Raw genomic sequence first — 112,162 nt, 5'->3', positions numbered from 1 at the left:
GGAGGTCGTCGCGCTCGTCGGGGGTGAGCGGGTCCAGGGTGCTGACGGCGCGGCCGGGGTCGGCCGCGGCCAGGGTGAGGACGCGCGCGAAGCGTGCGCACAGGGCGCGGGCGGTCTCGGCGTCGAAGAGGTCGGTGGCGTACTCCAGGTAGCCGCCGATGCCCCGGGCTTCGAGGCTCGCGGTCCTCTCGTCGCCCCCGGCGGTTTCTGCGGATTCGGAGGTTCCGGTGGGCTCCGTGGTTCCAGTGGGCTCGGTGGTTCGGGTGGTTCCGGTGGTTTCGGTCAGTGAGAAGGTCAGGTCGAACTTGCTGCCTCCGCGGTGCCGGGACCGGTCGTGGACGGTGACGCCGGGCAGGTCCGGCTCGGCCCGCTCCTGGTTCTGGAGGACCAGCATCGTCTGGAAGAGGGGGTGGTGGTCGCCGGACCGCTCCGGGTTGACGGCCTCCACGATCCGCTCGAAGGGCAGGTCGCTGTGGCCGAGGGCTGCGATGTCGAACTGCTTGACGCGGTCGAGCAGTTCGCGGAACGTCGGATCGCCGGAGAGGTCCGTGCGCAGGACGACGGTGTTGACGAAGAAGCCGACCAGGTCGTCCAGGGCCTCGTCGGTGCGCCCGGCCACCGCCGTGCCGAGCGGGATGTCGGTGCCCGCGCCATGGGCGCTGAGCGTCACGGCGAGGGCTGCCTGAAGCACCATGAACGGGGTGCAGCCTGCGTCGCGCGCGAGCCGGACGAGCGCGGCGTGCGCGGGGGCGGGCAGCTCGAAGGGGACGGAGGCGCCCCGGTGGCTGGGCACGGCCGGGCGGGGCCGGTCCAGCGGCAGGCCGAGCAGGTCGGGGATGGAGCGCAACGCCTCCTGCCAGAAGGCGAGTTGGCTGGCCGCCAGGCTGTCCGCCGCCCCTTCGTCGCCGAGCAGCCGGCGCTGCCAGAGGGTGTAGTCGGCGTACTGCACGCGCAGCGGCGCCCAGTCGGGCGTGCCCGTGCCCTCGCTCCTGGCCCGGTAGGCGGCCGAGAGGTCACGGCTGAGCGGGGCGAGGGACCAGCCGTCGGCGACGATGTGGTGCAGGACGAGGACCAGGATGTGCCGGGCCGGTCCCAGGCGGAGCAGGTGGGCGCGGACGGCGGCGTCCTCGGTGAGGTCGAAGGGGGCGGTGCTCAGGCGGCGTACCTCTTCCCGCGCCCAGGCGTCGGCCGTCTCCTCGGCCGGAGGGTGTTCGACGGGGAGGGGAACGAGCGAGGCGGCAAAGTCCGCGTCGATGATGTGCTGGTGGGCGACGCCGTCGTGTTCGGCGAAGACGGTGCGCAGACTCTCGTGCCGGGCGACCACGTCGGCCAGGGCGCCGCGCAACGCGTCGGCGTCCACGGGGCCTTCGAGTTCGAGGACGAGCGGCACGTTGTACGTGTCGCCGGGGCCCTCGGCCCGGTTGAGGAACCAGAGGCGCTGTTGCGCGAAGGACAGCGGGAGTACGTCGGGTCTCGGCTGCGGTGCGAGGGCGGGCCGGGCCGCGCCGGTGGTGTCCAGGACTGCGGCGAGGGAGGCGACCGTGGGGTGGTCGAAGATCGTGCCGAGGGCGAGTTCGGCGCCCAGGGCCGCCCGCACCCGGCCGGTGAGGCGGGCGGCGAGCAGCGAGTGGCCGCCCAGGGCGAAGAAGCTGTCGTCGACGCCCACCGCGTGCACGCCGAGGACATCGGCGAACAGCCCGGCGAGGACCTCCTCGTACGCGGTGCGCGGGGCCCGGCCCGCGCCGGTGGCGGTACGGGGCGCGGGCAGGGCGCGGCGGTCGACCTTCCCGTTGGGGTTCAGGGGCAGGGCGTCGAGTGCCACGAACGCGGAGGGCACCATGTACGCCGGCAGCGCGCGGCCGACCCGGCGGGCCAGGGCGGCGGCATCCGGGCGGGCGCCGGGGGCGGGCACCACGTAGGCGACGAGCCGGCGGTCACCGGGTGTGTCCTCGCGGACGACGACGCAGGCACCGTGCACGTCGGGGTCGGTGAGCAGGACGTGCTCGGTCTCCGCGGGTTCGATGCGGAAGCCGCGGAGCTTGATCTGGCCGTCCGCCCGCCCCACGTACTCGATGTCGCCCCCGGCGGTCCAACGCACCAGGTCGCCGGTGCGGTACATCCGTCCGCCGGGCACGCCGTACGGGTCGGCGACGAAGCGGGCCGCGGTCAGCGCAGCCCGGCCCTGGTAGCCGCGGGCGACACCGTGGCCGCTCACGTACAGCTCCCCCACGACACCGGGCGGCACCATGGCGAGGGCGTCGTCCAGGACGTAGAGGCCCATGCCGTCCAGCGCGCGGCCGATGGGCGGCACACCGGTGCTGTCGGCGGTGACGGGGTGGCGGGCGGCGAAGGTGGTGGTTTCGGTGGGGCCGTACACATGCAGGACGACGGTGCGGGGCGAGGCGGCGGCGGCCCGCTGCATCAGGTCGGGGGTCGCGGCCTCCCCGCCGGCGGCGACCAGGCGCAGCCCGGAGAAGACCGCCGGGTCCGCCTCGGCCATCACGTTGAACAGGGCCGTCGTCAGGAACAGCGCGGTGACACCGTACGTGTCCACCATGTCGTGGAGGACCCGCGCCTCCAGGACTCCGGCGGGTGCGACGACCACGCGGCCGCCGTTGAGGAGCGGTACCCACATCTCGAAGGTGGACGCGTCGAAGACGTACGCGGAGTGCAGCAGCACCGCGTCGGACACGCCGTCGGTCCAGGTGCGGTCGGCGGCCAGCGCGAGGATGTCGGCGTGGGTGACGCCGACTCCCTTGGGCAGGCCGGTGGAGCCGGAGGTGAACATGACGTACGCGAGCCGGTCGGGTCTGCCGACCCGGGGCAGCGGTCCCGGCCGGGGCGGGGCTCCGTGCAGCACACGGCCGCGCGCGTCCACGACGAGGAGCGGCAGGCCGGCGGCGGCCGCCTCCCGCGCCCAGGGCGAGCGGGCGGTCGTCTCGTCGGCGATCAGGGCGCGGACGCGGGCCGCCTCCGCGACGCGGTCGAGCCGTTCGGCGGGCCAGGCGGCGTCCATCGGCACGTAGGCCGCGCCGGCGGCGACCGCGCCGAGGGTGGCGGTCAGCACGGCGGCCGAACGCCCCAGTAGGACGCCGACTCCGCCCTCGGCCCCGAGGCCCCAGCCGGTCAGGGCGCTCGCGAGGTCGTCGGCGGCGCGGTCCAGCTGCCGGTAAGAGAGGGTGAGGGTGCCGTCCACCACGGCCGGGGCGTCCGGTGTCCGGCGCGCCTGCGCGCGGAACGCCTGCGGCAGGGCCGTGTCGACGGTCTGTGCGGGCAGGGCGGCGCCTTGTCCCCGCGCGTGCAGCGCCCGGGCGGCGGTCTCGTCCAGGAGCGGCAGGTCACGCAGGGGAAGGCCGGGGTCGGCATCGGCCAGGGCCGACACGAAGGAGACCACGGCCCGCTCGTGCAGCTGTACGTCCTCGGGGCGGTAGAGCCCGGGATTGGCGTCGAACCCGATCAGCGGGCCCTTCCCCTCGGCCCGTTCGGAGACGAAGAGGGACACGTCGTCCACCGGGCCGATGGACAGGACCCGGGAGGGGCCCGGGACACCGGCGAAGTCGAGGTCGTAGTCGTAGCCCATGATGTTGACGACGACGCCGGTGAGGCGGCTCGCGTCGTCGTTCATGCTGAGTTCCCGGGCGAGTTGTTCGCGTGAGAAGCGGCGGTGGCGCAGGGCGCCGCGCATCTCGTCGGCGACCTCGCGGACGAGTGCGCCGACGGTCATGTCGGTGGTGAGGGTCAGGCGCAGCGGCAGGATGTTGGAGGTCATGCCGACGATGTGCCGCAGTCCGCCGTGCCGGCCGTTGGAGGCCAGGCCCACGGTGACGTCGCGGGTTCCGGTGACCCTGGCGGTGTAGGCGGCGACCGCGCTCACCATGACCGCGCTCCAGGTGGTGCGGTGGGCGGAGGCGAGCCGGCGCAGGCCGTCGAGGACGCCGACGGGCAGTGTCTCGCCGGTGTGCAGCCGTACGTCCGCTCCTTCGGGGCCGTCCGTCGCGGGGGCGTCGGTGCGCCGGCGGATGAGCGTTCTGCCGCTGTGCGCCTCGTCGCCGGTCCCGGCGGTGTTCGCGGCGCTGCCGGGTGCCAGGTCGGCGAACTTGCCGGTCCAGTAGGCGCGGTCGGCCTCGTAGCGCTCGGAGTCGCGGTAGGCCGCCTCGTCGGCGACGAGCTCGCGCAGGGGTGCGGCGGGCAGGGTGACCTCGGCGACGTCTTCGCCCCGGACCGCGCGCCCGTAGAGGTCGGCGACGGTGCGGGTGAAGACGGCTCCGCCGAGACCGTCGACGGCTATGTGGTGGAAGCGCACGTACCAGTAGTGCAGCCGGCTGCCGGCGCGCAGCAGCGCGAAGTGGTGCTGCGGGCGGTGGAGTGTGTCGGCGGATGCCATGTCCTCGGCCAGATAGCGTTCGACCTCGGCGGCGGGGTCGGCGGCGCGGGACAGGTCTACGGTACGGAGCCGGCCGGCGCCGGCCTGGGGGCGGTGGACAACGCGCTGGCGGACGGTGTCGCCCTCCGTGACGAACTCCAGGTTCAGGCTGTCGCACAGGTCGGCCGCCCGGTCGACCGCTGCGGCGAATACCGTCTCGTCGAGGTCGCCCCGGATCTCGAAGCATTCACCGATGTTGTATTTCGGGCTGTCGGGGTCGACCAGTTGCCCGTACCAGACGCCTCGTTGGGCGATGGTCGTCCCGAAGAACTCTTCGGTAACCGATTCCGAGGAGGCAGAGCCGTTTTCGCGCATGCCGGGACACACCTTTGGGGAGAGTTTTCGGGGGGGAAGAGGGCAGGACGAAGCCGACCATGCCGGTGTGGCGTCCTTCGCCGACAACGGGCGGGTGAAAGCGAAGAGAGACATCGCCGCCCATGGCATCGGGCGCCGACGGAGCACCTACCGGTTCCGGTGTTCGGAAGGGAACTCCACTGTCTTCGCGCATTGCGGACATGCCCTTGGGCAGTCCATCAATGATTCGATAAAGCCGCATGAAGGCGGCGTGAACATTTTCGGTCGAGGTGCGACCGATCACTACTCCCGCCTGATCGATTCTGCTCGGATGAGAGCACTATCGATCGGATCAGGCGAGAGTAGCGAGACCGACCCGGGCCGGGTGGTCTGCGGACCCTCGACAGCCCCTGAGCCCGCCCTACCCGGCGTCGACCTCCATGGCCCGCACCAGGCCGGCGGGCCGCATGTCGGTCCACGCGGCCTCGATCGCGTCGAGACACTCCTGCCGCGATCCTTCCGGGCCGCCGACGCTCCAGCCGCCCGGGATCTCGATGTGCGCGGGCCACAGCGAGTACTGACCCTCGCCATTCACCAGCGTCACGAACCGCCCCGACTCGTCATCGAAAGGATTGGCCACGACCGTCCCCCACTTGTTTCACACATGCCACGACATGTTCTTCAGACAGATACGGGCCCGCCGCACGGATTTACCGCAGTCCACCGCCGAGCCGCCCACCCCTTCCGCCACGACCTCGGCCACGTGGGCGGAGATACGTTACGTCTCGGGATACCGGCGTCACGCCGATGGTCGAACCGGGCTTCCCGGCTTCGCCCGTTCACGCCAATCACCATAGAGGACCCTCGACGGCCAAAGAGACAAATTCAGCCCATTACTTACGGGCCCGCACGGCTGCGACATGCACGAAGGCCGGCCCGGGACATATGCCAGGTCCGCTTCTGCGGAAATATCCAGCCACGCCGTGTCCCGATTGTTCACGTTTCGCTGAATACGACCCGCGTAAATCCGGATAACCGCCGGCGTACGCCCCCACGCCCTTGGGCGCGCGCCGATCGCATCGCGCTCCCGTGCGCCGGGTGCGCGCCCCGCCTCGAATCCATGGCCATCTTCATCACCGTGCGTAACATCGCCTTGGTTGTTGCCGTCTGGCCGGCGGAGGCGGCCCGGCGCGCGTGCGATACGAATGCCGTGTGAACGAACAGAACCCGCCCGCGACCGTTCGCGTGTTCATCGCCCTCGCCCCGCCCGACACGGCGAAGGAAGAGCTCACCCAGGAATTGCGCCCCGCGTACGACACGCACCCCCACGTGCGGTGGAACCGCGTCGAGGACTGGCACATCACCCTGGCGTTCCTGGGCGAACTTGCGACGGGGACCGTTCCCTTGCTCCGCCCGCCGCTCGCGGACCTCGCGGCGTCCCACCGCCCTCCCCGCCTGTCGCTGCACGGCGGCGGGACGTTCGACGAGCGGGTGGCGTGGAGCGGGATCGCCGGAGACCTCGACGCGTTGCATCTGCTCGCCGCCGACGTCAGAACCGTGGTCAAGGACTGCGGCGTCCCCCTGGAGGACCGGCCGCTGCGCCCCCACCTGACCCTGGCCCGGGTCCGCCGGGGCGACCACACATCGGCCGCGGAGATCGCCGCGCGGCTCGACGGGTTCCGCGGCCACGCCTGGCCCGCCGAGCGACTGCACCTGGTCGGCAGCAACGCGGGGCGCGGCCAGGGGCAGATCCGTTACCGCGATATCGAGGCGTGGCCGCTCGGCGGCCTGCAAGGCGTTGAGGGCTGAGACAAGAGAACAAGGGGCCGGGCACGCAGCCCGGCCCACGGCGCCGGCCGGACGGCCGGACGCCCGCGAGGGACCTCCCCCTCTACCTCAGCCTCACCCTTGGCTGGAGCTTCAGTCGAGGATGAAGTCGCCGCCGGCCGCGGTGGCGAGGTCCGGGCCGAACGCGGCGGCCGGCGTGTAGGCACCGGGCCGGCCCTCACCCCGTGCCAGCCGCACGGCGATCTCGACGGCGACATCGGCCGTGTAGTCCATGCCGTCACCGGCGCGCAGCCAGCCTTCACGGCTGGTGCCGTCGGGCCAGGTGACGACGGCGTGTCCCCAGGAGTGCCGCCGGGGCATCGGGGCGGCCTTCATCCGCATCCCGGCCATCCGGGCGACGGCGAGACGCCGCAGGGCGGGGATGGACAGGAGGGCCCCGAGCACGGGAAGCGCGCCCCGCACGGCGGGAGAGGTGGGGGCGAGGGCGGAGGTCACGGTGACCGAAGGCGCCCCGCTGGCCCGCTGGGCGGCCAGCAGCTCGCCCGAGGGAACGCCGGCGGACTTCACCGTCTGTCCGTCCGGAAGGGTGAGCGTGACCGGGCCGGCGCCGAGCCGGGTCCTGACCAGCCGGCCCTCACGGTAGCGGCGCCCGCCGGTGGTCAGCACATCGACGGAGGTGGTCGCGAAGGCGGCACCGACGACCCCGGCTTCCATGGCCACCGAAGCGAGCGCGTCGACGCGCACCTCGCGCGGGGCGGGCCGGTCCTCGCACAGTTTCACCACCACGGCCTCGGTCGCCAGGACGCCGAAGCCCGCGCCGGTCACCAGCGTGCTGCCCGCGACCGTCGCGTCCTGGTGCAGGCCGAGCAGCCGGGGGACGGCGGCCAGGTCGGCGGCGAGGTCCAGGTAGTGGCCTCCCGGCATGCAGGCGCGGGCGATCGAGGCGGCCGTCGCGGCGTAGTCGCCGATCGTGTTGACGACCACCCCGGGCCGCTCCTCGCCGATCCGGTCGCCGATGCGCTCCGCCGTATCGGCCTGGACGATCCTCGGTCCGCCGTCCCGGCCGAGGGCCGCCGCGGCTTCGCGCAGGCGCTCACGGTCCCGCCCGACCAGGACCGGATCGACTCCCGCGGCCACCAGGCGGGCGGCGACCGCGCGGCCGATCCGGCCCGTGGCTCCCAGAATCCACACCTCGTCGCTCCGAGTGTCCGGCTTCATGGGGACTCCTTCCTTCGGTCCGGGCGGCATGCGTCCCGAGCCGACCATGATGTCTCACTGTGTCATCACTCAGGCTAGCACCGATGACACGGTGAGACATCGCTTGCTAAGGTCGAGCCATGGCGAGATGGGACCCGGGTACGCAGGAGCGCCTCACGAAGGCCGCGCTGGAGCTCTTCCAGGAGCACGGTTACGACGGCGTGACGGTGACCCAGATCGCCGAGCGCGCCGGGATCACCCGGCGGTCGTACTTCCGCTACTTCCCCGACAAGCGTGAGGTCCTGTTCGCAGGCTCCGAACGGCTGCCCGTCGCGGTATCGGATGCGCTGCTCGACGCCGACGAGGCGGCCCCCCCGCTGTCCGCGGCCCTCGACGCCCTTTCCCGGGTCGGCTCCCAGCTCACCGCCCACGTCGATCACTCGGCGGAACGCCGCGCCCTGATCGACAGCAGCACGGAGCTCCAGGAACGCGAGCGCACCAAGATCGCCTCCGTCACCACGGCCATCCGCGACGCGTTGGTCCGGCGCGGCGTACAAGCCGACAGGGCCGAGCTGGTGGCCCGGATCGCCACGGTCGCCTTCCAGGGCGCGTTCGGCCGGTGGATCGACGCCCGGGGACAGAGCGATTTCCCGTCCTGTCTCCGGACCGTCACCACGGAACTGAGGCAAGCCGTGGCCGCGGACGCCGAAGCCCGGCACTGATCCACCGCACAGGCGCCGCCCCGCGTCCCTAAGGGCTGTCCTCGCCGGAGCCCGGTTCCGCCATCTTGCGGTGGGCCTCGGACTTGGCGGTGTCCGGGAGGACCTTGTTGGCCAGCTCCTGGAGCTTCGTCTTGACCGATCCGGCGACGACCTTGTCCCGGCCCGCGAAGAGCGCGTCCAGGCCCTGCCTGGCCACATCCTCCGGATCGTCCTTGGGCTGCCGGCCGATCTTCGTGTCGTCCATGTCCGCACGGTGGAAGAAGTCCGTCTCCGTGGGGCCCGGCATCAGGGCGGTGACCGAGATCCCGGTGTCCTTGAGCTCGTTGTGCAGGGCCTGCGCGAAGGACTGCAGGAAGGACTTGGACGCGTTGTACACCGCCTGGAAGGAACCGGGCATGGTCGAGGCGATGGAGGAGGTGAGGAGCAGGTAGCCCGCGTCGAGCGAGGCCATGTCGCGCAGCACCCGTTTGGCCAGGTGCACGGTGGCCCGCACGTTGAGGTCGACGATCTCCAGTTCGTCGGCCAGATCGGTGTCGAGGAACGCCCCGCCCCGGCCGACGCCCGCGTTCAGCGCCGCCACGGCGACCGGCCGCCGGGTCGCCGCGACCGCCGCGTAGAACCGTTCGGCTTCCTCGTAGCCGCGCAGGTCCGCCTGGACGGCCTCGACCTGGGCGCCCGCCTCGCGCAGCCGCTGGGCCGCGTCGCGCAGACGGTCGTGGTCCTCGGCGTTGACGACGAGGTCGAAGCCGCGCTCGGCCAGCTGGCGTGCCAGTTCGAAGCCGATCCCGCTCGAAGCGCCGGTGACGACTGCCAGGGGTTTGATGTGAGCCATGGGGTGCTGTGTACCCGTTGCGTCGGTTTTCTCACGTACGCGGGGAGATGTGACCTGGGCGGGTGCGGTTACGCCAGGCTGCCCAGCGTGAGGCGTGGCTCCGTGTTTTGGAGGGGTTCGGGGGTACCCCTGTGGAACGGTGGGCTGACTTCGGCTCGCACCACACAACGGACACCACACAGGCGGAGAGGGTTTTCTCTGATGGGACACGGCGGAAACGTGATCGCGGAACTCACCACCGACCACCGCGAGGTCGACGAACTGTTCGCGAAGATCGAGGCCCAGCCGGTCGGTGACGAGCGGCGCAGGAAGCTGGCCGACGAGCTGACCATCGAGCTGGTCCGCCACTCCGTGGCGGAGGAGATGCACCTCTACCCGGCCGTGCGCAGGTTCGTGGACGACGGGGACGACATGGCGGACAAGGAACTGTCCGACCACGCGGAGGTGGAGCAGCACCTCAAGGAGCTGGAGGGTCTGCCGGCGGACGACCCGCAGTTCGACCACCTGGTGGCGAAGCTGAAGCTCGAGGTCAGCGAGCACGTGCGCGACGAGGAGGGCCGGCTGTTCCCGTTGCTCGCGGCAGCCTGCTCCCCCGAGACCCTGGACGAGCTGGGGGAAAAGGTCCGTGCGGCGAAGAAGACCGCCCCGACCCGTCCGCACCCCTCCACCCCCGACACCCCGCCCGGCAACAAGATCCTCGGCCCCGGTGCCGGACTGGTCGACCGGGCCCGCGACCTTCTGAGCGGCCGCGGCAAGAGCTGACCTCCCGCTCACCGCTCCCGGCGGTCAGCGGGCGCGGGCCGGGCCGAGGCGCAGGCGATCGAGCAGTCCGGCGTGGTGGAGGCGGGCTATCGGCTCCAGCAGATCGGGGTGGCGCAGCAGTGCCGTGGCCGCCAGGTCGTGGGCGCTCGGCTCGGTCAGACGGCGGAACTCCGCGGGGCCGGGGCAGGTGTGCTCGCCCGTTTCGAGGGCCTTCACCGCTTCCCTGGCCGCGTCGGGCGCGGTGAGCAGGTGGGCGGCCCAGCTGGCGACGACCTCGTCCACCCAGCTCCGCCAGGCCAGGTCCTGCGGTTCGGTCGCCTCGTGGCCGTGGGCCCCGGTGACCGCGTCGAGGCGTGCCGAGCCGCCGGGGCCGACCAGCGCCACCAGGGCGGCGTCCAGGTCCGTGGGGTAGCGCAGCCACGCGGCGACGGTGACGGCCTGGCGGGCCTGCGCCTCGGCCAGGGCGGCGGTGAGCGCGCCGCCGCCTGCGGGGAACGCGCGGGTCAGCCACTGGGTGGTGGCGGAGATGAGCGGGGCAAGGTCTGCGGGCATCGGGGCGTCCCCTCGGGGTGCTGGATCGCCGTGCAGACTACTGCGCAGCCACGCGGGGCCCGTATGACGCAGGGCACGTTCGGCCCGTGGTGTGCGTCATGGGCCGCCACCGATGAGGTACGCCTCGTTGACCGGGACGTCGCCGTGCCGGAGGCCCGGCCGCGTCGCCTCCGGGGTCACCGGCTGCGCCACGGCCCGGGGCTCAACGCCGTGCCATGTAGAGGTTGAACGCCTTGTGCAGGACCTTGTTGAGCGGGCGGTCCCACTCGCCCACGTACTCGGCCGCCTCCCCGCCGGTGCCGACCTTGAAGCGGAGCAGACCGAGCAGGTGGTTGCTCTCGTCCAGCGTGTCGGTCGTGCCGCGGAAGTCGTAGACGCGCGCGCCCATGGCGTGGGCGTCGCGGATCATCTGCCACTGGATGGCGTTGTTGGGCTGGACCTCGCGCTTGCGGCTGGTGGAGGCACCGTAGGAGTACCAGACGTGCTGCCCCACGGTGAGCATGGTGGCGGCGGCCAGCACCTCCCCGTCGTGCTCGGCGAGGTAGAGCCGCATGCGGTCGGGGTTCTCGGCGGTCAGGGCCTTCCACATGCGCTGGAAGTACGCCAGGGGGCGCGGGATGAACCGGTCCCGGGCGGCGGTCTCGGTGTAGAGCGCGTAGAAGGTGTCCAGGTCGGCGTAGTCGCCCTGGACGACCTTGACCCCGGCCTTCTCGGCCTTCCTGACGTTGCGGCGCCACAGCTGGTTGAAGCCGCGCTGGATGTCATCCAGGGAGCGGTCGGCGAGGGAGAGCTGGAAGACGTAGCGCGGCTGACCGGCGGCGAAGCCCTCCTCGCTGTGGCCGCCGGACTGCTGCCAGCCCAGGGAGCGCAGGCGGTCCATGAGCGCGAAGGCACGGGGGTCCTGCGTCGTGGGTTCGACCTCGCCCAGCCGGCGGGCCCGGGGGTCGGCGATCGCGTCCTTCACCGTGGCCGCGTCCCAGCGCCGGGCGACGACGGGCGGCCCCATCTTCACGGTGAACGCGCCCTGCTCCTTGAGGTGGCCCAGCAGCGGTTTCAGCCACCGGTCGAGGTCGTCGTCGTACCAGTCGATGACCGGGCCCTCGGGCAGATAGGCGAGGTAGCGCTTGAGCTTCGGCAGCGGCCGGTAGAGCACGTGGGCCACGCCGGTGATCCGGTCCTCGCCGTCGACCCAGCCGAGGCTCTCCGCCCGCCAGTCGGGTTTTACTCCGCCCCAGGACGGCACCTGCATATGGCTCGCCGACGGCAGGCCGTCGATGTACGCCATGTGCTCGTCCCGGCTGATCGTCCTCAAGCGGAGGTCCATCGGTCTGCTCCTCGTCCACGGGCCGCGATCTTCTCGCAGCGTACTGGCGCACGTCACCGGCGACGACGCGAGCGGCTTCGCCGCGTGGGGCGGGCGCCGCCGCGCGGTACCCGCCCCACGCATGCGCCGGCCGGGCGGGGTACGGGCCGGGCCCGGCAGGTCCGCCGCCCTGCCCGGACACCGCGCGTTCGGGCGACGTCACCGGCGGGGCAGCACCCACGCCGGGACCAGGCCGAGCGCTGCGAGGGCCGCCACCGCCGGCAGGGCCTGGTCCATGGCGGGGCCCGACACGGCCGGGGCCGACCCCGCCGAGGCGGTAACGGCGGGCGAGGTGAGGGGCATCAGACCGGCGGCGACGGCGATCCCGAGGGTCGGGCCCACGTTCATGGCCGTCTGTTTGAGTCCACCCACGACTCCGGCGTGACCGGGTGGCGCGTCACCGACGACGGTGCCGGTGGCGGTGACCATCACGGTGGCGAATCCGGCGCCCAGCACCGCGAAGAGGACGCCGGTCTCCTGCCAGGAACCGGCCGGGGACAGCCGCGAGAGGCCGGCTATGGCGAGGACGACGCCCACCTGGCCCACGACGGCGGTGCGGCGCGGCCCGAATCTGCGGACCCCGGCCGCGGCGGCCGGCGCTCCGATGATCATGAGCACGGTCAGCGGGAGGACGCGCAGACCGGTGGTGAGCGGACCGAGACCCAGGCCCTCCTGCAGGAAGAACGTGGCGACGAACAGCGCGCCGAACATTGCGCCCGAGGTGACGAGCAGGAGCGCCATCGACGCCATCACGGGCACCGAGCGCGTCACCACCGCTGGCACGACCGGCTGCGCGCTGCGGCGTTCGTGCGCGACGAGCCCCGCCGCGAACACCACGCTCAGCACCAGCCCGAGCCGCGTCCGGGCGCCCGTCCACCCGTGGTCCGGGATGCCGGCCAGGGTGTGGACCAGGACGGCGAGCAGGGCGCCGGCGACCAGGTCGTACCGCCGGAACGGGGTGCGCGGGGACGCCGGTGTCCGTACGGCGAGGGTGAGCGCGGCGATGGCGACGGCGGCCGGGATGTTGATCAGGAACACGGCGCGCCAGCCCCAGTGCGCGACGAGCGCTCCCCCGAGCACCGGGCCCGCCCCCGCGGCCGCCCCGATCGCGCTGGTGCGGACGGCGACCGCCGCGCCGAGCCGGTCGGCCGGGTACACCAGTCTCAGCAGGGCGAGCGTCGCCGGTTGCAGGAGTGCCCCGAACACGCCCTGTGCGGTGCGCAGGCCGATCACCCAGCCGACGCCCGGTGCGAGGGCGATGCCCGCCGAGGCCGCGCCGAAGCCGAGCACGCCGATGCACAGCAGCCGCTTGTGCCCGTACCGGTCGCCCAGCCGCCCGGCGATGACGAGGAAGGCGGCGACCGCGAGCAGGTAGCCGGTGCTGGTCCACTGGACGTGGGTCACGTCCGCCCCGAGGTCGCGTTGCAGATCCGGTTGCGCGACGAGCAGCACCGTGCCGTCCAGCGCCACGATCATGGCGCCCGCCACCGAGGCCACGAGCGCGACCCGTGGCCGAAGAGAAGGGGACGCAGGGGCTGTGGCCGTCATGGGTTCGCCCGGCCGAGGTGGGCGTCGAGCACCGCGGCGACGAGTGGTTCCAGCCGGTCGCCGCCGTCTGGGGACGCGGCGTCCAGGGCGAGTTGGAGGCTGCGTCGGGCCCGGAGTTCGGCGATGCCGTACAGGTTGGTCCACAGGGCGGCGGCGGTCACGGCCGGTGGCGCGACGGCCTCGTCGGAGGTGCCGGTCCCCCGTTCCGCGTTCTCCTCCCGGTCCTGGGCGATGAGTCCGACCAGGTGCGCGAACAGCGGGAGGGTCGACTCGCGCAGGCGGGGCTGTTCCGGTGCCTCGGTCTCACCGGCGGGCTCGTGGGTCTTGCTGTCGAGCAGGTCGTGACGGAACATCAGCTCGAACATGCCGTGGTGCTCCCACGCGTAGCCGAGGTAGGCATCGGCGAGGGCCCGCAGCCGGGCGCGCGGGGAGTCCACCGCGTCCACCGCCGCCGCGACGCGGTGGGCGAGGTCGGTGAAACCGCGGCGGGCGATGGCGGAGAGCAAGGAGTGGTGCGTGGGGAAATAGCGACGCGGGGCGCCGTGGGACACGCCCGCTCGCCGCGCGATCTCGCGCAGCCCGAGCGATGCGGAGCCGTCGGTCATGACGAGCTCGACGCCGGCGTCGATCAGTCGTTCCCGCAGGGGGTTTCCATGTTCCATAGACAGTGTCTACCAGGGGTAGCGTAGACACTGTCTATGGAACGGACGTGGCGGCCACTCGCAGGTGACGGCCACCCGAATGGCGGGTCTGCGGGAGCCGGAGGACAGTGGGGAAGAGGGCGGATCGTGGCGGAAGTCTTCCGCCCGGGAAGGCCCCTTCTCCCCCGACAAGTTTCCGTGTGAGGAATTCATGGCGACCAACGAAAGCGGCAGCGGCACCCGGCTGGAAAGCAGCACTCCGGGCGGTGCTCGAGGGACGACCACCATCGCGGACAACGTGGTCTCGACGATCGCCGGCATCGCGGTGAGGGAGGCGGACGGTGTCCATTCCGTCGGCAGGGGCCCTTCGCGGGCACTCGGTGCCGTCAAGGACAAGGTCTCCGGCTCCAGCGACCCCGGGCGGGGCGTCAAGGTGGAGGTCGGCGAGAAGCAGACCGCCATCGATGTCGACATCGTCGTCGACTACGGCTTCCCCATCCTGGAGGCCGCGCGCAACATCCGTACGCATGTCACGGACGCGGTCGAGACGATGACCGGTCTCGACGTCGTCGAGATCAACATCAACGTCACGGACGTCCACCTGCCGGGGTCGGACGACGACGAGGACGACGACGAGGACGAGTCGTCCGGAGGCTCCTCGCGCGTCCAGTGAGGCCCATGAGGCCCATCCGATGAGGCCGACGAGGCCGCAGGGCGGGTGCTAGTCCTCTGTGAGGATGCCTGCGCGGAGCCTCCCGAGTATGCGGGCGATGAGTCGTGAGACGTGCATCTGGGACAGCCCCAGGCGTTCGCCTATCTGGGACTGCGTCATCTCCTGCCCGAAGCGCATCTCGACGATGGCGCGCTCCCTGTCGTCCAGGGTCTCCAGGAGGGGTGCCAGGGCGTGCAGGTTCTCGACCAGTTCGATGCCCGGGTCGCACTCGCCGGTGACGTCCGCGTGGGTGCGGCTCACCCCGCTGGGGCTGTCGGTCTCCGCTCCGTCGAGGGGTACGTCCAGCGAGTGCGCGGTGTAGCCGTTGGAGGCGACGAGGCCCTCGATGACCTCCTCCTCGCTGATCCCGAGGCGTGCGGCGAGTTCGGCGACCGTGGCCTCCCGGCCCTGCGCGGTGGCCAGCTCCTCCTTGGCCTTGGCGAGTGTGACCCGCAACTCCTGGAGCCGCCTCGGCACATGGACGGACCATGTGGTGTCCCGGAAGAACCGCTTGATCTCACCGACGATGTAGGGGATCGCGAACGAGGTGAACTCGACCTCCCGGGAGAGTTCGAAGCGGTCGATGGCCTTGATCAGCCCGATGGTCCCCACCTGGATGATGTCTTCCATCTGACCGTTGCCGCGGTTGCGGTACCGGGCGGCCGCGAAATGAACCAGGGTGAGGTTCATCTCGATCAGCGTGTTGCGGGCGTACTGGTACTCCGCCGTACCTTCTTCGAGCGTCTGAAGCCGGTCGAAGAACAGTTTGCTGAGCGCGCGGGCGTCCTTCGGCGCGACCTTCAGCGGATCGGCGATCTCCGGGAGTTCCGCCGGCGCACCTGTAGTGGTCCCCGGTACCTGCACAGATACGGATATCGTCATCGCGATCATTCCCCTTCCGTCGGACGGCACGTGCTTGCATGCGCGAAGCTGCGACTACCCGGAGCCATGCGTTCCACACACGCCGCGGACAAATGCCGTGCCGCCGCCGTTCTCTGAAACGGCAGCGGCAACGACGGGGAAGGGCGGGAGGGGCAGACTGTCAGCGCGGCGGGTAGGGCGCGTCGGCGAGGACGCGCGCGAGGTGGGCGGCGTTGACGGCCATCGAGTGGGTGGTGGACCTGACGGCCTCCGGGGTCTCCTCCAGGTCCTGGTAGTCGGTCCCGTGCTGGGCCTCTCCGACCCAGTAACTCACCGCCCCGGGGGCCAGGGTGAAGCCCAGGTCGTTGAGCCCCTGGAAGACATCGGCGCTCACCTTGTGGGCCCCGTCCTCGTTGCCGACGACGGCGACCATGCCCACCTTGCCGTAGGGCAACTGCCGTCCTTCGTCATCGGTTTCGGAGATGTCGGCGTTCAGCCGCTCCAGTACGCGCTGGCACAGGCTCGACGGATGCCCGAGCCAGATCGGGGTGGCGACCAGCAGGATGTCCGCCGCCAGCACCTTCTCGCGCAGCTGGGGCCACTCGTCCCCGTCCCCCATGTCAGGGGCGACGCCCGGCCGGACATCGTGGTCGACGATCCGCACGGTCTCCCCCCGCACGCCCAGATCGGTGAGTTCGGCCATGATCTGGTCGGCCAGGAGCTGGCTGCTCGACGGCTTCGGGGACGGCGAGAGGGTGCAGACGAGCGCGAGTGCTCGGGTCATGATGGGTCTCCTTCGGCGTGGGGTCCTTTTCCACTATGGGTGTTCAGCGCGTTGTCCGCCCGTCACAACAGGGCGGTGACATCGCCTTCCCACACTTCCGCAGGAAAGTCATGAACTTTTCGGGAATACAGACCGGGGGCCGGGGCATATGAAGCTTCGGAGGTTGATACCCATGGTTCCTGTCATTCTGGTTCTTCTGCTCGCACTCATTCTCTTCGGCGCGGGTTTCGCCCTGAAGGCCCTGTGGTGGATTGCCATCGCCGTGCTTGTGGTGTGGCTGCTCGGCTTCGTCGTACGCCCGGCGGGTGGTGGCGGGAAGCGCGGTCGCTGGTACCGCTGGTAAATAAGCCAGTCCCACAGTTCACAGAAATGGGCTGGGCCACGACTTCCGGGTCGTGGCCCAGCCCATTTTTATTCTCGCCCTCGCAGGTGTGTAGCGCCCGGGATGTCGGGCACGCGGAGTTCCGAGAAACACGAAGTCTCGACGAAGGAGCCGTTTTATGAGTGACAACATCTGGGGCTACCAGCCGACCGCGGGCCACAGCGCGGGCACCGACCTGATCGGATTCAAGGTCGAGGCCGCCGACGGAAGCATCGGCAAGGTCGACAAGCACTCGGACGAAGTCGACTCCTCGTACCTGGTGGTGGACACCGGTGTCTGGATCTTCGGAAAGCACGTTCTGCTGCCGGCCGGAACCGTGCGCAGCGTCGACCCGGACGAGCGCAAGATCTTCGTCGACCTCACCAAGGACCAGATCAAGAATTCGCCCGAGTTCGACAAGGACGAGCACACCGACGACCCGGGCTATCACGAGCAGATCGGTGGTTACTACCACGGCCACCGCCGCATCTGATCATTCCGTACGCGAGAGCCTGTACATAAGAGGCCGTACATAAGAGGAGGGGCCGGCCGGGAATTTCCCGGCCGACCCCTCCTCTCGCGTACCGCGCGCTCACTCGGCCAGAACCGAGTCGTCCTCGATGCGTGCTCCCGGCAGCTGAAAACGGGCCGCTATGAGCGCGGCGTCGACATCCTGTGTCCCCGTCGAGAGACACAGCGAGTACGCCACGTCGTCCATCCGCTGGCGGGCCACCGCACCGCCGTCCTCACCGTGCAGCACTTTCAGCGCCTCGTATTCCCTGACCAGCCCCCACAGCACCACGGGATGAGCCAACAGCACGACGGTTCTCCTCACGTCACGGAACACTTTTCACGCCCCGCCTGCCCGGCAATCGCACCGGCATGCACGGGCTTTTCACGTGCTCCGCGACCATGTGGAGCACGATCAGCCGAATGGCGTCCTGAACTGGCACCCACAGGTCCCTGGACGGTTGGCTTGTTCCCGTGCGCACACATCTGCCGGACGGGTGATACCCATGACACGCTCCCCCACCAGTGACGGCGAGCGGCTGCTGCACGGGTTCCTGGCGCAGGTGCACGCCACCGCGCCGACCAACCTGCCCGGGCTGGTCAACCGGTACGCCGGACTGCTGGGGCTGGGCCGGGTCGAGATCTACCTCGTCGACCTTCAGCAGCAGCGTCTGACACCGCTCTCGGGCGAAGCACAGCTGCGTGTGGACGCGTCACTGGCCGGTGCGGCCTTCCGCTCCCTGGCGTTGCGCATCGAGACCACCGACACCGACACGCTGATCGCGTGGCTCCCGCTCGTGGACGGGGTGGAGCGGCTGGGCGTCATCGGTGTCCAGGTGGACGCGCTGGACAGGACGCGGCTGGAGCGGTGCAACAGTCTCGCGTCCATCCTCGCGATGGCCATCACGTCGAAACGCGCGTTCAGTGACCGCTTCGTGCAGCGGGCCCGCACCGAGACCATGACGCTGCCCGCGGAAATGGTGCGGGCCCTGCTGCCGCCGCGCGCGGTGGGCGAGGACCGCGCGCTGTCCACGGCGGTTCTCGAACCTGCCTACGAGCTCGGCGGGGACGCCTTCGACCACTCGCTGACGGAGTCCACGCTGCACGCCGTGATCCTCGACGCGATGGGCCACAATCTCGCGTCGGGGATGACCAGCGCCATCGCCATGGCCGGCTGCCGAAGTGCCCGCCGCAAGGGGTCGGGGCTGCGGGAACTCGTCAAGACCGTCGACGACGTCCTGGCCGAGTGGCTGCCCGACCAGTTCTGCACCGGCATCGCGCTGCAACTGGACATGTCCAGCGGGGTCCTGAGCTGGATCAACTGCGGCCACCCGCCTCCCCTGCTGATCCGGGACCAGCGCGTACTGGACAACGCTCTGGACCGCCCCAGCGAACCCCCCATGGGCACGCCCGGAACGATCTCCGGGACGGAGCGCATGGTGCACGAGGTGCCTTTGCGGCCGGGCGACCGCATCCTGCTCTACACGGACGGGGTGACCGAGGCCCGCATGGCGGACGGCACCCAGTTCGGGCTGAACCGCTTCACGGCCTCCGTCATCCGGGCCACCGCTGTCGGCGAGCCCGCGTCGGAAGCCCTCCGGCAGCTCATCCACTCCATCCGGGAGTCCCAGCACGACAGGCTGAGCGACGACGCCACCATCCTGATGCTGGAGTGGCGTCAGACCCCTCCCGCTGGCTAGGGATGTCTCGCCGATCACGGCCGGATAGGCCGCGACGCCCAACACTCACGCCCCCGCGCGCGGCACGCTCTCGTTCCAGGTGCGGGAGAAGACCCTGCGGCCGTCCTCGTAACCGTCCAGGGTGGCGTCCACGTGGAACGCGGTGTCGTCCGAGGTCAGAATGGTGCGGGTCTCCACGCGCACGTCCCAGCCGGGGCGCCGGAACCGCATGGTCCAGGCGGACTCGCCGCTCACCGACCCGAAGTCGTCCGCGGCGGACGTGTACTTCTCGCAGGCGCGCAGCCCCACCTCGATGCCGTTCTCCTCGAACCGCTGGAGCCCCCGGTCCTTCACGATGTCGAGCGCGGAGTGGTAGTCGACCAGGTTCCTCGTCACCGTCCACGCCTGTTCGGGCTCGGTCAGCTGAGTGACCTCGGGGGGCGCGCAGCCCTCGGGCTCGCCGAAGGGCATTTGCGGCATCTCGTCGGGGGCGTCGGCCGGGCGGATCGGCAGGGTGAGGCCGCTGCCGCTCTCGTGGACGCTCAGGCAGGCCGGTGCGGCGGCCGGCCAGACCAGTGGCCAGTACGAGGTGGAGAGGGAGAGGCGGATGCGGTGGCCGGCCGGGAATACCTGGGCGACCCCGTTGAGAGGGACTCGGACGCGGTACTTCTCGCCGGGCTCAAGCGGCTCGGGCCGGCCGTCGCCGGAGCGGTGGGCGAGGTTGAGCACCCCGTAGGTGACCCGGGTGGCGCGGCCGTCGGGTGCCACGTCGGACAGCCGCACGGCGATCTGGGCGGTCTCCCTGGACGAGGACACCAGCAGGTCCACCGAGGGCGCGCCGAGGATCTCCACGCGTTCCGCGAGCGGCTCGGTCTCGAAGACGAGTGAGCCGCCGTCCTCCTCCCGCTGGTCGTAGGGCAGGTCCGGCGGGGCGTTGTACGACGCCCACTTCCCGGCGAACTGCCCGACGGACAGGGGTGACTGGACGGTGTGAACGCGTTCCACCGCCTCCCCTCCCCCGGCCTCCGGTCGCTCGCCCGCACCGCTCACGATGGTGTGGTCCCGCAGGGGGTGGGCCACCTCCTCGATGTGCGGGGACGGCCAGCTCGGCTCCCCCACCCAGCGGCCGGGCCGCTCCTGGTACGACGTGGAGGGCGGCACGCTCTCCTGCATCCAGGCCCGGATCATGGGCCCTTCCATGACGCCGTTCTCGATGCCCTTGAGCCAGTGGTCCCACCACCGGACGACCTCCTGGAGGTATCCGATGGCCGGTCCCGGTTCGCCGAGGTGGGGCAGCTTGTGCGACCAGGGCCCGATCAGGCCCTTGCGCGGCACGTCGACGCGGCTCAGGAGCCGTGTGACGGCGTTGGAGTACCCGTCGGCCCAGCCGCTGGAGGCGAGTACGGGGCAGCGCAGCGCCCCGTAGTCCTCACTGAGCGAGGCGTGGCGCCAGTAGTCGTCGCGTTCCTGGTGGCGCAGCCATTCGAGGACCCAGGGGCGCGCGGAGTCCAGCCGTTCGTGCCACATGTCGCGCCAGTTCTCGCCGACGGCGGCCGGGTCGGGCGGACAGGTGGAGTAGGCGAACATGGTGCCCGCCTCGGCCAGGTTGTCGGACAGCATGGCGCCGCCGACGTAGTGCATGTCGTCCGCGTACCGGTCGTCCGTGAAGGACGCGACGACGATGGCGCCCAGGCTCGGGGGCCGGCGGGCCGCGACCTGGAGGGCGGCGAAGCCTCCCCAGGAGATGCCCATCATGCCGGTGGTGCCGTCGCACCAGGGCTGCCCGGCGAGCCAGGCGAGCACCTTCTCGGCGTCGCACTGTTCCCGTTCCAGGTACTCGTCCAGCAGGACGCCCTCGGATTCGCCGGTCCCCCGAAGGTCGACGCGCACGCAGGCGTAGCCGTGGCCTGCGATGTAGGGGTGGTGGATGGCGTCGCGGGTGGAGGTCAGGTCGTTCTTCCGGTAGGGAACGGCCTCCAGGATCGCCGGGACCGGTTGCCGGTCGGAGGTGGTGGGCCGCCAGATCCTCGCCGACAGCCGGACCCCGTCCGACATGGTGATGGTGACGTGGTCCTCTTGCTGCACCGCGTACGGCAGCCGGTCGACGTGTCGCATACCTGTGCTCTGCTCCTTCCTGCTTGCGGCCTGTTCACGACGCCTTGACGTCGCGGCCGCCCGGTGCGGTCTCGTCGAACGTGAGGCCCAGGGCGGCGACGCACTGGTCGAACTTGCGCCGCAGCCCCTCCTCGTCGTCCGCTCCGGTGAAGATGTGGGCGATCTCGTAGCTGTAGCTGTCCTGCCCGGGGACGGAGGAGAGCTTCTGCCCCTCGGACGGCACGACGTCGATGCGTACGCCGGGTATGTCCCGTTCGATGGCCGCGATCCTCTCAGGGGTGGGCACCTCGTGCACGGTTCCCTCGCCGAACCAGCGGTAGTACCACTTGGCGGCCAGGCGGTAGGGGCCCTGTCCGCCGGGTGTCACGGGGTCCTCGCCGAGGGCGAGGCGGATCATCCGGTGGTGGTTTGGGGCGCCGTCCACGTAGTCGAACAGCTCCGCGTGGGACTGGGAGTGCCGGGGGTTGATCTCCAGCAGGCTGATCTCCTCGGTCTGCGGGTCGTAGAAGTACTCGATGCTGAACGTCGCCGCGTCCATGCCGATCTGCCGGATGGTCCGCTTGCTCACCTCGTGCAGTTGCTGGATCACCGAGGGCGGCAGGGTGCTCGGGTACTGGTGCCGCAGGAAGCAGGGCGAGTCGGGGTAGTTGATGGAGTCGAGCACCCCGTAGACCGTGACGTCGCCGTTGTGCGCGTAGCCCTCGACGGCGACCTGGATGCCGGTCATGGCTTCCTCGGCGAGACAGACCTGTCCACCGACGCCCTCCATCTCCGGGGGGAGGTCGAGGAGGTCGAGTACCGCGTCGAAGGGCTTCCCGACCCGGCCGATGCCCTGGCGTATCGTCTCGACGGCGGTACGGAACTCCGCCATGTCCTTGACGCCGTAGGCGAGTTCGGAGGAGTAGGCGAGGGCCGGCTTGAGCCACATGGGGAAGCTCACGCCCTCGGGCGGCTGCGGGTCGGCGCTGTCGAGGTCCACCCGGCCGAAGTTGGGATAGGCGTCGATGACCTTCTGCTGCTCCAGCCGGCTCCAGTACTTGTGCTCACACTTGACGACGGATTCCAGGCTGGTGGTGCGGGTGCCGTACTCGCTGCCGAGCATCGGCACGAGCGTGCTGACGGGGAAGTCCCAGTAGCCGACGATCGCGTCGATGCTGCCCTCGTGCGCGTCGAGGATCGCCCGGGCCCGGCTCAGCAGATCGGAGACCGACACCTCGCCGCCCTGCAGCTCCTCGATGCTGAGCAGGGGGTGGAAGCGGTAGGTGTCGGCGTACGGTACGGCGTTCAGGGTCGGCAGGTTCGCTTCGTCGAGGCCGAGTACGAAGATGTTCTTGCGCTGTGGGGACACGCGTCGTCCTTTCGTGGGGGTCCACCGCGCGTACCCGCCATCGGCCGGATCAATGGCGGCCCCGGTCCGACGACGTAGATCCCCAGGATGCGGGGTGGACATCCGCCTCACATTCCGGTGCGCTGTTCCGTCGGACCACCGGGAGTGGAAACGCACGAGAAGAACCAGGGACGGTCACGATCATGAGCACACCATCCGAGCCGGGCGACGAGCGGTCCGGGGCACAGTCGGACCCGGGCCTGAGCGCGGTCATCGGCGAGCGCCGCCAGCTGATCAACCTCGCCTACCGGATGCTCGGTTCGCTCGCCGAGGCGGAGGACGCCGTGCAGGAGACGTACGCCCGCTGGTACGCGATGTCCCGGAGCCGGCAGGAGGCCATCGAGTCCCCCGGCGCGTGGCTGACGACGGTGGCCAGCCGGGTCTGCCTGGACGTGCTCGGCTCGGCGCGGGTCAGGCGTGAGCGCTACGTCGGCGAGTGGATACCCGAGCCGCTGCCCGACCGTGCGGAGTGGATAGGCGGCCACGCCGCGGGTGGCCGGGAGGAACCCGCGGACCCCGCGGACCGGGTCACCCTGGACGAGTCGGTGAACATGGCGTTCCTCGTCGTGCTGGAGTCGATGACACCGGCCGAGCGGGTGGCGTTCATCCTGCACGACGTCTTCCGCTACCCCTTCGCCGAGGTCTCGGACATCGTCGGCCGGAGCACGCCGGCCTGCCGGCAGCTCGCCGCTTCGGCCCGCCGTCGCCTTCGTGAGGCGCGGGCGGAGACGGGTCCTTCGGCTGAGCAGGCGGGTCTGGTGCGGGGCTTCAAGGAGGCGTGGGAGGCCAAGGACATCGAGGCCCTGGTCGGGCTGCTCGATCCCGAGGCCGCGATGATCACCGACGGCGGCGGCCTGGCCGGGGCGGCCCTGCGTCCGGTGGAGGGCGCCGAGCGCGTCGCCCAGTACCTGGTCCACTTCGCGGACAAGGTCCCCGGGCTCGTGCTCCTGGAGCGGACGGTCAACGGCCGGCCCGGTCTGGTCGCCCAGCACGCGGGCGCCACCGTCACCGTGGCCGCGTTCGGCCTCACCGGGGACCGCGTCCACCGCATCTGGGCGATCCGCAACCCGGAGAAGCTCCGCCCCTGGCCCGGGGCCGGGCCCGGCGCAGCCAGCGCCGGCGGGTCTCCTCAGTCGTGGGGCGGGTAGGCCAAACGGCCGTCGCGGACCCGCGCGTCCTTGTTCAGGACCGCGGGCCGCGTCGACGTGGGCGACAGGATGTCGACGACCTCCGCACCCGCGACGATCAGTGCGTCGGTGATCAGTCTGCGGTGGCAGCGCCACGGCACCGCCTCGCTGCACATGATCGCCGGCCGTTCGTGCTCGGCGAGTTCGAGCAATGCGTCGAAGCCTTCCCGGAATTCGTCGGTCGCCATGTAGTCGGCGTAATCGCGGAAGGCTTTGACCCGCCAGGCGCCATTCACGCTCGGCACCCCCTTCGGGGTGTGGCGACGGCCTCCGAGCTTCGGCATCCACCGGTATCCGATGTCGGGCGGCAGTGTATCGATGATTTCCTGCCGGTTCCATTGCGGGAGCCTTCTCGATGACGGGAAGGAACGCACGTCGGCCAGGCAGGTGACGTCGTTCCTGCGCAGCAGCTCCAGCAGCTCGTCGAACTCGCGGGTCGAATGCCCGACCGTGCAGATCCGGTTCACCACGCCACCTCGCCCAGGTCACCCGGCCGCCCGATCAGGTCTTCGTCAGCGCGCTGCCCTTGTGCATGGCGATGTGATCGGTCTTGTCGCTCTTGATCTCGTACTGCGGTTCGTCCGGGCCGGCGCGCCGGGTGCGCCCCTTGAATTCGACGTCATGTGTGTGCTTCTTGGTGATGACGCCTTCGACGTGACCGGCTTCGGAGTTCCATCGCACATGGTCCCCGACGGCGAAATCCTTCATGGTCCGGCTTCCTTTCTTTTCTCGTGGAGTGCGGGACCGGTCCACGGTCATGGTCCCCTCCGCCCTGGGTACGCTCATTTCGAAGGGCCCGCCACCGGGGCGAGCCCCGAAGAACGTCGGCAGGGACGTGGAAGCGGGTCGAACATGTGCACCGCCGAGGATTACCCCGTACGGGCCGCGGCCCGCTCCCGTACGCTGGCCGGCCTCGACGGGGAGCTGATCCGGTGCCGCGCCTGCCCCCGCCTCGTGGAGTGGCGGGAGGAGACCGCCCTCGCCAAGCGTCCCGCGTACCGCGACTGGGAGTACTGGGGACGCCCCGTACCCGGTTTCGGGCCCCCCGATGCCTCCCTGGCGATCACGGGCCTCGCGCCCGCCGCGCACGGTGGGAACCGGACGGGCCGGATGTTCACCGGCGACCGGGCCGGCGACCTCCTGTACGCCACGCTGTACGAGCTGGGCCTCGCTTCCCGGCCCACGGTGACGCATCTGGGCGACGGCCTCGAACTGTACGGGGTCCGGGTCACGTCGCCCGTACACTGCGCGCCGCCCGCCAACCGCCCGACGCCCGGCGAGCGGGACACCTGCCGGCCCTGGCTGGCCCGGGAGTTGCAGTTGCTGCGGCCGACGGTACGTTCCGTCGTCGTGCTGGGCGGCTTCGGCTGGCAGGCGGCCCTCGCCGCCCTGAGCCTGGCCGGCCGGCAGGTGCCCCGGCCGCGGCCCGTGTTCGGGCACGGTGTCCGTACGACGCTGGCACCGGCCGACGGGGCGGGCGACGCGCTGACGGTGTTCGGCTGCTACCACGTGAGCCAGCGCAACGTCTTCACCGGCCGGCTCACCCCGGCGATGCTCCGCGAGGTGCTTGCCGAGGCGGCGGAGACGGCCGGGCTGCCCGTGGTACGGCCGGCCCCGGAGTGAACTGCAGCCGCCACGGGTCCGACCGGCCCGGCCGGGACGATTCCGCGAGACAACAGGTTCGGACCGCCGGAAATCGAGCAGCTGTCCGTTATGGGCTCACTTCCACGCACCCCCGCCACCCCCTCACCGTTCGCGCGCACGCCCCACCGACGGGGCAGCGTGACCGCCGGGAGAGCGCGCACGCTCCGCCGACGCCTCCTCGCACCCGTCGCGATGATGTCGTTCGCGCTCGTCGCGGCGGGCTGCGGCGGCACCTCGTCCTCCGACGACCCGACCGGGGCGGCGACCCGCACCGTAAGCACCGGCCCCCCGCAGACCTCGGCGCCCCCTCCCGACGCGGCCTCCTCGGCCCCCGCCACGGAGCCGGCCTCCCCCGACACCGCGAACACCACAGCGCCCGGCACCGGCTCCGATTCCGCACGGTGTACGGCCGAGGGCCTGACCATGAGTGTGGGGCGTGCCGACCCGGGCGCGGGCCAGGTCTACTACCGGCTCACCTTCGTGAACAAGTCCGCGCACTCCTGCACCCTGAACGGCTTCCCCGGGGTGTCCCTGATCAAGCGCGACGGGAGCGTCATCGGCGTACCGGCCAAGCACGAAGGCGCGGCGCGAGGGCGGACGGTGATCGCCCCGGGCAAGGCGGCGAACGCCACCCTGCACACGCTCAACCAGGGCGTCAAGGGTTCCGGCTGCTGGGACCGGGCCGACTACCTCCGCGTGTACCCGCCCGGTTCCAAGGAGGCGCTCACCCTGCGCGACCCCCAGCTCCGCATCTGCGGCGACCGCTTCACGACCACCTCGGTGGAGGGCTGACCGGCGGCAAAGACGACTCCTTCACCGGCCCGGACGGTTTCGCCCGGGAGACCGCCTCGCAGTGGGCCGTTGCGCGGAGGAGGCGGGCATGGCACGTGTGGTCACGTGCCCGGAGGCGCAGGACTCCTCGACCGCCTCTCCGCCGGCGCTCCGGCCTGCGGGCCCGTCATCGACCCGACGCACAGGCCAGGCAGGGGCCGGTCTCCGCGCCGTCGCTCCACCCCGGCCGGCCGGGCCGCGGAGGACGGAACGCCCCACGCGATCCTCCCCTTCAGCGTGGGGTCGTGCCGGTGCCCGCGGGGCGACCCCGAAACTCGCATGCCCTTCCCCGTACGGTTCTGGGATCATGCCCGTATGGCCCACCCTTTCGATCCTCTGGTCATCCGGCACTCCCACCGCCTCCCCGCCCCCTCCGGGCCCGCCGGGCAAGGCGACGTCGTGGCACGGCAGTTCGACTCCGCGTTGATGTCCGTGGGCTTCAAGCTCTCGGCCGCCGTGCTGGAACGCCTGTCGACGCTGTCCGAGGACACCGTGGTCGAGACCGCCACGCGCACGCTGGACGTCGTGCGACAGCTGGTGGGCGACCATGTCCGGCACAACACGTACTTCCGTGACTTCCCCGCGGGCGTGCCCGACACGTTCGACTTCTGGATGGAGTGCATCGCCGACGCACTCCGGGACGACGCCTCGCGCGCGGGCACGATCGAGCAGCTGCGCACGGGGGTGGTCGACCTGCTGACCCTTCCGTCGTACGGCAACTACCGGCACACGTACGCCGAGATGCTCGCCGCACACGACGAGCTGACGGCTGCCGCCGGCGACCGCATGACGGTCCTGCACCTGGGCGGGACGTCCGACGAGGAGGTCACCGCGCTCTACCTCGCCCTCGCGGGCAGCAGCACCCCGCTGGGCGAGGAGGGTCTGCGCGACCTCGGCGTGCTGGCCGCACACTGCGTGGACGGGCCGCAGCCGGAGACCATACCCGTGCGGGAGAACAGGGCCGTCGTCAACGCCGGCCACCTCGCCGCCGGCCGGGACCTCCTGCTGGACACCGTCACCGATGTGCTCCGCCTGGCCTGCGCGCTGAGCGGCGGGGATGTGACCCTGGTGAAGCCGACGCGCTTCCGGTCACTGTCGCGGCCGGTGCGCCGGGCGCTGCTGGCCGGGCTGGACGCGGTCGTCGCGGCGGCTCCCGCCAAGCTCGCCGATGTCCCGGCCCATCGTGAGGCGTTCAAGCGTCTCGGCGAGCGCCTTCACCCGCACGAGTACCCGAACCGGCCGCACGCCGCCGAGGTGTTCGCCGTCGCCCGGGGCGAGCAGGTGGCCCGGTCCCTCGACAGCCGCGTCGAGGAACTGCTCGGCGCCGACGACATCACCGGTGCGACGCGGCTGCTGGCCGCCGCCCCGGGCAAGCTGTTGCGCTCGCTTGACCGTCTGCTGCGCACCTGCCGTACCGACGGCGAACGCGACGCCGTCGTGGCCGCCGCCGAGCAGGCAGCCCCCCGCGTCTCCGGCCGGGTCCTGCTGTCGGTCCGTGAGCACCTGCACAACCGGGGACGGGTGCCGGGCGGGCGCCGTGTCTTCGTCAACCAGCGCGCCCGTGCCTGGGTGGCCACCGACACCCGTCCGCCGGTGCCGCGGCCCGGCCGTGAACGCCTGATCGCCGCGCTGGACGCGGAGACGAGCCGCCGTCTGCCGGAGACCGGGCACCTGCTGATCGACCCGGACATCCTCGATGTGGCGCTCCCGCTCAGCGGCAAGTCGACGGCCGCGGGTCTCGGGGTCCTCCCCCGCGGCTCCCTCTCGCCCGTCGACGGCGAGCTGCTGCGCTTCTTCGTCCACTGGAAGCAGGCGAAGTGCGACACCGACTTCGACCTGTCGGCGCTGATGCTCGACGCCGACTACGAGACGGTGTGCTGGCTGTCGTACACGGCGCTCACCGCGGTCGGGGGCGAGCACTCCGGTGACATCACGAAAGCGCCCGAGGGGGCATCGGAGTTCATCAACCTGCGCCTGGACGCCGTACGCGGCGACTTCGTCGTCCCGCAGGTCAACATCTTCTCCGGGGAGAGCTTCGAGGCCGTGAAGGAGTCGTTCTTCGGGTTCATGACCCGTGACGCCGAACAGGCCGGCCGGCCCTTCGAGCCGCGTACGGTCCGCATGAAGTCGGAACTGCGCGGGCCGGGCAAGGTCGCCCTGCCGCTGGCGTTCCTGCGCGGGCCCGACGGCCGCTGGTGGGCGAGGTGGCTCCACCTGTACCTGGCGGGCAACCCGCACTCCAACCGCGTCGAGGGCAACCGGGTGTCCGTGGCGACGCTGGTGCGCGGCATCGTCGAGCGCGACTACCTGACGGTCGGGTACCTCACCGGTCTGATGGCGGGGCGAGGGGCGGCCACCACGCTGTGGGACGGGGTGACGGTACCGGACGGCCCGGTCACGTACATCGGTCTGGAGCGCCCGGACGGTCTGCACCCGGACTCGGTGATCGTCACGCCGGAAAATCTGCGCGACCTGATCCCGGCGTAACTGATAGCGTCGGTCGCGGCGAGGCCATGGGGGGACTTCCTTCTCACTCCTTGTAACGGTTAGTCCTCCCGCTTTCCTCGCCCTCGACGTGACGCCGGGATGCCTGATGGCATCCCGGCGCAGTCTTACCCCGTCAGGCGGGGAGCGAGTCGACCGTGGGGGCGACGCGGGCGAAGAGGTCGGCGATGCCCGTGAGGGCCGCGGTCTTGAGGGCGGCGGGCCCGTCGTCCCTCACGTCGACCGCGCCGGGCACCAGCAGGGTGTCCACCTGGCCGCCGACCTCGTCGAAGGTCAGGTCGGGGAGCAGCCGGACACCCGCCGATGTCGCGGGCGGCCCCGCGGCCGTTCGTCAGCCGTTGACGGGCCACTCCAGCGGTTCCTTGGTGAAGCCCCGGCTCAGCTCGACCGCGGCGGCCCTCTGACCCTCGGGAATCAGGAAGGCCTTGCAGATCTTCTCCGACTGGCCGGGGCTCAGCTTCTTCTCCGTGTCCGGAGCCGGGCAGTCGGGCCACTTCGCCTCGCCCATGATGACGATGAGCGCCTTCGTACGCTCGCCCTTGTCGGTCTTGACGATCAGGTCGTCGTCCATGTCCCCCACCTCCATGGCCGTACCGTTCTTGTGCGTGACCGTGGCCCACACGTAGACGGGGATCTTGGGGCTGTCGTCCTTGTCCTTGTCCAGGCCGGAGTTGTCCATGTCCGCCTTGGTACCGGTCTCCACCTTGGTGGGCGTGACGGTGAAGGTGGCGTCCTTCGACTTCTGCATGGAGCTCTCCTGCGGCGGGCTCGCCTCGCCCAGGCGGTAGGTCGTCTTGTCGTCCGAGGCTCCGGAGCTCTTCCCGCCGTCGTCCGCGTCCGAACCGTTGCAGCCGGTCAGTACCACGGCCAGCACCAGGGCGCCCATCGCCGCAGGCATGGCGCGAGTCCACGTGCGCATATTCTTCGTTCCCCGTTCCACAAGCTCGTTTCGTCCGGCCGAGCAAGGCAATTCCCCCGGCCGGGCTCTCCGTTCGAGCGCACGATCTTGCCAGAAGGCGTTCGCTGGTGCGAAAGAGGGGCCGGGCGGTTGCGGGGCGGACGAGCGGACCGTGGCCGTTCGAGATGCAGGTGCGGGGCGGCGCTGATTCGCTGGAGTGGTCGGCTCTCCTTCGAGAACCAGGAGTGATCATGAGCGTTGCGGACGAAACCGGCGGTCGCGCCGAGCGCATCCGGGCCAAGGCGCAGGAGATGCAGGAGGCCGCCGATCGTGCCTCCGACCCGCAGGAGCGGCAGCGCCTCCAGGACAAGGCGCGCCGGCTCCAGGAGCGGAGCGACCAGGTGACCACCAAGGGCGATCACGGGATGAACCCGCTCTGACCTGGGGTGCCGCCGGCCCGGGCCGGCGGCACGGGGTGTCACCGGGCGGACCGAGGGTCACTGGGTGAAGCGGGGTTCACTGGGTGAAGCGGGGCAGCCATTTCACCTGGTAGTCGGGGTGGCCCGCGTGTTCGGCGGCCATCTGCCGGACCGCGAAGCCGAGGCCGAAGGCCCGGCCGGACGCGAAATCGCGCTGCGGCCGGTCGACATCGAGGGCGGCGACCTCGGTGTACTCGTCGATGAGGACCCGGTTGGTCTCGATGCGCTGGAGGGTCCGGGCGGGGTCCTGCCGGGCGATGTGGTGGTCGTAGCCGTGCGTGCGCAGGGTGAAGGCGATCGCGCCGCCGCGGTCGTGGATCTCGCCGGGCACCTCGGCCGGGCACCGCCACCCCTCGCCGCCCGCTTCCCGTGCGATCCGCTCTTCCTCGTCGAGGCGTGCCCGCACGAACGCGACGAGGTCGGAGTTGTCTGTCATCTGGTTCTGCATCCTTCCGCTCGGCCCCACCCCTCAGGGGCCGTGCTGGACACTATCCCGCCGCGCGTAACCAGGTCCCGCAGCCGCTCGCCCCGCGATCCGGGGTCCGGCGCCGGTGGGCGGTGCCCCGCGCGGAGCACCGCCCACCGGCAGTGGTGTCCCCGACGCCTCAGTGGCTGCCGTCCACCGGCTCCAGCACGAGGACGGGGATCTCCCGGTCCGTCTTCTTCTGGTAGTCGGCGTAGTCGGGGAACGCCTCGACCGCGCGTTCCCACCAGAGCGCCTTCTCCTCGCCGGTCACCTCTCGGGCGGTCATGTCCCGGCGCACCGGCCCGTCCTGGAGCTCCGCGCGCGGATCGGCGACGAGGTTGTGGTACCAGACCGGGTGTTTCGGGGCACCGCCCTGGGAGGCGACCACCGCGTACAGGCCGTCGTGCTCGACGCGCATGAGGGGCGTCTTGCGGATCTTCCCGCTCTTCGCGCCGACGGTCGTCAGGACGATGACCGGCATGCCGCGCATCGTCGTCCCCTCCGTTCCCCCCGAGCTCTCGTACTGCTCGACCTGGTCACGGACCCACTGTGTGGGGCTCGGTTCGTACTCGCCCTGCAGAGGCATGCGTCATTCCCATCGTCGGTATCCAGCCGGGCATCTCATCGGCCGCGGCATCTCATCATGGCTTCAACGACTTCGGCCACCGCGAAAATCCGCCCCGGTCGACGTGTCGCGCACGCCCACCGGTTCATTCGGTGTCGACGAAGCCCATGGTCCGGTTCATTCCGATCGCGCTCGCGTTCGCCGGATGGTGGAACGTCCGGACCCGGTGCACACCGCACAGGCGCACGAAGTCCATCCCGAACGTCTTCATGGCGATGGAGATGCCACGGCCCCGGTGCGTGGCCTTCACCCCGGTCATCTCGTTGAACACGAAGCCGACGTGGCGGGAGGTCGCCGCCAGGCCGACCCAGACGTCGCCGTCGAGGGCGATCACGACACCGCGCGGGTCGTACGAGGGAACGTAGAACCGGCGCGCGCAGAATTCCTCGTACGTGAAGAACTCGCCCCGTTCCGGGATGTCGGCGGAGCACTCCTTGTTGAGTTCGTACAGTGCGCGCCGGTGCTCCGGGGTGTCACCCAGCTCCGCGAGCGTGGTCAGCCGGATGCCCTCGTTCCGGCACGTGGTCACGTATGCCTCGAACCGTTCGGTGTCGAAGGCCGTGGTGTCGAGTTCGAGCCGCACCCAGTGGTCCGTCATGTTCCGTCCTCCGCCCGTGCCGCGCGCCGTACAGCCGTTGGAGCCCCCACCCTATGCGGGGTGGGGGCTCCGGTTGCCGGCGGTGTCGTCAGCTGACGTCGACGTCGATGCAGGCGTAGAAGGCGTTGGCCGTGTCGGCGATGTTCCACACCGCGAGGACCTTCTGCTTGCCCGAGAGGTTGCCGAAGTCCACCTGGTGGGTGACGGTCGCGCCGGGCTGGGCGCCGTTGTCGTTGAACTCGGCGATCTTCTGGCCGGACGCGAAGTACTGCCAGGTGCTGGTGGCGTGACGTGCGGTCAGCTTCCACTCGAAGGACGTGCTGCGGCTGACCGGGGTGACCTGCCAGCCCTTGGAGTCGTCGTCCAGCTCGGCGAAGGCGCTGTTGCCGCCGCTGCAACTGGTCAGCCCCTTGGGGCCCTCCACGCTCTGCGGTTCGTACGTGATGGAGCCGCAGCTGACGGTTCCGGCGGCGCACTGGGCCTGCCGGCTGGGCGGTGACGAGATGTAGCCGTGGGCACTGGCGGAGCCGGTGGGCAGGGTGAGCGCGAGTACCGGGGCGAGTACGGCTCCGAGAGCTGCGGCGGTCTTCCTCTTCGCGTGCATGCTTCTCCTTCACATGAGGCGACGCTGCACGCGCGGACTGTGGGGAGCCCGGGAGCGGCAGTCCAGCCTCTCGAGTGTGGGGCCAAGAGGGGCGAAGGGCGCGGCAGAACCATGACCGGACACCCCTGCGTAGGGGGTGGCCGGGGCCGGGCCCTGCACTTGGACTAGACCATACCCGGGGAGGCGTGAGCGTCAAGGGTGGTGGGAGTGAAGCGAGTTGGGCCCATCGGCGTCAGGGGCGGGCGGCTGCGTAGTGGACCGTGACCTTCTCGAAGCCCAGTGAGCCGAGCAGGCCCCGCAGCATGGCGGTGGTGTTCTTCTCGGCGCGCTGGGCCAGGCCGCTCTCCTTGGCCGCCTCGCCGATGTGGCGTGCGGCCAGTTGGTTGACGGCCTGCTCGCTGCCGGGATTGTCGGAGAAGAAGTCGCCGAGCCGGTCGAGGAGGCCGCGCTGCTTGGACACCGCGTAGGAGCGGTCGGGGTCGAGCGCCGGCTTGCCCAGCACCGCGTGCGGCAGGCGGATCTCGGCCGTGGTGCGGTCCTCGTCGACGACGACTCCCCCGCTCGTCGCCTGCCCCAGGTCCACGTACGCGGACACGGTGCCGGCGCCGACGTACAGCGTGCGGGTGCCGCGGATGGCGTCGGGGACGAACTTGGTGTCCTTCTCCAGGTCGACGACGACCTGGAAGTTGCCGGCGGCCGCCTCGTACCTGCTCATGTCCTGGATCGACTTGAGCACCGCCGGGCCGGAGCGGTCGTGCGTCTCCTCGCCCAGCAGGTCACCTAATCCGGGGAGCAGGCTGAGGCGGGTGCCGATGAGCAGCAGGGCCAGCGCGGCCGCGCAGCCGGCGGCAACCCGGCCCCAGCGGCGGTTGCGACGGCCGCGGGCGCCGTCGTCGGCCGGTGCGGGCTTCGTCGGCGGTTCTGTCGCCGGGTCGGTGGAGGTCATACTGCCCGTATGACCCGGCCCGCCGGATTCACTCCGGAGGCCGGAGCGGCTGCGCCGCCTGCTGTACGCGGGAACGGACGGCCTGGGCACCGCACGCCGTCACACACCTCTCTCACGCCCCGGTGTCACCGTCCAGCCGCTCCCGTACCAGGTCGGCGTGGCCGATGTGGCGCGCGTACTCGCTGATCATGTGGACGTGGACGAAGCGCAGGGAGTAGACCTCGCCGTCGTGGGTGAAGGTGTCGTCCAGCGAGGCGCCGGCGACGATCTCGTCCGCCAGCCGGCACTCCTCGACCAGCCGGGCGTAGTCCTCGGCGGCCCGGGCCGGGTCGAGGTCCTCGAAGTCCGCGTCCTTGCCCTTCGCCTGGTCGTACAGCGACCCCAGCTCCTGGCCGGCGAACCGCTGCCGGAACCAGGTGCGTTCGACCTTCGCCATGTGGCGTACGAGTCCCAGCAGCGCGAGGTTCGACGGCGGGACGGTCCGCTCGGCGAGCTGCTCACCGGTCAGGCCGGCGCACTTCTGCAGGAGGGTGGAACGGAACCAGTTCAGGAATCCGGTGAGCATCTCGCGCTCGCCTGCGACGAGCGAGCCGGGCGTACGCGTGGCTTCAGGGGCTGTCCATGTCATCCGGTGATCATGCCGGGGGAACGGGCGTTCGCACGAGTCCTTTACGGCCGCATGCTGTAGCCGGTGTCGTCCGAGGAGCAGCGGGTCACGGACGGGGGCGGGCAGCCGGCCGAGGGCCAACGCCGATCGGGTATCCGGCTGCTCGTCTCCGTCAGCGCTTGCGGGGGCGGCCGCGTGCGGCCCTGGCCCGTGCGCCCTGCCGCAGCCGTGACCAGCGCGAGGGGGTCCGTGCCTTCTGCCGGGCGGGGCGCAGGGCAGGCTCCGGGCGCCGGGCCGGGGCGGGCTCCGTCGTTCGGCCGGGTTCGTCCGCGAGGACGTGGTAGCGGTGGCTCAGGCGGCGCCCGACCAGCAGATAGGCCAGGAGCGCGCCCGCGGTGTTGAGGATGACGTCGTCCACGTCGAAGGCGCGGCCCGCGACGAGCGCTCCCTGCACCAGTTCGACGACGGCGATGACCAGCACGGTCAGCAGGACCATGCGGATCATCCGCAGCCGCCGCGGTACCAGGATGGGCAGCAGGACACCGAACGGCATGCCCAGCAGAAGGTTGCCCCCGGCCTGCTTGCACGCGGCGAGGAAGGTGTAGTCCTCGGCGTACTGGCGCAGGGAGCGTCCCGGTCGCAGGTTCGACGTGACGAGGTCCTCGGAGGCGGGCGACGGCGTGAGCGTCACCTTCGCCAGCACGACGGAGAATCCGACCAGGGCCAGGAGGGCCAGTACCAGTATGGAGACGCGCAGCAGGAGCCGCCCCCATCCTCTGGACGGGGTTCCGTCGCGCTCAGCTCTTGCGGCCTCTGCGTCCATGGGCCTCGGATGCCCCGGGAGCGCAGGGGCCATACCCGCCGCGGCCGTGCGGGGCGCGGGTCCGGACGTCAGACTGGTCGCAGTGGGCCGGTCGGAGAAGACCCGGCGCATCCGGCAGGACACGAACCGATGCGGAGGTCTCATGACGGTCGACCACGCGAACACGCCGCTGAACTGCCTGGTCACCGGCGCCACCGGCTACATCGGCGGCCGGCTGGTGCCGGAACTCCTCGCGGCGGGGCACCGGGTTCGGTGTCTGGCCCGCACCCCGGAGAAGCTCCGGGACTATCCGTGGGCCGGGGAGGTGGAGACCGTCCGGGGCGACGTCACGGACGCGGAGTCCCTGGCCCCGGCGATGCGCGGCATCGACGTGGCCTACTACCTGGTGCACTCCCTGACGACCGGGGCCGGCTTCGAGGACACCGACCGGCGGGCAGCCTCGACGTTCGCGGAGCAGGCACGGGCGGCGGGGGTCGGGCGCATCGTCTACCTCGGCGGCCTCACCCCCGACGGCACGCCGGCGCGTGAGCTGTCGCCGCATCTGCGCTCGCGGGCGGAGGTGGGCCGCATCCTGCTGGACTCCGGCGTCCCGACCACCGCGTTGCGCGCCGCGATCATCATCGGCTCGGGGTCCGCCTCCTTCGAGATGCTGCGCTATCTCACGGAGCGGCTGCCGGTCATGGTGACGCCGAGCTGGGTGTCGACCCGGATTCAGCCGATCGCGGTGCGCGACGTGCTGCGCTATCTGGTGGGCAGTGCCCGCATGCCCCGGGACGTGAACCGCACCTTCGACGTCGGCGGCCCGGACGTCCTGACCTACCGGGACATGATGCAGCGGTACGCGGAGGTCGCTGAGCTGCCGCACCGGCTGATCCTGCCCGTGCCGATGCTGACACCGGGGCTGTCCAGCCACTGGGTCGGGCTCATCACGCCCGTGCCCGCGCCGATCGCCCGGCCGCTCGCGGAGTCCCTGCGGTACGAGGTGGTGTGCCGGGAACACGACATCGCGCGGTACGTCCCCGACGGTGCGGGGCAGCCGTTCACGTTCAAGACGGCGCTGCGGCTGGCGCTGCAACGGGTCCGGGAGGCCCGGGTCGCGACCCGGTGGTCCTCCGCCTCGGTGCCGGGGGTGCCCAGCGATCCCCTTCCCACGGACCCCGACTGGGCGGGCGGCAGCCTGTACACGGATGTGCGCGAACGCACCGTCGACGCGTCGCCGGACGCCCTGTGGCGGGTGATCGAAGGCATCGGCGGCGAGCACGGCTGGTACTCGTTCCCGCTGGCCTGGGCGGTGCGCGGCTGGCTCGACCGGCTGGTGGGAGGCGTGGGCCTGCGACGAGGACGGCGCGACACCGACCGGCTGAGGGTGGGTGACTCCCTGGACTTCTGGCGGGTCGAGGAGATCGAACCGGGCCGTCTGCTGCGGCTGCGCGCGGAGATGCGGCTGCCGGGACCGGCCTGGCTGGAGATGTACGTGGAGCGGGACGAGAGGGGCCGGACGCGTTACCGGCAGCGGGCCCTGTTCCATCCGCGCGGGCTGCTCGGCCACGCGTACTGGTGGAGTGTCTCGCCCTTCCACGCCCTCGTGTTCGGCGGCATGGCCCGCAACATCGCGCGGGTGGCGGAGACCGGCGTGTCACCCGGACGGGCGGTACCCGCGGTGTCGTCCTGAGCGGTGCGGACCGGGGCGTACGGGCGACGGCAGCATGGCAGTCCCCCCTCACCAGGAGTTGCGCCATGACCGTAGCGGTCGTCCTGTTCACCGCCGATCTCCGCCTGCACGACCATCCGCCGCTGCGGGCCGCGCTCGCTTCCGCCGACGAGATCGTGCCGCTGTTCGTCCGGGACCGCGCGATCGAGGCGGCCGGTTTTGACGCCCCGAACCGGCGCGCCTTCCTCGCCGACTGCCTGCGCGACCTCGATGCCGGGCTGCGGGACCGGGGCGGCCGGCTGGTGATCCGGTCGGGCGAGGTGACCGCCGAGGTGTGCGCGGTCGCCTCCGAGACCGGTGCGGACGAGGTGCACGTGGCCGCGGGCGTCAGCGCGTACGCCCGGCGCCGCGAGGAGCGGCTGTGCGAGGCGCTGGAGTCCGACGGGCGCCGGCTGCGCGTGCACGACGGGGTGGTCACCGCGGTGGCGCCTGGCGCGGTGACCCCCGCCTCGTCGGACCACTTCGCCGTGTTCACCCCGTACTTCAGGCGCTGGTCGGCAGAGCGTCTGCGCGACGTCTTCGGCGCGCCGCGCACGGTGCGGGTGCCGAAGGGGCCGCGTTCGGAGAAGGTGCCGGCCCGCTCCGGTGTCCCCGGCGTCTCGGAGGGTCTGGCCGAGGGCGGCGAGAAGGCGGCGCGCAAGGCGTTCACGGCGTGGCGGCGCCACGGGCTCGCGGCGTACGAGGACCGGCACGACGACCTGGCGGGCGACGCCACCTCTCGCCTTTCGCCGCACCTGCACTTCGGCACCCTGTCCCCGGTCGAGCTGGTGCACCGGGCGCGGGACGGGGGCGGCGCCGGGGCCGAGGCGTTCGTACGGCAGCTGTGCTGGCGCGAGTTCCACTACCAGGTCCTCGCGGCCCGGCCGGCCTCGTCCTGGGAGGACTACCGCACCAAGCACGACCGGTGGCGCTCCGAGGCGGAGGCGGCCGACGAGATCGACGCGTGGCGGCAGGGGCGCACCGGCTATCCGGTGGTCGACGCCGCGATGCGCCAGCTGCGGCACGAGGGCTGGATGCACAACCGGGGCCGGCTGCTCACCGCCTCCTTCCTCACCAAGACCCTGTACGTGGACTGGCGCGTCGGGGCGCGGCACTTCCTGGACCTCCTGGTGGACGGCGACATCGCCAACAACCAGCTGAACTGGCAGTGGATGGCCGGAACCGGGACCGACAGCCGGCCCAACCGCGTGCTCAGTCCGGTGGTACAGGCCAAGCGGCTGGACCCGGGCGGCGACTACGTCCGGCGCTGGGTGCCGGAGCTGGCGTCGCTGTCCGGGGCCGCCGTGCACGAGCCGTGGAAGCTGCGCGGCGCCGAGCGCGAGCGCCTGGACTACCCGGAGCCGGTGGTGGACCTGTCCGAGGGGCTGACCCGGTTCCGGCAGGCGCGCGGACTGGACTGACGGCGGCGCGCCGCAGCCGCCACGCCGCGTGCGGCACAACAGGACCGGCGGGCCGGGCGGCGGCGAAGATGCTGGAGTGGCGACTCCCCGTTCCGTGTCATCCACCGATCCGGCCGGCCCCGAGGGGGCGGGGGCCGCGCGCGGTCACACCGTGCTGTTGCTGCTGTCGGCGGCGTCCGGGGCCGCGGACGCGTTCGTCTTCATCTGTGTGGGCCAGGTCTTCGCCGGGGTGATGACCGGCAACCTGGTGCTGCTGGGCACCTCGGCGGCCGGGGCGGGCGAGGAGGGGGTGGCGCTGCGCGTGGTGACCGCACTGCTCTCGTACGGCTGCGGGGTGGCCGGGGCCGCCGTGGTGGGCGAGCGGATGTGGCGGCGGGTGTCGGTGATGCTGCTGACGGAGGTGGTACTGCTGGCGGCGGGGGCTGCGCTGTGGGCGGCGCGGCTGATCACGTCCGACGCGGCCCGGCTGGGGCTGCTGGTGCTCATGGGACTCGCGATGGGGATTCAGGGACGGGTGCGCGCCACGCCCACGAACTACTTCACCGGCACCCTGACCTCTCTCATCGGCCGGCTCGCCGTGGGGAGGTGGCGCGTCGGTGACGGCTGGGTCGCGGGGCGGCTGCTCGCCGTGGTGGCGGGGGCGGCGCTCGCCGCCCTGGCGGTGCGCCTCTGGCCCGCGACCGGCGCCGTGGCGGCCGCGGCGCTCGCGGTGGCCGCGCTGCTGGTCGAGACGGTGGCGCGGCACGGGCAGGACAGTGCCGCCGGGGCCGGGCGCCCGGACAAGGGGAAGCCCCGGCCGGATCGGGGGAATCCAGCCGGGGCGGCTTGAATGTGGGCGCTCAGTGCGTCATCCACATATAGGTGAACGATAAACCATCGCGCGCTGTTCCCGGCAACACCCGCCCCAAACTGTGATCCAGGGCACGATCCGGGAGGCGGAGGGCGTCTCACTCACCCTTGGAGGGCGCCTCGGTGCCGTAGCGGCGGTGGAACTGCTCGATCCGGCCCTCCGTGTCCAGGACCTGCCGGGTCCCGGTGTAGAACGGGTGGCTCGCCGACGAGGTCTCCACGTCGATGACGGGGTAGCTGCGGCCGTCCTCCCACGTCACACGCCGGTCGGAGTCGGCGGTCGAGCGGGTGAGGAAGGCCGTCCCGGCGGCACGGTCGCGGAAGACCACCGGACGGGAGACGGGGTGGATTCGGGACTTCATGAGCATTCCTTCCTTGACGCGGTACAGGAACGGACGGGCGGTCGGACGGTCAGCGCTCCTCACGGAAGAGGACGTGACGGCCGGCGGCGGGGTCGTACTTGCGCAGGACCAGGCGGTCGTGGTTGTTGCGACGGCTCTTGCGCGTCACGTAACTCTGCCCCGTCCCCGCGGTCGAGCGGAGCGTGACTACCGGACGGATCTCGCTACGGGCCATGGGCACCTCCGGACTCGTGGATCACGAACCCCAGGACCCTTGTGGGAACGGGATTCGTTTTCGTTCTGCCTGGTGTAACGCGAGGGTGCCGCCACGCATTCCCGCCCCGCCCCCTCCGCCGCGACCCCGCCCGGCATATGCCCCGGCGCCCGGCGCGCACGCCGCGCGAACGCGGCGCACGCGCGCCCGCCACTCCCTCTGCGCACCCGCTGACTTGCACCAACCACCGCGTACAGCAAGGCTGTTCGAAGAAAATGGGCTACAGTCAGCCGCTGGCATATGCCGGATGCAAGAACGCATCGAGTGTTGCCAAATCACTTACGGGCCTCTTCCGGCTGTGCGAAAGTCGTATGCGGTCCACCCTTCAGAACTGGTTGTACCGCCCTGTATCGGAGTACGACATGCCGTCCCCCCTCTCTGCGGACCGCCCCGCCCCCCAGCCGCCCGAGCGCGATGCCGTCGACGCGTTGATCCACCGGACGCGTCGGCTGCGCGGCGATGTGGACGCGGTGCGGCGCGATGCCGTGCGCATCGACGAGGACGATCCGCAGATGCGCTGGCAGCGCGCGCTCTGTGACCTGGCGGTCCACCACCTCGACGACCTCGGCACGCACCTGGGACAGCTCAGGGAGGGCCTGCCCGCAGAGCCCGCCGACGAACAGGCATCGCCCGCGCGTACGAGCGAGGAGGACGCCGCCGATGAGGCTTCGGGCCCCCTCATCGGCCGGGTGGGCAGCGCCGAATGGAATCTGCTGACCGACGAGGTCAGCTGGTCCGACGAATTGTTCCGGATCTTCGGCCGCGCACCGGAGGCGGGCGGGCTGTCGCTGGACGACCTGCCCTCGCTGCTGCTCCCCGAGGACCAGCCCTTACTCACCGCGCTCGTGACGGACTGCCTGGTGGACGGCAAGCCGATAGACGGCGAGTTCCGCATCACGCACCCCGACGGGCGCATCCGCACCCTGCACATGGCGGGCGAACCCGTCCTCGACACGGACGGCTGCACCGCCTCCATGTGGGCGGTCATCCGGGACGTCAGCGCGCTGCGGCGCAGCCAGCAGGTGGTGCGCCGCACCCATGACTCCCTGCGTCGCGAACAGCACATCGCCAGGGCCGAGCGCCGGGTCGCGGTGGAGCTGAAGGAGGCCGTGCTCCCCCCGTGGCAGAGCTCCCTGCGGCTCCCGGACCACGGCCCCGGCACCCTGGACATCGCCGCCCACTACCTGCCCTCGGAGACGAGTGCCCTGGTCGGCGGCGGCTGGTACGACGCGATGGAACTGCCGGACGGCAGGACCCTGCTCACGGTCGGTGATCTGACCGGCCACGGCATCCAGGCCACCTCCGCGATGGCGGTGGTCCTGGGCGCCCTGCGCGGCATGGCGGTGGCCGGCGTCGAACCCGGGGCGCTGCTGGGCCACCTCAACCAGTTACTGGAAACCTCCATTCAGCCCGCTCTGGGCAGTGCCGTTTGCTGCCGCTTCGACCCGCGGACACGCACCCTGGACTGGGCACAGGCCGGGCACCCCGCGCCACTGCTCTTCCGCGACGGGACCGGGCGCCCGCTCCCCCCGCCGGACGGGGTGCTGCTCGGAGCGGCCTCCGGGGTCGCCTACGAGCAGGACGAGGCGCGTCTGCTGCCCGGTGACGTGCTGGTGCTGTACACCGACGGGCTGGCCCGGGACAGGGCCGACGGGCGCGGCGGTGCACACCCGGGCACGGAGACGCTGCTCGCCCTGGCGCCACGCTTCAGCGAGGCCCGTTCGGCACAGGAGTGCGTCCGGGCCGTCGTCGAGGAGTTCGGCGGGGCCGAGCGACTGGACGACGCGTGTGTGCTGATCGCCCGCGTCGGGGCGTAGCGAACCGACGGCGGAACTCGCCGAGGCGCCGGCGGATCAGCTCGCGCCGCTCATGGACCTGCGGGGCTCATCGGACCCCGGAGCTGCTCAGATCTCCGCACTCCTCGGCTTCGTGACGCGGCTCTTCTGCGGAAGCGCGACCTGGATCTCCTGGCGCAGCTCCTCGATCTTGGCGTAACCCGCGAACTGCCCGGTCAGCCGGTACATCTCGCGCAACCGGTCCCAGGTCCGGTGGGAGGAGGTCTCCCCCATCGTCACCAGGGCGAGCCGCGCGTAACGGTCTGCCTGTTCCGGGTCGTCGGCGATGAAGCAGGCCGAGGCGAGCGAGATGTAGTCGAAGATCTTGGACCGCTGGCGTCCGTTGACCCGCAGTTCGAGCGCCTGCTTCGCGTGGCGCTGGGCGATGGTCGCGACCGAGGGATCGTGCTCTGCCAGCGTACGGAAGGCCAGGGCCTGCATGCCGTGCATGTCGGCCTCGTCGAACATCTGCATCCAACTGAGCGGCTGCACGTCGCCCTTGTCCGAGACGAAGAGTTCCTCGGCCCGGCCGAGGGTGCGCCGCATGGCCTGGCCCCGGCCCATGGACGCCTGCGCCCATGCCTCGATGGTGTGCAGCATCGCCTGGGTGCGCGGCAGGACGCTCTCGCCCGAGCCGGACTTGGCGAGCTTCATCAGGTCCAGCGCGTCGTCGGGGCGGCCCAGGTGGACCATCTGGCGGGCCGCGCGGGACAGGGCCTCGCCCGCGCGCGGGCGGTCGCCGCCCTCGCGGGCCGCGTGTGCGGCGATGACGAAGTACTTCTGGGCGGTGGGTTCGAGGCCGACGTCGTGGGACATCCATCCCGCGAGTACGGCGAGGTTGGCGGCGACGCCCCACAGGCGCCGCTGCAGATGGTCGGGGTGGCGGTAGGCGAGCATGCCGCCCACCTCGTTGAGCTGGCCCACCACGGCCTTGCGCTGTAGGCCGCCGCCCCGGGAGGCATCCCAGGCGCGGAAGACCTCCACGGACCGCTCCAGCGCCTCGATCTCCTCCGAGCCGATGGGAGCGGCCTCGTACCGGTCGAAACCGGCGGGGTCCGCGTGCACGGGGCCGTCGACGCGCGGGGCGTCGGCGGCCAGTGCGGGGTCGGTGTGCAGCCAGTCGTGCATGGGGCCTGCGATGGTGGAGCCGGCGGCGAGCGCGGCGCCCGCGCTCACCAAGCCGCGTCGGTTGAGCATGAGGTCCATTCCCGTGAATTCGGTGAGGACCGCTGCCGTCCGCTCGGGCGCCCACGGCAGTTGGTCGGGATTGTCCTGCGTCCCGGCTTCTCGCCGCTTCCCCACACGCCCGCGCCGGCCGAACCCGAGGTCCTCGATGGTCACGACACGGCCGAGCCGCTCGGTGAACAGGGCAGCCAGCACCTCGGGCACGGGATCACGCGGGGACTCCCCCATGTCGATCCAGCGCCTCACGCGCGAGGTGTCGGTGGCCAGTTGCGGATGGCCCATGGCCGCCGCCTTCCGGTTCACCATTCTCGCGAGTTCGCCCTTGGACCAGCCGGCTAGGCCGAACAGGTCCGACAGGCGGGTGTTGGGTTCTCCGGTCACGTCAAGCCCCCAGGTTCTCGGCTGTGTTGACAGTAACCCCGTGTCAGGTGCCTTGCGACTATTCGCCAGGGTTCGCCAGGGTGCGCCAGATGGTCTGCCACCCGCGCTCCGGTGTCAGGTAGGAAAGCGCAACCCCGCCCGGCAGCCCTAGGTACTCCCCAGGGTGCCGAACGGCCGTCGGCCGGGGCGGCGCACGCAACTTGTCGGCGCACGAAGGGATCTGTCCAGCCCATGTACACAGCATCGTCCTCCGTGTCCGCCCCGCCCCGGCCGCTGCGTCCCCTCGGAGCGGGCGGCGGACCGTACCTCGACCCCCGCGCCACCGTCCCGGCGCCCGGCATCGGGCGGCCCCGGCGCGCGGCGGGGCCGGGTGCCCCTTCGCTCAGCGGGCGGCTGGACCTGTCGGGCCCGCAGGGCGCCCAGCTGAGGATGGTGATCGCGTCCGTGCACCGGATCTGCCCGGAGTTCAACCCGGTGCAGGTGCTGCGGCGCAGCGGGCGTTCGGTGCTGCTCGTCGGATCGACGGGGCGCGCGACGGCGGTCGCCAAGTGTTTACTGGACCACTCCCCCGCGTGGTCGGAGCGGTTCCGGCACGAAATAGCGGCATACCGGGCGTTCGTCCGGCACCGTCCGCCGGTCCGGGCCCCCCGGCTCATCGCCGCCGACCCCGAGAACTGCACCCTGGTCATCGAGCGGATGCCCGGCCGGGTGGCCGCGCTGACCAGGCATCCGGCCGAGGCGCCGCCCCGGGCGGATCTGCGGGCGGTGCTCGGGGCGATCACCCGGGTCAACGCCTGGCGTCCGCCGACCGGGCTGTTCGACAAGCCGCTGGACTACGCGGCGCGGATCACCCGCTTCCACGAGCTGGGTCTCTTCACCGACCGGGACCTGGGCGATCTGCAGAAACTGCTGCACGGGCTCGCCCACGCCGGGGGCCGGCACAGCATGAAGCAGTTCTGCCACGGGGACGCGCTGCTCTCCAACATCCTCCTGTCGCCCACCGGTCCGGTGCTGGTGGACTGGGAGCACGCGGGCTGGTATCTGCCGGGCTACGACCTGGCGACGCTGTGGACCGTGCTGGGCGACGCGCCGGTGGCCCGGCGTGAGATCAGCAAGCTGGCCCAGATGGCGGGCCCGGCGGCGCGGGACGCGTTCCTGGTGAACCTGATGCTCGTGCTCACCCGGGAGATCCGTACGTACGAGACGGCCGTGCAGCGGGCCATGCGGGACCCCGGTCCCGCCCGGGCGGGGCAGGACCGGCCGGGCGCGCTCTCGCCCGGCGAGGAGCAGCGGCTGCTGCTGCGCCGGCTGCACGACGACTGCGCGATGGCCCGGAGCGCCGTGCGGGCAGCGGTCGGCACGCGCTGACCGGCCCCACGGGGCGCGCCGCGGGTCCGGTGCCGACACACCGGGCCCGCGGCGCGCTGTTCCGCGTCCCCGTCCCCCGGTTCAACGTGCGCGCAGGATGTCCACGTCGGAGGCCTTCACGAAGGCGACGCGGTGGCCGATCTGGACGGTCACGTACTTCTGCTTGCCCTTGAAGTAAGCGTGGTCCAGGGGGTACGAGGCGTCGATCGTGGGCGCGTAGAAGAAGCCGGTGGGGGCCTGTCCGCCTCCGGGGTAGGACTGGCCGGCCTTGATGGTGTACTGGAGTGGCGTGCCCACCCGCTGGTCCGCGAAGTCGGCCGGGTACTCGGACTTCTCCGGGTACGCCACCCCGTACACCGGCACCTCGGCCTTGCCCGTCTTCGGGCGGACGACGTAGCCGGAGGTGGGGGTGGTGGTGCGGGTGCGGGCGGGCGTGCGGAACCAGGCCTTCTCGCCGTACCACCAGATCGCCGTCCAGCCGGGTGCGTGGCCTGCCACGACGGCCTGCTGGGTGGCGCTGATCTTGCTGCCCCAGTCGGCGGCGCAGTTGGTGCCGGGCGACCCGTCCGGGTGGATTCCCGGGTCGGAGAAGAGGGGCGCGTCGTCGGAGGGTGCCGTGTGCAGCGGGACCGCACTGGAGCCCTGGACGGGGAGGTCGACGCCCTTCTCGCAGTCGCGGAAGGCCTGTTCGTTGTCCTTGAACGTGGGGCTGACCGTGATCAGTCGGCTGTCCTTGCGGGCGGTCGGCACGGTGGGTTCGCCGAGGAGCGCCATGAATCGGTTCCAGTCCCAGTAGGTGCCCGGGTCCCAGTGCATGTTCCGGGCGCCGGCGGCGCTGGTGGGCGGGACGCCGTCGTGGCCGATGATGTGCTGGCGGTCGAGCGGGATGTCGTACTTGGCGGCGAGGTAGCGCACGAGGGCCGCGGTCGAGCGGTACATCTCGGGGGTGTACCACGTGGCTCCCTCGACGGCGACGCCTTCCTGCTCGATGCCGATGGAGTGGCTGTTGACGTACCAGTTCCCCGCCTGCCAGGCGACGTCCTTGTTCTTCACCATCTGGGTGACGTGTCCATCGGCGGACCGCACCACGTAGTGGGCGGAGGTCTGCTTCAGCGGGTTCTGGAAGATCTTCAGCGTGGTGTCGAAGTCCTCCTCGGTGTCGTGCAGCACGATGAATTCGATCTTGTTGCTGTGCGGCCGGTCCGCGGTGTCGTAGTTGCCGTACGTCTCCTTGTCGGCCGGGTCGCCGGTCTGCTGGTAGGCCGCCGGGACCCAGTCGCAGGCGAGGCCGCGCGGGCACTCGGGCCGCATCCCGTCGGCGCCGGCCCGGGCGGCGGGGCTGAGCAGCGCGAGGCTCAGCGCTCCGGCGGTGGTGAAGGCGAGTGCGAGCCTGGTCCTCTGCTTGGACGTCATGACAACCCTTCGTCGAGCCTGGTGCTCCCGGAGCCGTTCGTTTCGAGATGCGTGCGTGTTCCTGTCCCGCTGTCGGCCGTGCGCGCACACTCTGTGACCTGAGGTGAAGGGGCGTCAAGAGCGCGGCGGCGGCGGCGCGTTGAGCCACTGGACCAGACCACTGACAGGTGCTGTGACCTGCGAAGGGCGGGGAGCGACGCGCCTCTGGCGGTGGCGTGTTACCGGGGTTTTACACGTATGTCGCTCGAACGGGCGCTCTTGCGGTGTGACTAATGGCGGGTGTGCGTGCCCCGAACGGCCGAAGGGTAGTGCTGGCGCCGACAGGACCGATGCGCGTGACATCCACGCGGTGGCTTTCGGAAAGGCCGGACGCACATGGCTCAGCCGTTCACCCTGCCGGACTTCTATGTTCCGTATCCGGCGCGTCTCAACCCCCATGTGGAGGAGGCCCGGCAGCACACGAAGACGTGGGCGCGGGCCATAGGGATGCTGGAGGGGTCCGGTATCTGGGAGGAGAAGGACCTCGACTCCCACGACTACGCGCTGTTGTGCGCGTACACCCATCCCGACTGCTCGGCCGAGGCGCTGTCGCTCGTCACCGACTGGTACGTGTGGGTCTTCTTCTTCGACGACCACTTCCTGGAGCTGTTCAAGCGCACCCCGGACCGGGAGGGCGGCAAGCGCTACCTGGACCGGCTGCCGGCGTTCATGCCGATGGAGCGCGGTGCGCCGACGCCCAAGCCGGAGAATCCGGTCGAGGCGGGGCTGGCGGACCTGTGGGCGCGGACGGTGCCCGCGATGTCGGACGCCTGGCGGGTGCGGTTCGCGGAGTCGACGAGGAACCTCCTCAACGAGTCGCTGTGGGAGCTCGCCAACATCAACGAGGGCCGCATCGCGAACCCCGTCGAGTACATCGAGATGCGCCGCAAGGTGGGCGGGGCCCCCTGGTCGGCGGGGCTGGTGGAGTACGCGGCGGGGGCCGAGGTGCCGGAGGCGGTGGCCGATGAGCGGGCGCTGCGTGTCCTGCGCGACGCGTTCTCCGACGGTGTCCATCTGCGCAACGACCTCTTCTCGTACCAGCGCGAGGTGGAGGACGAGGGCGAGAACAGCAATGGTGTGCTGGTGCTGGAGCGCTTCCTCGACTGCTCGACACAGGAGGCGGCCGAGGCGGTGAACGATCTGCTGACGTCGCGGCTCCAGCAGTTCGAGAACACGGCGCTGACCGAGCTGGGGCCGCTCTGCGCCGGCAAGGGCCTGGACCCGGCGCAGACGGCGGCGGTGCTGGCGTACGTCAAGGGGCTGCAGGACTGGCAGTCCGGCGGCCACGAGTGGCACATGCGCTCCAGCCGTTACATGAACGACGGCGGGGCCGCCGAGGCCGCGCCGGGGTTCGGGATGGCCGCCGCGTCGATCCGGTTCACCAACCGCTCGGAGTCGGCCAGGCTGCGCGGCCACAGCCATGTGCCCTACCAGCACGTGGGCCCGTCCCTGCTGCCCGACTTCGACCTGCCGTTCGGCACGACGCTCAGCCCGCACCTGGAGGGGGCCCGGGAGCGGCTGGTCGTCTGGGCGGACCGGATGGGCATCCTGCAGGCACAGCCGGGGGTGCCGGGTTCGCACATCTGGGACGAGGAGCGGCTGCGGGCGATCGACCTGCCGCTGTGCGCGGCCGGTATCCATCCGGACGCGACGCCCGACGGGCTCGATCTGTCCTCGGGGTGGCTGGCCTGGGGGACGTACGGCGACGACTGGTTCCCCGTGGTGCACGGGCGCAGCCGTGATCTGGCGGGGGCCCGGCTGGCCAATGAGCGGCTGTCGCTGTTCATGCCGCTGGACGGGGGCGCGACGCCGGAGCCAGTCAACGCGCTGGAGCGCGGGCTGGGCGACCTGTGGGAGCGCACCGCGGGACCGATGGACGGCGACGGCAGGCGTGCGTTCCGCAAGTCGGTGGAGGACATGACGGCGAGCTGGCTGTGGGAGCTGGCGAACCAGGCGCAGAACCGGATTCCCGACCCGGTGGACTACGTCGAGATGCGGCGTATGACGTTCGGCTCGGACCTGACGATGAGTCTGTGCCGGGTCGGGCACGGCAGGAAGGTGCCGCAGGAGATCTACGAGAGCGGTCCGCTGCGCTCCCTGGAGAACGCGGCCGCCGACTACGCGGCCCTGCTGAACGACCTGTTCTCGTACCAGAAGGAGATCGAGTACGAGGGTGAGGTGCACAACGGGGTCCTGGTGGTGCAGAACTTCTTCGGGGTGGACTACCCGACGGGGATGGCGATCCTGTACGACCTGATGAAGTCGCGGCTGCGGCAGTTCCTCCATGTCGCCGAGAACGAACTGCCCGTTCTCTACGACGACTTCGGGCTCGGTGCGGAGGCGCGGGAAACGCTCGCGGGCTATGTGCAGGAGCTGAAGCACTGGCTCGCGGGCATCCTGATCTGGCACCGGGGCTGCCGGCGCTACCGCGAGGAGGATCTGCGGCGGGGCACCGCCGCCCCGTGGCACCTGAACGGTCCCACGGGGCTCGGCACCTCGGCGGCGCAGGTGGCGGCGCTGTTCGGTCAGCTGTCGGGGGTCAGCGTGTAGCGCTGCCCGGCGCGGGCCCGGATGACCTTCCGGCCGCTCGCGAACAGCGTGGAGCGGACGGTCGCCGTGCGGGTGCGGCTCGCCGTGATCACCACACGGCGGGCCTTGCCCCGGGCCCATTCGATGTCGACGGTGAATCCTCCCCGGGCGCGCAGTCCGCGCACCGACCCCTCGGGCCAGCCGGCCGGGAGGGCGGGGAGGATGTCGATGGTGTCGTGCTGGCTCTGGAGCAACATCTCGGCCATGCCCGAGGTTGCGCCGAAGTTGCCGTCGATCTGGAACGGGGGGTGAGTGTCCCAGAGGTTGGGCAGGGTGGAGCCCTTCAGCTGTTCCGCGAGCATCTTGTGGGCGTGGTCGCCGTCCCGCAGCCGGGCCCAGAAGTTGATCTTCCATGCCTTGGACCAGCCGGTGCCGCCGTCGCCCCGGGCGCCGAGCGAGACCTTGGCGGCTTCGGCCCAGGCGGTGCCCGCCTCGATCTGACGGCCGGGGTGGAGGGCGAAGAGGTGCGAGACGTGGCGGTGGGTGTCGGCCGGGTCGTCCCGGTCGGCCTTCCACTCCTGGAGCTGCCCCCAGGACCCGGTCCGCAGGCCGGGGTCGAGGCGGTCCAGGGCCGTTTCGAGCCGGCTGCGGAAGGCGGGGGCGTCACCGAGGGTGCGGGCGGCCTCCAGGGTGCTGGTGAGCAGGTCGTGGACGATCTGCTGGGACATCGCGGCCCCGGCGGTGAAGTCCCCGTGCTCGGGCGAGTAGCTGGGGGTGACGACGAGGAGCCCGTCGCGCGGGTCGGTGCGCAGGTTGGCCAGCCAGAATTCGGCGGCCTCCTTCATCGCCGGGTAGGCGGTGGAGCGCAGGTAGTCGGTGGAGCCGCCGAAGCGGTAGTGCTCGTACATCTGCTGGGTGAGCCAGGCGGCGGCCTCGGGGAACCAGAAGGCGGTGGACCAGTCGTGGACGCCGGTGAAACCGAATGGGTTGGTCTCGTTGTGGACGACCCAGCCGGCGGTGCCGAACATCTCCTTCGCCGTACGCCGGCCCGGTGCGCGCATGGCCTGGACGTAGCGGTCGTAGGGGGCGGTGGTCTCGGCGAGGTTGGTGACCTCGGCGGGCCAGTAGTTCATCTGGAGGTTGATGTTGCTGTGGTAGTCGGCGGACCACGGCGGGGTGGTGGAGTTGTTCCAGACGCCCTGGAGGTTGGCGGGCAGTGACCCGGCCCGTGAGGAGGCGATGAGCAGGTAGCGGCCGTACTGGAAGAAGAGCGCCTCCAGGGCCCGGTCGGCGGCGCCGGAGCCGCCCGTGTACGTGCTCAGGAGCTGGTCGGTGGGCAGGTCGGGGAGCTGCTGGCCGATGTCGAGCACGACCCGGTCGAAAAGGGCGCGGTGGTCGCCGGTGTGGGCGGCGCGGACCTTCTCGTACGAGGTCGACGCGGCCGCGTCGACGGCGGCCGTGACCTTGCGGTGCGGGTCCTCGCCCCGGTAGGCGGGGTAGGTGTCCGCGTAGTCGGTGCCGGCGGCGAGGAAGAACCAGGCACGGTCGGCGCCGGTGACGGTGAGGCTGCCGCCGGCGTTGGCGGTGACCGTGCCTCCGCTGGTGCGGACGCGGATCTGGGCCTCGAAGCGCAGGCCGTTGTCCTTCAGCGCGCCGCGTACGGTGAGCCGGTCGCCGGTCGCGGTGGCCGTGCAGTCGTCGCGCGGCGAGGTGTGGCGCAGGGTGAAGGTGACCTTTCCGGGCCGGTCCGCGGTGAGCCGCCCGCCGATGACGGCGCCGGGGTGGGAGGCGAAGTACTCCCGGGTGTGGACGACCTCCTCGTGGGTGTAGGTGACGGTGGCGAGCGCGGTGCGCAGGTCCAGGGCGCGCCGGTAGGAGGCGTCGGGGGCGGCCGGTGCACCGGGCATGTCGAGCCGCAGCTCCCCGAAGACCTGGTAGGCGCCGTAGCCGCGGCGGGCCTGCCCGAGTTCGGCGGCCACGGCGTCGGGGCCGAGGGAGCCCGCGCTGTCGAGGCGTTCGCGCACACCGTCGAGGGCGCCGGGTCTGGGGGCGGTCCAGTTGCCGAAGTCGTACCCCTCGGCGGAGCCGGGGCCGCCGGTCCACAGGGTCTTCTCGTTGAAGGTGATGCGTTCGGAGGCGAGCGTGCCCCAGATGCTCGCGCCGAGGGCCCCGCCACCGATGGGCAGGGACTCGCCCTCCCAGCCGGCGGCCGGGGCACGGTAGTGGAGCACCGGGTCCGGCAGCTCCTTCACTCGCTCACGGTTCGCTGATTCATCGGAGGTACCGACAGCGGCTGCGGTGCCGGAGAGTACGGGAACTCCCAGTGCCAGCGCACTGGTTGCCCCCATCACCGTCTTCACTGTGGTACGTCGTGTCATCCCGGATGTCATGCCGGAAGACGCTAGAGGTCCGATGACTTGCCGGGCAAGGGACATGACAAAGCGACCTCTTGGACAGAGGCCGCGTGCAGTTGGACAGAAGTGTGATCACCGGGCCGGGCGGCCCGGTGACGGTGTCAGGGTCAGCCCTGCTGGAAGAGCTCGGCCGGAAGCGGCTTCAGGAGCGTGTACAGGTCGTCGGTGATGGGCCGGTCCCAGCTGGCGATGGTGACGAGCACACCGTCGCTGCGGTCGAACTGGACGCAGGAGATCCGGCTCTCGGAGAGCTTCACACGGCGCACGATCAGCAGGTTGTCGCCCTGCATCACGGGCATGTCCTCGGTGCCGGTGACCTCGACCGGCTCGTCGTTCTCCAGGGCGAGCAGCAGCTGGGCCACCTCGAAGGGGATCTGCCCCTCCTCGGTCTCGCGCGCGGGCGAGCCCTCCGGCAGGTTGCCGATGATCATCGCGGGGCCGCGGCCGCCGAACAGGTCGTAGCGCAGGAACACACCCTGACAGCTGCCGTCGGGGGCGGGCAGCAGACCGGCGCCGAGGTTTCCGGGCCAGTCACCGGGGTCCATGGCCAGGACGTCGAAGTCGGGGCCCGCGGGTGTGGCGGCGCTACGGCGGCGGAGGAAGGACATGCAGACATGTTACGTGTCCTGGCTCACCTCGCCGAGCCGGGCCCGGGCAGGGCCCTCGACCACGGCACACCGGCCGGGTGCCGGGTGGTGCCGTGCGGGAAGGCACACCGTCATCCGGTGCGCGACTCCGCGGCCAGCCGTTCCAGCGCGGTGACGGCCTCGGCGGCCCGTTCGTACGGCACGAAGAGGTGGTCGTGGTGAAACCCCGCCACCACATTGCAGCTGATCCCGGCGTCGGTCAGGGCGAGCGAGACGGCGGCGGTCAGCCCCACGGCCTCCAGGGCCGAGTGCACCCGCAGGGTGATCCAGCCCGCCACGTACGTGTAGGGCAGCCCGGCTACCGCGGCCTCGGCCTCGGGGAGCACCAGGGTGAGCCCCTCGGTCTCCCGGACGGTGACGACGGGGGTGACGGCGTCCGGCAGGGCACCGTCGGGGGCGGTCGCGTAGACGTAGCGGCCCGGGTGCAGCTCGGGGCGCAGGTTGCTCAGCAGGACTCGAAGATCGCTCTCGGCTGTCACACCCACCACGCTACCCACGGGGTGCGATGCCGCCCGTGGTGGCGTGCGACGCGGGCGCGGCGGCGGCGGTGCGCGCGTCCCCGGCCCGGCGCGCCCGGGTCACCCGGCCGGCGGTTCGGCGCCCACGAGCCACATGGAGAAGAACTGCGCCCCGCCGCCGTAGGCGTGGCCGAGCGCCCGCCGCGCGCCGTCCACCTGGTGCTCCCCCGCCTGCCCGCGCACCTGGAGCGCCGCCTCGGCGAACCGGATCATGCCGGAGGCGCCGATGGGGTTGGCGGACAGGACACCGCCGGAGGGGTTCACCGGGAGGTCGCCGTCGAGTTCGGTGACTCCGGCCTCGGTGAGCTTCCAGCCCTCGCCCTCGGCGGCGAAGCCCAGGTTCTCCAGCCACATCGGCTCGTACCAGGAGAACGGCACGTACATCTCGACGGCGTCGATCTCCCGGCGCGGGTCGCTGATTCCGGCCTGCCGGTACACATCGGCGGCGCAGTCCCGGCCGGCCCGGGGCGAGACGAAGTCCTTGCCGGCGAAGAGGGTGGGTTCGCTGCGCATGGCGCCCCCGTGCACCCAGGCCGGCGGGTGCGGTGAACGGGCCGCCCCCGTACGGTCGGTCAGGATCATCGCGCAGGCGCCGTCGGAGGAGGGGCAGGTCTCGGAGTAGCGGACCGGGTCCCAGAGCATCGGCGCCGCCTGGACCTTCTCCAGGGTGATGTCCCGGTCGTGGATGTGGGCGTACGGGTTCTTCAGGGCGTTGCGCCGGTCCTTGTACGCGACGAGGGAACCGACCGTGTCCGGCGCGCCGGTCCGGCGCATGTAGGCGCGCACGTGCGGGGCGAAGAAGCCGCCCGCGCCGGCCAGCAGCGGCTGCTGGAACGGGATGGGCAGCGACAGCCCCCACATCGCGTTGGACTCCGACTGCTTCTCGAAGGCCAGGGTGAGGACGGTGCGGTGGACCCGGGCCGCGATGAGGTTCGCGGCGACGAGCGCCGTCGAACCGCCGACCGATCCCGCGGTGTGCACCCGGAGCATGGGTTTGCCGACCGCGCCGAGGGCGTCGGCGAGGTAGAGCTCCGGCATCATGACGCCCTCGAAGAAGTCGGGTGCCTTGCCGATGACCACGGCGTCGATGTCCGCCCAGGTCAGGGCCGCGTCCTGGAGGGCGCGGACCGCGGCTTCGCGGACGAGTCCGGCGAGGGAGACGTCGCGGCGGGCGGCGACGTGCTTGGTCTGGCCGATACCGACGACGGCCACGGGCTCCTTAGGCATGTGCACTCTCCCCTTCGAGGACGGCGACCAGGTTCTGCTGGAGGCAGGGCCCGGATGTGGCGTGGGCGAGGGCCCGGTCGGACTCGCCGCGGTGGATGCGGGCGGCGGCCTCACCGAGGCGGATCAGCCCGGCGGCCATCAGCGGGTTGGCGGCGAGTGCGCCGCCCGACGGGTTGACCCGGACGTCGTCGCCGAGCCCGAGCGCCTTGCGCAGCACCACTTCCTGCGAGGTGAAGGGGGCGTGCAGTTCGGCGGTGTCGACGGGCCGGTCGAAGGCGCCGGCCCGTTCGGCGGCGAGGCGGGTCGACGGGGAGGCGGTGAGCTCGCGCACCCCGAGGCTGTGGGCCTCGATGCGGTGGTCGATGCCGCGAATCCAGGCGGGCCGCTCGCACAGGGCGCGGGCGGTGTCCCCGGCGGCGAGGATCACGGCGGCGGCTCCGTCGCCGACGGGCGGGCAGTCGCCGGTGCGCAGCGGCCGGACGAGGTAGTCGCCGGCCGGTACGGGGCCGCTGAGCTGGGCGTGCGGGTTGGCCGCCGCGTCCTGCCGGCTGCGGGCGGCGATGGCGGCGAGCGCGGCCTCGTCGGTGTCACCGGCGTCGATGAGCGCCTGCGCCTGGAGCGCGGCGAGGGCGACGGAGTCGGGCCAGAGCGGGGCGGCGTAGTACGGGTCGAGCTGGCGGGTGAGGACGTCGCGGACCTGGCCGGGCGAGGATTTGCCATACGCGTAGACGAGCGCGGTGTCCGCCTCGCCGGTGCGGATCTTCACCCAGGCCTCGTACAGGGCCCAGGCGCCGTCCATCTCCACGTGGGACTCGGAGATCGGCGGGTAGGCGCCCACTCCGTCGAGGGCCATGGTGAAGGAGAAGGCGCGGCCGGCGAGGTAGTCGCTGGAGCCCGAGCAGGTGAAACCGATGTCGCTGGTCCTGAGGCCGGTCGCGTCGAGGACCCGGTGCAGGACGGGCATCAGCATCTCGACTTCGGAGAGTTCGTCGGTGCGCCGCTGATGGTCGCTCTGCGCGAACGCGACGATCGCTACGTCTCGCATCTAGACCAGCTCCTTGTACGTGTCGTAGTCGGCGTCCGGCTCGCCGGTCGGCCGGTAGTGGTCGGGGTGGCGGCTGCCCTCGGACCACACCGGTTCGACGCGCAGCCCCATCCGCACCTGGTCGTACGGGATGCCCCCGATGCGGGCGTGCAGGGCGAGGTCGGCGCCGTCCAGGGCGATGTGCGCATAGACGTAAGGGACCTCGATGTCGAGGTTCTTCGCCTTGATGTTGACGACGCAGAAGGTGGTGACCGTGCCGCGCGGCCCGACCGCGACGCGTTCGGCGGTGGCGACCCCGCAGGTGGGGCAGGCGCCGCGCGGCGGGACGTACACCTTGCGGCAGGAGGGGCATCGCTCGCCGACGACGCGCCGCCCTTCGAGCGCTTCGAGGTAGGCGCTCTGGGCGCGGCCGGGCGAGTAGGTGTAGTCGAGGCGGGCGGGCGTGACGATGCCGGTGACGGGGTCGGCGAACGTGCCGTCGTGCGGGGCGGACGTGCCGTCGTGCGGGGCGGACGTGCCGGGCTCGCCGTCGTACGGTTCGAAGCAGGCGATGTCCGTGATGGCGCCTGTGCGGTCCTGGGCCCAGCGGACGCGTACCCGCATCCCGGTGCGCACGGCGTCGGGGCCGGGTGCGTCCAGGACGTGCAGGAGCGCGGTGTCGGCGCCGTCGAGCCGTACGAGGACCCAGGCGAAGGGGGCGTCCAGGGGCTGGCCGCGGCGGGGGTCGGGGTTCCAGGCCCAGGTGGTGACCGTGCCGGTGGGGGCGACCTCGACCAGGTCGCGGATCTCCTCGGCGGTGACCGGGTCGTACTCGACGGGTGGGACGAGGACCTTGCCGTCGGCGGTGCGGACGCCGAGCAGGGTGCGTTGGCGCAGCCCGGTGAGGAAGGCGCTCTGGACGGGGCCGAGGGAGCGGGTGAAGGGGAATTCGACGACCAGCGGTGCGCTGAGGATGTCGGGCACGGTTGCCTCCAGGGGTTCAGGCGCGCCGGTAGACGGGCGGGCGCTTCTCGGCGAAGGCGCGGGCGCCCTCCTTGGCGTCGGCTGTGGCGAAGACGGGCCAGCCGCGTTTCAGTTCGGCGGCCAGGCCCTCGGTCTCGGTCATCTCGGCCGTCTCGTACACCGACGCCTTGACCTCCTCGACGGCGAGCGGGCCGCAGGCGTTGATCTGTTCGGCGACGGCGAGGGCGGCGTCGAGGGCGGCGCCGTCGGGGACGACGCGGCCGATCAGCCCGATCGCGGCTGCCTCACCGGCGCTGTAGGGGCGGCCGGTGAGCAGCATTTCGAGGGCGTGGGTGCGGGCGATCTGGCGGGGCAGCCGGACGGTGGAGCCGCCGATGGGGAAGAGGCCGCGGCGGACCTCGAAGAGGCCGAAGACGGCGCTCTCGCCCGCGATGCGGATGTCGGTGCCCTGCAGGATCTCCGTGCCGCCCGCGACGCAGTGGCCCTCGACGGCGGCGATGACGGGTTTGCGGGGGCGGTGGTGGCGCAGCATGGCCTTCCAGTGCAGATCGGGGTCGGCCGTCATCCGGTCCCGGTAGCGCCCGCCCTCCATGCCGTCGCCCGCGAGGGCCTTGAGGTCCATGCCGGCGCAGAAGCAGCCGCCCGCGCCGGTGAGGACGACGGAGCGGATCTCCTCGTCCTCGTCCGCCGCGAGCCAGCCGTCGTGGAGGCCGACGAGCATCGGCAACGAGAGCGCGTTCTTGCTCTCGGGCCTGTTCAAGGTGAGCACCAGTGTGGCGCCTTCGCGCCGCACGGTGAGGTGTTCCGTACCGGCCATGGTTCGTCTCCCGTCTCAAGGCTGGGCCGTGTCCGCAAAGTCCCGCCTGGCCCACGACGCCTGGTGAGTGCCTTCGCCGCACCGGCCGAAATCCCAAGTACGTCCAGTGCGAGGGATTCCGGCCGGCACGCCGAGAGCACTCACCAGACGCCGCAGGCCACGCCCTTCGGGCGTACGACGCGACTTTGCGGACACGGCCCAGAACAGGTTGCAGTAGACGGGTGGGCAGTTCAATAGTTTTCTGACAGCCAGTCAGTTTTGTTGCCCGGGCCCCCTTCACACTTGTGCCGGTCGGCGCTCTAATGACCGCCGGGTCACTCAGCAACCGGGGTCAGGAGGAACGGTGGAGTACAACCTTGCCGACCTGTTCGAGTCGGTGGTCGACGCCGTCCCGGACCGCGAGGCGCTCGTCCACGTCGACCATCCCGGCACGGGTGCCGAGCGCAGGCTCACCTACGCGCAGCTCGACGCCGCCGCGAACCGCCTCGCCCATCACCTGGCCGCCGCGGGCATCGGCCCGGGCGAGCATCTGGGACTGCACCTGTACAACGGCGTGGAGTACCTCCAGACGGTGCTGGCCTGCCTGAAGGCGCGCATCGTCCCGGTCAACGTCAACTACCGCTACGTGCGGGAGGAGCTGGTCTACCTCTACCGCGACGCCGACCTGGCCGCGCTGGTCTACGACGGGGAGTTCGACGAGCGCGTCGCGGCCGCCGCCCCGCAGGCGCCGAAGCTGCGCCACCTGGTGCGGGTGGGCCCGCCGGCCGGGGGCGGGGCCCCGGCGGACGCCGTCGCGTTCACCGCGGCGGAGGCGTCCGGGGACCCCGGGCGCGGCTTCGGGCCACGGTCGGCGGACGACCAGTTCATCATCTACACCGGTGGCACCACGGGCATGCCCAAGGGGGTGATGTGGCGCCAGGAGGACCTCTTCTTCGCCGGGCTCGGCGGTGGCGCGCCCACCGGCGAGCCGGTGAAACGGCCGCAGGAGCTGGCCGAGCGGGTGGCGGCCGGTGGGGAGGGCATCACCTTCTTCCCCACTCCCCCGCTGATGCACGGCACCTCGACGCTCACCGCGTTCATCGCCTTCGACTTCGGGCAGCGGGTCGTGCTGCACCGCAAGTTCGTGCCGCACGAGGTGCTCCGCACGATCGAGAAGGAGAAGGTCACCAGTGTGTCGCTGGTCGGCGACGCGATGCTGCGGCCGCTGGTCGACGCGCTGAGGGGCCCGCTGCGAGGCACCGACTGCTCGGCGCTGTTCTCCGTCTCCAGTTCGGGCGCGATCATGTCGGACTCGGTACGGGCGGAGTTCCAGGCGCTGGTGCCCCATGTGATGCTGCTGAACAACTTCGGCTCGTCGGAGTCCGGCTTCAACGGCACCGCGACCGACGACTCCGGGCCGGAGAAGGGCTTCCGGCTGCGGGTCAACTCCCGTACGGCGGTGGTCGATCCGGCGACGTACGAACCGGTGGCCCCCGGCGAGCCGGGGCGGATCGCGCAGCGCGGCCACGTACCGCTCGGCTACTACAACGACCCGGACAAGACGGCGCAGACGTTCTTCCGCAGGGGCGAGGAGCGGTGGGTGCTGCTCGGGGACATGGCGACGGTCGACGCCGAGGGCGTCGTCACGGTGCTGGGCCGGGGTTCGCAGTGCATCAACACCGGGGGCGAGAAGGTGTATCCGGAGGAGGTCGAGCAGGCGCTCAAGTCCCATCCGGACGTGTACGACGCACTGGTCGCCGGCGCCCCCGACGCGCGCTGGGGCAACCGGGTCGCGGCGGTGGTGCAGGTGCGGGAGGGGGCCGACGCGCCCTCGCTCGGCGACGTACAGGCGCACTGCCGCACCCGGCTGGCCGGGTACAAGATCCCCCGGCACCTGGTGATCGCCCCGCGAATCCAGCGCTCCCCCAGCGGCAAGGCGGACTACCGGTGGGCCCGCTCCGTCCTCACCACCGCCCGTTCGGCCGAGGACTGAGCCGGGCGCGGGCCGCCCGGCCCGGTTCACCCGAGTGGACGGTCGCGGGTCCGCGGCGGAGGCGGGGCGGCGGTGCGGGCGTGAGCCATTCGGGCACGTCCCGTGTCCAACCGCTCACCGTACGTGCAAGGGAGGGGGATCGCCCATAGCTTCGGCTCATGAGGAAACGACACATCACACGCCTCGTGGGCATCGCAGCCGCATCGGCCGCCGCACTGGGCGCGGCGGCACCGGCCGTCCCGGCCGCCGCCGCCGGCGGTCACGTGGTCGCGCCGGGGCAGTCCATCCAAGCGGCGGTGGACGCCGCGCGGCCCGGGGACACCATCGTCGTCCGGCCCGGCACCTACCGCGAGAGCGTGCTCATCACCAAGCCCGGCCTGACCCTGCGCGGGTACGGGGACCGGACCGTCATCATGCCCGCCACCGGCCGGGCGCGGCCGGACAACGCCTGCGCGCAGGCGGGGAACGGGATCTGCGTCCTCGGCACGGCGCGCGGCACCGTGGACGGCGTGTCCGTGAGGTCCCTGCGCGTCACCGGGTTCGCCAACAGCGGCGTCTGGGCGTCCTGGACCGACCGGCTGGACGTCCGGGCGGTGACCGCCGAAGCCAACGGCGTGTGGGGCATCGCCGAGCAGCGCTCCACCCGCTCCGACATCCGGGACAGCACGGCCCGCTCCAACGGTGACGCGGGCATCTTCGTCGCCAACAGCGTCGACGAGGAGGGCGGGGCCACCGACACCGGCGGCACCCTGATCCGGGGCAACACCCTGACCGACAACCGGATCGGATTCACCGCCCGCCGGGTGCGCAACCTGTCGGTGCGCGACAACACCCTCACCGCCAACTGCAGCGGGGTGTTCGTCGTCGGCGACGAGGGGACACCGCAGGCCGGCGCCATGACCCTGCGCTCCAACCGGATCACCGGGAACAACAAGTTCTGCGCCGCCACCGACCGGCTGCCCGCGATCCAGGGTTCCGGGATCGTCCTGACCGGCGCCGAGTCCACCGAGGTGCGGTCCAACGTGATCCGCGACAACGTGGGCGAGACACCGCTGTCGGGTGGCGTCGTGCTCTTCAAGAGCTTCGTGGGCGCGAAGAACACCGACAACACCGTCAGCCGCAACGTGGTCCTCGGCAACCGGCCCGCGGACCTGGCCGACCGGGACACCGGCACGGGCAACCGGTTCACCGGCAATGTCTGCACGACCTCCGCACCGGCCGGAATGTGCTGACCGGTGACCCCCCGTACGAGGAGAAGCGAGACGGCATGACCACCGTGAGCACCACCACCGGCACCACTCCCGTCCAGCCCCTTCCCACCCCGCAGCCGGCCATGCGGCTGCGCGAGCTCGTGTTCGGCGCGGCCCGCTCCGCGGCCGTGCGCGCCGCCGCCCGGCTGGGTGTCGCCGACGCGCTGGGCGAGACGCCCGAGACCGCGGAGCGGCTGGCGGCGGCGGTGAAGACCGAGGCCGGGCCGCTGCGGCGGCTGCTGCGGGCGCTGGCCTGCTACGGCGTCTTCACGGAGAACGCCGACGGCACCTTCGCGCACACCGACATGTCCCGGCTGCTGCGGGAGGACGACCCGGACAGCCTGCGGGCCATCTCGCTGTGGTGCACGGAGCCCTGGACGTGGGAGGTCTGGCCCCGGCTGGAGGACGCTGTGCGCTCCGGCGGCAACGTCTTCGAGGAGGCGTTCGGCAAGGAGTTCTTCGACTACCTCCACCAGGACGCCCACGAGTCGGCCCAGGTGTTCAACCAGGCCATGACCACCTCCAGCGTGCAGTCGGCGCTGGACGTCGCCGCCCTGCTCGACCTCACCGGCGTTTCGGTCGTCGCCGACATCGGCGGCGGCCAGGGGCACGTGCTGGCGAGCCTGCTGGAGAAGCACCCGTCGGTCAGCGGCACCCTGATGGACCTGCCGGGGGTGATCGCCCGGGCCGACGAGCGGCTGCGGGACGGCGGTGCGCTGGCCGGGCGGGCGAGCATCGTGGCCGGCGACTGCCGGGAGGGCATCCCGGTGGCCGCCGACCTCTACATCATCAAGAACATCCTGGAGTGGGACGACGACAGCACCCGCCGGGCGCTGCGCTGCGTCGTCGCGGCCGCCCGTCCGGGCGCCCGGGTCGTCGTCATCGAGAACCTCGTCGACGACACCCCGTCGATGCGGTTCACCACCGCCATGGACCTGCTGCTGCTCCTGAACGTGGGCGGGGCCAAGCACACCCGGCAGAGCCTGGTGGACCGGCTGTCCGAGGCGGGGCTGCGGATCGGCGAGATCCGGCCGGTCAACCCGTACCTCCACGCGTTCGAGTGCGTGGTGCCGGACTGACCCCCGGGGCATACGCGAACCGCCCCGGTTCCGGCTGTGCGGCCGGAACCGGGGCGGTCGTCGTCGCTCACGCGGTGGTGTCGCGCTCCCAGCGGTAGAACTCCTGGGCCATCGCGTCCTTCGGCCCCCGCCAGGTCTGCGGGTCGTAGGGGCTGACGAAGGCGGTGAGCCGTTCGCTGATGCCCCTGAACTCCGGGTGTTCGGTGACCTTGGCGATCTCCGGGCCCGGCGGGCGCTCGGACTCGATCATGTGCAGGTAGACGTCACCGAACTGGAACAGCTTGCGCCGGGTGACGCCGACCAGGTGCGGCAGCTCACTGTTGTCGGAGGCGGCGAACAGCTCCGCGATGTCCGGGGCCGATCCCGGCGCCATCCGGGCGACGATCAGAGCGTGGTGCATCGGTGGTGCCTTTCTGCTACCCCGGACCGGGACCCGGCCGGGAGGCCGGGTGGCCGGCCTGCGACGGTGGGTCAGTTGGCCGGGACGGCTGCGGAGCGGCGCTCGCGGTCACGCTGCTCGATCTTGTCCCGGATCAGCTCCATCTGGACCTTGGAGTTCCGGTTGATGTTGTCGGTCATCCAGGCGTCGTCCACCGGGGCGTCGGGGCGCATCGCGAAGTCCTGCGTCCAGTGCATGCGGGTGCCGCCGGGCACCTCGGAGTACTCCCACCGGATGTCCATGTGCTGGAACGGTCCGGGCTCGACGCGGCGGGCCCGCACGGTGCGCCCGGTGCGGTCGGTGGTGCGCTCGGAGACCCAGCTCCACACCTTGCCGTTCTCGTCCGGCTTCATCGTCAGACGGAAGGTGGTGCGCTCGCCGTCCCGTTCGATGACGTCGACGGCGGCGTACTCGCTGAACAGGCGGGGCCAGTTCTCCAGGTCGTTCGTCATGTCCCAGACGAGGTCCAGGGGGGCGGCGATGACGATCTCGTTCTCGGTGTGTCCGGACACGTCAGGCTCCTGTCATGAGGGTGTTGTTGACGAGGTCGAGGAACTCGCGGGGCGTCTTGCACCGGTCCGCGTCGGCCGGCAGCGGCTGCCCGTGCCGGTTCTCCAGTACGCCGACGATGCCGAGGAGGCCCAGGGAGTCGAGGCCGAACTCGTCGAAGGCGGTGTCGGAGCGGTTCTCCATCTCCCGGGGGTCGACGGAGAGCCCGGCGCCCTTCTTCATCAGGGCGGCGAGCTCTTCATACGTCAGTCGTTCGGTCATGAGGGCCTTCTCCTTCTCACGAGGGTGGGTGGGGCTCACGCGGGGCGCCGCAGCACCATCGCCGCGTTCGATCCCATGAGGCCGCGGCTGAGCACGAGCGCCGTGCGCAGCTCGGCGGGGCGGGCCCGCCCGGTGACGACGTCGAGGTCGTGGCAGACCTCGAAGACGTTGGGCGTGGGCGGGACGAGGCCGTTCTCCATGGACAGGACGGCGGCCGCCGCGTCCAGGACGGGGGCCCCGCAGTAGGCGCGGCCGGTGCCGGTCTTGGGGGCGGTCACCGGGACACGCCGGCTGTGCGGACCGAGCGCGTCGGCCAGGGCCAGCGCCTCGGCCCGGTCGGCGGCCGGTGAGCCGAGCGCGTCCGCGAAGACCACGTCGACCTCGTCGGGCGCGCAGCCGGCTTCCCGCAGCGCGCCCTCGATGGCGTGGGCAAGGCCCTCGCGGGACTCCTCCCAGTGCGCCGCGGTGGTGAAGGTGGCGGCGTGGCCGGCGATCTCGGCCCTGATCCGGGCGCCGCGCTCCTGCGCCGCCTCCGCCTCCTCGACCACGAACATCGCGCCGCCCTCGGCGGGCACGAATCCGCAGGCGTCCGAGGTGAACGGGCGGTAGGCGCGCGTCGGGTCCTCGCAGGCGCTCAGGTCGCGGTAGCCGAGCTGGCAGACCACGGAGTAGGGCGCGAGCGGGGCCTCCGCAGCGCCCACCACCACGGCGTCGGTGCCGCGCCGGACGGACCTGTCGGCGTGTGCCAGCGCGTCGAGGCCGCCGGCCTCGTCGCTGGCCACCACCGCGCACGGCCCCTTGAAGCCGCCGCGGATGGAGATCTGCCCGGTGCTCGCCGCGTAGAACCAGGCGATCGACTGGTAGGGGCCGACGTACGTGGAGCCCTGGCCCCACAGCCGTTGCAGTTCGCGCTGTCCGAACTCGCCGCCGCCGGAGCCGGCCGCCGTGACCACGCCCACGCCGAACGGCTGGTCCTCGTAGTCGGCGCGGCCCAGCCGGGCGTCGTCCAGGGCCATGTCGGCGGCTGCCATCGCGAAGTGCGTGAACCGGTCGGTCTGTACGAGGTAGCGCTCCTCGATGAGCGCGACCGGGTCGAAGCCGCGGACCTCGCCGGCGATGTGCAGCGGCAGGTCCTCGCACCCTTCGCGGGTGACCCGGTCGAGGACGCTCAGGCCTTCCTGCGTCCGCTTCCAGAAGGCTTCGGTGCTCGTGCCGTTGGGGGCGACGACGCCGATGCCGGTGACGACGGTGCGCCTGGCCTTTCGGGTGCTCATGGTGTCCTCCCACCGGTTCGGGTCAGGGCCACCGCGGACTGGAAGCCGCCGAAGCCGCTGCCGACCGACAGCACGCTGCGCAGCTTCACGGGGCGGGCGGTGCGCGGGACGTAGTCGAGGTCGCACTCGGGGTCCGCGGACTCGTAGTTCGCCGTCGGCGGCACCGTCTGGTTGACCAGGGCCAGGACGCAGGCCGCGATCTCTATCGCCCCGATCGCGCCGAGGGAGTGGCCCACCATCGACTTGATGGAGCTCATCGGCACCTTGTGGGCGTGGGAGCCGAGCGCCCGCTTCACCGCGGCGGTCTCGTGCCGGTCGTTCTGCTTGGTGCCCGACCCGTGCGCGTTGACGTAGTCGATCTCCTGCGGGGCGATCCGGGCATGGCCGAGCGCGCGGTTGATCGCCTCGGCCATCTCCAGGCCCTCGGGGGTCAGCCCGGTCATGTGGTAGGCGTTGCCGAAGGTCGCGTAGCCCGCGATCTCGCAGTAGACCGTCGCCCCGCGGGCCCGGGCGTGCTCCAGCTCCTCCAGGACGAGGACGGCCCCGCCCTCGCCCATCACGAATCCGTCGCGGCGCGCGTCGAAGGGCCGGGAGGCGTGCTCCGGGTCCTCGTTGTTGGGGGAGGTCGCCTTGATCGCGTCGAAGCAGGCCACGGTGATCGGGGTGATCGGCGAGTCGGAGGCCCCGGCGATGCAGACGTCGACCCGTCCCTCCTCGATGGAGTGGAAGGCGTAGCCGATGGCGTCGAGGCCGGAGGTGCAGCCGGTGGAGACGGTCTGCACGGGGCCGTGCGCGCCGACCTGCTCGGCCACGGCCGAGGCCAGCGAACTGGGCGAGAAGGCGCGTTCCAGGTGGGGCCCGGCCCGGCGGTGGTCGACGTCCCACCGCGCCCCGCTCTCGCTGACGGCGACGTAGTCGTGCTCCAGCCGGGTGGTTCCGCCGACGGCTGTGCCCAGGGAGACGCCCATCCGCCAGGGGTCGGTCCGCTCGGTGTCGAGACCGGCGTCGGCCAGCGCCTCGCGGGCGGCGACCATCGCGAACTGCACGTACCGGTCCGCGCGGGCGGTCTCCTCGTCGTCCAGCCCGTGGGCGGCCGGGTCGAAGTCGCACTCGGCGGCGATCCGGGATCGGAAGCCCGCCGGGTCGAAGAGGGTGATGCCCCGGGTCGCGGTGCGGCCGTTGGAGAGGAGGTCCCAGAAGGCCGGGGCCCCGATGCCGCCGGGGGCGACGACGCCGACTCCGGTGACCGCCACGCGCCGGGTCATGAGGCGGCCTCGGTTCGTTCCGGCGGCGCGCCGCGCTCGGCGGTCTCGGTCACCTCGGTGTCGACGTGGCCGAGTTCCGGGCGGGGGGCGAGCGGGCCGAGGTGGAAGACCATGCGCGCCTCGGTGTCGCCCACGTTGCGGAAGCGGTGGCGCACGTGCGGGGGGATCAGCAGCCCCTGGTCGGGGCGCATCGCGTGCGTCTCCCCGTCCAGGTCGACCTCCAGGAGCCCCTGCACGACGTAGACGAACTCCTCCGAGTACGGGTGGTAGTGCTCGCCGATGCGGTCGCCGGGCTCGACGAGGGCCAGTCCCATGAAGCCGCTGGTGGCGCCCACCGCGGTCGGGGTGAGCAGGGCGCGCAGGTCGCCTCCGCGCCTGCGGTTGGGCTGGGTCTCACTGAGGTCCACGATGCGTGGCCGGTGCGTGGTCATGACTGCTTTCCTCCTGGGCGCAGGGCGCGTTGTGGTGACGGGTCGAGCGAGAACCCCCCGGATGCCGGAGCGCGGTTCAGGAATCCGCGGCCCGCCGGTCGGTGATCAGCCGCATCTCCGACCGGGCGAGGAAGCGTGCGGCGTCCTGGTCGGTGGCCGGTACGGCGTTCGCTTCCCCGTCCAGGAGGCGGGCCAGCCTGGCCGCCTTGCCGGGGCCGTGGATGCCGAGCGCCTGGGCGGGCTGCGCGTCGAGCGGGCCGCTCGCCTCCAGGAGGCGGACCACGACGTCGTCGCGCTGGAAGATGGTGCTGCTGTCGATGGGGCTGCCGGTGTCGTCGGCGGCCTCCTCGTCGTGACCGGCCAGCAGCCGGGCCAGGGCCATCCCGCAGCCCTCCTTGGCCTGGTAGAGGACCGCGTGCCGGCGCAGTTCCTCGGGGGCGTGGCGGCCCGCCGATACGTGGTGGACGGTGGGCAGGGCCGCGCGGGTGAAGAACATCCGGGCGGAGTCGGGGTCGGCGAGGTCCCGGTCCTGTTCGAGGTAGGGGTTGATGGCCTCCTCGACGGCGCGGATCTCGGGCTGGCGGGAGACGTGGCGCAGCGCGGCCATGAGGTCGCCCTCGACCTCGACGGCGCGCACCACCCGGTTGCCGTGCATGAACAGTGAGGTGCGGCGCAGCCGGGTGTGGTCGTCGACGCGCGACCGGGGCGATTCGTAGTCGGCGAGGAGCCCGGCGACGATGTCCTCGGTGCCCGGCTTGACGGTGAAGGTGAGTGCGTGGCGTACGACGCCGTCGCCGAGGCGCGGGGAGGTCTGGAGGCTTGCCTTGAGCGGGTCGGGCACCGACTCGAAGCCCTTGCCGGTCTCGCGCAGGACGCTGAAGCGCAGCGAACGGGTGTCGCGTACGCAGCTGTGCAGGGGCTGCACGGTGGCGACGTGCTCCTCGCTGTTGACCCAGGCGAGGAAGGGCGGCGCGCTCTCCCACTCGCTGGTGATCAGCCACTGCGAGGGGTTCTCGATGGACTGGCACAGCTGGTCGCTGATGTGCCCGGGGATGGAGGCGACCTGGTTGCGCATGTGCTCGTACGCCTCCAGGAACTGCGTCTGGGCGCCGTCGTGCAGGTCCAGCAGCAGCACGACACGCAGTCTTGATCCGTCGAAGGCGGACTGGGAGATCCGTTCCGAGAGGGTGGTGGTCATCTTGCGAACTCCTTCGACGCTGAGAGGCAAAGACGCGGGGAGAGCCGGCCGGGCCGGTGGGGAACCGTCGGCTGCCGAGGGGAATCGGAACGGGGAGTCTCCCGGGCGATCGCGCACGGCCCGCCCGGAATCGAGGGCGTCGTCTCCGTGACCGATCGTGAAACGCTGGTCCGCCCGACGCGAGATTTATGAACCGTTCAGGTGAGCAGGCGTCCGAAGCGCTCCGACACGGCCGCGACACGGGCATGGACAGTGCATCTGTACGGCGTCGGAGCTGGAGCAACTCATGAACGAGAACGTCGACCTCCATGTACCGGTCCTCATCGTGGGCGGCTCGCTGGTGGGCCTGTCCGCGTCCCTCTTCCTCGGCCGGCTCGGCGTCGAGCACCTGCTGGTCGAGAAGCACGCCGCCACCTCGACGCATCCGCGTGGCCGCGGCAACAACGTCCGCACGATGGAGGTGTTCCGCAGGGCGGGCGTGGAGCCGCAGATCCGGGCGGCGGCGTCGGTGCTGGCGGAGAACCACGGGATTCTCCAGGCCGGCTCGCTGACCGGGGACGACCAGGAGTGGCTGTTCAGGGAAATCGACCCGGGCGGGGCGCTGGCGCGTTTCAGCCCGACGGGCTGGTGCCTGTGCAGCCAGAACGACCTGGAGCCCGTCCTGCTGGACCGAGCCCGGGAGCAGGGCGGTGACCTGCGGTTCTCCACCGAAATGATGTCGTTCGACCCGGATGCCTCGGGTGTGTCGGCGGTGCTGAAGAACCGGGAGACGGGCGAGCACACGTCGGTGCGGGCGGACTACCTGATCGCGGCGGACGGGCCGCGCAGCCCGGTCCGTCAGCAGTTGCGGATCGGCCGTTCGGGGGCCGGCGACCTGTTCCACAACGTGAGCATCACCTTCCGTTCGCGCGCTCTGGCCGAGGTGCTGGGCGACCGGCGCTTCATCGTGTGCTACCTGACCAACCCGGAGGCGGAAGGGGCCCTGCTGCCGGTGGACAACGAGCGGGAGTGGGTGTTCCACGCCCCGTGGCAGCCGGAGCGCGGCGAGACGCTGGAGGACTTCACGGACGAGCGGTGCGCCGGCCACATCCGCACCGCCGTCGGCGCCCCGGACATCGATGTGGAGATCACCGGAAAGGCGCCGTGGCACGCGGCTGAACGGGTGGCCGAGCGGTACTCGCGGGGCCGGGTGTTCCTGGCCGGTGACTCGGCGCACGAGATGTCGCCCACCGGGGCGTTCGGCTCCAACACCGGCATCCAGGACGCGCACAACCTGGCGTGGAAGCTGGCCGCGGTGCTGCGCGGGGAGGCGGGCCGGGGGCTGCTGGAGACATACGGGGAGGAGCGGCTGCCGGTGGCGCGGGCGACCAGTGAGCGCGCCTCGGCACGGTCCGAGGAGCACAGCCACCCCGGCTACGCGCCGCCGCCCTCGGTGGGCGGCGGCAAGCGGGGCGGGATGCTGAACGTGGCGCTGGGCTACCGCTACGTGCGGGGCGCGGTGCTGGGCGTGCCCCCCGAGCAGCCGGTCGTCCCCGAGGGGATGCGGCTGGCGGGTGACCCGGGCAGCAGGGCGCCGCACCTGTGGGTGCGGCGGGCCGGCGAGCGGATCTCGACCCTCGATCTGTACGAGCGCTCGTTCGTGCTGCTCGCCGATGGTGCGGACACGGTGTGGCGGCGGGCCGCGGCCCGGGTCGGTGACCGGCTGGGCGTGCGGCTGGACGCGTTCGGGATCGGTACGGGCCCGGGCGGGGATCTGGTGCCGGAGGACGGGGCCGACTGGGCCGAGGCGCACGGGACGCACCCGGACGGTGCGGTCCTGGTGCGCCCCGACGGCTTCGTCGCCTGGCGTGCGGAGTCGGGCGTCGAGGACGCCGAGGCGGCGCTGCACGAGGTGATGGTGGCGCTGCTGCGCCGGGACTGAGGGTCATCGGCCCCTCGGGGTCAGCCCACGCCGAACGACCGGAGAGCCGCGAGGAATTCCTCCGGTCGTTCGGTGTGTACGAGGTGGCCCGCGTCGATGGTGACGAGTTCGGCGCCGGGAATCTCGCGGGTCATCCAGGCCAGGTCCTCCTGTGCGCTGTGGCTCCTCGGGTCGCCGCCGATGACGAGGGTGGGGGCGGTGATCTCGCCGAGGAGTCCGCGGCCGGCCGGATCGGGGGCGCCCAGCTGGGCGTCGGTGGACGGCACGACCGGCCAGTCGAAGTCCAGCTCCCCGTCCGGGCGTGCGGGCACGGGGCGGGGCGGGTCGAGCGGGAGGGGCGGCGGCGCCTCCTCGATGACCAGGCGGCCGATCAGTCCGGGCTGCCGCTCGGCCAGGAGGTAGGCCGCGGCGCCGCCCATGGAGTGTCCGACGACGGTGGCGCCGGCGAGGTTGCGGGCCTCCAGGAAGCCGTGCAGGTCGTCGCGGAACAGCTCGAAGGAGTAGCGGCCGGTCCAGTCGCTGAGCCCGTGGCCGCGGAAGTCGAAGGCGTACACCCGGTGGGTGGCGGCCAGCCGGGCGGCGATGTGCGTCCAGGTGGTGCTGTCGCCGCACCGGCCGTGGACCAGGACGACCGGCGGGGCCGCCGGGTCGCCCCACACCCGGTAGGCGAGGCGTATCCCGCCGGCCCGGACGCTGTGCACCTCCGGGTCGAGGAACGCCGTGACCGTGCGGACGAACGCCCCCGCGTCGTCGATCCACGGGAAGTGTGCGGCGCCGCGCTGCACGGCGAACTCCGCGTGCGGGAAGAGCGCGGCCAGTTCGGCGGCCCGGTCGGGCGGGGTGAGGTGGTCGTACTCACCGGCCAGGACGAGCACCGGTGCCTCCAGCTCGCGCAGGGCGGGCACCGTCGCGGCCGGGTCGAAGGCACCTTCCCCGGCATACCGCCCGGCCGCCTCGGCGTTGGTCTGCGCGGGCGACCCCGCGGCGTGCCGCTGTGCCGCCGCGTCCCAGCGCCCGTACATGAACGGCCGGGACCTGGCACGCAGTTCGTCCGTCATCCGGCCCGCCCAGATCTCCTCCAGGGCCGCGAGCGCGTCCTCGTACCACGGTTGCGAGCTGCGCAGTGCGGCCGTCTCGCGGGCCTCGCGTTCGACGAGGGGGAGGCCGGCGGCCCGTGTGGTGGGGGTGACGAGGACGAGGCTGCGCAGCCGGTCCGGGTGCCGGGCGGCGTAGAGCGCGACGAGGTCACCGGCCGCGGAGTGGGCGAGCAGGTCGAACCGTTCCAGGCCGAGGTGGGCGCGCAGCGCCTCGACGTCGCCGACGAGCCGGTCGCAGCGGTAGGAGGCCGGGTCCTCGGGCACGGCGGAGTCCCCGGTGCCCCGCAGGTCCAGGAGGACCAGTTGCCGTCGGGCGGCGAGTCCGCCGAGGCCGCCGAGGTAGGCGCTGGCCCGCATGGCGCCGCCGGGCAGGCAGACCAGCGGTGTGCCCTCGCCCATGAGGTGGTAGGCCAGCTCGGTTCCGTCGTACGTGTGGAAGGTCGGCATGGTCCCATCCAAACAGGGCCGTCCGAGTGATGCGGCCGTGTTCGGTACGGGGCGTGTCCGGGTGGGCGGGCGAGATGCGTCACCCCTCTTGCCAGGCGGTGGAAGATCTTGAATTACTGCTCCCGGAGGGGGCGACCGAATGGTCGGTCGTCCGCACGGCGCGCACGAGTGAGGGAGGCCCGCATGACGGCTCTGCTGGACGCGGCAGAACGGATGAGCCGCGCCGAGCTGGAGGCGCTCCAGCTGGAACGGCTGCGGGCCACGCTGCGGCACGCGTACGAGAACGTCGGTCACTACCGGGCGGCGTTCGACCGGGCGGGGCTGCGCCCGGAGGACTGCCGCTCGCTCGCCGACCTGGCCCGGTTCCCGTTCACCACCAAGGCCGATCTGCGGGACAACTATCCGTTCGGGATGTTCGCGGTGCCCGAGGACCAGGTGCGCCGCATCCACGCCTCCAGCGGGACGACGGGCCGCCCGACGGTCGTCGGCTACACCGCGAAGGACCTGGAGACCTGGGCGGACGTGGTGGCCCGTTCCATCCGGGCGGCCGGCGGACGTCCCGGGCACGCGATCCATGTGGCGTACGGCTACGGGCTGTTCACCGGCGGGCTCGGGGCCCATTACGGGGCGGAGCGGCTCGGCTGCACGGTCGTGCCGGCGTCGGGCGGCATGACGGCCCGCCAGGTCCAGCTGATCCAGGACTTCCGGCCCGACATCATCATGGTGACGCCCTCGTACATGCTGACCATCCTGGACGAGTTCGAGCGGCAGGGCGTCGATCCCCGGACGACCTCGCTGAAGACGGGGATCTTCGGGGCCGAGCCGTGGACGCAGGAGATGCGGCGCGAGATCGAGGAGCGGTTCGCGATCGACGCGGTCGACATCTACGGGCTCTCGGAGGTGATGGGCCCGGGCGTGGCGCAGGAGTGCGTGGAGACGAAGGACGGGCTGCACGTCTGGGAGGACCACTTCTATCCGGAGGTGGTCGACCCGTTCACCGGCGAGGTGCTGCCCGACGGGGAGGAGGGCGAGCTGGTGTTCACCTCGCTCACCAAGGAGGCCATGCCGGTGATCCGGTACCGGACGCGGGACCTGACCCGGCTGCTGCCCGGTACGGCCCGGGTCTTCCGGCGCATGGAGAAGGTCACCGGCCGCAGCGACGATCTGGTGATCCTGCGCGGGGTCAACCTCTTCCCTACCCAGATCGAGGAGGTCGTGCTGCGGACGCCGGGGGTGTCGCCGCACTTCCAGCTGCGGCTCTCCCGCGAGGGCCGGCTCGACGTGCTGACGGTGCGGGCGGAGGCCCGGCCGGGCGCGACGCCGCAGCAGCGGGCGGCGGCCGCGGTCTCGGTCGCGGCGGCGGTCAAGGACGGGATCGGGGTGTCGGTGGGCGTCGAGATCCTCGACCCGCAGACGCTGGAGCGGTCGGTCGGCAAGTTCCGGCGGGTCGTGGACGAGCGCGGATAACTGCGGTCAACTCCCCTGCTGGCCATCGGGGTTGCTGTGGCAAGATGGGCCTGAGTGATCGCTGTCCGCGAGGGAGGGCCCGTGTTCTCCCGTCGAAGAACTTGGGAGCACACCATGACGGCAGGCCTGGACAGGACACCGATCGACACCAGCAGGCCGCACCCGGCCCGTGTCTACGACTACCTCCTCGGCGGCAAGGACCACTACCCCGTCGACCAGGAACTGGGCGAGCAGATGCCGGAGCTGGCGAAGGCGGGGGTCGCGCAGAACCGGGCGTTCATGCACCGTGCGGCCGGCTGGGCCGCGCGGGCGGGCATCGACCAGTTCCTCGACATCGGAACCGGCATCCCGACCCGGCCGAACCTCCACCAGGTCGTCCAGGAGGTCAACCCGGCGGCCCGGATCGTCTACACGGACAACGACCCGATCGTCCTGAGGCACGCGGAGGCGCTGCTCGTCAGCTCCCCCGAGGGCGTCACCGATTACCTGGACGCCGATGTGCGCGAGCCGGAGAAGATCCTCGCCCACGCCCGTACGGTGCTTGATTTCGACCGGCCCGTGGCGCTCTCGCTCATCGCCCTGATGCACTTCCTGGCCGACAAGGAGGACCCGTACGGCGTCACGCGCACCCTGGTGGACGCGCTCCCCGCCGGCAGCTGCCTGGCGCTCTCCCACTTCACCCAGGACTTCATCGTCACCGACCAGGAGGCGCTCGACCGCTACCGGTCGAGCGGCATCACGCTGCGGCCCCGTAACCGTGCGGAGGTGGCCCGCTTCTTCGACGGGCTCGACCTGGTCGATCCGGGCCTGGTGACCGCCCCGCAGTGGCACCACGGCACCTCCGCGCCGGAGGACCGGGAGATCATCGACACCTTCCACGTCGGTGTCGGCCGCGTCCGGTGACACACGGCCGCACAGCCGTCAGGCGAAGCGGTCGCGCAGTTCCCTCTTGAGGATCTTGCCGCTGGCGTTGCGCGGGAGGCCGTCCACGAACAGGACCCGCTTCGGGGCCTTGAAGTGGGCGAGCCGCTCGCGGGCGTGCTCGATCAGCTCGGCCTCGGTCGCCGCCTCGCGCAGGACGACGACGGCGGTGACCGCCTCGATCCAGCGCTCGTCGGGCAGCCCGACGACGGCCGTCTCGGCGACGGCGGGGTGGGAGTAGAGGGCGTCCTCGACCTGGCGGGAGGCGACGAGGACGCCGCCGGAGTTGATGACGTCCTTCACCCGGTCGACCACGGTGAGGTAGCCCTCCGCGTCCCGGACGGCGAGGTCGCCGGAGTGGAACCAGCCGTCGCGGAACGCCTCGGCGCTCTCCTCCGGCTTGTCCCAGTAGCCGCTGCACAGCTGGGGCGAGCGGTAGACCACCTCGCCGGCCGTGCCGTCGGGGACTTCCTTGCCGTCCTCGTCGACCACCTTGGCCTCGACGAAGAGGACGGGCCGGCCGCAGGAGTCCATCCGGCCCTCGTGCTCGTCCGGTCCCAGGACGGCGGCCAGCGGGCCGATCTCGCTCTGGCCGAAGCAGTTGTAGAAGGCCAGCCCCGGCAGCCGGTCTCGGAGCCGTTCCAGCACGGGGACGGGCATGATCGACGCCCCGTAGTACGCCTTGCGCAGGCCGCCGAGGTCGCGGGCCGCGAACTCGGGGTGGTTGGCGAGGCCGATCCACACGGTGGGCGGGGCGAAGAGGCTGTCGGCCTGCCCGGACTCCACCAGGTCGAAGATCCGGCCCGCGTCCGGCGCGTCGAGGACCGTGTTCTCGGCCCCCACCGCCAGATAAGGCAGCAGGAAGACGTGCATCTGCGCCGAGTGGTAGAGCGGCAGCGCGTGCACGGGCCGGTCGCCGGCGCGCAGGTCGAGGGCGGTGACGGCGCTGACGTACTCGTGGACGAGGGCGCCGTGCGTCATCATCGCCCCCTTGGGGAGCGCGGTGGTCCCGGAGGTGTACAGCAGCTGGACCAGGTCGTCCGCGGCCGGCTCGTGGGCGCGGCTGAAGGGGCGCGGGGTGGCGAGTTCGGCCAGCAGGGAGCCCTCGTCGTCGCGCAGCGGCCGTACGGCGAACCCCTCGGGGACCCGGGCGGCGAGGTCCGGGTCGGTGAGGACCAGGGAGCTGCCGGACTGGCGCAGGATGTACGCCAGGTCGTCGCCGGTGAGGTTCTGGTTGACCGGCACATGGACGAGCCCGGCCCGGGCGCAGGCGAGGAAGGCGATCAGGTACGCGTCGGAGTTGTGGGCGTAGGAGGCGACGCGGTCCCCCGGGCACAGCCCGTGGCCCTCGGTGAGGGCCACGGCCGCGGTGCCGACGGCCTCGTCGAGCTCGCGGTAGGTCCAGGTCCGGCCGGCGTACCGCAGGGCGGTGCGCTCGGGGGTGCGCCGTGCGCTGCGGGTCACGACGCCGTCGACTGTGCTGCTGCGTACACCGGTCATGGCGTGATCCTGTGCGGCCGGGGCCCGCCGGTCAAGGGTCTTGATCCCACCGGCGCCGTTGACGGGTGCGGGGCGGGAGCGGCGGGGCCCCGGTGCGTATCAGCCGCGGCCCTCCCAGTACGGTTCGCGCAGCCGGCGTTTGTAGAGCTTGCCGTTGGGGTCGCGCGGCATGGTGGTGATGAAGCCGAGGGTCCTGGGTCGTTTGTAGCCGGCGAGCTGCCCGGCGCAGTGGCCGAGGATCTCCTCGGCGAGCGCGTCGTCCGGCTCGTGGCCCTCGGCGGCTTCGACGACGGCCCGGACCTCCTCGCCCCAGTCGGGGTGCGGGATGCCGAAGACGGCGGCGTCGGCGACCGCGGGGTGGGTCAGCAGGGCGCTCTCGATCTCGGCGGGGTAGATGTTGACGCCGCCCGAGATGATCATGTCGATCTTGCGGTCGCGGAGGAAGAGGTAGCCGTCCTCGTCGAGGAGGCCGAGGTCGCCGACGGTGAAGAAGTCGCCGATGCGGTTCTTCCTCGTCTTGCCCTCGTCCCTGTGGTAGCTGAAGCCGCCGGTGCTCATCTTCATGTAGACGGTGCCGAGTGCGCCCGGGCCGAGGCGGTTGCCGTCGTCGTCGAAGACCGCGAGTTCGCTGATCGGCCAGGCCCGGCCGACGGTCCCGGGCTTCTTCAGCCAGTCGTCGGCGGTGGCGAAGGCGCCGCCGCCCTCGCTGGCCGCGTAGTACTCCTCGACGCACCGGCCCCACCAGTCGATCATCGCCCGTTTGACGTGGTCGGGGCAGGGGGCGGCGCCGTGGATGGCGTGCCGCATCGCCGTCACGTCGTAGCGCGCGCGGACCTCTTCGGGCAGGGCGAGGAGGCGGTGGAACTGGGTGGGGACCATATGGGTGTGGGTGCAGCGGTGGGTGTCCATCGCGCGCAGCATCCCCTCGGGCGTCCACTTGTCCATCAGGACGAGGGGGTGGCCGATGTGCAGGGCGGCTCCGGCGAACTGGAGGACGGCGGTGTGGTAGAGCGGTGAGCACACCAGGTGGACGTTGCCGTCGAAGGGTTTGATGCCGAAGATGCCGAGGAAGCCGCCGAGGTAGCTCTCCTCGGGCAGTTTGCCGGGCAGCGGCCTGCGGATGCCGCGCGGGCGGCCGGTGGTGCCGGAGGTGTAGTTCATGACCCAGCCGAGCGTGCGGCCCTGCGGGGGCGATGCGGGCCGGCCGGCCGGCAGTTCGGTGTACGGCCGGAAGCCGTCGACGGTGCCGACGCCGTAGCGGTGGCTCGCGGGCAGCTTCGCCTCGTCGGCGGCGGCGATCGCGGCCTCGGCGAAGCGCTCGTGGGCGATGAGCACCTTGGCGCCGGAGTCGGCGACGATCCAGGCGATCTCGGGGCCGACGAGGTGGTGGTTGACGGGGACGAGGTAGAACCCGGCCTGGCTGGCGGCGAGGTAGGCGGTGAGGAACTCGACGCCGTTGGGCAGTACCACGGCGAAGGCGTCGCCCTCCTCCAGGCCGGCCGCGCGCAGTCCGTGGACCAGGCGGTTGGCCTCGGCGTGCAGTCGGCCCGCCGTCCAGCTCTCCCCGTCGGGCGCGGTCAGGACGGTGCGGTCGGGGTCGGCGGTGGCCTGGGCCCAGAAGCCGTTGGGCGGCTGGTTCATGAGGCGCTCCGTCCGGCGATGCGGTTGATGCGGTCCACGGCCCGTTCGAAGCCGCGGGTCAGGTCGTCGAAGACGGCCTGCACGCTGCGTTCGGTGTTCATCCGGCCGACGATCTGGCCGACGGGTGTGCCGAGCAGGGCGGGCGTCTCGTACTTCTGGATACGGGAGACGGCCTCGGCGACCAGGAGCCCCTGGAGCGGCATGGGCAGCGTGCCGGGTCCGGCCGGGTCGTCCCAGGCGTCGGTCCACTCGGTACGCAGCTGGCGCGCGGGTTTGCCCGTCAGAGCGCGGGAGCGGACGGTGTCGCCGGAGCCGGCGGCGAGGAGCTTGGCGGTCAGCGCCCGGGAGTGCAGGTCGGCCTCCTCGGTGGTGAGCCAGAGGGAGCCGAGCCAGACGCCCTGGGCGCCGAGCGCCAGTCCGGCGGCGATCTGCTCACCGCTGCCGATGCCGCCCGCCGCGAGGACCGGGAGCGGTCCGACCGCGTCGACCACGTCCGGGACGAGGACCATCGAGGCGATCTCGCCGGTGTGGCCGCCCGCCTCGTAGCCCTGGGCGACGACGATGTCGATGCCGGCGTCCGCGTGGTGCCGGGCGTGCCGGGCGCTTCCGGCGAGTGCGGCGACGCGGACTCCGCGGTCGTGGGCCCGGGCGACGACATCGGCGGGCGGTGAGCCCAGCGCGTTGGCGAGGAGTGTGATGGGGTAGTCGAAGGCCACGTCGAGCTGGTTGCGGGCGACTTCCTCCATCCAGCCCGTGATGCGCCAGCCGGAGGCCTCTCCCTCGGCGAGGGCGGGCACGCCGTGCTTGGCCAGGGTCTCCTGGACGAACCGCCGGTGGCCGGGCGGGATCATCGCCTCCACATCGGCCTCGCTCACGCCCTCCACCTTCTTGGCGGGCATGACGACGTCGAGGCCGTAGGGCTTGCCGTCCGTGTGTTCCTGCATCCAGTCGAGGTCGCGTGCGAGGTCGTCGGGGGCGGTGTAGCGGACCGCCCCGAGCACGCCGAATCCGCCGGCCCGGGTGATGGCCGCGGCCACCGCGGGGAACGGCGTGAAGCCGAAGATGGCGTGCTCGATCCCCAGTTGTTGGCTCAGCTCCGTCTCCATGGGCGGCAGGATGCCGCAGTCCGGCAACCGAGGGAAGACATATTCTGATGTAGTGTCAGATTCTTTGTGGCTCCGGCCCCTACGGGACGGCGGGTGCTGACAGTACCCTCTGCCTCGGCAGGAAGTTTCACACTCGGAAGAGATTTCGAAAGTTACTTTCAGGCAGTGGGAAGGGGTTGTGGATGACGGAGGACACGGCGGGCGGGGACATCAGCCGGCGGCGGCTGGGGGGTGGGATGCTGGCCCTGGGCGGAGCACTCGCCCTGGCGCCCATCCCGTTCGCGGGCACGGCGTCTGCCACGGAGTCGGGGGCGGGGTCGTCGGACATGAGCGCGGGAAGCGGGCCGGGGCACGGCGCACGACCGACCCTGCGGCGCGGCTCCGCCGCCCGTGCGGGCCTGCTGCGGGAACCGCTCGACCAACTGGTCACGGAGGCGGAGCGCTATCTGGCCGCCTCACCGAAACACCCGTGGTACGCGGGGGCGGTGCTGCTCGCGGGCCGGGGCGGCACGGTGGCGCTGCACCGGCCGATCGGCAAGGCGGTGCGCTACGCGGCGTACGACGAGGCGACCGACACCGGTGTGGAGTTCCCGGCGGACCAGCAGATCCCCATGGCCGAGGACACGGTCTTCGACCTGGCGTCGGTGTCGAAGCTGTTCACCTCGATCCTGGCCGTGCAGCAGATCGAGCGCGGCACGCTGGAGCTGGAGGCGACGGTCGCCTCCTATCTGCCGGACTTCGCCGGCGGCGGCAAGCAGGACATCACGATCCGTCAGCTGCTCACGCACACCTCGGGGTTCACCGCCTGGATTCCGCTCTACGGCGCGCCGACCCGGGAAGGGAAGCTGGAGCTCCTGTGGAACGAGGTCCCGGCGAACCCGCCCGGCACGGTGTACCTCTACTCCGACCTCAACCTGATCTCGCTCCAGCTGGTGCTGGAGAAGCTGACCGGCCGGACCCTGGACGTACTGCTCCGCGAACGGATCACCGCTCCGCTCGGTATGCAGCGCACCCGGTACAACCCGCCCGCCTCCTGGAAGCCGAAGATCGCCGCGACCGAGGACGCCCGGCTCCCCTGGTCCGGGCTCGACCGCGGCCTGGTCTGGGGCGAGGTGCACGACGAGAACGCGTACAGCCTCGACGGGGTCGCCGGTCACGCCGGGGTGTTCTCGTGCGCCTGGGACCTGGCGGTCCTCGCCCGCACCCTGCTCAACGGCGGGGTCTACGGGCGGGCCCGCATCCTCTCGGCCGCCTCGGTCGACCTGCTGTTCACCGACTTCAACACGGCGTTTCCCGGTGACGCGCACGGCCTGGGCTTCGAGCTCTACCAGCACTGGTACATGGGCGCCATGGCCACGCCCCGTACGGCCGGCCACACCGGCTTCACCGGCACCAGCCTGGTCCTGGACCCGAGCACGGACTCGTTCCTGATCGTGCTCGGCAACTCGGTGCACCCGGTGCGCAACTGGCGCTCCGGCAGCGCGCCGCGCGTCGCCACCGCCAACCAGATGGCCCGGGCGGTCGCGGTCCGGCCGGCCCGGGGCCGTACGGCCTGGTTCTCCGGGATGGAGAGTGCCGCCACCGCCACCCTGGCGCTCCCGGCCCTGGCGCTCACCTCCTCGCGCGCCCGGCTGAGCTGCGCGCTGTGGTGGGACACCGAACCCGCATCGGACTTCCTCTTCCTGGAGGCCTCGACGGACGCCGGGGCCACCTGGCAGCCGGTCCCGTTCACCACCACCCCCACGGGGCAGGGCCGGCGGCCGCAGCCCGAGCCGCGTCCGGCGGGCTCGCTCTCCGGCTGGTCGGGCCGGGTCTGGCACCGCCTCGAAGCCGGCCTCGCGGACTGGCGCGGCCACCGGGTCCGCCTCAGGTGGCGGTACACCACGGACCAGCTGTACGTGGGCCGGGGGGTGTACGTGGACGCCATCCGGGTCGAGGACGGCAACCGTGCGGTCTTCGACGAGGCCAGGCCGTCGGACGCCCGGCACATCGAGGCGGACGGCTGGGCCGCGTCGGCCGACTGACCGGCACACCACCAAGTACGCGGGGCGGACGGGCCCGGCCGCCCGCCCCGCACCGGGGCAAGGGGCTCAGAGCAGGCAGAACTCGTTGCCCTCCGGGTCCGCCAGCACGTAGTGGTCGGGCCTGCCCTGCGCCTCGTGCTCCCCGAGGACCGTCGCCCCGGCGGCGGTCAGCCGCCCCAGCGCCTCCTGCACGCGCGGCCACCGCACCTCCCACGGCACGGCACGGCCGCCGCCCGCCTGCACGTCCAGATGGAGCCGGTTCTTCCCCGCCTTCGCCTCGGGCACCTTGAGAAAGGACAGGCTGGGCCCCTGGCCGTCCGGGTCCGTCAGGTAGGCGCCGTCGCCCCACTCGTCCTCGGGGACGCCGAACCGCTCGAGCCACTCCTCCCAGCTGCCGAAGCCCTCCGGCGGGGGCTTCGGCGCGTGCCCCAGGGCGAGCTCCCAGAACTGCGCGAGACGCGCGGGGTGCGCGCAGTCGATGGTCAGACTCCAGCGTGTGGACATGAGTTCCTCCGGGTTGCGGGCGTCGGGGCAGCGCGTGGCGCGTCCGGTCGGCAGCGCGTGCCCGGTTCAGCGGCCGAGCGCTGCCATCGCGGCATTATGGCCGGGGACACCGCTCACCCCGCCGCCGCGGACCGCGCCCGCCCCGCACAGCAGGACGTTGGGGTGCGCGGTCTCCACGCCCCAGCGGCCCGTCGTCCGCGTGGCGTACGGGAAGGAGAGGTCGCGGTGGAAGATGTGGCCGCCGGGCAGCCGCAGGTCGGCTTCGAGGTCCAGCGGGGTCTTCGCCTCGATGCAGGGCCCGCCGTTCGCGTCGAGCGCCAGGCAGTCGGCGACGGGCTCCTCCAGGTGGGCGTCGAGTTCGGCGAGGGTGGCCCGGAGCAGGGCGGCGCGGGTGCCCTCGTTGTCGGCGGCGAAGAGGCGGGCCGGGGTGTGCAGGCCGAACAGGGTCAGCGTCTGGTAGCCGCGGGCGGCGAGGTCCGCGCCGAGGATGGAGGGGTCCGTCAGTGAGTGGCAGTAGATCTCCGAGGGCGGCGCTGCGGGCAGCCGGCCGGCCGCCGCGTCCCGGTGGGCGGCGGCGAGCTGCCCGTACCCCTCGGCGACGTGGAACGTACCGGCGAACGCCTCACGCGGGTCGACGGACCGGTCGCGGAGCCGGGGCAGCCGGGTGAGCAGCATGTTCACCTTCAGCTGGGCGCCCTCGGCGGGCGCGGGCGGTTCGTCGCCGAGGAGGGCGGCGAGGGCGTGCGGGGAGGCGTTGACCAGGACCCGGCGGGCCGCGACGGTGTGCTCGCCGGTGTCCGTCCGTACCGTCACCTCGGCGCGCGTCCCGTCGGTGTCGATACGGACCGCCTCGTGCCCGGTCCTGATCTGTGCGCCGGCGGCCCGGGCGGCTGAGGCGAGTGCGTCGGTGAGCGCGCCCATGCCGCCGACCGGGACGTCCCAGTCGCCGGTGCCGCCGCCGATCACGTGGTAGAGGAAGCAGCGGTTCTGGAGCAGCGAGGGGTCGTGGGCGTCGGCGAAGGTGCCGATCAGCGCGTCGGTGAGCACGACGCCGCGGACGAGGTCGTCCTCGAAGTGCTTCTCGACGGCGACGCCGATGGGCTCCTCGAACAGCGTGCGCCAGGCGTCCGCGTCGCCGATCCGCTCGCGCAGCGCGTCCCGGGTGGGCAGCGGTTCGGTCAGGGTCGGGAAGACGCGCCCGGCGACCCGCCCGGTCATCGCGTAGAAGCGCTGCCACGCCGTGTACTCCCGGTCGGAGCCGGTGAGCGCGGCGAAGGAGTCGCGGGTGCGGTCGCCGCCGACGAGCAGCCCGGTGGCGCGTCCGTCGCGGACGGCCGGGGTGTACGAGGAGACGGTCCGCTTGCGTACGGCGAAGTCCAGGCCGAGATCGCGGACGATCTTCCGCGGGAGCAGCGACACCAGGTAGGAGTAGCGCGAGAGCCGGGCGTCGACGCCGGCGAAGGGCCGGGTCGAGACGGCCGCGCCCCCGGTGGCGGCGAGCCGTTCCAGGAGGAGGACGGTCTGTCCGGCGCGGGCGAGGTAGGCCGCCGCGACCAGGCCGTTGTGTCCGCCGCCCACGATCACCGCGTCATAGCTGTCCCGTACGGTCATGCCCCTTGGTAACACGGCGGGGACGACCCGGCCAGAGTCTGTGGCGCGGCGGGGGCGGCCCGGCCGGAGTGTGCGGCAGGTCAGGGCGGCGGCTGGCCGCGTTGCTGCCGTAGCGCCGCCACCTCGCGGTAGATGTCGGCCGCCTCACGGCCGCGGCCGAGCTGTTCGAGGCAGTGCGCCTCGTCGTCGCGGCCGGCGAGCGTGTCGGGGTGGGCGGCGCCCAGCAGCCGGGTCCGTACGTCGGCGACCTGACGGTAGGTGTGCAGGGCCTCCGTCCACCGGCCCAGCCAGCCGAGGGCGACGGCGACCTCGCGGCGGCTGACGAGGGTGTCGGGGTGGTCGGCGCCCAGGACGCGTTCGCGGGTCGCGTACACCGCCTGTGCCTCGGCCAGGGCCTCGTCCCAGCGGCCCAGCCGGCCGAGGTTGACGCCCAGTCCGTGGCGGGCGCGCAGGGTCTCCGGATCGTCCGGGCCGTTGACCCGGGTGCGGTCGGTGACGAGCGCGCGGTACAGCTCCAGCGCGTCGGTGCTGCGGCCGAGCCGCCCGAGGCTGATGCCGACCTCGTAGCGGGTGGCGAGGGTGTCCGGGTGGTCGGCGCCCAGCAGCCGGGTCCGTGCGTCGGCGACCTGGCGGTAGGTGTGCAGGGCCTCCGTCCACCGGCCGAGCCGCCCGAGCGCGTAACCGACCTCGTAGAGGGTGACCAGCGTGTCGGGGTGGCCGGCCCCCAGCACCCGGGCGCGGGCCGCCGCCACGTCGCGGGCCGTGCGGTACGACTCCTCCAGGCGTCCCAGCCTGCTGAGGCTGAAGGCCAGGTTGTGGCGGCAGCGCAGGGTGTCGGGGTGATCGGGGCCCATCGCGCGCTCCCGCGACACGAGCACGGCCGCGTGCAGTTCGTGGGCCTCGGCGTGGCGGCCGAGGCGGCCCAGCGCGTACGCCATCTGCTGGCGGGCGGCGACGGTCTCCGGGTGGTCGGGGCCCAGGGCGCGTTCGCGGGCCTCGGCGATCCGGCCGAACTCGCGCAGCGCGTCCTGCGCCCGGCCCTTGCGGCTCGGTCTCGTCTCCGGCTCGTGGTGGCCGGCGAGGGTGCCGTGTGCGGCGGGCGGCGCGGGGTCGGGGCGCGGGCCGGGACCGGTGGTCCAGGCGCAGGTCAGGCCGGCCGAGGGGTCGGGCGGCGTCAGGGCCGGGTTCACCGTGCCCGTCGCCTTGTGGCCGCTGGTCATCACCCCCGCCCATGGGGGGAGCGGCGGTACGGCGGGGGGCGGGCCGGGAAGCGGCACGGGGTGGGGCGGGGCGAGCGGCACCTGCCCGGTCGGCTCCAGGAAGGGCTGCTCGCCGGTGCGGCCGACGGCGATGCGGCGGCGCAGGTCGTGGGCGTCGGCCGGCCGCTCGTCCGGGGTCTTGGCGAGCAGGTCCAGGACGACCCGGTCGAAGAATCCGGGCAGTTCGGCGCGGTGGGAACGCGGCGGTTCGGGCGGCGTGTCGCGGTGGCCGACGAGGATGCCCCAGGAGTCCTCCAGGTCGAAGGGCGGGGCCCCGGTCGCGATCTCGTACAGCACGCAGCCCAGCGAGTAGAGGTCGCTGCGGTGGTCGACCTGGCCGCCGCTGATCTGCTCCGGCGACATGTAGTGCGGGGTGCCCATGGCGACGCCGACGCCGGTGAGCCGGGAGGTGACGGGGATGCCGTGGCCGGGTCTGGCTATGCCGAAGTCGCAGATCTTCACCGTCCCGTCGGACAGCCGCATGATGTTGGCGGGCTTGAGGTCGCGGTGGACGATGCCCTGCTGGTGGGTGTAGCCGAGGGCGTCGGCGACCTGCTCGGCGATGTCGACGATGTCGTCCACCGGCAGCGGGTGCTGCTCGTTGTCCTCCAGGAGCTGGCTGAGGTTGCGGCCGTCCAGGAGCTCCATCACGAGGTAGAGCGCGCCCTCGTACTCGCCGAAGTCGTGGACGACGGTGACGCCCCGGTGCTGGAGGGCCGCGGCGACCCGGGCCTCGCGGCGGAAGCGTTCGCGGACGATGCGGGTGAAGTCCTCGTCGTGCTGCGGGCTCATCGGCTTCAGGCACTTGACGGCGACCTGGCGGCCCAGCGATTCGTCGCGGGCGCGCCACACCTCGCCCATGCCGCCGCGCCCGATCAGGTCGAGCAGTCGGTACCGGCTCTGGATCAGCCTGGTTTCCGCCATCCCTGTTGCCGCCCCCGTCATTCCGCCCGCTGTCGCCGCGCCCTCCCCGGTGCGTCCAGTATGGCTGCCTGCCTCTTCAGTGTGTACGGGGTGGGGCGGCTGCCGGGTCCGAGGCGCGCCATCGCGTTCATGATGTGACCGGGCGGAAGCTGCCGACGCAGCCGCGCCGGGACGGCGCGCAGCACCGTGCCGGCGATCCGCAGACGGCGGTCCACGGCGGCCGGCGGAGGTACGGGCCTGCCGTACAACTCATGGGCGAACGGCGGCAGCGACTGATGGGCCAGTGTCGCGACGCGCCGCCACAGCAGGGCCCGTGCCGGTACGAGCAGGGGGTGGACGGGCGGCCTGCGCAGGAAGTCGTCCACGTCCCGCGCCTCCGGGGAGCACGCGAGCCGGGGCCGCACCTGCGCGAAGTAGGCGGCCAGCTGCGCGGTCGTCGCGGGTACGCGCTCCGGGTCGAGGCCGACGAGACGGGCGCTCTGCCGGTGTTCGTCGATGTACTGGTCGGCCTGCCGGTCGGTGAGCGGGTAGCCGGAGCGGCGCAGGACCTGGAGGTAGGAGTCGACCTCGGCGCAGTGCACCCACAGCAGCAGGCCGGGGTCGTCGACGCCGTGGGTCCGCCCGGTCGCCGGGTCGGTGACCTTCAGGAGCCGGTGAATCCTGCGGACCCGGGCCCCGGCCTTCTCGGCGGCTTCGGTGGTGCCGTAGGTGATGGTGCCGACGAAGCCCGCCGTGCGCATGAGCCGGCCCCAGGCGTCCTTGCGGAAGTCGGAGTTCTGCATCACCCCGCGCACCGCGAGCGGGTGGAGCGCCTGGAGGTACAGGGCGCGCACGCCGGCGACCCACATCATCGGGTCGCCGTGCAGCTGCCAGGTGACCGATGCGGGACCGAAGAGCCCGGGGTCGGCTTCCGTCATGTGTGTGTACCTCCGGCTCGGTGACGGCCCGGGGGTGATCCGCCGGACGCTCCCAGTGTGGCCGGGGGCGCCGCCCGGTGGGCACCCGTGCGGCGGGTCCGTCACGCCGGCGGTGTGCGCAGACGGGTGAGGAGGTGCCCCTCGCCTTGTCATACTGCTCCGATGATCAACCTCCCTGTCCCCGCCCTGGATTCGTTGGCCGGGCTCGCCTTCGGTGATGCCTTCGGCGACCGCTGGTTCGGCATCCTGCGCCGCGAGGGCCTGGCGCCCCTGGAGGCACGGACCCTGCCGCCGGAGCCCGTGTGGCGGTGGAGCGACGACACCGCCCAGGCGATCGTTCTCGTCCGCGAACTCGTCGAGGGCGGCGGCACCGTGGACCAGGACCGCTTCGCCCTGCGCCTCGCCGAGGCCTACGCCGCCGACACGCACCGCGGCTACGGCGCCTCGATGCACGACGTGCTCCGCCGGATCGGTGCGGGCGAGCCCTGGCGGGACGTGGTGGCCGGCCAGTTCGAGGGCATGGGCTCCTGGGGCAACGGCGCGGCGATGCGCGTCGCCCCGCTCGGTGCCTGGCACGCCGCCGAGCTGGCCGCCCGCCAGAGCGAGGTCTCGCACCACCACCCGGAGGCGGTCGCGGCAGGGGTGGCGGTCGCCCTCGCGGCGGCGCTGGCCACGCGCAGCCGGGGCGGGCCGGCACCGGCGCGTACGAACTTCCTCCAGGCCGTCGCCGCACGGCTCCCCGACAGCGATGTCCGGTCGGGAGTGCGGGTCGCGGCGCGGATGCCGGCCCGTACCTCGCTCCGGCACGCCGCGGAGGTCCTGGGCTCCGGCTACCGGATGTCCGGTCCCGACACCGTCCCCTTCGCCCTCTGGTGTGCGGCCAGCCACCTGGACGACCTGGAGGAGGGCCTGTGGTTCACCGTCGAGGGGCGCGGCGACATCGACACGACGTGCGCTGTCGTGGGAGGGGTGATCGCCGCTCGTACGGGCGTCGCCGCTCTCCCGCCCGCCTGGCACGCGGCCCGGGAGCCGCTGCCGCCGGTGGGCTGGGACCGGACGCCGTGATCGCGGTGCCTCAGCGCCGTACGCGCGGCATCCCGAGGCCGATCCAGGAGATGATCTCCCGCTGGATCTCGTTGTTGCCGCCGCCGAAGGTGAAGATGACGGCGGAGCGGTAGCCGCGTTCGAGTTCGCCGTGCAGGACGGCTCCTGCCGAGCCCTCCTTGAGGGGGCCGGCGGAGCCGACGACCTCCATGAGCCAGGCGTAGGCGTCCCGGCGCGCCTCGGAGCCGTAGACCTTGACGGCGGAGGCGTCCTGGGGGGTCAGGGTGTGGTGCTGGACGGCGGAGACCATCCGCCAGTTGAGGAGTTTCATCGCGTCGAGCCGGGCGTGGGTGCGGGCGAGCCGGGTGCGGACCCAGCCGAGGTCGATGACGCGGCGGCCGTCGCAGAGGCGGGTGCCGGCCGCCCAGCGGCGGACGTCGTGCAGGGCGCGGATGGCCATGGTGCCGTGGGCGGCGAGGGTGACGCGTTCGTGGTTGAGCTGGTTGGTGATGAGCCGCCAGCCCTTGTTCTCCTCGCCGACCCGGTGGGAGACGGGGACGCGGATGTTCTCGTAGTAGCTGGCGGTGGTGTCGTGCGAGGCGAGGGTGTTGATCAGGGTGCAGGAGTAGCCGGGGTCGGAGGTCGGGACGAGGAGCATGGTGATGCCCTTGTGGGCCGGGGCGTCCGGGTCGGTGCGGGCGGCGAGCCAGACCCAGTCGGCGGTGTCGCCGTTGGTCGTCCAGATCTTCTGCCCGTTGACGACATAGCTGTCGCCGTCGCGTACCGCCCGGGTCTTGAGGGCGGCGAGGTCGGTGCCCGCGCCGGGTTCGCTGTAGCCGATCGCGAAGTCCGTCTCGCCGGCGAGGATCTGGGGCAGGAAGGCGGCCTTCTGCTCGTCGGTGCCGAACTGCATGATCGTCGGGCCGACGGTGTTGAGGGCCATCAGCGGCAGGGGCACGCCCGCCTGGGCCGCCTCGTCGAAGAAGATGAACTGCTCCATCGGCGACAGGCCCCGCCCGCCGTACTCGGCGGGCCAGCCGACGCCGAGCCAGCCGTCGGCTCCCAGCCGCCGGATCGTCTCCCGGTAGAAGCGCTTCTGGGCGGCCGGGTCTCCGTAGCGGGCGTAGGCGTTGTCGGGGACCAGGGCGGCGAAGTAGGTGCGCAGTTCGGCGCGCAACTCCTGCTGCTGCGGCGTGTATTCGAGGTGCACGGCCCCTCCAGGATGCTCGCGGTCGCGTCGCCCGTGTGCGGCGGCGCACACAGTAGAACGCGTTGCAAGAATCCGGAAGGGGCACGGCTCCGCGGCGGACGGGTCAGCGTTTGACCGCGCGCAGTACGACGAACTTGGGGTCGCCCGCCACCGTGGTGCAGTTGCCGAAGATGCGGCGCAGGGCGGTGTGGTGGCCGAGGTGCCGGTTGGCGACCACCCAGAGCTCGCCGCCCTGGCGCAGCGCGCGGCGCGCCCCGTGGAACATGTTCCGGGCGGTCGCGTCGGTGGTGGCCTGGTGGGAGTGGAACGGCGGGTTGTTGAGGACGAGGTCCGCGCTGCCGGGTCCGGCGCCGACGAGGGCGTCGCCGACGACGAAGCGGGCGCGGGCGTCGGGGCCGGTGTTGCTCCGGAAGGTTTCCTCGGCCGAGGCGACGGCCTGGTGGGACTCGTCGATGAAGGTGAGGGTGGCCTCGGGGTTGGCGAGGGCGGCGGCGAGGCCGACGACGCCGTTGCCGCAGCCGAGGTCGACGACCCGGTCGGGGCCGCTGCGGGCCGGCAGGTGCTTGAGGAAGAAGCGGGTGCCGATGTCGAGCCGGTCGGCGCAGAAGATCCCGGCGTGGTTGGTGACCGTGTGCCCGGCGGCCGCTCCGGCGTCGTCGGGCAGCGCGTAGCGCAGGGGCCAGGGGCTGGGGGTGCGGGGCAGGGCGGGGTCCGGCGTGCAGTGGACGAGCCGGGCCTTGCGGACCGCGAGGGAGGTGCGGGTGGGACCGATGATCCGCTCGAAGAGGTTGAGCGTGGAGGTGTGGATCTCCTTGACCATGCCGGTGCCGATGACGACGGTGCCGGCGTGCACGGCGGGCGCCAGCCGGTGCAGCTGGTCCTCCAGGAACGCGAGGCTCTTGGGCACGCGTACGAGGAGCACGTCGACGCGGTCCGGCGGGGTGTCGCGCGAGGACAGCAGGCGCACGGCGTCCGTGTCCACCCCGTTGCGCCGCAGGTTCGCCTCGGTCGCCCGCTGCGCGAGGAAGGAGTCGCTGATCTGTACGGGGTGGCGGGCGGCCAGCACCGTGCTCAGCGCGCCCCAGCGGTCCCCGACCACGACGACGCGCCCGGAGAGGTCGACCGGGTCGGTCCCGTCGGCCCCCTCCAGGTGCTGGAGCAGATAGGCGTCGGCCGCGTCCCAGGCACGGAAGGGGTCGCGGGGGTCCTCGGGGTATCGGGCGAGGTCGTAACCGGCCCCTGACGTCGTCAAACGGTTCATTGTGCGTTCAGGCTAACCGAGCGGCGCCCGGCGCCCGTACACCTGCCGGTGGCGCGACGGCCGCGCACCGCCGCGCCGCGCCACTGCCTACGGCAGCCGCTTGTCGATGGCCGCCCGGCCCTCCCTGGCCAGGGTGCGCCGTGCCCACTCGATGTTCTGCGGTGTCAGGTCGCGCCCCGATGCGAGCACCAGGTCCTCCACCGACGGATCGTCGCTGGCGCCGGTGTGCAGAAGGGCATCCGGGGTCACGCCACGGGTGCTGGATACGGATTCGGACTCGTCGCTCATGCCGCCTCCTTGTCCTTCCCGTCATTCTCGCCCTCCGCCGCCGGACGCGCATCCGATGCCGGGCGGTGGCCGCCGAAGCGGCCCCGGGCCCTCACTTGACCTGCACATGATCGCTACGACCTGTTCACGCATCGTCACGGACCACATGGAAAGCTCCGCGTACCACATAGCGAACACGACCACCGCGGAGCCGCCCCCCACCCCGTGACGGCGCCGCGGTGTGCGCATTTCCGGAGAGGACACCCCACATGTCCCGTCGTCACTCTGCCCTGCGGCGCTCGCTGCCCGCCGCGCTCGCCGTCCTCGCGGTACTCACCGGCACCGCCGCGGCCGCACCGGCCCCCGCCCCACCGCCCGCCGCCACCCCGCCGCTCGCCCCGCTGGACGACACCTACTACCAGGACGCGGCCGGCAAGACCGGCACCGCGCTCAAGAGCGCACTGCACACGATCATCAGCGACCAGAGCAAGCTCACCTACAGCCAGGTGTGGGACGCCCTGAAGGACACCGACCAGGACCCGGCCAACTCCTCGAACGTGGTCCTCCTGTACTCGGGCCGCTCCGAGCCCAAGAGCGACAACGGCGGCAACGTCGGCCAGTGGAACCGGGAGCACGTCTGGGCCAAGTCCCACGGCGGCTTCGGCACGGCCACCGGCCCCGGCACCGACATCCACCACCTGCGCCCGGCCGACGTCCAGGTCAACTCCGAGCGCGGCAACAAGGACTTCGACAACGGCGGCACCGAGCTGAGCGACGCGCCCGGCAACCACACCGACAGCGACTCCTTCGAACCGCGCGACGCCGTCAAGGGCGACGTGGCCCGCATGATCCTGTACATGGCGGTGCGTTACGAGGGCGACGACTCGTTCGCCGACCTGGAGCCCAACGACAGCGTGTCGAACGGCTCCGCCCCGCACATCGGCCGGCTCTCCGTACTGAAGACGTGGAGCGAGCAGGACCCGCCGGACTCCTTCGAGAAGCGGCGCAACGACGTCGTATTCGACCAGTACCAGCACAACCGGAACCCGTTCATCGACCACCCCGAGTGGGTCGACGCCATCTGGTGACCGTGGCGGCTGTGGCGTGCTGACGACCAACTCGCCCACGTTGGGATCAAAAGGTATGAATTGATTCGTTGGACGACCACCCGCTCCGCACGCCGTGCGCGTAATTCCCCGGGAGGGAACTGATGGACACGGACGCCCTGACCGCCGGCCTGCTGCAGGAACTGCGCGCGGCCAAGCCCTATCCGGCCCTGTCCCTGACCATGCCGACCCACCGGCGCGCCCCGGACAACGCCCAGGACGCCGTACGGCTGCGCAATCTGCTCTCCGAGGCCGACAACCGGCTGGAGGCCGACCCGGAGGTCACCCGTGAGGCGCGCACCGCGATCAGGCAGCAGCTCGACCGCGCGGTGGGCGAGCTCGATCAGCGCCGGGCCCTGGACGCGCTGGTCCTCCTCGCGACGGCCGACGAGTACCAGATCTGGCGGCTGCCCCGTACCGTGCCCGAACGGGTGGTGCTGAGCGACAGCTACCTGACCCGCAATCTCGTCGCCGCGAAGGCGCAGGCCCAGCCCTTCTGGGCGCTCACCGTGTCGTCCGACCACGCCGCCCTCTACAGCGGCACGGTCGACTCCGCGCAGGAGGCGCACATCGGCGGCTTCCCCCTGGCCGCCCCTCACTGGGACCCCAACCCGCAGCGCGTGGAGCGGATCGGCGACACGCCGAGCAATTTCACCAATGAGGACACCCGCAACTTCCTGCGCGATGTGGACGAGAAGCTGCGCGCCGTCCTGGCCACCGACCCCCGGCCGCTGTACCTGGTCGGGCTCGCCCCGGCGCTCGCCCTGTTCGACGAGGTCGGCGAGAGCGCGAAGAGCGCGGCGGGCCGGGTCACCAAGGGCGCTCCGGCCGAGAACGCGGGGCCGGGGGACCTGCTGACCGAGCTGCGACCGGCCCTGGAGGCCCGGCGCGAGCGGTTCGCGGCGGAGATCGACGGGAAGCTGGACGAGGCGCGCGGGCGGAAGACCTTCGCCGGTGGGCTCGACGAGGTGTGGGCCGCCGTGCGCGAGGGCCGTGCCGGTCTGGTGGCGGTGGAGGAGCACTACCAGCAGACGGTCCGGGTCGACCAGGAGCACCTGAAGCCGGTCAGCGGGGACAGCGCGGACCTGACGGACGCGGACGTCCGCGAGGACATCGTCGACGAGCTGGTCGAGGCGGCGCTGGACAGCGGCGCCGACGTCGTCTTCGTCGCGGACGACTCGCTCAAGGAGCACGGCCGGGTCGCGGCGGAGCTGCGCTACTGAGGCGACGAGGCGGCACACGGCGAAGGCCCGGACGGTGTGCTCCGTCCGGGCCTTCGCCGTGTGGCGCTCGGCCGCCTCAGCCCTCCCAGACCCAGTTGGCCACCTCGGGCAGGTCGGTGCCGTGTTCGCGAATCCAGGCGTGGTGGCGGGTCCGGGTGTCGGCCATCTCCTGACGCACCGCCACGGCGCGGACGCCGAGGCCGGGGACCCGGTCGATGACGTCCATGACCAGCCGGTAGCGGTCGAGGTCGTTGCGGACGACCATGTCGAAGGGCGTGGTGGTGGTGCCCTCCTCCTTGTAACCCCGCACGTGCAGGTCGCTGTGGCCGGCCCGGCGGTAGGCCAGCCGGTGGATCAGCCAGGGATAGCCGTGGTAGGCGAAGATCACCGGCCTCCCCCGGGTGAACAGCGCGTCGTACTCGGTGTCCGGCATCCCGTGCGGATGCTCGGAGTGCGGCATGAGCCGGGCCATGTCCACGACGTTCACCACCCGCACGGCCAGCTCCGGCAGGTGGCGCCGCAGGAGACCGGCGGCCGCCAGGATCTCCAGCGTGGGTACGTCCCCGGCGCAGGCGAGCACGACGTCGGGTTCCCGGGTGCCGTCCTCCGTGCCCGCCCACTCCCAGACCCCGGCGCCGCGCGCGCAGTGCACCCGGGCCTGGTCGAGGGTGAGCCAGTCGAAGCTGGGCTGTTTGCCGGCCACGATGACGTTGACGTAGTCCCTGCTGCGCAGGGCGTGGTCGGCCACGGACAGCAGGGTGTTGGTGTCGGGCGGCAGGTAGACGCGTACGACCTCGGGGCTCTTGTTGAGGATGTGGTCCACGAAGCCGGGGTCCTGGTGCGAGAAGCCGTTGTGGTCCTGGCGCCAGACGTGCGAGGTGAGCAGGTAGTTGAGCGAGGCGATGGGCCGGCGCCACGCCAGCCGGCGCGAGGTCCGCAGCCACTTGATGTGCTGGTTGACCATCGAGTCCACGATGTGCGCGAACGCCTCGTAGCAGGAGAACAGCCCGTGCCGACCGGTCAGCAGATAGCCCTCCAGCCAGCCCTGGCACAGGTGCTCGGAGAGGACTTCCATGACGCGGCCGTCGCGGGAGAGGTGTTCGTCGGTCGGGAGCGTACGGGCCTGCCAGGCCTTGCCGCTGGCCTCGTAGAGCGCGTCGAGCCGGTTGGAGGCGGTCTCGTCGGGGCCGACGACCCGGAAGTCCCTGCGGCCGGCCGTCGCCGCCATGACCGCCTCAAGGAGCCCGCCCAGCACCCGGGTCGGCTCCCGCAGGGCGGCGCCGGGCCGCTCCACCGGGACGGCGAACCCGTCCAGGTCCGGGATGGGCAGGTCGCGCAGGAACAGACCGCCGTTGGCGTACGGGGAGGCGCCGAGGCGGGCGGTGCCTTCGGGTACGCAGGCCAGGACCTGCGGGGTGGGGCGCCCCTCGGAGTCGAAGAGTTCCCCGGGCCGGTAGGAGCGCAGCCACGCTTCCAGCTGGCGCAGGTGGTCGGGGTCGTCGCGGACGCCGGGCAGCGGGACCTGGTGGGCGCGCCAGGTGCCTTCGACGGGCAGCCCGTCGACCTCGGCGGGGCCGGTCCAGCCCTTCGGGGTGCGCAGCACGATCATGGGCCACCGGGGCCGGTCCGTCTCGCCGCCGGTCCGGGCGGCGGCCTGGATCTCCTCGATGCGGTCGACGGCCCGGTCCATCGCGAGGGCCATCTCCCGGTGCACGGCACGGGGGTCGTCCCCCTCGACGTAGAGGGGTTCGTGTCCGTAGCCGCGCAGCAGGGCGTCCAGCTCGGTCTGCGGGAGGCGGGCGAGCACCGCCGGGTTGGCGATCTTGTAGCCGTTGAGGTGGAGGACGGGCAGGACGGCCCCGTCGTGGACCGGGTCGAGGAACTTGTTGGCGTGCCAGGAGCCCGCGAGCGGTCCGGTCTCCGCCTCGCCGTCGCCGATGACGCAGGTGACCAGGAGGTCCGGGTGGTCGAGGGCGGCGCCGTAGGCGTGACCCAGGGAGTAGCCGAGTTCGCCGCCCTCGTGGATGGAGCCGGGCGTCTCGGGCGCGACGTGACTGGGTACGCCGCCGGGGAAGGAGAACTGCTTGAACAGTAGGCCCATGCCCTCGGCGTCCCGGCCGATGTCGGGGTACGTCTCGGAGTAGCTGCCCTCCAGCCAGGAGCCGGCGAGGACGGCGGGGCCCCCGTGGCCCGGGCCCCAGATGCACAGGGCGTGGGTGCCGCGCGCCCTGATCAGGCGGTTGAGGTGGGTGTACACGAGGTTGAGGCCCGGCGAGGTGCCCCAGTGCCCGAGCAGCCTCGGCTTGATGTGCTCGGGCGCGAGCGGCCGGGTCAGCAGCGGGTTGTCCATCAGGTAGATCTGCCCGACGGCCAGGTAGTTGGCGGCCCGCCAGTGCGCGTCGAGCGCGTCGATCTCCTCGTCGGAAGGGCCGGCCTTCGGCGAGGACGGTGGTGCGTCGCTCATGGTCACCTCTCAGCGGGCGGATGCGGGGGCGTCACGCGTGCGGTTACCGAGGTTCGGAGCCGAACCACACGGTGGTGGCGTTGCAGAACTCGCGGATGCCGTGTCCGGCGAGCTCGCGCCCGTAGCCCGAGCGCTTCACCCCGCCGAAGGGCAGCGCGGGGTGCGAGGCGGTCATGCCGTTGAAGAACACACCGCCCGCCGCCAGGTCGCGGATGCACCGCTCGGTCTCCTGGGCGTCGCGGGTCCATACGTTGGAGCTGAGCCCGAAGGGGGTGTCGTTGGCCAGCTCCACGGCCTCGTCCAGACTGTCCACCCGGTAGAGGGCGGCGACGGGGCCGAAGGTCTCCTCACGGTGGACGCGCATGGCGGGCGTGACCCCGGCGAGCACGGTGGGGGCGTAGAACCAGCCGTTCTCCAGCCCGCCGCCCAGGCCCTCGGGACGGCCGCCGCCGCACAGGGCGCTCGCCCCCCGGCGCACCGCGTCGTCCACCAGTTCCTCCAGATCGGCGCGGCCCTGTTCGCTGGCGAGCGGCCCGACGTCGGTGGACTCCTCCAGCGGGTCGCCTACCGCCAGGTCGTGCATGCCGACGGTGAAGCGTTCGGCGAACTCCTCGTACACCTCGGTGTGCACGATGAACCGCTTGGCGGCGATGCAGGACTGCCCGTTGTTCTGGGCCCGGGCGGTGACGGCGGTACGGGCGGCCCTGGCGACGTCCGCCGACGGCAGGACGAGGTAGGGGTCGCTGCCGCCGAGTTCCAGGACGGTGTGCTTGACCTCGTCGCCGGCGATGGAGGCGACGGAGCGTCCGGCCGGTTCGCTGCCGGTCAGGGTGGCCGCGGCCACCCGGCGGTCGCGCAGGATGCCCTCGATGGCCTTGGAGCCCACCAGGAGGGTCTGGAAGCAGCCGGCCGGGAAACCGGCGCGGTGGAAGAGATCGCCCAGGTACAGCGCGGTCTGCGGCACGTTCGACGCGTGCTTGAGCAGGCCCGTGTTGCCGGCCATGAGCGCGGGGGCAGCGAAGCGCACGACCTGCCAGAGCGGGAAGTTCCACGGCATCACGGCGAGCACGGGGCCCAGCGGCCGGTAGCGGACGAAGGCGCGGGAGGCGCCGGAGTCCTCGACGTCGGCGGGCGCGGGATGCTCGTCGGCGAGCAGTTCCTCGGCGTGGGCCGCGTACCAGCGCATCGCCTTGGCGCACTTCGCCGCCTCGGCGCGGGCGGCGGCGACGGGCTTGCCCATCTCCAGGGTCATGGTGCGCGCGATGTCCTGCTGGTCCTCGTCGAGGAGGTCGGCGGCCCGGTTGAGCAGCCGGGCGCGTTCACCGAATCCGGTGGTGCGGTACTCGCGGAAGGCGGCGTCGGCCGCGGCGAGCCGCCGCTCGATCTCGTCGGCTTCCAGCGCGTCGAACGTCCTGAGTGTCTCGCCGTTCGCGGGGTTGACCGTCGCGATGGGCATGACTGTGGCCTCCTTGCCTCGGTACTTCGACCGTGCCGCGCCGCGCGCCGGGCCGCAACGCGGGCCGTGGCACGGCACGGACCCCCGCCACCGCATACCCGGCCGGCGCGGATCATGCGTGCTGCGCACATGCGATCCGCGCCCGGGGGTGCGGTGCGGGGGCCGGTGGGCACCGTGCCGGTCCGCACGCCTCAGACGAGGGCGGGGGCGGCGTCGGGGATGGGGACGTGGACGACGGGGACGTGGACGGGCTCGTCGGTGCCTGCCGGGGCGGGCTCGGGGATCTCCGCGGCCACGGCCGGCGGGCGGCGGAACTCGCGGACGCCGGGCAGCGGCGGCAGCGGGACCAGCTCGATGTGCTGCGGCTCCTGGGCGTACCGGGTGAACCAGACGACCTTGCCCTCGGCGGTCCGGCAGGTGCCCCAGCTGTCGCTGAGGGCCATGACCCGGCTCAGGCCGCCGCCCTCGTGGAGCAGGCGCGGCATCTGCGCACCGTTGTCTGCGACGGAGACCGTGAGATGCCGTCCGGACCAGCGGAGTTCGACGACGCAGCGGTTGTCGTCACCGACATGCCGGTGGACATTGGTCAGCAGCTCCTCCACGGCCCGGCACACGGGCCGGACGTGGAGTTCGAGACTCCAGTGACGCAGGTGGGCGGCGACTATCCGTCGCAGCTGGTCCACACGGTCTGCGGAAACCTGGAGTTCGACCAGATAGTGCCGGTCGAGTGGAACGGTCATCGTCGAGGCTCCTCACATCGAGGCCCACGTACTTCGCCCCGTTGAACCAACGACCCCCGAATACGAAGAGTGAGCAGATGTCTCTTCTGGGTCACTCCACAGGGTGACCCGGCTGAGCCGGTCGCGCAACACGTCGGGCCTCGCACCCCCGGTGACCGGCGCGTTCACGCCTCCGGGGTGCGCGCGGCGGTCAGGGCAGATGGGTGAGCACCCGGTCGGGGGTGAGCGGCAGGGTGCGCAGCCGGACACCGGTGGCGTGCCGGAAGGCGTTTCCGATGGCCGCGGCGGCGCCGACGATGCCGATCTCGCCGATGCCCTTGCCGCCCATGGGGTTGAGGTGCGGGTCGTCCTCCTCGATCCAGTGCGCCCTTAGGTCGGACACGTCGGCGCAGGCGGGCACGTGGTAGGAGGCGAGGTCGCGCTCGGTGAAGTCGCCGAAGACCGGGTCCATGGTGCTGCCCTCGGTCAGCGCCATGCCGAGCCCCATGGTCATGCCGCCGATGAACTGGGAGCGTGCGGTACGGGAGTTGAGGATGCGGCCCGCCGCGAAGACGCCGAGCATGCGCCGTACCCGGACCTCGCCGGTGCGGCTGTCGACGGCGACCTCGGCGAAGTGCGCGCCGAAGGCGTGGCGGGCGTAGGGGGATTCCTCGGCGGTCTCCTCGGTGGTGTCGGCGGTGACGGTCACTCCCCCGTCGGGCAGCGGCCCGCTGTGCGCGGCGAGCCGTTCGACGAGCCCGGAGGCCGCCTTGTGCACGGCCCAGCCCCAGGAGGCGGTTCCCGAGGAGCCGCCGGCCAGCGGGGCGTCCGGCAGGTCGCTGTCGCCGATGTCGATGGTCACGTTGTCCAGCCCGGTGCGCAGCACGTCCGCGGCGATCTGCGCGAGGACGGTACGGGCCCCGGTGCCGATGTCGGTCGCGTTGACGGCGATCCGGTAGGAGCCGTCGGCGGCGGCGTGCGCCGAGGCGTGGGAGGCGCTGGCGTAGACGGGGTAGGTGGCGGAGGCGACGCCCGAGCCGAGCAGCAGGGCGCCCTCACGGCGGGTGCCGGGGGCGGGGTCGCGCTCGTGCCAGCCGAAGCGTGCGGCGCCCTCGCGCAGGCAGGCGGCCAGACCGCGGCTGCTGAAGGGCTTCCCGGAGTCGGGTTCGTCGGCCGGGTCGTTGCGCAGCCGCAGTTCGACGGGGTCCATGCCGAGTTCCGCGGCGAGTTCGTCGACGGCTGATTCGAGGGCGTACATCCCGGAGGCCTCGCCCGGGGCGCGCATCCACGAGGGGCTGGGGACGTCCAGGGCGACGACCCGGTGCACGGTCCGGCTGTCCGGTGAGCCGTACATGACGCGGGCCGGTACGGCGGCCTGCTCCACGAACTCCTTGACGGTGGAGGTGTGGGTGACGACCTCCTGGGCGACCGAGGTGAGGGTGCCGTCGGGGTGCGCCCCGAGCCTGACGCGCTGCACGGTGGGTGCCCGGTGTCCGACGAGCCCGGGCATCTGCCACCGGGGCAGCGCGAGTTCGACGGGGTGGCCGGTGTGGCGCGCGGCCATCGCGGCGAGCACGACCTGCGGGCGTGGGGTCCCCTTGGAGCCGAAGCCGCCCCCGACGTGTTCGGACACGGCGGTGACCTGGTCCGTCCGCAGCCCGAAGGCGGCGGCGAGGCTGTCGCGCACCGTGGTGGCGCCCTGGCTGGAGTCGTACACGGTGAGGTGGCCCTCGGGCGACCAGTGGGCGGTCGAGGCGTGCGGCTCCATGGGGTGGTTGTGCAGCGCCCCGAGGGTGTAGGTGACGTCGACGCGTACGGGGGACGCCTCGAAGGCCCGGTCGAAGTCGCCGCGTTCGCGGACGGCCGGGTAGCCGCCGTTGGCGTTCTCGGGGGTGTAGAGGCCGGGGTGGTCCTCGGTCAGCACGACGTCGTGCGGGGCCGTCTCGTAGGTGATGTGCAGCGCCTGGGCGCCGGCCCGGGCGCTCGCCAGGGTGTCGGCCACGACGAGCGCGACCGGCCAGCCGCGGTGGGGCACCCGGTCGTTCTGGAGGACGGCGAGGATCGGGTCGTCCGGTTCCTCGATGCGGGGCGCGTTTTCGTGGGTGAGGACGCAGTGGACGCCGGGCTGCGCCAGCGCGTCGACGGTGCGGACGGCGGTGACCCGGCCGGCCGGCACGGCGGCGGGCACGGGCCAGGCGTACAGGCAGCCGGGCAGGCCGCGCTCGGCGGCGTAGCGCGCGGCACCGGTGACCTTGTCCCGGCCCTCGCGGCGGACGGCGGGGGCGCCCAGTGGCTGGGGGGCGTGACTCATGGCGGGTCCTCGGCTCTCAAGGTCGGGCGGCGAGTTCGGCGAGGGCGTCTACGGCCAGGTGGCGGGCGAGGCGGACCTTGAACGCGTTGTCGCGCAGGGGGCGGGCCTCGGCGAGTTCGGCGTCGGCCGCCCGCAGGAAGGTGGCGTCGGTGGCGGGCGCGCCGCGGAGGATCTGTTCGGCGGTGCGGGCACGCCAGGGCCGGTGGGCGAGTCCGCCGAACGCCAGCGCGGCGTGCTCGATGTGCCCGTCGCGTACGCGCAGGACGGCGGCGACGGAGGCCAGGGCGAAGGCGTAGGAGGCGCGGTCGCGGGCCTTGCGGTAGAGGCAGGCCGTGCCGTCGGGCAGCGGCGGCAGCAGCACCTCGGTGACGAGTTCGCCCGGCCGGACGACCGTGTCGGCGTCGGGGTTGTCCCCGGGCAGCCGGTGGAAGTCGGTCACCGCCACGGTCCGTTCGCCCTCCGGTCCGTGCAGGATCACGTCCGCGTCGAGGGCGGCCAGCGCCACGGCCATGTCGGAGGGGTGGGTGGCGACGCACTCCTCGGAGTGGCCGATGACGGCGAGGTCGCGGTGGGCGCCCTCGCGGGCGGGGCAGCCGGTGCCGGGTTCGCGTTTGTTGCAGGGTTTGGTCGTGTCCTGGAAGTAGGGGCAGCGGGTGCGCTGGAGGAGGTTGCCGCCGGTGGTCGCGATGTTGCGCAGTTGCCCGGAGGCGCCCGCGAGCAGGGCCTCGGACAGGGCGGGGTAGCGGGTGCGTACGGCGGGGTGGGCGGCCAGGTCGCTGTTGCGTACGGTGGCGCCGACGCGCAGCCCGCCGTCGGCGGTGTCCGTGACCTGGTCCAGCGGCAGCCGGCTCACGTCCACGAGCATGCCGGGCGTCTCCACGCCGAGTTTCATCAGGTCGACCAGGTTGGTGCCGCCGCCCAGGAATCGGGCCCCGGGGTGGGCGGCGCACGCGCGGACCGCGTCGGTGACGGATTCGGCGCGCAGGTAGGCGAAGGGTTTCACGGCGCCACGTCCTCGATCGCCTCGACAATGCGGGGGTAGGCGCCGCACCGGCAGAGGTTGCCGCTCATCCGTTCCCGGATCTCGTCGGCGTCGAGCCGGGCCGGGGCGGCCACCGGGGCGTCGTGCGGGGTGACGTGTGAGGGGAAGCCCTGGTCGGCCTCGGCGAGGACTCCGGCGGCGGAGCAGATCTGGCCGGGTGTGCAGTAGCCGCACTGGAGCGCGTCGCGGGCCAGGAAGGCCTCCTGGAGGGGGTGCAGCCGGTCGCCGTCCGCCAGGCCCTCGATCGTGGTGATGCGGGAGCCCTCCTGCGCGACGGCCAGGAGCAGGCAGCTGTTGGCGCGGCGGCCGTCCACCAGGACGGTGCACGCGCCGCACTGGCCGTGGTCGCAGCCCTTCTTCGCCCCGGTCAGGTCCAGGTGGTGGCGCAGGGCGTCCAGGAGGGTGGTGCGGTGGTCCAGCGTCAGGGTCCGTTGCGCGCCGTTGATGCGCAGGGTCAGGGTGGCGGAGGGGACGTCGCCGGGCGCCTGCGGTTGTCCGGCGCCGCCCTCCCACCCACTGGTCGGGTCCACGTGCGGCACCTTTCGACGAAGTCACTTTGTCTGTTTTCTACCAGATAGCGAGTCGTCGTTCCGCGTCCCGCCGGGACCGGCCGCGGGCGTTCGGCCTACTTGTTCTCCAGCCGCAGCCGGACTTCTTCCTCCTGGTCGCCCGAGACGGTGCCCACGACCTGGACCGCGAAGGCGTCCGCCAGGCCCTGGCGGAGCCGGTCCACGGCCAGGTAGCCGCCCTGCACATCGGCCGTGACGGGAGCGCCGAGGGTCACGGGGCCCGAGACCGTCCGGGCCTCGGACACATCGACGGTGGCGGTCCAGGCGGTGGGCCGCTTCGCCGCGGCCTCGTGGGGGATGTCGGCCGAGGACCGGTCCGTGGTGAAGGCGGCCCTCAGCACGTCGAAGACCGTACGCGCGTCGTTCTCCGGGCAGTCGCTGACGACGACCGACACCTCCTGGTCGTGATGGCCTTCCGACGCCTGCTGCTCCTGTGTGCTGTTCACGCTGTTCCTTCCGAAGGGGTCAATGCCGTCACCTCCAGGCTTACCCCGTCAGCGGGCGGCTGCGACATGAGCGGCCCGCTCCCCCGCATTCGACGGCCGGACCGGACCGCACGCCGATCGAAACATCTTTTATGGCTATATCCACTTAAAACATGAATTCATACTCTGCCCCGAGTGACGCCTGCGTCCTGGGGTATCCGGCAAGCATGGACGTTTCGGATGGAGCCCTGAATTCCCTGGCAGTCACCCTCGCGGACGGGCGCGGAGCGACCGGAGTCGTGCTGGGCGTGATCGGCGTGCTCCTGGTGGCCATGCTGATCGGTGCTTTCTGGCTGGGCAAGCGACGGCACGACCAGGAGCTGCCCCCGCCCCGGCCGGACGAGCAGCCCGTCGGGCCGGAGCACCGCAGCCACGCCGAGCAGAACGACGTCCACGGCGACGACCACTTCCCGGTCGACGGCAGGGGCCTCTCGCCGTACGAGCTCGGGGAGAGCGGCAACGAGCCGATCCGCCACGAGGACGACGACAAGCGCGACTGACCCCCCTGCTCGGGCCTGTGCGGTGGCGGCGGGCGGCGGCACCGCGTGTTGCGGGAGCGGCCGCCCGCGGTGAGGCTGGTGAGGGCCCCGAAGGCCCCGGCACACCTGCCGCACTCCCTATGAAGGCAGTACGACCATGACCCCAAGCACCTCCGGCGCGGCGCCCGTACGCGCGGCTCTGACCGGGTCCGCGGCTCCCTGCTGGGTCAATCTCATGACCCGGGACCTGGAGTCCGCCCAGGAGTTCTACGGCCCGGTGATGGGCTGGACCTTCCGCCCCGGAAGGCTCGGCCAGGACTTCTCGGTGGCCCGTCGCGGTGACGTACCGGTCGCCGGCATCGGTGCCGTGGCCACCGCCTTCCGCGTCGCGGTGGCCTGGACGCCCTACTTCGCCGTACGGGACGCCGATGTGGCCGCTTCCCGCATCCGGGAGCGCAGCGGCACGGTGGCGGTGGGGCCGCTGGCGCTCGGCAAGGGGCGCGGCGCGCTGGCCGCCGACCGGGACGGTGCCGGGTTCGGCATCTGGGAGCGGACCGAGTCGGCGACGTCGCCGCCCGCCGCGGACGGCCATGCCCACGCGTGGCTGCGGCTGCGCACCCGGAGCGCCTTCGACGCCGCGATCTTCTACGGCGAGGTCCTGGACTGGGCGAGCGGGCTGCCGGGCGCCTGCGAGGTGGCCTACGCCAAGGACGAGGTGGTCGTGCAGTGCGGGGGGCGCGAGCTGGCGCGGATCAGCTCGGGCGCGGTCGAGGCTGCCCCCGACCCGCTGGTCCGCCCGCACTGGCAGGTGAACTTCCCCGTGGCCGACGTGGGCGTCACGATCGAGACGGCACGCGAGCGCGGGGCCTCGCTCGTGGAGGAGCTGACCCGCCCCGAGGGCCGGGAGGCGACGCTGATCGACCCGGACGGCGGACTGTTCACCGTCACGGACGTCCACCGCGCCTCGGAAGCCGGCCCGGCCTGAGAGACGCTTCAGCCGACCGGCAGGACCAGCTCGGGACGGTCCCACATCACCGCCGGGGGCGTGGCCCGTACGGTCCCGGTCCTCCGCGCGCCCGCGCCCAGGTAGAAACCCTCCGCCGGCGGGTGCGAGACGACGCGTACCGCGATCAGCCCGCGCGCGGCGGCCTCCTGGCGCAGATGACCGATCAGGAGCCGCCCGATGCCGGCGCCCTGCGCGTCGTCGGCGACGAAGAGGAGGTCCAGCTCGGGCGGGTCCAGGATCAGCGCGTAGAAGCCGAGCACCCGCTGCGTCGCCTCCTGCACGGCCGCGAAGACGGCGTGCGTCTCGATGTAGTCGGGGCCCACCCGGTATCCGGCGACCATGGGCGCGTACGGGCCCTCGTACGCGCGGGACGACCGGACCAGGCGGGTGAGACGCTTCGCGTCCCGCGTGGTCGCCCGCCGGACGCGGACCGGGCCGCCGGACGCGCGGTGGCCCGACGGCGTAACGCTTGATCTCATGGAGCGAGTATTACGCATCCGCCGCCGGGCCGTGGCCGGTGCCGGTCTCAGGAGGCACGGGCCTCGCGCCACTCCTCGACCAGGGCCGATACGTCGAACGGCTGGAGGTTGAGCAGCGGTCCGGGCGGCGGTCGGCGGACGGCCTCGCGGATCTTCTCGTTCACCTCGGTCAGCACCCGCCGCACCTCGGCCTCCGTCCGGATCTCGGGCAGCCGGGCGACGACGTCCTCGGCCTCCTTGCGCAGCGCCAGCGCCGGCGGGAGCACCGACACCCCCTCGCGCTGCATCTTCGCCTTGATCCACCACGTCTCGTCGTACGGGGCGCTCAGCGCGTCGAGCGGCTTACCGAATCCCGGCAGCCGGGAGATGTCACCACGCTGTTCGGACTCGCGGATCTGCCGATCGACCCAGGATTCGAAGCTGACGCCCGCGGGTTTGCGCTCGGTCACCGTGATTCGCCCCTCTCGGAGTGCTCCTGCTGCGGCCCTCCCAGCCTACCGAGGCACCCTGCGGGGCCCGTTGGCGGCGGGCGGTGCCCGGCGGTCGCGTACGGCACTCGAACGAGGAACGCGCGCCGACCGCGTCTCGAACGCGTCCGCAGGGGTACACGAGCGTCACGCCCGGCCGGAACGGAGCCGGGCAACGAACCGAAAGGGATGGTGGGAGTGGAACACAGCGACTTGCGGACCGACTACCGCCGGGGGTGGTGACCATGACGACCCTCGTGATCATCCTCGCGGTCGTCGTGGTGGTGGCCGCCGGGCTGTTCCTCGCCTTCGGCCGGACGACCGGCGGGCACGGGCTGCGGCGCCGCTTCGGGCCGGAGTACGAGCGTGCAGTCGCCCGGCACGACGGCGACACCAAGGCAGCCGAGCAAGAGCTGAGCGAGCGGCTGAAGCGCCACCGCTCGCTGGACGAGCGCCCGTTGACGCCGGAGGCGCGGGCCGAGTACACCGCCCGCTGGGCGCGGGTCCAGGACCGGTTCGTCGACTCGCCGCAGCAGGCGGTGGCCGACGCCGACGCGCTCCTCGCGGAGCTGGCCAGGGATCTGGGCTTCCCCGACGGGAAGGACTTCGGCGAGCAGAGCGACGCGCTCTCCGTCCACCACGCCGAACAGGTCGACGGCTACCGGCGCGTCCACGCGGCCCGGCGGGGCGAAGGCGACACCGAGGAGATGAGGGCGGCCCTGGTCGAGGCCCGCGGCCTCTTCGATGTCCTCGTGTCGAACGGCACGGACGGCCCGGCCCGCCGGGACCCCCACCACGCGGAAGGAAGTGGCACGGCATGACGAAGGACACGGACCGCACACCGCAGACCCCCGCCGCGGCTCCCGGAGAGCCCACGAACCGCCCGGTCGTCCCGGGCCCGGCCGCCGACGCCGGCACGGGGGCCGCACGCCCCTCGGACGACGCCCCGGCCCGCCCGCCGCAGATGACGACGCCTGCTTCCCCGGGCGCCACCGCCCCCTCGGGCGCCGCGGACACCGGACGCACCGCACCGGGAGCCCTGACCGGTGAAACGAACATGGGACGCACCCCACACGGCACCGCGACCGGTGAAACGGACACCGGACGTACCGCACCGGGAACCCCCACCGGTGAAACGGACACCGGACGCACGGCGTCCGGGCATGAGCCGGACAGTGGCACCCAGCGGCACAGCGCGCCCGACGCGGCGCAGCCGCTGCTCCCGACCGGTGACCAGGACAAGCTGGCCCTCCGCCTCCAGCAGGCAGTGACGGACTTCGTCGAGAGCCCGCACCGGGCGGTCGAGGAGGCCGAGTCCACCTTCGACGCGGTCGTCACCGGCCTCACGGACGCGCTGCAGGAGCGCCGCCGCACCCTGCACGTGGCGGGGCGGGACAGCGGGGACCCCGGGACGCGGACCGAGGAGCTGCGAGTCACCCTCCAGCACTACCGCGACATCACCGAACGGCTCCTGAAGGTGTGAGGGGCACGGCGCCCCCACACGGCAGCACACTGCCCCCGGCACGGAACCGTGCCGGGGGCAGTGTGCTGCACCGCCGCTACGGGCGGGCGTACACCACCAGTTCGCTGCGCAGGCGCCGCAGCGTGGGACCGGGGACGCGCAGGCAGTCGCGCACGTAGCCGTCGAGACCGCCCCAGCGCTCGTCCATGGCGTCCAGCGCCGTGTCGAGGTAGCGGGGGCGGACCTCGGTGATCGCGGAGGCGATCTCCGGGTCGCCGCCGGCGTCGAGGAAGCCCTGCACGTACGGCCGGTAGGCGGCCCGCACCACCCGGTTCACCGCGAGGAACTCCTGCCGCACGACGTCCCGCGAGGCGCCGAGGAGCAGGAGCAGTAGGGCGGCTCCCCAGCCCGCGCGGTCCTTGCCGGTCGTGCAGTGGAAGAGCACCGGGCGCGCCGCGGTGTCGGCGGCCGTGTCGATCAAGGCGCGGTAGGCGGCCGCGGCACCGGGCGAGAGCACCATCTGCCGGTAGGACTGCGCGAACATCTCCTCGGCCTTGCCGTTCCCGAGCAGCCGCTCGGCCTCGACCGGGTCCGCGAGCAGCGCGCGGAAACGGGCGGGGGCCACGCCCGGGTTGCCCCCGAACACATCGGCGACGAACAGCCGGGAGCCGGGCGGGAGGGTGTCGGGGGCCGAGCCGCGCTCGTCCGCGCTGCGCAGATCGACGACCGTACGGATACCGAGTGCGGCCACGGCCGCGTCGTCCACCGGGTCGAGTCCGCTGAGCCGGCCGGAGCGCAGCACCACGCTCTGGCGCACCTGCCGGCCGGGGCCCAGGGTGATGCCTCCCAGATCGCGCAGATTGAGGGCGGAAGCGGTCGGGACGGCCCTGACGGTTTGCACGATGGATTTCCCCTTTTCCCCGACACGAATCCGAATGGAATTTTCGGCCTGGCCGGATCAAAAATCGCATGATGTCGGCAAATCGACAAAGTAAAACGCCGGTCCCCGCCCCGCGCAGCCCTCACGTTGCCGGAAAGGCGACGGCGAACCACTCCACTGGTCCCACAGCCACGGGCGTGTCCCCTCCGGATGGATGGACTGCCAGCAGCATAACTTCGGGCATTCAGTGGCGCACTGTGGCAAAGCGCCACATAGGGAAAGGAGCGGCCGGGCGACAGTGCGTGAAGGATCAAGTGCGGTGAGGGAGGGCAAGGTCACAGGCCGACGCACTGCTGCTCCCATAGGACCTGACCTAGCATCTGGGCCATGACGGTCCAGCCTGCTGACGGGCTTTCGCTGGCCGCCGGATTCCCTGACCCCGCCCATGAGCAATGGCAGAGCCTCGTCGAGGGTGTGCTTCGCAAATCGGGCAAGGACGTCTCGGGACCGGCCGCCGAGAAAGCGCTGTCCACCACGGTGGAGGACGGGCTCATCACCCGGCCCCTCTACACCTCGCGCGACGACGCGCCCGATGCCGGTCTCCCGGGTTTCGCACCCTTCACCCGCGGCAGCAAGCCCGAGGGGTCCACCACGGACGGCTGGGGAGTACGCCAGCGGCACACGTCCACGGACCCCGCCCGGCTCAACGAGGCCGTGCTCACGGATCTCGAGAACGGCGTCACCTCGCTGTGGCTGGCCGTGGGCGGCGCCGACGGCGTACCGGTGTCGGGTCTGGCGCGGGCGCTGGACGGCGTCCTCCTCGACCTGGCGCCCATCATCCTCGACGCGGGCGCCGAACTGGACGCTGCGGCAACCGAGTTGCTGCGACTGCACACGGAGCGCGGGGTATCGGCGCAGCAGGTGCGGGGCAGTCTCGGTGCCGATCCGCTGGGGCGGGCCGCGCGCACCGGCACCGAGCCGGAGTGGGCGGAGGCCGTCCGCTGGGCGCGGCGCTGCGCGCAGGAGTACCCCGGGCTGCGGGCGATCGTCGTGGACGCGATGCCGTACCACGAGGCAGGCGGTTCGGCGGCCCAGGAGCTGGGCAGTTCGCTGGCCACCGGTGTCGCCTGTCTGCGGGCGCTGACCGACGCGGGGCTCGGCCTCGAAGAGGCGTGCGGGCAGCTGGAGTTCCGGTACGCGGCCACCGCCGACCAGTTCCTGACGATCGCCAAGCTGCGCGCGGCGCGCCGGCTGTGGGCGCGGGTCGCCGAGGCCTGCGGGGCTCCGGGCGCGGGCGCTCAGCGGCAGCACGCGGTGACGTCGCCGGTGATGATGACGCGGCGCGACCCGTGGGTGAACATGCTGCGCACCACGCTGGCGAGTCTCGGCGCGGGCGTGGGCGGAGCCGACGCGGTGACCGTGCTGCCCTTCGATCACGCGCTGGGCCTGCCCGACGCGTTCGCCCGGCGCATCGCCCGCAACACCTCGACGATCCTGCTGGAGGAGTCGCATCTGGCCCGGGTCATCGACCCGGCCGGCGGTTCCTGGTACGTGGAGCGGCTGACCGACGAACTCGCGGGCGCCGCTTGGGCGTTCTTCCAGGAGATCGAGCGGGCGGGCGGCCAGGCGGCCGCGCTCGGCTCGGGGCTGGTCGCGGAGCGGATCGCGGCCACGTGGGAGGCGCGCAGCAAGGACCTGGCGCGGCGCAAGGAGCCGATCACCGGAGTCAGCGAGTTCCCGCTGCTGAACGAACGCCCGGTGGAGCGCGAGCCCGCGCCGTCGGCCCCCGTGGGCGGCGGACTTCCCGTGGTCCGGCGCGACGAGGCGTTCGAGGCGTTGCGGGCCCGCTCGGACGCCCATCTGGCGGCGACCGGCAGCCGGCCCCGGGTGTTCATCGCGGCGCTCGGCCCGGCGGCGGCGCACACCGCGCGGGCCTCGTTCGCCGCGAATCTGTTCCAGGCGGGCGGCATCGAGCCCGTGCACGAGCCGGTGCGGGTGGACGCGTCGTCGGTGGGCGAGGCCCTCGCGGCTTCGGGGGCGGACGTGGCGTGCCTGTGCTCCACCGACGCGCTCTACGCCGAACAGGCCGCCGAGGTCGCCCAGGCACTGGTCGCGGCGGGTGCGCGGCGCGTGTACCTGGCGGGGCGGCCCGCCGACTACACCGGCGTCGACGCATACGTCTTCGCCGGCTGCGACGCGGTGGCCGTGCTCTCTTCCCTTCTCGACCGTATGGGCGTGGCGTAATGCGGATCATCCCCGAATTCTCCGACATCGAGCTCGGTCCGGGCGGCGGCACCGAGGTGACCGAGGACCAGTGGCGTGCCGCGGTCAAGGAGTCCTCCGGCAGCTCCGACGGCGACCTGCTGTGGGAGACCCCGGAAGGTATCGCGGTCAAGCCGTTGTACACCGGCCATGATCTGGAGGGGCTGGACTTCCTCCATACGTATCCGGGTGTGGCGCCTTATCTGCGCGGTCCGTATCCGACGATGTACGTCAATCAGCCCTGGACGATCCGGCAGTACGCGGGGTTCTCCACCGCCGAGGAGTCCAACGCCTTCTACCGCCGTAACCTGGCGGCCGGGCAGAAGGGCCTGTCGGTCGCCTTCGACCTGCCGACCCACCGCGGTTACGACAGCGACCACCCCCGGGTGACGGGTGACGTCGGCATGGCGGGGGTGGCGATCGACTCGATCTACGACATGCGCCAGCTGTTCGACGGCATCCCGCTGGACCGGATGTCGGTGTCGATGACGATGAACGGCGCGGTGCTGCCGGTACTCGCCCTGTACATCGTGGCCGCCGAGGAACAGGGCGTGCCGCCCGAGAGGCTGGCCGGGACCATTCAGAACGACATTCTGAAGGAGTTCATGGTCCGCAACACCTACATCTATCCGCCGAAGCCCTCGATGCGGATCATCTCCGACATCTTCTCCTACACCTCGAGGAAGATGCCGCGCTACAACTCGATCTCCATCTCCGGCTACCACATCCAGGAGGCCGGGGCCACAGCCGACCTGGAACTGGCCTACACCCTGGCCGACGGGGTGGAGTACCTGCGGGCCGGACGGGACGCCGGCCTCGACGTCGACGCGTTCGCGCCCCGGCTCTCCTTCTTCTGGGCGATCGGCATGAACTTCTTCATGGAGATCGCCAAACTGCGGGCAGCCCGCCTCCTCTGGGCCAAACTCGTCAGACAGTTCGAACCGAAAAACCCCAAATCACTGTCCCTGCGCACCCATTCGCAGACCTCCGGCTGGTCACTGACCGCACAGGACGTCTTCAACAACGTCACACGTACGTGTGTGGAAGCAATGGCCGCGACACAGGGCCACACCCAGTCACTGCACACCAACGCCCTCGACGAAGCACTCGCCCTGCCCACCGACTTCTCCGCACGCATCGCCCGCAACACCCAGCTCCTCCTCCAGCAGGAATCCGGCACCGGCCGCGTCATCGACCCCTGGGGCGGCAGCGCCTACGTCGAGAAACTCACATACGACCTCGCACGCCGCGCCTGGCAGCACATCGAGGAGGTCGAGGCCGCCGGCGGCATGGCCAAGGCCATCGACGCCGGCATCCCCAAACTCCGCATCGAGGAAGCCGCCGCCCGCACCCAGGCACGCATCGACTCCGGACGCCAGCCCGTCATCGGCGTCAACAAATACCGCGTCCAGACCGACGAACAGATCGACGTCCTCAAAGTCGACAACACCTCCGTCCGCACCCAGCAAATCGAAAAACTGCGCCGACTGCGCGAGGAGCGCGACGAGGCCGCCTGCCGGCACGCGCTGCGGGCCCTGACCCAGGCCGCGCAGGGCGACGGCAATCTGCTGGAACTGGCCGTGAGCGCCGCCCGCGCGATGGCGACGGTGGGCGAGATCTCCGACGCGCTGGAGAAGGTCTACGGACGGCACGCGGGCCAGATCCGTACGATCTCCGGGGTGTACCGCAACGAGGCAGGGGAGTCGCCGTCCGTGGACCGTACCCGCGCGCTGGTCGACGCGTTCGAGGAGGCGGAGGGGCGGCGTCCGCGCATCCTGGTCGCCAAGATGGGCCAGGACGGGCACGACCGGGGCCAGAAGGTCATCGCTACCGCCTTCGCCGACCTCGGCTTCGACGTGGACGTCGGCCCGCTGTTCCAGACGCCGGGCGAGGTCGCCCGCCAGGCGGTCGAAGCGGACGTGCACATCGTGGGCGTCTCCTCCCTGGCCGCCGGCCACCTCACGCTCGTACCGGCGCTCCGCGAGGAGTTGGCCGCCGAGGGGCGTGAGGACATCATGATCGTGGTGGGCGGGGTGATTCCGCCGCAGGACGTCGAGGCGCTGCTGGAGGCGGGGGCCGCGGCCGTGTTCCCGCCCGGGACGGTGATCCCGGAGGCGGCGCACGACCTGGTGACGCGCCTCGGTTCCGCTCTCGGTCACGAGCTGTGAGCCGCTGACCGATGGCCCCGAGGATCGATCTCGACAGTTATGTGAAGGGGGTGCTCGACGGGAAGCGCGCGCACATCGCGCGCGCCATCACCCTCGTCGAGTCCACCCGCCCCGACCACCGGGCGCTGGCGCAGGAGCTGCTGCGCGAACTGCTGCCGCACTCCGGCAACGCCCGGCGCGTCGGCATCAGCGGTGTGCCCGGGGTCGGCAAGTCGACGTTCATCGACGCGCTCGGCACCATGCTCACCGGGCTCGGACACCGGGTCGCGGTGCTGGCCGTCGACCCCTCCTCCAGCCGTACCGGCGGCTCCATCCTGGGCGACAAGACCCGGATGGAGCGGCTGGCGGTGGACCCGGCCGCTTTCGTACGCCCCTCCCCCACCGCCGGCACCCTGGGCGGGGTGGCGAAGGCGACCCGCGAGTCCGTCGTGGTGATGGAGGCGGCGGGGTACGACGTCGTGCTGGTGGAGACGGTCGGTGTCGGCCAGTCGGAGACGGCGGTCGCCAACATGGTCGACACGTTCCTGCTGCTGACCCTGGCGCGCACAGGCGACCAGTTGCAGGGCATCAAGAAGGGCGTCCTGGAGCTCGCGGACGCCATCGCGGTGAACAAGGCCGACGGCCCCCACGAGCGCGACGCGCGCGCCGCCGCCCGTGAACTCGCGGGCGCGCTCCGGCTGATGCACCCGGCGGACGCGGCATGGACCCCACCGGTCCTGACGTGCAGCGCCCGCGAGTCGAGCGGGCTCGACACGCTGTGGGAGCGGCTGGAACAGCACCGGACGCTGCTGGAGTCGACCGGCCGGCTCGCGCGGAAGCGCAGCGAGCAGCAGGTCGACTGGACCTGGACGATGGTGCGGGACGAGCTGCTGGAGAGCCTGCGCGGCCACGCCGGGGTGCGTGCGCTGGCGCCGGAGCTCGAACAGCGGGTGCGGGAGGGGACGCTGCCGGCGACCCTGGCCGCCGAACAGATCCTGGACGTGTTCCGGGGGTCCGGGCCCCCGGCCTGACCAGCCGGAACACCCGAACCGCCAAGCCGTCCGGCCCTCTGTGGCCGGGCGGCTTTCGCGGTCCCGCCCGGTGGGCGTGGTACATTGCCATCGGTACCTGTGCACGTCTCGTTCCGCAGACGCCGGTGCCGTTTCATTTTCTCTCACGCTGACGCGCCCGTCGCTTCCGACCGGCGATCCAGCTTCGTCACACCGCTTCCCAGTCCGGTTCGGACTCCTCCACCGGGCTTTCCCGCCCGTCGTCCGGGGCGTGATCATCCGCCCCCGTCTCTGCCGGGCCCTTCATTCGCATGTCCGCGAAAGGACCACCCGCATGACCACCACACTCGAACACCCCGTCACCTCCCGGCCCGCGGCCCCCACGGCCGCCGCCGGCATCCTCGACGTCACGCCCCAGGGGAACGGCGCCCTGCGCTCGCCCCAGGGGCACCCCGCTCCCCGCGACGTACAGGTCTCCTCGGCGCTCATCCGCCGGCACGGCCTGCGCAAGGGCGACGTCGTCGAGGGCCACTGCGAACGCGCCCGCTCCCTGAGCACCGTCGAACGCGTCAACGGCCTTCCCCCGCAAGCCCTTCGGGGCCGCCCGCACTTCCGCGACCTCACCCCGCTCCACCCCCGGCAGCGACTGCGCCTGGAGAGCCCGTCCGGCAGCCCGTCGACCCGGATCGTCGATCTCGTCGCCCCGGTCGGCAAGGGACAGCGCGGCCTGATCGTCGCCCCGCCCAGGACCGGCAAGACGGTCCTGCTCCAGCAGATCGCGGCCTCCGTCGCCGAGAACCACCCCGAGAGCCATCTGATGGTGGTGCTCCTGGACGAACGGCCGGAAGAGGTCACCGACATGCGCCGCTCGGTACGCGGCGAGGTCTACGCCTCGACGTTCGACCGCCCCGCCAAGGAGCACATCGCCCTCGCCGAACTCGCCCTCGCACGCGCCGAGCGGCTGGTCGAGCAGGGCCGGGACGTCGTCATGCTGCTCGACTCGCTCACCCGGCTCTGCCGGGCCCACAACAACGCGGCGGGCAGCGGCGGGCGCACCCTCAGCGGCGGTGTGGACGCCGCGGCCCTGCTCGGCCCCAAGCGCCTCTTCGGGGCCGCCCGCCTCACCGAGGAGGGCGGCTCCCTGACCATCCTGGCGACCGCGCTCGTCGAGACCGGCTCCCGGGCCGACGAGTACTTCTTCGAGGAGCTGAAGGGCACCGGCAACATGGAGCTCCGGCTCGACCGCTCACTGGCCGAGAAGCGCGTCCACCCGGCGGTGAACATCGCCGCTTCCGGCACCCGCCGCGACGAACTCCTCGTACCTGCCGCCGAGTTGGCCGCTGTACGGGGGCTGCGCCGGGCCCTGCACGGCCGGGACGCGCAGACGTCCCTGGAGACCTTGCTGGACCGCGTCCGGCGCACCCCGGACAACGCCGCGTTCCTGCGGCTGATCCACACCACCGTCCCGGCCTCCTGACCGGCGCGCCCGGGTCACATCCGGGCGTGCAGCGCGGCGGTGTGCTTGCGGACCTGCTCCGGGGTGAGGTAGCTGTCGGTGTACTCGAAGTCCCGCAGCGTCGCCGGTTTGCGCATCTGGAACCCGGTGCGCACGAAGTCGTCGCCGGCGGCGGCGTTGATCAGCCAGTTCGCCATGACGCGGGCCTTGGCCACGTTGGTCCGCAGGGCCGTCCAGTGGTAGCCCCGGGCCACGGCCTGGGCGCCGATCCCGTGCATCTCGATGCCGAGGGGCTTGGAGACGGCGTCCTTGCCGCCGAGGTCCACGACGAGCCCGAGGTCCTTGTGGACGTAGGGCTGGAGCGGCTGGTTGCGGAGTGCCGCCAGGAGGTTGTCGGCGAGCTTGCGGCCCTGGCGGATGGCGTGCTGGGCGGTGGGCGGGCAGACAGCGCCGTCGCCCTTGGCCAGGTCGGGCACGGCGGCCACGTCACCGAGCGCGAACATGCCGTCGTTGCCCGGCAGCGCCATCTCGGGGGTCACGGCGAGCCGGCCCTTCACGGTCTCCGCGTCGAAGGTGCTCACCAGCGGACTGGCGGCGACTCCGGCCGTCCAGATCAGCGTCCGGCACGGCAGCACCCGCCCGTCGGTGAACTTCACGGTGTCGGGCCCCGCCTCGGCGATCGACACCCCGAGCGACACCTCGATCCCCCGGTCGCGCAGCACCTTCAGGGCGCTGTTGCCGAGCTTGTCGCCCAGTTCGGGCATGAGCTTGGGCGCGATGTCGATCAGGTGCCACTTGATGAGCTTCGGGTCGAGGCGGGGGTAGTGCCGGAGCGCGTTGGTGGTGAGCCGCTGGAGGCAGGCCGCGGTCTCGGTGCCCGCGTACCCGCCGCCGACCACGACGAACTGGAGCCGCGAGGCCCGCTCCTCCTCGTCGTTGCTGGCGTCCGCCAGGTCTAGCTGCGCGATCACGTGGTCGCGTACGTAGGCGGCCTCGGCCAGCGTCTTCATGCCGCGCGCGTTGTCGAGGAGCCCGGGGATGTCGAAGGTGCGGGTGACGCTGCCGGGACTGAGTACGAGGTAGTCGTACGGTTCGTCCACGATCTCGTCGGTGATCTTGCGAACCACGCACACCTTGGCCTTGGGGTCCACCCCGATGGCCCCGCCGGGGATGATGCGGGTGCGGTGGCGGCTGCTGCGGCGCAGGGACACCGCGACGGACTGGGGGGTCAGTACACCCGAGGCCACCTGGGGCAGCAGGGGCAGGTAGAGCTGGTACGAGAACGGGGCGACGAGCGCGACGTCCGCCTCACCCGGGCGCAGCCCCCGCTCCAGTCGGCGTACGCACTCGACCCCGGCGAAACCGGCTCCGACAACGAGAATCCTGGGTCGTGCCACAGTGATCGTCCCTTCTGGGGGTCTGCACGGTCGTCCGTTCGCCTGCCCCGTCACACGCGCCCGTCACCTCTCATCTTCACGACAGGGGTGCGAGTCCGCCTGCTGGGACGGCAGAACGGACGACCTCACCGCTCATCTCGCCAGGTATGTCACCACGCCGCAGGCCCCGCCCGCCGCGCCCGCGCACACCACAGCGGTGGCGACACAGCGGGCGCGGAGCCTTCGGTAGCGCTCGGTGTACTCGCCGCGCAGCTGCATGGCGCGGGCGGAGATGCGGGCCAGGATCACCCGCGAGTCGGCCGTCCGCTCCGCGGTGTAGACCCGCTCCACGTCCTCGCGCTGGGCCGTCGTGAGCCAGGGCAGCTGGTCGGTGAAGCGGCGGGCGAGCCTGCGTGCCTGCTCGACCTCGGCGTTCCACAGCAGGTAGCCCTCCATCTGGGCCAGCCCCCGGGCGCTCTCGGTGTCCGGGCCGGAGGCGGCCCGGTTCTCCTTTCCGCCGTCCCTGGCGCTCACGCCTGCTTGTCCCCCGGTGCCACCGTCACGGAACGGTCGGGGCGGGTGGCCGCCTCCTCCAGCTCACGCACGGCCGGGTGGTGCAGGTCGAAGGCCGGGGACTCGGAGCGGATACGGGGCAGGGTGACGAAGTTGTGGCGCGGCGGCGGGCAGGAGGTCGCCCACTCCAGCGAACGGCCGTAGCCCCACGGGTCGTCGACCTCGATCTTCTTGCCGTACTTGGCGGTCTTCCACACGTTGTACAGGAAGGGCAGCATCGACAGCCCGAGCAGGAACGAGGAGATCGTCGAGATCGTGTTCAGCGCGGTGAAGCCGTCCGCGGCGAGGTAGTCCGCGTAACGCCGCGGCATGCCCTCCGCGCCCAGCCAGTGCTGCACCAGGAACGTGCCGTGGAAGCCCACGAACAGCGTCCAGAAGGTCATCTTGCCGAGCCGCTCGTCCAGCATCTTGCCGGTGAACTTCGGCCACCAGAAATGGAACCCTGCGAACATCGCGAACACCACCGTGCCGAAGACGACGTAGTGGAAGTGCGCGACCACGAAGTACGAGTCGGAGACGTGGAAGTCGAGCGGCGGGGACGCCAGGATCACACCGGTCAGACCGCCGAAGAGGAAGGTCATGAGGAAGCCGACCGACCACAGCATCGGTGTCTCGAAAGAGAGCGAGCCGTGCCACATCGTGCCGATCCAGTTGAAGAACTTCACCCCGGTCGGCACCGCGATGAGGAAC

101 protein-coding genes and 1 pseudogene (2 of these 102 running past the window's edge) are annotated in these 112,162 nt (G+C 72.0%); 36 read left to right on the top strand and 66 right to left on the bottom strand.

Annotated elements, in window-relative coordinates:
- Positions 1-4,738, bottom strand: partial view of a non-ribosomal peptide synthetase gene (locus tag E6P78_RS06510; protein ID WP_136202537.1) — the 5' portion only. The gene continues 9,731 nt to the left of window position 1, outside the view; only the first 4,738 of its 14,469 coding nucleotides appear in the window; it begins with the start codon at positions 4,736-4,738; its stop codon lies off the left edge, out of view.
- A 400-nt stretch (positions 4,739-5,138) separates the two neighbouring features.
- Complete coding sequence (locus E6P78_RS06505) at positions 5,139-5,357, bottom strand: MbtH family NRPS accessory protein (RefSeq protein ID WP_136202536.1); 219 nt, start codon at positions 5,355-5,357, stop codon at positions 5,139-5,141.
- Positions 5,358-5,929: 572 nt separating this feature from the next.
- Here E6P78_RS06505 and thpR point away from each other — a divergent pair.
- The gene (thpR, locus tag E6P78_RS06500) at positions 5,930-6,526 is read left to right on the top strand and encodes an RNA 2',3'-cyclic phosphodiesterase (RefSeq protein WP_206307736.1); all 597 of its coding nucleotides are present in this window, start codon (positions 5,930-5,932) and stop codon (positions 6,524-6,526) included.
- Between the two features lie 111 nt (positions 6,527-6,637).
- Here thpR and E6P78_RS06495 read toward each other — a convergent pair whose 3' ends face one another.
- The gene (locus E6P78_RS06495) at positions 6,638-7,723 is read right to left on the bottom strand and encodes an NAD-dependent epimerase/dehydratase family protein (RefSeq protein ID WP_136202534.1); all 1,086 of its coding nucleotides are present in this window, start codon (positions 7,721-7,723) and stop codon (positions 6,638-6,640) included.
- Positions 7,724-7,842: 119 nt separating this feature from the next.
- Between E6P78_RS06495 and E6P78_RS06490 the strand changes: the two genes are divergently transcribed.
- Complete coding sequence (locus tag E6P78_RS06490) at positions 7,843-8,424, top strand: TetR/AcrR family transcriptional regulator (protein WP_136202533.1); 582 nt, start codon at positions 7,843-7,845, stop codon at positions 8,422-8,424.
- A gap of 28 nt (positions 8,425-8,452) precedes the next feature.
- Here E6P78_RS06490 and E6P78_RS06485 read toward each other — a convergent pair whose 3' ends face one another.
- The gene (locus E6P78_RS06485) at positions 8,453-9,256 is read right to left on the bottom strand and encodes an SDR family NAD(P)-dependent oxidoreductase (protein ID WP_136202532.1); all 804 of its coding nucleotides are present in this window, start codon (positions 9,254-9,256) and stop codon (positions 8,453-8,455) included.
- 201 nt (positions 9,257-9,457) lie between these two features.
- Here E6P78_RS06485 and E6P78_RS06480 point away from each other — a divergent pair, with 201 nt between their 5' ends.
- Positions 9,458-10,018: a hemerythrin domain-containing protein gene (locus E6P78_RS06480; protein ID WP_136202531.1), complete on the top strand. Its 561-nt coding sequence runs from the start codon at positions 9,458-9,460 to the stop codon at positions 10,016-10,018.
- Between the two features lie 24 nt (positions 10,019-10,042).
- Here the strand turns inward: E6P78_RS06480 and E6P78_RS06475 are convergent, their stop codons facing one another.
- The 4 genes from E6P78_RS06475 to E6P78_RS06460 form a co-directional block, all read right to left on the bottom strand.
- Complete coding sequence (locus E6P78_RS06475; RefSeq protein WP_136202530.1) at positions 10,043-10,570, bottom strand: hypothetical protein; 528 nt, start codon at positions 10,568-10,570, stop codon at positions 10,043-10,045.
- Positions 10,571-10,772: 202 nt separating this feature from the next.
- Positions 10,773-11,894: a peptidoglycan bridge formation glycyltransferase FemA/FemB family protein gene (locus E6P78_RS06470; protein ID WP_136202529.1), complete on the bottom strand. Its 1,122-nt coding sequence runs from the start codon at positions 11,892-11,894 to the stop codon at positions 10,773-10,775.
- Between the two features lie 198 nt (positions 11,895-12,092).
- Entirely contained in the window at positions 12,093-13,481 is a 1,389-nt protein-coding gene (locus E6P78_RS06465) for an MFS transporter (protein WP_136202528.1), read from the bottom strand.
- Entirely contained in the window at positions 13,478-14,143 is a 666-nt protein-coding gene (locus E6P78_RS06460; protein WP_136202527.1) for a TetR/AcrR family transcriptional regulator, read from the bottom strand. Before E6P78_RS06460 ends, E6P78_RS06465 begins: the two co-directional genes overlap by 4 nt.
- 190 nt (positions 14,144-14,333) lie before the next feature.
- Here E6P78_RS06460 and E6P78_RS06455 point away from each other — a divergent pair, with 190 nt between their 5' ends.
- Positions 14,334-14,795 (top strand): Asp23/Gls24 family envelope stress response protein, encoded by a 462-nt coding sequence (locus E6P78_RS06455; RefSeq protein ID WP_136202526.1) that lies wholly within the window; start codon positions 14,334-14,336, stop codon positions 14,793-14,795.
- 48 nt (positions 14,796-14,843) lie between these two features.
- Here the strand turns inward: E6P78_RS06455 and E6P78_RS06450 are convergent, their stop codons facing one another.
- On the bottom strand, positions 14,844-15,725 hold the full coding sequence (locus tag E6P78_RS06450; protein WP_136202525.1) for an RNA polymerase sigma factor SigF: 882 nt from the start codon (positions 15,723-15,725) through the stop codon (positions 14,844-14,846).
- 151 nt (positions 15,726-15,876) lie between these two features.
- Positions 15,877-16,479, bottom strand: coding sequence for an NAD(P)H-dependent oxidoreductase (locus E6P78_RS06445; protein WP_136202524.1), 603 nt, complete (start codon positions 16,477-16,479; stop codon positions 15,877-15,879).
- 172 nt (positions 16,480-16,651) lie between these two features.
- Between E6P78_RS06445 and E6P78_RS06440 the strand changes: the two genes are divergently transcribed.
- Positions 16,652-16,822, top strand: a complete 171-nt coding sequence (locus tag E6P78_RS06440) for a hypothetical protein (RefSeq protein ID WP_026171501.1) — start codon at positions 16,652-16,654, stop codon at positions 16,820-16,822.
- 157 nt (positions 16,823-16,979) lie between these two features.
- On the top strand, positions 16,980-17,333 hold the full coding sequence (locus tag E6P78_RS06435) for a PRC-barrel domain-containing protein (protein ID WP_136202523.1): 354 nt from the start codon (positions 16,980-16,982) through the stop codon (positions 17,331-17,333).
- Positions 17,334-17,432: 99 nt separating this feature from the next.
- Here E6P78_RS06435 and E6P78_RS06430 read toward each other — a convergent pair whose 3' ends face one another.
- On the bottom strand, positions 17,433-17,660 hold the full coding sequence (locus E6P78_RS06430) for a DUF5133 domain-containing protein (protein ID WP_136202522.1): 228 nt from the start codon (positions 17,658-17,660) through the stop codon (positions 17,433-17,435).
- Between the two features lie 196 nt (positions 17,661-17,856).
- On the opposite strand from E6P78_RS06430, the gene E6P78_RS06425 reads away from it, so the two are divergent.
- The gene (locus E6P78_RS06425; RefSeq protein ID WP_136202521.1) at positions 17,857-19,050 is read left to right on the top strand and encodes a PP2C family protein-serine/threonine phosphatase; all 1,194 of its coding nucleotides are present in this window, start codon (positions 17,857-17,859) and stop codon (positions 19,048-19,050) included.
- 45 nt (positions 19,051-19,095) lie between these two features.
- On the opposite strand, the gene E6P78_RS06420 is transcribed toward E6P78_RS06425, so the two are convergent.
- Both E6P78_RS06420 and E6P78_RS06415 read right to left on the bottom strand, forming a co-directional pair.
- Positions 19,096-21,144, bottom strand: coding sequence for a CocE/NonD family hydrolase (locus E6P78_RS06420; protein WP_136202520.1), 2,049 nt, complete (start codon positions 21,142-21,144; stop codon positions 19,096-19,098).
- A gap of 34 nt (positions 21,145-21,178) precedes the next feature.
- Positions 21,179-22,492 (bottom strand): ATP-grasp domain-containing protein, encoded by a 1,314-nt coding sequence (locus E6P78_RS06415; RefSeq protein WP_240799084.1) that lies wholly within the window; start codon positions 22,490-22,492, stop codon positions 21,179-21,181.
- 182 nt (positions 22,493-22,674) lie between these two features.
- Here E6P78_RS06415 and sigJ point away from each other — a divergent pair, with 182 nt between their 5' ends.
- Positions 22,675-23,679 carry an RNA polymerase sigma factor SigJ gene (gene sigJ, locus E6P78_RS06410; RefSeq protein ID WP_136202518.1) on the top strand — a complete coding sequence of 335 codons (1,005 nt, stop codon included), beginning with the start codon at positions 22,675-22,677 and terminating at the stop codon, positions 23,677-23,679.
- Here the strand turns inward: sigJ and E6P78_RS06405 are convergent.
- Positions 23,661-24,185 carry a DUF488 domain-containing protein gene (locus E6P78_RS06405; RefSeq protein ID WP_136202584.1) on the bottom strand — a complete coding sequence of 175 codons (525 nt, stop codon included), beginning with the start codon at positions 24,183-24,185 and terminating at the stop codon, positions 23,661-23,663. The two genes, sigJ and E6P78_RS06405, sit on opposite strands and share 19 nt — an antisense overlap.
- A 34-nt stretch (positions 24,186-24,219) precedes the next feature.
- Entirely contained in the window at positions 24,220-24,426 is a 207-nt protein-coding gene (locus tag E6P78_RS06400; protein WP_136202517.1) for a DUF2945 domain-containing protein, read from the bottom strand.
- 144 nt (positions 24,427-24,570) lie between these two features.
- Between E6P78_RS06400 and E6P78_RS06395 the strand changes: the two genes are divergently transcribed.
- The 3 genes from E6P78_RS06395 to E6P78_RS06385 all read left to right on the top strand — a co-directional run bounded on the left by E6P78_RS06395 (position 24,571) and on the right by E6P78_RS06385 (position 28,680).
- Positions 24,571-25,341 carry a uracil-DNA glycosylase gene (locus E6P78_RS06395; RefSeq protein WP_136202516.1) on the top strand — a complete coding sequence of 257 codons (771 nt, stop codon included), beginning with the start codon at positions 24,571-24,573 and terminating at the stop codon, positions 25,339-25,341.
- Positions 25,342-25,500: 159 nt separating this feature from the next.
- Entirely contained in the window at positions 25,501-26,154 is a 654-nt protein-coding gene (locus tag E6P78_RS06390) for a DUF4232 domain-containing protein (protein WP_240799083.1), read from the top strand.
- Positions 26,155-26,508: 354 nt separating this feature from the next.
- The gene (locus tag E6P78_RS06385; RefSeq protein WP_136202515.1) at positions 26,509-28,680 is read left to right on the top strand and encodes a TerD family protein; all 2,172 of its coding nucleotides are present in this window, start codon (positions 26,509-26,511) and stop codon (positions 28,678-28,680) included.
- Positions 28,681-28,897: 217 nt separating this feature from the next.
- On the opposite strand, the pseudogene E6P78_RS06380 reads toward E6P78_RS06385, so the two are convergent.
- Both E6P78_RS06380 and E6P78_RS06375 read right to left on the bottom strand, forming a co-directional pair.
- Positions 28,898-29,005: pseudogene (locus E6P78_RS06380) on the bottom strand (AraC family transcriptional regulator); the annotation flags it as partial.
- Positions 29,006-29,029: 24 nt separating this feature from the next.
- Positions 29,030-29,617 carry a hypothetical protein gene (locus tag E6P78_RS06375; RefSeq protein ID WP_136202514.1) on the bottom strand — a complete coding sequence of 196 codons (588 nt, stop codon included), beginning with the start codon at positions 29,615-29,617 and terminating at the stop codon, positions 29,030-29,032.
- Positions 29,618-29,847: 230 nt separating this feature from the next.
- On the opposite strand from E6P78_RS06375, the gene E6P78_RS06370 reads away from it, so the two are divergent.
- The gene (locus E6P78_RS06370) at positions 29,848-30,036 is read left to right on the top strand and encodes a DUF6381 family protein (RefSeq protein ID WP_136202513.1); all 189 of its coding nucleotides are present in this window, start codon (positions 29,848-29,850) and stop codon (positions 30,034-30,036) included.
- 76 nt (positions 30,037-30,112) lie between these two features.
- Here E6P78_RS06370 and E6P78_RS06365 read toward each other — a convergent pair whose 3' ends face one another.
- From E6P78_RS06365 to E6P78_RS06335, 7 genes are all read right to left on the bottom strand, one after another.
- A complete protein-coding gene (locus tag E6P78_RS06365; RefSeq protein WP_136202512.1) occupies positions 30,113-30,511 on the bottom strand; it encodes a DUF6221 family protein in 399 nt (132 codons plus the stop codon).
- 169 nt (positions 30,512-30,680) lie between these two features.
- Positions 30,681-31,127: a nitroreductase family deazaflavin-dependent oxidoreductase gene (locus tag E6P78_RS06360; protein ID WP_136202511.1), complete on the bottom strand. Its 447-nt coding sequence runs from the start codon at positions 31,125-31,127 to the stop codon at positions 30,681-30,683.
- A 124-nt stretch (positions 31,128-31,251) separates the two neighbouring features.
- Positions 31,252-31,764, bottom strand: a complete 513-nt coding sequence (locus tag E6P78_RS32995; RefSeq protein WP_206307735.1) for a GNAT family N-acetyltransferase — start codon at positions 31,762-31,764, stop codon at positions 31,252-31,254.
- Positions 31,765-31,852: 88 nt separating this feature from the next.
- Entirely contained in the window at positions 31,853-32,368 is a 516-nt protein-coding gene (locus tag E6P78_RS06350; RefSeq protein ID WP_136202510.1) for a lytic polysaccharide monooxygenase auxiliary activity family 9 protein, read from the bottom strand.
- Between the two features lie 232 nt (positions 32,369-32,600).
- The gene (locus E6P78_RS06345) at positions 32,601-33,314 is read right to left on the bottom strand and encodes a DUF4230 domain-containing protein (RefSeq protein WP_136202509.1); all 714 of its coding nucleotides are present in this window, start codon (positions 33,312-33,314) and stop codon (positions 32,601-32,603) included.
- A gap of 112 nt (positions 33,315-33,426) precedes the next feature.
- Complete coding sequence (locus tag E6P78_RS06340) at positions 33,427-33,942, bottom strand: DinB family protein (RefSeq protein ID WP_136202508.1); 516 nt, start codon at positions 33,940-33,942, stop codon at positions 33,427-33,429.
- Between the two features lie 151 nt (positions 33,943-34,093).
- A complete protein-coding gene (locus E6P78_RS06335) occupies positions 34,094-34,744 on the bottom strand; it encodes a VanZ family protein (RefSeq protein ID WP_136202507.1) in 651 nt (216 codons plus the stop codon).
- 142 nt (positions 34,745-34,886) lie between these two features.
- On the opposite strand from E6P78_RS06335, the gene E6P78_RS06330 reads away from it, so the two are divergent.
- The 3 genes from E6P78_RS06330 to E6P78_RS06320 all read left to right on the top strand — a co-directional run bounded on the left by E6P78_RS06330 (position 34,887) and on the right by E6P78_RS06320 (position 38,684).
- Complete coding sequence (locus tag E6P78_RS06330) at positions 34,887-36,416, top strand: SDR family oxidoreductase (protein WP_136202506.1); 1,530 nt, start codon at positions 34,887-34,889, stop codon at positions 36,414-36,416.
- A 65-nt stretch (positions 36,417-36,481) separates the two neighbouring features.
- Complete coding sequence (locus E6P78_RS06325; RefSeq protein WP_136202505.1) at positions 36,482-37,855, top strand: deoxyribodipyrimidine photo-lyase; 1,374 nt, start codon at positions 36,482-36,484, stop codon at positions 37,853-37,855.
- Positions 37,856-38,012: 157 nt separating this feature from the next.
- A complete protein-coding gene (locus E6P78_RS06320) occupies positions 38,013-38,684 on the top strand; it encodes a YoaK family protein (RefSeq protein ID WP_136202581.1) in 672 nt (223 codons plus the stop codon).
- Between the two features lie 118 nt (positions 38,685-38,802).
- Here E6P78_RS06320 and E6P78_RS06315 read toward each other — a convergent pair whose 3' ends face one another.
- Positions 38,803-39,066, bottom strand: coding sequence for a type B 50S ribosomal protein L31 (locus E6P78_RS06315; protein ID WP_136202504.1), 264 nt, complete (start codon positions 39,064-39,066; stop codon positions 38,803-38,805).
- A 49-nt stretch (positions 39,067-39,115) separates the two neighbouring features.
- Positions 39,116-39,280, bottom strand: a complete 165-nt coding sequence (gene rpmG, locus E6P78_RS06310) for a 50S ribosomal protein L33 (RefSeq protein WP_136202503.1) — start codon at positions 39,278-39,280, stop codon at positions 39,116-39,118.
- 401 nt (positions 39,281-39,681) lie between these two features.
- Here rpmG and E6P78_RS06305 point away from each other — a divergent pair, with 401 nt between their 5' ends.
- Positions 39,682-41,136, top strand: a complete 1,455-nt coding sequence (locus tag E6P78_RS06305) for a SpoIIE family protein phosphatase (protein WP_136202502.1) — start codon at positions 39,682-39,684, stop codon at positions 41,134-41,136.
- A gap of 87 nt (positions 41,137-41,223) precedes the next feature.
- On the opposite strand, the gene E6P78_RS06300 is transcribed toward E6P78_RS06305, so the two are convergent.
- The gene (locus E6P78_RS06300; protein ID WP_136202501.1) at positions 41,224-42,720 is read right to left on the bottom strand and encodes a hypothetical protein; all 1,497 of its coding nucleotides are present in this window, start codon (positions 42,718-42,720) and stop codon (positions 41,224-41,226) included.
- Between the two features lie 231 nt (positions 42,721-42,951).
- On the opposite strand from E6P78_RS06300, the gene E6P78_RS06295 reads away from it, so the two are divergent.
- Positions 42,952-44,088, top strand: coding sequence for an aminoglycoside phosphotransferase family protein (locus tag E6P78_RS06295; RefSeq protein WP_136202500.1), 1,137 nt, complete (start codon positions 42,952-42,954; stop codon positions 44,086-44,088).
- A gap of 81 nt (positions 44,089-44,169) precedes the next feature.
- On the opposite strand, the gene E6P78_RS06290 is transcribed toward E6P78_RS06295, so the two are convergent.
- On the bottom strand, positions 44,170-45,501 hold the full coding sequence (locus E6P78_RS06290; protein ID WP_136202499.1) for a peptidoglycan recognition family protein: 1,332 nt from the start codon (positions 45,499-45,501) through the stop codon (positions 44,170-44,172).
- 375 nt (positions 45,502-45,876) lie between these two features.
- Here E6P78_RS06290 and E6P78_RS06285 point away from each other — a divergent pair, with 375 nt between their 5' ends.
- On the top strand, positions 45,877-48,090 hold the full coding sequence (locus tag E6P78_RS06285; protein WP_136202498.1) for a terpene synthase family protein: 2,214 nt from the start codon (positions 45,877-45,879) through the stop codon (positions 48,088-48,090).
- On the opposite strand, the gene E6P78_RS06280 is transcribed toward E6P78_RS06285, so the two are convergent.
- The 7 genes from E6P78_RS06280 to E6P78_RS06250 form a co-directional block, all read right to left on the bottom strand.
- Positions 48,066-50,300 (bottom strand): glycoside hydrolase family 95 protein, encoded by a 2,235-nt coding sequence (locus E6P78_RS06280; protein ID WP_136202580.1) that lies wholly within the window; start codon positions 50,298-50,300, stop codon positions 48,066-48,068. The two genes, E6P78_RS06285 and E6P78_RS06280, sit on opposite strands and share 25 nt — an antisense overlap.
- Positions 50,301-50,590: 290 nt before the next feature.
- A complete protein-coding gene (locus tag E6P78_RS06275; protein WP_136202497.1) occupies positions 50,591-51,091 on the bottom strand; it encodes a hypothetical protein in 501 nt (166 codons plus the stop codon).
- A 110-nt stretch (positions 51,092-51,201) separates the two neighbouring features.
- Complete coding sequence (locus E6P78_RS06270) at positions 51,202-51,609, bottom strand: ACT domain-containing protein (protein ID WP_136202496.1); 408 nt, start codon at positions 51,607-51,609, stop codon at positions 51,202-51,204.
- A gap of 99 nt (positions 51,610-51,708) precedes the next feature.
- Complete coding sequence (locus tag E6P78_RS06265; protein ID WP_136202495.1) at positions 51,709-52,875, bottom strand: thiolase domain-containing protein; 1,167 nt, start codon at positions 52,873-52,875, stop codon at positions 51,709-51,711.
- On the bottom strand, positions 52,868-53,920 hold the full coding sequence (locus tag E6P78_RS06260) for a thiolase domain-containing protein (RefSeq protein ID WP_136202494.1): 1,053 nt from the start codon (positions 53,918-53,920) through the stop codon (positions 52,868-52,870). The genes E6P78_RS06265 and E6P78_RS06260 overlap by 8 nt, the downstream gene beginning before the upstream one ends.
- Positions 53,921-54,883 (bottom strand): OB-fold nucleic acid binding domain-containing protein, encoded by a 963-nt coding sequence (locus E6P78_RS06255; protein ID WP_136202493.1) that lies wholly within the window; start codon positions 54,881-54,883, stop codon positions 53,921-53,923. It lies immediately after the preceding gene.
- Between the two features lie 16 nt (positions 54,884-54,899).
- Positions 54,900-55,700 (bottom strand): crotonase/enoyl-CoA hydratase family protein, encoded by an 801-nt coding sequence (locus tag E6P78_RS06250; protein ID WP_136202492.1) that lies wholly within the window; start codon positions 55,698-55,700, stop codon positions 54,900-54,902.
- A 343-nt stretch (positions 55,701-56,043) separates the two neighbouring features.
- Here E6P78_RS06250 and E6P78_RS06240 point away from each other — a divergent pair, with 343 nt between their 5' ends.
- From E6P78_RS06240 to E6P78_RS06230, 3 genes are all read left to right on the top strand, one after another.
- On the top strand, positions 56,044-57,672 hold the full coding sequence (locus tag E6P78_RS06240) for an acyl-CoA synthetase (protein WP_136202491.1): 1,629 nt from the start codon (positions 56,044-56,046) through the stop codon (positions 57,670-57,672).
- A gap of 158 nt (positions 57,673-57,830) precedes the next feature.
- Positions 57,831-58,904 (top strand): right-handed parallel beta-helix repeat-containing protein, encoded by a 1,074-nt coding sequence (locus tag E6P78_RS06235; protein ID WP_136202490.1) that lies wholly within the window; start codon positions 57,831-57,833, stop codon positions 58,902-58,904.
- Between the two features lie 35 nt (positions 58,905-58,939).
- On the top strand, positions 58,940-60,001 hold the full coding sequence (locus E6P78_RS06230) for a methyltransferase (protein ID WP_136202489.1): 1,062 nt from the start codon (positions 58,940-58,942) through the stop codon (positions 59,999-60,001).
- Between the two features lie 67 nt (positions 60,002-60,068).
- Here the strand turns inward: E6P78_RS06230 and E6P78_RS06225 are convergent, their stop codons facing one another.
- From E6P78_RS06225 to E6P78_RS06195, 7 genes are all read right to left on the bottom strand, one after another.
- Positions 60,069-60,401, bottom strand: coding sequence for a TcmI family type II polyketide cyclase (locus tag E6P78_RS06225; RefSeq protein ID WP_136202488.1), 333 nt, complete (start codon positions 60,399-60,401; stop codon positions 60,069-60,071).
- Positions 60,402-60,472: 71 nt separating this feature from the next.
- Positions 60,473-60,952 (bottom strand): SRPBCC family protein, encoded by a 480-nt coding sequence (locus tag E6P78_RS06220; RefSeq protein ID WP_136202487.1) that lies wholly within the window; start codon positions 60,950-60,952, stop codon positions 60,473-60,475.
- 1 nt (position 60,953) lies between these two features.
- Positions 60,954-61,211: an acyl carrier protein gene (locus E6P78_RS06215; RefSeq protein WP_136202486.1), complete on the bottom strand. Its 258-nt coding sequence runs from the start codon at positions 61,209-61,211 to the stop codon at positions 60,954-60,956.
- A gap of 35 nt (positions 61,212-61,246) precedes the next feature.
- Positions 61,247-62,485 (bottom strand): beta-ketoacyl synthase N-terminal-like domain-containing protein, encoded by a 1,239-nt coding sequence (locus E6P78_RS06210; protein ID WP_136202485.1) that lies wholly within the window; start codon positions 62,483-62,485, stop codon positions 61,247-61,249.
- Positions 62,482-63,750, bottom strand: coding sequence for a beta-ketoacyl-[acyl-carrier-protein] synthase family protein (locus E6P78_RS06205; RefSeq protein WP_136202484.1), 1,269 nt, complete (start codon positions 63,748-63,750; stop codon positions 62,482-62,484). The genes E6P78_RS06210 and E6P78_RS06205 overlap by 4 nt, the downstream gene beginning before the upstream one ends.
- Positions 63,747-64,181, bottom strand: coding sequence for a cupin domain-containing protein (locus E6P78_RS06200; RefSeq protein ID WP_136202483.1), 435 nt, complete (start codon positions 64,179-64,181; stop codon positions 63,747-63,749). Before E6P78_RS06200 ends, E6P78_RS06205 begins: the two co-directional genes overlap by 4 nt.
- 76 nt (positions 64,182-64,257) lie before the next feature.
- Positions 64,258-65,379 (bottom strand): SchA/CurD-like domain-containing protein, encoded by a 1,122-nt coding sequence (locus tag E6P78_RS06195; protein ID WP_136202482.1) that lies wholly within the window; start codon positions 65,377-65,379, stop codon positions 64,258-64,260.
- A 286-nt stretch (positions 65,380-65,665) separates the two neighbouring features.
- On the opposite strand from E6P78_RS06195, the gene E6P78_RS06190 reads away from it, so the two are divergent.
- Positions 65,666-67,300 carry an FAD-dependent monooxygenase gene (locus E6P78_RS06190; protein WP_136202481.1) on the top strand — a complete coding sequence of 545 codons (1,635 nt, stop codon included), beginning with the start codon at positions 65,666-65,668 and terminating at the stop codon, positions 67,298-67,300.
- Between the two features lie 20 nt (positions 67,301-67,320).
- Here E6P78_RS06190 and E6P78_RS06185 read toward each other — a convergent pair whose 3' ends face one another.
- On the bottom strand, positions 67,321-68,844 hold the full coding sequence (locus E6P78_RS06185; protein WP_136202480.1) for an alpha/beta fold hydrolase: 1,524 nt from the start codon (positions 68,842-68,844) through the stop codon (positions 67,321-67,323).
- Between the two features lie 183 nt (positions 68,845-69,027).
- Between E6P78_RS06185 and paaK the strand changes: the two genes are divergently transcribed.
- The gene (gene paaK, locus E6P78_RS06180; protein WP_136202479.1) at positions 69,028-70,311 is read left to right on the top strand and encodes a phenylacetate--CoA ligase PaaK; all 1,284 of its coding nucleotides are present in this window, start codon (positions 69,028-69,030) and stop codon (positions 70,309-70,311) included.
- A 114-nt stretch (positions 70,312-70,425) separates the two neighbouring features.
- Complete coding sequence (locus tag E6P78_RS06175) at positions 70,426-71,214, top strand: SAM-dependent methyltransferase (protein WP_136202478.1); 789 nt, start codon at positions 70,426-70,428, stop codon at positions 71,212-71,214.
- A gap of 18 nt (positions 71,215-71,232) precedes the next feature.
- On the opposite strand, the gene E6P78_RS06170 is transcribed toward E6P78_RS06175, so the two are convergent.
- The 3 genes from E6P78_RS06170 to E6P78_RS06160 all read right to left on the bottom strand — a co-directional run bounded on the left by E6P78_RS06170 (position 71,233) and on the right by E6P78_RS06160 (position 75,479).
- Entirely contained in the window at positions 71,233-72,732 is a 1,500-nt protein-coding gene (locus tag E6P78_RS06170; protein ID WP_136202477.1) for an acyl-CoA synthetase, read from the bottom strand.
- A gap of 99 nt (positions 72,733-72,831) precedes the next feature.
- The gene (locus E6P78_RS06165) at positions 72,832-74,373 is read right to left on the bottom strand and encodes an acyl-CoA synthetase (protein WP_136202476.1); all 1,542 of its coding nucleotides are present in this window, start codon (positions 74,371-74,373) and stop codon (positions 72,832-72,834) included.
- Positions 74,370-75,479, bottom strand: a complete 1,110-nt coding sequence (locus E6P78_RS06160) for a nitronate monooxygenase family protein (protein ID WP_136202475.1) — start codon at positions 75,477-75,479, stop codon at positions 74,370-74,372. Before E6P78_RS06160 ends, E6P78_RS06165 begins: the two co-directional genes overlap by 4 nt.
- A 182-nt stretch (positions 75,480-75,661) precedes the next feature.
- Here E6P78_RS06160 and E6P78_RS06155 point away from each other — a divergent pair, with 182 nt between their 5' ends.
- A complete protein-coding gene (locus E6P78_RS06155; protein ID WP_136202474.1) occupies positions 75,662-77,503 on the top strand; it encodes a serine hydrolase domain-containing protein in 1,842 nt (613 codons plus the stop codon).
- 66 nt (positions 77,504-77,569) lie between these two features.
- Here E6P78_RS06155 and E6P78_RS06150 read toward each other — a convergent pair whose 3' ends face one another.
- The 4 genes from E6P78_RS06150 to E6P78_RS06135 all read right to left on the bottom strand — a co-directional run bounded on the left by E6P78_RS06150 (position 77,570) and on the right by E6P78_RS06135 (position 82,718).
- The gene (locus tag E6P78_RS06150; protein ID WP_136202473.1) at positions 77,570-78,007 is read right to left on the bottom strand and encodes a VOC family protein; all 438 of its coding nucleotides are present in this window, start codon (positions 78,005-78,007) and stop codon (positions 77,570-77,572) included.
- A gap of 66 nt (positions 78,008-78,073) precedes the next feature.
- Positions 78,074-79,618, bottom strand: coding sequence for an NAD(P)/FAD-dependent oxidoreductase (locus E6P78_RS06145; protein WP_136202472.1), 1,545 nt, complete (start codon positions 79,616-79,618; stop codon positions 78,074-78,076).
- A gap of 80 nt (positions 79,619-79,698) precedes the next feature.
- Positions 79,699-81,801 (bottom strand): serine/threonine-protein kinase, encoded by a 2,103-nt coding sequence (locus E6P78_RS06140; RefSeq protein ID WP_136202471.1) that lies wholly within the window; start codon positions 81,799-81,801, stop codon positions 79,699-79,701.
- A gap of 17 nt (positions 81,802-81,818) precedes the next feature.
- On the bottom strand, positions 81,819-82,718 hold the full coding sequence (locus E6P78_RS06135) for an oxygenase MpaB family protein (RefSeq protein WP_136202470.1): 900 nt from the start codon (positions 82,716-82,718) through the stop codon (positions 81,819-81,821).
- A 162-nt stretch (positions 82,719-82,880) separates the two neighbouring features.
- On the opposite strand from E6P78_RS06135, the gene E6P78_RS06130 reads away from it, so the two are divergent.
- Positions 82,881-83,783: an ADP-ribosylglycohydrolase family protein gene (locus E6P78_RS06130; protein WP_136202469.1), complete on the top strand. Its 903-nt coding sequence runs from the start codon at positions 82,881-82,883 to the stop codon at positions 83,781-83,783.
- 10 nt (positions 83,784-83,793) lie between these two features.
- On the opposite strand, the gene E6P78_RS06125 is transcribed toward E6P78_RS06130, so the two are convergent.
- From E6P78_RS06125 to E6P78_RS06115, 3 genes are all read right to left on the bottom strand, one after another.
- On the bottom strand, positions 83,794-84,972 hold the full coding sequence (locus E6P78_RS06125; protein ID WP_136202468.1) for an acyl-CoA dehydrogenase family protein: 1,179 nt from the start codon (positions 84,970-84,972) through the stop codon (positions 83,794-83,796).
- Between the two features lie 103 nt (positions 84,973-85,075).
- Positions 85,076-86,233, bottom strand: coding sequence for a methyltransferase (locus E6P78_RS06120; RefSeq protein WP_136202467.1), 1,158 nt, complete (start codon positions 86,231-86,233; stop codon positions 85,076-85,078).
- An 87-nt stretch (positions 86,234-86,320) separates the two neighbouring features.
- Entirely contained in the window at positions 86,321-86,521 is a 201-nt protein-coding gene (locus E6P78_RS06115; protein ID WP_136202466.1) for a hypothetical protein, read from the bottom strand.
- Positions 86,522-86,769: 248 nt separating this feature from the next.
- Here E6P78_RS06115 and E6P78_RS06110 point away from each other — a divergent pair, with 248 nt between their 5' ends.
- Together E6P78_RS06110 and E6P78_RS06105 are read left to right on the top strand one after the other, a co-directional pair.
- Positions 86,770-87,588, top strand: a complete 819-nt coding sequence (locus E6P78_RS06110) for an endonuclease (RefSeq protein WP_136202465.1) — start codon at positions 86,770-86,772, stop codon at positions 87,586-87,588.
- A gap of 122 nt (positions 87,589-87,710) precedes the next feature.
- Entirely contained in the window at positions 87,711-88,829 is a 1,119-nt protein-coding gene (locus E6P78_RS06105; RefSeq protein ID WP_136202464.1) for a chemotaxis protein, read from the top strand.
- A gap of 76 nt (positions 88,830-88,905) precedes the next feature.
- On the opposite strand, the gene E6P78_RS06100 is transcribed toward E6P78_RS06105, so the two are convergent.
- From E6P78_RS06100 to E6P78_RS06070, 7 genes are all read right to left on the bottom strand, one after another.
- Positions 88,906-91,293, bottom strand: a complete 2,388-nt coding sequence (locus E6P78_RS06100) for a phosphoketolase family protein (RefSeq protein WP_136202463.1) — start codon at positions 91,291-91,293, stop codon at positions 88,906-88,908.
- A gap of 43 nt (positions 91,294-91,336) precedes the next feature.
- On the bottom strand, positions 91,337-92,749 hold the full coding sequence (locus tag E6P78_RS06095; protein WP_136202462.1) for an NADP-dependent succinic semialdehyde dehydrogenase: 1,413 nt from the start codon (positions 92,747-92,749) through the stop codon (positions 91,337-91,339).
- A gap of 191 nt (positions 92,750-92,940) precedes the next feature.
- Entirely contained in the window at positions 92,941-93,489 is a 549-nt protein-coding gene (locus E6P78_RS06090; RefSeq protein WP_136202461.1) for an ATP-binding protein, read from the bottom strand.
- 190 nt (positions 93,490-93,679) lie between these two features.
- Positions 93,680-95,779 carry a xanthine dehydrogenase family protein molybdopterin-binding subunit gene (locus E6P78_RS06085; RefSeq protein WP_136202460.1) on the bottom strand — a complete coding sequence of 700 codons (2,100 nt, stop codon included), beginning with the start codon at positions 95,777-95,779 and terminating at the stop codon, positions 93,680-93,682.
- Between the two features lie 16 nt (positions 95,780-95,795).
- Positions 95,796-96,782: a xanthine dehydrogenase family protein subunit M gene (locus E6P78_RS06080; RefSeq protein WP_136202459.1), complete on the bottom strand. Its 987-nt coding sequence runs from the start codon at positions 96,780-96,782 to the stop codon at positions 95,796-95,798.
- Positions 96,779-97,351: a 2Fe-2S iron-sulfur cluster-binding protein gene (locus tag E6P78_RS06075; protein WP_136202458.1), complete on the bottom strand. Its 573-nt coding sequence runs from the start codon at positions 97,349-97,351 to the stop codon at positions 96,779-96,781. Before E6P78_RS06075 ends, E6P78_RS06080 begins: the two co-directional genes overlap by 4 nt.
- Before the next feature lie 95 nt (positions 97,352-97,446).
- Positions 97,447-97,836 (bottom strand): hypothetical protein, encoded by a 390-nt coding sequence (locus tag E6P78_RS06070; RefSeq protein ID WP_136202457.1) that lies wholly within the window; start codon positions 97,834-97,836, stop codon positions 97,447-97,449.
- A gap of 206 nt (positions 97,837-98,042) precedes the next feature.
- On the opposite strand from E6P78_RS06070, the gene E6P78_RS06065 reads away from it, so the two are divergent.
- Positions 98,043-98,375: a DUF6479 family protein gene (locus E6P78_RS06065; protein ID WP_136202456.1), complete on the top strand. Its 333-nt coding sequence runs from the start codon at positions 98,043-98,045 to the stop codon at positions 98,373-98,375.
- Between the two features lie 136 nt (positions 98,376-98,511).
- Positions 98,512-99,339 carry a VOC family protein gene (locus tag E6P78_RS06060; protein ID WP_136202455.1) on the top strand — a complete coding sequence of 276 codons (828 nt, stop codon included), beginning with the start codon at positions 98,512-98,514 and terminating at the stop codon, positions 99,337-99,339.
- An 8-nt stretch (positions 99,340-99,347) separates the two neighbouring features.
- Here E6P78_RS06060 and E6P78_RS06055 read toward each other — a convergent pair whose 3' ends face one another.
- Together E6P78_RS06055 and E6P78_RS06050 are read right to left on the bottom strand one after the other, a co-directional pair.
- Positions 99,348-99,839: a GNAT family N-acetyltransferase gene (locus E6P78_RS06055; protein WP_136202454.1), complete on the bottom strand. Its 492-nt coding sequence runs from the start codon at positions 99,837-99,839 to the stop codon at positions 99,348-99,350.
- Between the two features lie 47 nt (positions 99,840-99,886).
- The gene (locus E6P78_RS06050) at positions 99,887-100,288 is read right to left on the bottom strand and encodes a DUF1992 domain-containing protein (RefSeq protein ID WP_136202453.1); all 402 of its coding nucleotides are present in this window, start codon (positions 100,286-100,288) and stop codon (positions 99,887-99,889) included.
- A gap of 263 nt (positions 100,289-100,551) precedes the next feature.
- Here E6P78_RS06050 and E6P78_RS06045 point away from each other — a divergent pair, with 263 nt between their 5' ends.
- Positions 100,552-101,127, top strand: coding sequence for a hypothetical protein (locus tag E6P78_RS06045; protein ID WP_206307734.1), 576 nt, complete (start codon positions 100,552-100,554; stop codon positions 101,125-101,127).
- On the top strand, positions 101,124-101,789 hold the full coding sequence (locus tag E6P78_RS06040) for a hypothetical protein (RefSeq protein WP_136202451.1): 666 nt from the start codon (positions 101,124-101,126) through the stop codon (positions 101,787-101,789). The genes E6P78_RS06045 and E6P78_RS06040 overlap by 4 nt, the downstream gene beginning before the upstream one ends.
- 76 nt (positions 101,790-101,865) lie before the next feature.
- On the opposite strand, the gene E6P78_RS06035 is transcribed toward E6P78_RS06040, so the two are convergent.
- The gene (locus E6P78_RS06035; protein ID WP_136202450.1) at positions 101,866-102,669 is read right to left on the bottom strand and encodes a tyrosine-protein phosphatase; all 804 of its coding nucleotides are present in this window, start codon (positions 102,667-102,669) and stop codon (positions 101,866-101,868) included.
- A gap of 366 nt (positions 102,670-103,035) precedes the next feature.
- Between E6P78_RS06035 and mutA the strand changes: the two genes are divergently transcribed.
- The 4 genes from mutA (at position 103,036) to rho (ending at position 109,544) form a co-directional block, all read left to right on the top strand.
- Positions 103,036-104,892, top strand: a complete 1,857-nt coding sequence (gene mutA, locus E6P78_RS06030) for a methylmalonyl-CoA mutase small subunit (protein ID WP_136202449.1) — start codon at positions 103,036-103,038, stop codon at positions 104,890-104,892.
- Complete coding sequence (scpA, locus tag E6P78_RS06025; protein ID WP_136202448.1) at positions 104,892-107,078, top strand: methylmalonyl-CoA mutase; 2,187 nt, start codon at positions 104,892-104,894, stop codon at positions 107,076-107,078. Before mutA ends, scpA begins: the two co-directional genes overlap by 1 nt.
- A gap of 11 nt (positions 107,079-107,089) precedes the next feature.
- Positions 107,090-108,088 carry a methylmalonyl Co-A mutase-associated GTPase MeaB gene (gene meaB / locus E6P78_RS06020; protein ID WP_136202447.1) on the top strand — a complete coding sequence of 333 codons (999 nt, stop codon included), beginning with the start codon at positions 107,090-107,092 and terminating at the stop codon, positions 108,086-108,088.
- A gap of 313 nt (positions 108,089-108,401) precedes the next feature.
- Positions 108,402-109,544, top strand: coding sequence for a transcription termination factor Rho (gene rho / locus E6P78_RS06015; protein ID WP_240799081.1), 1,143 nt, complete (start codon positions 108,402-108,404; stop codon positions 109,542-109,544).
- Positions 109,545-109,558: 14 nt separating this feature from the next.
- Here the strand turns inward: rho and E6P78_RS06010 are convergent, their stop codons facing one another.
- The 3 genes from E6P78_RS06010 to ctaD form a co-directional block, all read right to left on the bottom strand.
- Positions 109,559-110,920, bottom strand: a complete 1,362-nt coding sequence (locus tag E6P78_RS06010) for an NAD(P)/FAD-dependent oxidoreductase (RefSeq protein WP_136202445.1) — start codon at positions 110,918-110,920, stop codon at positions 109,559-109,561.
- A 132-nt stretch (positions 110,921-111,052) separates the two neighbouring features.
- Positions 111,053-111,355, bottom strand: coding sequence for a hypothetical protein (locus E6P78_RS06005; RefSeq protein ID WP_168712573.1), 303 nt, complete (start codon positions 111,353-111,355; stop codon positions 111,053-111,055).
- Positions 111,356-111,429: 74 nt separating this feature from the next.
- Positions 111,430-112,162 carry the end of a cytochrome c oxidase subunit I gene (gene ctaD, locus E6P78_RS06000; protein ID WP_136202443.1) on the bottom strand. 998 nt of this gene lie beyond the right edge of the window, so the window shows 733 of its 1,731 coding nt (coding positions 999-1,731); the start codon falls outside the window, past its right edge; its stop codon occupies positions 111,430-111,432.

Origin of the sequence: Streptomyces sp. A0958 (assembly GCF_004795035.1) — a bacterium.
Taxonomy (GTDB): domain Bacteria; phylum Actinomycetota; class Actinomycetes; order Streptomycetales; family Streptomycetaceae; genus Streptomyces.
This window is presented reverse-complemented; position numbering and strand designations above follow the sequence as displayed.

What these genes read in the sequence shown, in the direction of transcription:
- E6P78_RS06130 (WP_136202469.1), top strand. Translation starts at nt 82,881, where the DNA reads ATGATCAACCTCCCTGTCCCCGCCCTGGATTCGTTGGCCGGGCTCGCC.
- E6P78_RS06375 (WP_136202514.1), bottom strand. Translation starts at nt 29,617, where the DNA reads ATGCGCACGTGGACTCGCGCCATGCCTGCGGCGATGGGCGCCCTGGTG.
- E6P78_RS06105 (WP_136202464.1), top strand. Translation starts at nt 87,711, where the DNA reads ATGGACACGGACGCCCTGACCGCCGGCCTGCTGCAGGAACTGCGCGCG.
- E6P78_RS06040 (WP_136202451.1), top strand. Translation starts at nt 101,124, where the DNA reads ATGACGAAGGACACGGACCGCACACCGCAGACCCCCGCCGCGGCTCCC.
- E6P78_RS06370 (WP_136202513.1), top strand. Translation starts at nt 29,848, where the DNA reads ATGAGCGTTGCGGACGAAACCGGCGGTCGCGCCGAGCGCATCCGGGCC.
- E6P78_RS06465 (WP_136202528.1), bottom strand. Translation starts at nt 13,481, where the DNA reads ATGACGGCCACAGCCCCTGCGTCCCCTTCTCTTCGGCCACGGGTCGCG.
- E6P78_RS06400 (WP_136202517.1), bottom strand. Translation starts at nt 24,426, where the DNA reads ATGAAGGATTTCGCCGTCGGGGACCATGTGCGATGGAACTCCGAAGCC.
- E6P78_RS06340 (WP_136202508.1), bottom strand. Translation starts at nt 33,942, where the DNA reads ATGACATGGACAGCCCCTGAAGCCACGCGTACGCCCGGCTCGCTCGTC.
- E6P78_RS06100 (WP_136202463.1), bottom strand. Translation starts at nt 91,293, where the DNA reads ATGAGCGACGCACCACCGTCCTCGCCGAAGGCCGGCCCTTCCGACGAG.
- E6P78_RS06385 (WP_136202515.1), top strand. Translation starts at nt 26,509, where the DNA reads ATGGCCCACCCTTTCGATCCTCTGGTCATCCGGCACTCCCACCGCCTC.
- E6P78_RS06425 (WP_136202521.1), top strand. Translation starts at nt 17,857, where the DNA reads ATGACACGCTCCCCCACCAGTGACGGCGAGCGGCTGCTGCACGGGTTC.
- E6P78_RS06115 (WP_136202466.1), bottom strand. Translation starts at nt 86,521, where the DNA reads ATGAGCGACGAGTCCGAATCCGTATCCAGCACCCGTGGCGTGACCCCG.
- E6P78_RS06250 (WP_136202492.1), bottom strand. Translation starts at nt 55,700, where the DNA reads ATGGCCGGTACGGAACACCTCACCGTGCGGCGCGAAGGCGCCACACTG.
- E6P78_RS06160 (WP_136202475.1), bottom strand. Translation starts at nt 75,479, where the DNA reads ATGGAGACGGAGCTGAGCCAACAACTGGGGATCGAGCACGCCATCTTC.
- E6P78_RS06055 (WP_136202454.1), bottom strand. Translation starts at nt 99,839, where the DNA reads ATGAGATCAAGCGTTACGCCGTCGGGCCACCGCGCGTCCGGCGGCCCG.
- E6P78_RS06395 (WP_136202516.1), top strand. Translation starts at nt 24,571, where the DNA reads ATGTGCACCGCCGAGGATTACCCCGTACGGGCCGCGGCCCGCTCCCGT.
- meaB (WP_136202447.1), top strand. Translation starts at nt 107,090, where the DNA reads ATGGCCCCGAGGATCGATCTCGACAGTTATGTGAAGGGGGTGCTCGAC.
- E6P78_RS06110 (WP_136202465.1), top strand. Translation starts at nt 86,770, where the DNA reads ATGTCCCGTCGTCACTCTGCCCTGCGGCGCTCGCTGCCCGCCGCGCTC.
- paaK (WP_136202479.1), top strand. Translation starts at nt 69,028, where the DNA reads ATGACGGCTCTGCTGGACGCGGCAGAACGGATGAGCCGCGCCGAGCTG.
- E6P78_RS06145 (WP_136202472.1), bottom strand. Translation starts at nt 79,618, where the DNA reads ATGACCGTACGGGACAGCTATGACGCGGTGATCGTGGGCGGCGGACAC.
- E6P78_RS06170 (WP_136202477.1), bottom strand. Translation starts at nt 72,732, where the DNA reads ATGACCGGTGTACGCAGCAGCACAGTCGACGGCGTCGTGACCCGCAGC.
- E6P78_RS06150 (WP_136202473.1), bottom strand. Translation starts at nt 78,007, where the DNA reads ATGTCCACACGCTGGAGTCTGACCATCGACTGCGCGCACCCCGCGCGT.
- E6P78_RS06140 (WP_136202471.1), bottom strand. Translation starts at nt 81,801, where the DNA reads ATGGCGGAAACCAGGCTGATCCAGAGCCGGTACCGACTGCTCGACCTG.
- E6P78_RS06485 (WP_136202532.1), bottom strand. Translation starts at nt 9,256, where the DNA reads ATGGCTCACATCAAACCCCTGGCAGTCGTCACCGGCGCTTCGAGCGGG.
- E6P78_RS06230 (WP_136202489.1), top strand. Translation starts at nt 58,940, where the DNA reads ATGACCACCGTGAGCACCACCACCGGCACCACTCCCGTCCAGCCCCTT.
- E6P78_RS06475 (WP_136202530.1), bottom strand. Translation starts at nt 10,570, where the DNA reads ATGCCCGCAGACCTTGCCCCGCTCATCTCCGCCACCACCCAGTGGCTG.
- E6P78_RS06090 (WP_136202461.1), bottom strand. Translation starts at nt 93,489, where the DNA reads ATGACCGTTCCACTCGACCGGCACTATCTGGTCGAACTCCAGGTTTCC.
- E6P78_RS06120 (WP_136202467.1), bottom strand. Translation starts at nt 86,233, where the DNA reads ATGAACCGTTTGACGACGTCAGGGGCCGGTTACGACCTCGCCCGATAC.
- E6P78_RS06290 (WP_136202499.1), bottom strand. Translation starts at nt 45,501, where the DNA reads ATGACGTCCAAGCAGAGGACCAGGCTCGCACTCGCCTTCACCACCGCC.
- E6P78_RS06365 (WP_136202512.1), bottom strand. Translation starts at nt 30,511, where the DNA reads ATGACAGACAACTCCGACCTCGTCGCGTTCGTGCGGGCACGCCTCGAC.
- rho (WP_240799081.1), top strand. Translation starts at nt 108,402, where the DNA reads ATGACCACCACACTCGAACACCCCGTCACCTCCCGGCCCGCGGCCCCC.
- E6P78_RS06335 (WP_136202507.1), bottom strand. Translation starts at nt 34,744, where the DNA reads ATGGACGCAGAGGCCGCAAGAGCTGAGCGCGACGGAACCCCGTCCAGA.
- E6P78_RS06495 (WP_136202534.1), bottom strand. Translation starts at nt 7,723, where the DNA reads ATGAAGCCGGACACTCGGAGCGACGAGGTGTGGATTCTGGGAGCCACG.
- E6P78_RS06045 (WP_206307734.1), top strand. Translation starts at nt 100,552, where the DNA reads ATGACGACCCTCGTGATCATCCTCGCGGTCGTCGTGGTGGTGGCCGCC.
- E6P78_RS06350 (WP_136202510.1), bottom strand. Translation starts at nt 32,368, where the DNA reads ATGCACGCGAAGAGGAAGACCGCCGCAGCTCTCGGAGCCGTACTCGCC.
- E6P78_RS06490 (WP_136202533.1), top strand. Translation starts at nt 7,843, where the DNA reads ATGGCGAGATGGGACCCGGGTACGCAGGAGCGCCTCACGAAGGCCGCG.
- sigJ (WP_136202518.1), top strand. Translation starts at nt 22,675, where the DNA reads ATGAGCACACCATCCGAGCCGGGCGACGAGCGGTCCGGGGCACAGTCG.
- E6P78_RS06295 (WP_136202500.1), top strand. Translation starts at nt 42,952, where the DNA reads ATGTACACAGCATCGTCCTCCGTGTCCGCCCCGCCCCGGCCGCTGCGT.
- E6P78_RS06215 (WP_136202486.1), bottom strand. Translation starts at nt 61,211, where the DNA reads ATGACCGAACGACTGACGTATGAAGAGCTCGCCGCCCTGATGAAGAAG.
- E6P78_RS06200 (WP_136202483.1), bottom strand. Translation starts at nt 64,181, where the DNA reads ATGACCACGCACCGGCCACGCATCGTGGACCTCAGTGAGACCCAGCCC.
- E6P78_RS06315 (WP_136202504.1), bottom strand. Translation starts at nt 39,066, where the DNA reads ATGAAGTCCCGAATCCACCCCGTCTCCCGTCCGGTGGTCTTCCGCGAC.
- E6P78_RS06235 (WP_136202490.1), top strand. Translation starts at nt 57,831, where the DNA reads ATGAGGAAACGACACATCACACGCCTCGTGGGCATCGCAGCCGCATCG.
- E6P78_RS06345 (WP_136202509.1), bottom strand. Translation starts at nt 33,314, where the DNA reads ATGACCTCCACCGACCCGGCGACAGAACCGCCGACGAAGCCCGCACCG.
- mutA (WP_136202449.1), top strand. Translation starts at nt 103,036, where the DNA reads ATGACGGTCCAGCCTGCTGACGGGCTTTCGCTGGCCGCCGGATTCCCT.
- E6P78_RS06435 (WP_136202523.1), top strand. Translation starts at nt 16,980, where the DNA reads ATGAGTGACAACATCTGGGGCTACCAGCCGACCGCGGGCCACAGCGCG.
- E6P78_RS06210 (WP_136202485.1), bottom strand. Translation starts at nt 62,485, where the DNA reads ATGAGCACCCGAAAGGCCAGGCGCACCGTCGTCACCGGCATCGGCGTC.
- E6P78_RS06325 (WP_136202505.1), top strand. Translation starts at nt 36,482, where the DNA reads ATGACCGTAGCGGTCGTCCTGTTCACCGCCGATCTCCGCCTGCACGAC.
- E6P78_RS06060 (WP_136202455.1), top strand. Translation starts at nt 98,512, where the DNA reads ATGACCCCAAGCACCTCCGGCGCGGCGCCCGTACGCGCGGCTCTGACC.
- E6P78_RS06005 (WP_168712573.1), bottom strand. Translation starts at nt 111,355, where the DNA reads ATGGAGGGCTACCTGCTGTGGAACGCCGAGGTCGAGCAGGCACGCAGG.
- E6P78_RS06455 (WP_136202526.1), top strand. Translation starts at nt 14,334, where the DNA reads ATGGCGACCAACGAAAGCGGCAGCGGCACCCGGCTGGAAAGCAGCACT.
- E6P78_RS06175 (WP_136202478.1), top strand. Translation starts at nt 70,426, where the DNA reads ATGACGGCAGGCCTGGACAGGACACCGATCGACACCAGCAGGCCGCAC.
- E6P78_RS06285 (WP_136202498.1), top strand. Translation starts at nt 45,877, where the DNA reads ATGGCTCAGCCGTTCACCCTGCCGGACTTCTATGTTCCGTATCCGGCG.
- E6P78_RS06480 (WP_136202531.1), top strand. Translation starts at nt 9,458, where the DNA reads ATGGGACACGGCGGAAACGTGATCGCGGAACTCACCACCGACCACCGC.
- E6P78_RS06360 (WP_136202511.1), bottom strand. Translation starts at nt 31,127, where the DNA reads ATGCCTCTGCAGGGCGAGTACGAACCGAGCCCCACACAGTGGGTCCGT.
- E6P78_RS06330 (WP_136202506.1), top strand. Translation starts at nt 34,887, where the DNA reads ATGACGGTCGACCACGCGAACACGCCGCTGAACTGCCTGGTCACCGGC.
- E6P78_RS06085 (WP_136202460.1), bottom strand. Translation starts at nt 95,779, where the DNA reads ATGAGTCACGCCCCCCAGCCACTGGGCGCCCCCGCCGTCCGCCGCGAG.
- E6P78_RS06265 (WP_136202495.1), bottom strand. Translation starts at nt 52,875, where the DNA reads ATGCCTAAGGAGCCCGTGGCCGTCGTCGGTATCGGCCAGACCAAGCAC.
- E6P78_RS06440 (WP_026171501.1), top strand. Translation starts at nt 16,652, where the DNA reads ATGGTTCCTGTCATTCTGGTTCTTCTGCTCGCACTCATTCTCTTCGGC.
- E6P78_RS32995 (WP_206307735.1), bottom strand. Translation starts at nt 31,764, where the DNA reads ATGACGGACCACTGGGTGCGGCTCGAACTCGACACCACGGCCTTCGAC.
- E6P78_RS06470 (WP_136202529.1), bottom strand. Translation starts at nt 11,894, where the DNA reads ATGGACCTCCGCTTGAGGACGATCAGCCGGGACGAGCACATGGCGTAC.
- E6P78_RS06420 (WP_136202520.1), bottom strand. Translation starts at nt 21,144, where the DNA reads ATGCGACACGTCGACCGGCTGCCGTACGCGGTGCAGCAAGAGGACCAC.
- E6P78_RS06205 (WP_136202484.1), bottom strand. Translation starts at nt 63,750, where the DNA reads ATGACCCGGCGCGTGGCGGTCACCGGAGTCGGCGTCGTCGCCCCCGGC.
- E6P78_RS06450 (WP_136202525.1), bottom strand. Translation starts at nt 15,725, where the DNA reads ATGATCGCGATGACGATATCCGTATCTGTGCAGGTACCGGGGACCACT.
- E6P78_RS06065 (WP_136202456.1), top strand. Translation starts at nt 98,043, where the DNA reads ATGGACGTTTCGGATGGAGCCCTGAATTCCCTGGCAGTCACCCTCGCG.
- rpmG (WP_136202503.1), bottom strand. Translation starts at nt 39,280, where the DNA reads ATGGCCCGTAGCGAGATCCGTCCGGTAGTCACGCTCCGCTCGACCGCG.
- E6P78_RS06195 (WP_136202482.1), bottom strand. Translation starts at nt 65,379, where the DNA reads ATGACCACCACCCTCTCGGAACGGATCTCCCAGTCCGCCTTCGACGGA.
- E6P78_RS06260 (WP_136202494.1), bottom strand. Translation starts at nt 53,920, where the DNA reads ATGCGAGACGTAGCGATCGTCGCGTTCGCGCAGAGCGACCATCAGCGG.
- E6P78_RS06165 (WP_136202476.1), bottom strand. Translation starts at nt 74,373, where the DNA reads ATGAACCAGCCGCCCAACGGCTTCTGGGCCCAGGCCACCGCCGACCCC.
- E6P78_RS06190 (WP_136202481.1), top strand. Translation starts at nt 65,666, where the DNA reads ATGAACGAGAACGTCGACCTCCATGTACCGGTCCTCATCGTGGGCGGC.
- E6P78_RS06460 (WP_136202527.1), bottom strand. Translation starts at nt 14,143, where the DNA reads ATGGAACATGGAAACCCCCTGCGGGAACGACTGATCGACGCCGGCGTC.
- E6P78_RS06185 (WP_136202480.1), bottom strand. Translation starts at nt 68,844, where the DNA reads ATGCCGACCTTCCACACGTACGACGGAACCGAGCTGGCCTACCACCTC.
- E6P78_RS06225 (WP_136202488.1), bottom strand. Translation starts at nt 60,401, where the DNA reads ATGCACCACGCTCTGATCGTCGCCCGGATGGCGCCGGGATCGGCCCCG.
- E6P78_RS06305 (WP_136202502.1), top strand. Translation starts at nt 39,682, where the DNA reads ATGCCGTCCCCCCTCTCTGCGGACCGCCCCGCCCCCCAGCCGCCCGAG.
- E6P78_RS06275 (WP_136202497.1), bottom strand. Translation starts at nt 51,091, where the DNA reads ATGTCCTTCCTCCGCCGCCGTAGCGCCGCCACACCCGCGGGCCCCGAC.
- E6P78_RS06095 (WP_136202462.1), bottom strand. Translation starts at nt 92,749, where the DNA reads ATGCCCATCGCGACGGTCAACCCCGCGAACGGCGAGACACTCAGGACG.
- scpA (WP_136202448.1), top strand. Translation starts at nt 104,892, where the DNA reads ATGCGGATCATCCCCGAATTCTCCGACATCGAGCTCGGTCCGGGCGGC.
- E6P78_RS06135 (WP_136202470.1), bottom strand. Translation starts at nt 82,718, where the DNA reads ATGACGGAAGCCGACCCCGGGCTCTTCGGTCCCGCATCGGTCACCTGG.
- E6P78_RS06155 (WP_136202474.1), top strand. Translation starts at nt 75,662, where the DNA reads ATGACGGAGGACACGGCGGGCGGGGACATCAGCCGGCGGCGGCTGGGG.
- E6P78_RS06445 (WP_136202524.1), bottom strand. Translation starts at nt 16,479, where the DNA reads ATGACCCGAGCACTCGCGCTCGTCTGCACCCTCTCGCCGTCCCCGAAG.